Below are 114,461 nucleotides of genomic sequence, written 5' to 3'. Positions count from 1 at the left end.
GACCGCCGAATCGGACCACTCCAGCGACTGGTCGGGCGGCGCCGCGAACATGGTGTAGAGGCGCACGGTGTCGGCGCCGTACTTGTCGATCAGGGCCTGCGGATCGATGCCGTTGTTCTTCGACTTCGACATCTTCTCGACCGCGCCGATGGTGACCGGCAGGCCGTCGGCCTTGGCGCGGGCGCTGATGGCGCGGCCCTTGGCATCGAGCTCGACGTCCACCTGGGCGGGATTGAAGTACTGCTTGCGGCCGTTCTCGCCGTCGCGGAAATAGGTCTCCTTGCACACCATGCCCTGGGTCAGCAGGCGCTTGAAGGGCTCGGCCGATTTCACCAGGCCGGCGTCGCGCATGGCCTTGTGGAAGAAGCGCGCGTACAAGAGGTGCAGCACCGCGTGCTCGATGCCACCGATGTAGATGTCGACCGGCATCCAGTAGTCGGCGCGTGCGTCGACCATGCCGGTGCTGGCATCGGCGCAAGCGAAGCGCGTGAAATACCAGGACGATTCGAAGAAGGTATCGAAGGTGTCGGTCTCGCGGCGCCCCGGCCGGCCGTCGGGCAGGGTCGCCTGGGTGAAGGCCGGCATGCTGCGCAGCGGCGAGTTGACGCCTTCCCAGGCGACGTCTTCCGGCAGCACCACCGGCAGGCGCTCGGGCACCTCGGGCACGACATTGCCGTCGGCGTCGTACAGCACCGGGATCGGACAGCCCCAGTAGCGCTGCCGCGACACCAGCCAGTCGCGCAGGCGGTACTGGGTGCGCCGCTCGGCGCGGCCCTGGCCTTCGAGGCGGGTGGCGATGGCATCGAAGGCCTGGTTGAAATCGAGGCCATCGTATTCGCCGCTGTTCACCAGCACGCCGTGCTCGGTGTAGGCCTCGCGTTCGATGTCGACGGCGGCGCCGTCCAGCGGCCGCACCACCTGGCGGATCGGCAGGGCATTGCGCTGGGCGAATTCGTGGTCGCGATCGTCGTGGGCCGGCACCGACATCACCGCGCCCGTGCCATAACCCATCAGCACGAAATTGGCGACCCACACCGGCAGCGGCGCGCCGGTCAGGGGATGGTCGACCGTGATGCCGAGCGGCAGGCCGCGCTTTTCCATGGTTTCCAGGATCGCTTCCGAGGTCGACTGGCGCTTGCATGCTTCCAGCAGCTCGGCGACCTGGGCGTCGCGCGCCGCGGCGGCCACCGCCAGCGGATGCTCGGGGGCAACCGCCATGTAGGTCGCGCCCATCAGCGTGTCCGGACGGGTGGTGAAGACTTCCAGGTCACCCGTGCCATCGGAGAGGGCGAAGCGGATCAAGAGGCCCTGGGAGCGACCGATCCAGTTGCGCTGCATGGTCTTGACCGCTTCCGGCCACTCGTCCATGCGGTCCAGTTCTTCCAGCAGCTCATCGGCGTAGGCGGTGATGCGCAGGAACCACTGCGGGATCTCGCGCCGCTCGACCGGTGCGCCGGAGCGCCAGCCGCAGCCGTCGATGACCTGTTCGTTGGCGAGCACCGTCTGGTCGACCGGGTCCCAGTTCACCACCGCGGTGGCGCGGTAGATCATCCCTTTCTCGTAAAGCTGGGTGAAGAACCACTGTTCCCAGCGGTAGTAGTCCGGGTCGCAGGTGGCCAGCTCACGGTCCCAATCGTAGGCGAAGCCCAGGCGCTGCAGCTGGCCGCGCATGTAATTGATGTTGTCGCGCGTCCACTTGGCGGGCGGCACGTTGTTCTCGATGGCGGCGTTCTCGGCCGGCATGCCGAAAGCGTCCCAGCCCATGGGCTGCATCACGTTCTTGCCCTGCATGCGCTGATAGCGGGCAATCACATCGCCGATGGTGTAGTTGCGCACATGGCCCATGTGCAAGCGCCCGCTGGGGTAGGGGAACATGCACAGGCAATAGAATTTTTCCTTCGCAAGGTCCTCGACCACCTTGAAGGTCTGCTGGTCGCGCCAATGGTCCTGCACGACCGGCTCGATGCGCGCCGGTTCGTAACGCTCGGTCAGGAGTTCGCGCTTCAATTCTTGGCGCACGCTGCAATGCCCTTCTGCTTGGAAATCGGATGAACCTGCGCCGGTCGTCACCCCGCATTGGGCAGGATGAGGCGGGGATTTGCAGGGCCGGTGAGCATACAGGAGGGCCATTTTCGGCGCAAAAAAGATGCCGGTTCCGCTGCGGAACCGGCCAAGCCCCGGCGTACCGAGGAGGGTTGGGGGATTGCTTTACTTGGCCGAGGCGGCCGTCACGCGCTCGCGGTTCTTGTCCAGCGTCGCGGCGCCGATGCCCTTGATCTGCAGCAGGTCGTCGACGGTCTTGAACGGGCCGTGGGCTTCACGATAGTCGACGATGGCCTGGGCCTTGGCCGGCCCGATGCCGACCATGCCGGCGGCGAGCGCCTCGGCCGAGGCGGAATTGAGATTGACCGGCTCGGCCGCGCTGAGGGCGCAGGACAGGGCCAGCATGAAAATCATGATCAGACTTCTGAGTGTGGACATTCCATGTCTCCTTTAGGATTCCCTTGGGCTGTGCGACTGGCGGGCTTCGTCCTGAAGCCGCCCGGCACGAGGCCAGCATAGGCAGCGCGACCGCGCGTGGCGAGCCGTGACCGGGCGCGGCGACGGGCCTCGCACCGGGATTTTTTCCCGGCGATGCCAGCGCACGACGCAGCGGCGGGTGACGGCGCTGCGCTAGACTCGTGGCAATTTCACGGCATCGTCATAAATTCCACGTACAAATGTCACGCAATCAACGGGAACAGACGCACAGCGAGCCGCCATGAGCGCCAACATACTCATCGTCGAAGACGAACCGGCCATCCGCCAGATGCTGGGCTTCACCTTGGCCGGCGACGGCTACCAGTTCACCGAGGCCGGCGACGTCGAGCAGGCGCAACAGGCGATGGGCACCCTGACCCCCGATCTGATCCTGCTGGACTGGATGCTGCCCGGCATCAGCGGCGTGGATTTCGCGCGGCGCCTGAAGCGCGACCCCAAGACCAGCGCCATCCCCATCATCATGCTGACCGCGCGCGGCAGCGAAAACGACAAGGTCAAAGGCCTCGACACCGGCGCCGACGACTTCATCACCAAGCCGTTCTCGACCCGCGAATTGCTGGCCCGGGTGCGCGCGGTGATGCGCCGCGCCCACACCGGCGGCGAGCAGGACGTCATCGAGATGGGCGCCATCAAGCTCGATTCCCAGACCCACCGGGTGCTGGCCAACAACCGCCCGGTGGAACTGTCACCGACCGAATTCCGCCTGCTGCAGTTCTTCATCACCCACCCGGAGCGGGTCTATTCGCGCAACCAGCTCCTGGACAGCGTGTGGGGCAACCACGCTTATATAGAAGAGCGCACCGTCGACGTGCACATCCGCCGCCTGCGCAAGCTGCTCGAGCCCTACGGCTGCGAGGCCTACATCCAGACCGTGCGCAGCGTCGGCTACCGTTTTTCGGTGCTGACCGAGTAAGGGCCGCAGGCTGACGGCCGGGGGCGCTTCATCCGGACCACCGAAAGGGCGATAATCCACCCACACTTCTCGAAGGTCTCCCCTTATGCAGCAACGCGATGCCTGGCGCCTTGCCGCACTCTTCCTGGCCGCGCTGCTGGTCGGCACGCTGTTGGGGCGCACCAAGTGGTGCCTGCTGCTGGCCGCGGTCGGCTACATCGTGTGGATGCATACCAAGCTCGAACTGCTGCTGTCGTGGATGCGCGATCACAAGACCCACGAGCCGCCCGAGGCGCCCGGCGCCTTTGAAGAGCTGTCGCTGGAAATCGACTACCTGCGCGAGCGCCACAAGAAGCGCAAGAAGAAACTCGCCAGCTACTTGAAGCAATTCCAGCAGGCCACCCGCGCCCTGCCCGATGCCACCGTGGTGCTGGATGCACACAACGAAGTGCGCTGGGCCAACAACGCCGCGCGCCGTGATTTGGGCGTGCGCTGGCCGGAAGACGTCGGCCAACGCGTCACCAACCTCGTGCGCCTGCCGGCGCTGCGCGCCTTCATCGAAAAGGCCGAGGAAGGCGAGGCCATCGAGATCCAGAGCCCGACCGACACCAAGCGTTATCTCTCGGTGCTGCTCGCGCCTTACGGCCGCGACCAGCAGCTGCTGGTGGCGCGCGACGTGACCCAGCTGCATCGCGCCAACGAGATCCGTCGCGATTTCGTCGCCAACGTCTCCCACGAGCTGCGTACGCCGATCACGGTGTTCCGCGGTTACCTCGAAACCCTGGAGGCGCAGGCCGACCAGGCGCCGCCGGCGTGGCGACCGGCGCTCACACAGATGGCCGCCCATTCCGAGCGCATGCGTCAGCTGGTCGAGGAATTGCTGCTCTTGTCCAACCTCGAGCGCGAGGATCGCGTGCCGCAGCCGGAAGTGGTCAACGTTTCGGAGCTGGTGGCCGACGCCCACGCCCGCGCGCGCGAGCTGAGCGAGCAGCGTGAACATCTCTTTTCACTGGAAATCGACCCACACCTGCGCCTGCGCGGCTCACGCAGCGAGCTCTACAGCGCGTTTTCGAATCTCATCTTCAATGCCGTGCACTACACGCCGGAACGCGGCGTCGTCCGCATCCGCTGGTATGGCGACGACAGCGGCGCGCATTTCGAGGTGGAAGACAACGGCATCGGCATCGGCCCCGAGCACATCGAGCGCCTCACCGAGCGCTTCTACCGCGTCGAACAGTCACGCGTGCGCAGCGCCGGCGGCACCGGCCTCGGCCTCGCCATCGTCAAGCACGTGCTGGTGCGCCACAACGCCACACTCCACATTGAAAGCACGCCCGGCAAGGGCAGCCGCTTCCGCTGTGATTTCCCGATGAGTGAAGTGGTGGATGTGCGGGAAGAGCAGGCGCCGCGGGTGCGCGACGCGGGGTAAGCGTCGCTCAAGCCAGTAGGTGCGAATTCATTCGCACATTACAAACCGAAATGTTGCGCATTGCCTGGCCATGAATGTGCGAATGAATTCGCACCTACAGAGGCGGATTCGCGTATTCATTCCGCGTCGCGGCGTAGCTCCTGCTCGACCTGCTCCAGCGCCACGTGCCGCACGTCCTTGCCTTCCACCAGGTAGATGACGTTCTCGCAGATGTTGCGCGCATGATCGCCGATGCGCTCGAAGGCGCGCACCGACAGCACCGCGTCCAGCACGCGCGTGATGGAGCGCGGGTCTTCCATCATGTAGGTGATGAGATAGCGCATGATGGCGTCGGTCTCGGCGTCGATCTCGCGGTCTTCCTGGGCGATCCTGAAGGCCGATTCCGAATCCATGCGCGCGAAGGCGTCGAGCGCGGCGCGCACCATGCGGCGCACGTGATGGCCCATGGACAGCATGCCCATGTAATAGGAGCTGATGCCGCCCGAGCCGCGCAGGTTCAACACCAGGCGCGCGATCTTCTCGGCCTCGTCGCCGATGCGTTCGAGGTCGGTGATGGTCTTGCTGACCGACAGCACCAGGCGCAGGTCGGTGGCGGCGGGCTGGCGGCGCAACAGGATCTCGGTGCAGTCGTCGTCGATTTCGACTTCCAGCGCGTTGACCTTGAAGTCGTTGACCGCCACGTATTCCGCTTCGTCGAAATCGCCCTTGGCGAAACACTCCAGCACCTTGTGGATGTGCTCCTCGACCAAGCCGCCCATCGCCAGCACTTTGGAGCGGATGTCCTCCAGCTCCTTGTCGAACTGGTGGGAGATGTGGTGGGTGAGGCGCGACATGGTCATCGTTGGCTTACTCCGATGGTGGCGGGGCCACCCTGGCGGCTTCGAAAATCGAAAGGCTCACGACCATTGGCGGCCGGGCCCGAACTCAGCCATAGCGGCCGGTAATGTAGTCTTCGGTCTGTTTGCGGCGCGGCGTGGTGAAGACCGTCTTGGTCTTGCCGAATTCAATGAGGTCGCCCATGTACATGAAGGCCGTGAAGTCCGACACGCGGGCCGCCTGTTGCATGTTATGGGTGACGATGACGATGGTGTAATCCTTCTTGAGCTCGTAGATGAGTTCTTCAATCTTGAGCGTCGAGATAGGATCCAGCGCCGAGGCCGGCTCGTCGAGCAACAACACTTCAGGCTCGATGGCGATGGCGCGCGCAATCACCAGGCGCTGCTGCTGACCGCCCGACAGGCCGAGGGCGCTGTCATGCACGCGGTCCTTCACTTCGTCCCACAACGCGGCGCCACGCAGCGCGCCTTCCACCGCCTTGTCCAGCACGCGACGGCTCTTCACGCCCTGGATGCGCAGGCCGTAGGCGACGTTCTCGTAGATCGACTTCGGAAACGGATTCGGCTTCTGGAACACCATGCCGACGCGGCGGCGCAGGGTCGCGACATTGACCTCCGGCGCGAAGATGTTCTGACCGTCGAGCAGCACTTCGCCTTCGACACGCACGCCGTCGATGAGGTCGTTCATGCGGTTGAAGCAGCGCAACAGCGTCGATTTGCCGCAGCCCGAGGGGCCGATGAAGGCGGTGACGAAGCGTTCCGGGATGGTCAGGTTGATGTCGTGCAGCGCGCGCTTCTGGCCGTAATAGAGATTGAGGCCTTTGACCTCCAGGCAATCGCGCGGCTCGGCCGGCCGCTCCTGCACGCCGTCGTCCTTGCGCAACGCGCTCTTGATGTCCACGCCATGGGTGGGAGTGCTGCCTTCTTTGCCCGGCTGTCCCTGCATGGTTTCGATGTCACGATCAGGTTTCGGCGGCATTGTACTTTTCTCGAAGCCGGTTGCGAATGGTGATGGCGGCCAGGTTGAGCGCGACGATGAGCAGCACCAACAGCAGCGAAGTGGCGTAGACCAGCGGGCGCGCCGCCTCGACGTTGGGGCTCTGAAAGCCGACGTCGAAGATATGGAAACCGAGATGCATGAACTTGCGGTCGAGATGCAGGAACGGCAGGTTGCCATCCAGCGGCAGGGCCGGCGCGAGTTTGACCACGCCGACCATCATCAAGGGCGCGACTTCGCCGGCGGCGCGCGCCACGGCCAGGATGAGGCCGGTCATCATGGCCGGTGTCGCCATCGGCATGACGGTGCGCCACAGGGTTTCGGCCTTGGTCGCGCCGAGCGCCAGGGATCCTTCGCGGATGCTGCGCGGAATGCGCGACAAGCCTTCCTCGGTCGACACGATCACGACCGGCACGGTCAGCAGCGCCAGGGTCAGTGACGACCACAGGAGGCCGGGCGTGCCGAAGGTCGGCGCCGGCAGGGCTTCGGGAAAGAACGCCTGGTCGATGGTGCCGCCCACGAAGTAGACGAAAAAACCGAGACCAAATACGCCGTACACCACCGACGGCACGCCGGCGAGGTTGTTGACGGCGATGCGGATGATGCGCGTCAACAGGCCCTGGTGCGCGTATTCGCGCAGGTAGATGGCGGCGATCACGCCGAAGGGCGTGACGAACACCGACATCAGGAGCACCATCATCACGGTGCCGAAGATGGCCGGGAACACGCCGCCCTCGGTATTGGCCTCGCGCGGTTCACTGGCGACGAACTCGTAGAGCTTGGACAGGTAATGTTTGAGCTTGGCGGGCAGCGGCATGGCGTTGGGCCGATAGGCGCGCACGATGTCGTAGAAGCGCACTTCGCTGGCCACGCCGTTGACGGTCTCCAACAGCAACACGTCGCGCCCGGCGTCCTGGTTGAGCTTGGCGAGTTTCTCGGCAAGGGCGGCATAACGGGTGTTGAGCGCGTCACGCTCGGCGGCGATGTCGGCCAGAGGCGCGCCGCTGGTCACGCCGTCCAGTTCCAGCTTGCGGGTCTTGAGACGCAGACGCTCGAGCCCATAGTTGATGGCGCCCATCTGTTCGCGTTCGATGTGGGCGATATCCTTGCGCAGGGCTTCGCCGCGGGCGATGCGCTTGCGCATCTCCGGCCACGGGCTGCCGTCGATGGTGAGCGGCTTGTCGCCCTCGCGTATGCCTTTCACGAAGCCGTAGAAATTGCCCCACTCGCGGCGCTCGATCACCACCGCCTTGCGTGGGTAGGCGATGTTCGTGAATTCGATGTCGTTGAACCACTGGAAGTCGAAACCGTTCAAGTTGCGGTTGCCGACTTTCAGCAACAGGCGTTTCACGGTCTCGCGCCCCTCGGGCACCGCCACGCCGTTGTCCTTGAGACGCGTCGCCGACACCGTCTCCTCGTCGACGATTTCGCCGAGGGCGTACTTGGCTTCGCCGCCCGTGAGTTCGAGGCGCGCCACGTCCGACGGCCAGAAATGGCCCATGCCGCGCACGGTGATGAGGAACAACAGACCGAACACCATCACCAGCGAGAAACTGACGGCGCCGGCTGTCAGCCACACACCGGGCGAGCCGGACAGCCACCACTGGCGCAGCGGCGCGACCTTGTTGGACGAAGAGCTGGCGTTCACAGGCTGGAGTACTTCTTGCGCAGGCGCTGGCGCACCAGCTCGGCCATGGTGTTGACGATGAAAGTCACCAGGAACAGCACCATCGCGGCCAGGAACAGCACGCGGTAGTGGGAACTGCCGACTTCCGATTCCGGCATCTCGACCGCGATATTGGCCGACAGCGCACGCAGGCCCTGGAACAGGCTGATGTCCATGATCGGCGTATTGCCGGTCGCCATCAGCACGATCATGGTTTCGCCGACGGCGCGGCCCATGCCGATCATGATGCCGGAGAAGATGCCGGGGCTGGCGGTCAACAGCACCACCTTGATGGCGGTCTGCCAGGGCGTCGCGCCCAAGGCCAGCGAACCCATGGTGAGGTGACGCGGCACGCTGAACACCGCGTCTTCACTGATCGAGAAGATGGTCGGAATGACGGCGAAGCCGATGGCGATGGCCACCACCAGCGAATTGCGTTGGTCGTAACCGATGCCGTAATTGATGTTCAGCCAGTGCGTCACGCTGCCGTCGAAGAACAACACTTCGAGCGCGCGACCGAGCATGAAGTTGGCCCAGATCGCGAATATCACCACCGGCACCAGCGCCAGCGCTTCCCAGCCATCGGGAATGAGCGCTTTCACGCGTTGCGGCAGGCGGCCGACGAAGTAGGCGAACAACAGCGTGGCGGCCGGCACGATGGGAATGCACAGCAACACGCCGAGCAGCTCGCGTTCCACCAGCGGCGCCAGCCACAGGCCGGCGAGGAAGCCCAGGATCACGGTCGGCAGGGCCGCCATGAGTTCGATCGAAGGCTTGACGATGCGCCGCATGGGCGCGCTCATGAAGTAGGCGGTGTAGATGGCGCCGAGCACCGCCAGCGGCACGGCGAAGATCATCGAGTAGATGGCCGCCTTCAAGGTGCCGAAGGCCAGCGGCGTGAGGCTGAACTTCGGTTCGAAGTCGTTGCTCGCCGACGACGACTGCCAGATGTAATCGGCACGCGCGCGGTTCTCGTACCAGATGGCATTCCACAGCGCCTTGAACGACACCTCGGGGTGCGGATTGTCGATGGCGAACAGCGCGATCTTGCCACCCTTCGAGGCCAGCACCGCGGCGTTGGCGCGCGGCGCCATGCTGCTTGCGGCCACCTCGTCGAGACCGCTGGCGACGGTCACGAGGTGACGCTCCGCGGTGGCGTGATACAAGCCCAGATTGCCCTTGGCGTCGATGGCGAGGAAACCCTTGCGGAAATACTCCGGCGCGATGGCGCTGACGCCGGCCGGCAGGGGCGCGAAACGGCGTACGCGTTTGAGCTGCGAATTGTTGTGCTGGTCGCGCACCGGGAACCACTGCGCGAGATTGCCCAGATCGTCACCGATGACCAGCGAAATACCGCCCGACAGGAAGCTCATGGCGGTGATGTGCTGAGCGGCGCCAATCACGCTGGCGCGGTCCACCAGCTGTGGCTTGTTCTTGTTACGCACGTCGAAGTAGCTCAGCACGCCGTCGCTGCCGGCGAGGTAGAGCTCGCGCTGCTGGGTGTCGAGAGCGATATGCGTGACCTTGCTGCCGTCGACGTCGAGTTCGGTGCGCGTCACCTCGACGCTGGTCGACTCGTCGAGCATGGAGGTCTGCTTGGTGGCATTGACCAGTACCACCTTGCCCTGCGCGCTGACCGCTGCGATGGTCGCTTCCTCGTCGGAGGCCTGGCCGGTGACGAGGCGGATGGCGTCGCCGGCGGCGGTGGCCTGCAGCGCCTCGTCGCCGAAGGGATAGCCGAGCTTGGGCGTGATGACGCGGGTCTGGCCGTCGAAACGCACTTCGAAACTGACCTGCGCGACGCCGACCTTGCCGTCGGCGGTGCCGGCCACGTAGACATGGCTGACCGGGTCGCCGGCCGCCACCGCGCTGACCTTGCCGGCGCCGGCTGCCAACAGTTCGCCGCTGGCGATGGCGCTGCCGTCGGCGGCCTTGAAGAACTGGTAGTGACCGTCGGGCGCGATGGAGAAGCCGGTCTGGGCGTATTCGTCGAGCGCAATCATGGCGGGCGCGCCGGCGCCCTGTTCGAAACTGGTGGTGGGCTTGACCGTGGCATCGCGGAACAGCGGCAGCACCACGTACAGCAGGTAAAAGAAAATCAGCAGGATGGCGACGATCACCGAGATGCCGCCGACGGCCATGACCGCCGCGAACAGGCGGTCTTTCAACAGCCGCCAGCGCTCGCGGGAGGACAGGTCAGCGCGGTTGGCGGGGATCACGGGCGCCTCGTCACGGGCCACGGCGACAGGCACCGGCGGTCACGGCAGGAGGCAGGCGCGGGGCCTGACCGTCGGATCTCGGATGGCTGTGACATACAAAGGCCGCTTGCTTGCGGGGTGGACCGGGCGAGCCCGATTGTTGGCGAGATTTATTACAGTATCGTGACAAACATGACAACGACCGGCGGCGCGGCCGGCCGCGATCATTTCTCCGCCGCGATGTAGCAGATCCAGCCGGCGTCGGCGTCGGCTTCTTCGACGGGCGTGAAGTCGCCGCTGCCGGTCTCCTCCTTTTCGTCCCAACCCTGCCAATAGACGGTGGTGCGGCGGAAGCCGGCCTCGGCCAGCAGTTCGCGGATCTCGGGCAGCGTCCACAGGCGCCATTCGTAGCTGAAGGCCTTTTTGAGCTTGGAGCCGTCCGGAAAGCTGAAATGGATGTGGCACACGAAATGGCCGTTGACCGGGTTGTAGCTGGCGTGCTCCCAGGTGTAGGTGAAGCGCTTGTGCTCGGTGTGCTCCTTCAGCACCCGGAACGACTCGTAGCCGCCGAAGCAGTCGAGGAACATCACGCCGTCGTCGGCGAGGTTGGCCAGTGCACGCTTGAAGTAGGCGCGCAGCTGGGCGCGCTCGCGGAACAGCCAGTAGCTGAAGTTCATGGCCAGCAGGATCTCGACCGGCTCGCCGCCGGTCTTCAGCACGTCGCCCTCGACCAGGGTCAGGCGTCGGCGTTGCGACGGCGTCAGCTTGGCGACGTGGTGGTCGCGGCCCCAGCCCAGCACTTCGGCGTCGAGGTCGACACCGACCGCGCGATTGGACGGCCGGCGCCGCACCCATTCGCAGGAGGTATTGGCGGTACCGCAGAAATCCTCGCGCAGCGTCGTGGCGCGGTGGCCGCGCAGGCGTTTGAACTCCGCGTCGACGAAATCAATCTCATGTTCGACGCATTGCACCGACTCTTCATATAGCGCGTGCCGGTCGGCGCGTTCGGCCATGGTCGGCTTGCGTGCCTTGATGGCGCGGCCAGGAGTTTTTTTAGCAGTGGTTTTGACCATGATCAGATGCCGCCCGCGTGCGCTTGCAGTGCTGTGGAAAGGCGGGCGATGATAATGACTCGACCGTCAAAATGCACCCCGGCCGGCCCTTCCCCACTTTGAAGCGCGCGCGAGCACCAATTTCCATGGACGCGAAAGCGCTGAACATCGGCGACCCTGAGCTATACATCAACCGCGAGCTGTCCTTGCTGGAGTTCAACCGGCGCGTGCTCGAGCAGGCCAAGGACGACGGCAACCCGCTGCTCGAGCGTCTGAAGTTCCTGTGCATCGTCAGCAGCAATCTCGATGAGTTCTTCGAGATCCGCGTGGCGGGGCTGAAGGAGCAGGTGGCCTTCGCGGCCGGCCAGAGCGGGCCGGACCAGATGTCCGCCCAGGAGCAATTGCGCGCCATCAGCGCTGGCGCCCATGCCCTGGTGGCGGAGCAATACCAGGTCTTGAATGAACGGCTGCTGCCGGACCTGGCTGACGAGAACATCCATTTCTTGAAGCGCGGTGAATGGAACGCCCGCCAGGCGGCGTGGGTACGACGCTATTTCAATCGCGAGCTGCTGCCGATGCTGAGCCCCATCGGGCTCGATCCATCGCACCCGTTTCCGCGCATCCTGAACAAGAGTCTCAATTTCCTGGTGTCGCTGGAAGGCACCGATGCATTTGGCCGCAACAGCGTCATCGCCATCGTGCAGGCGCCGCGCTCGCTGCCGCGCGTCATCAACATCCCCGAGGAATATGCCAGCTGCCCGCACGAGTTCGTGTTCCTGTCGTCGATCATCCACGCCCATGTCGACGACATCTTTCCGGGCATGGAGGTCAAGGGCTGCTACCAGTTCCGCGTCACGCGCAACAGCGATCTGTTCGTCGACGATGAGGAAGTGGACGATCTGCTGCAGGCGCTGGAAGGCGAGCTCCATCAGCGTCGCTTCGGCGATGCCGTGCGCCTGGAAGTCGCGGCCGAATGTCCGGCCCAGATGGTGTCCTTGCTGCGCCAGGAATTCGATCTGCAGGACCCGGACATCTTCAATTGCAACGGCCCGGTCAATCTCACGCGCCTGATGGCGGTGTTCGACATGATCGAGCGGCCCGATCTCAAGTTCCCGTCCTTCGTCCCCGGTCGCCCCACGCGCCTGCCCCAGGGCAGCGACATGTTCGATGTGATCCGCCGCGGCGATGTGCTGCTGCACCATCCCTTCCAGTCCTTTGCGCCGATCACCGATTTCCTGTACCAGGCCGCGCGCGACCCGGCGGTGCTGGTCATCCGCCAGACGCTGTACCGCACCGGGCCCGATTCACCGGTGGTGGAAGCGCTGCTGGAGGCGGCGCGCAAGGGTAAGGAAGTGACGGTGGTCATCGAGCTCAAGGCGCGCTTCGACGAAGAGGCCAACATCGAACTCGCGACGCGCCTGCAGGAGGCCGGCGCGCACGTGGTGTACGGCATCGTCGGCCACAAGACCCACGCCAAGATGATCCTGGTGGTGCGCCGCGAGGGCAAACTGTTGCGCCGCTACGTGCATCTCGGCACCGGCAACTACCATCCGCGCACCGCGCGCCTGTACACCGACTACGGCCTGTTCACGTGCGACAACGCCATCGGCGTGGACGTGCAGAAGGTCTTCCACATGCTGACCGCGCCGGGTCGCGCCGGCAAATTGAAGAAGCTGCTGCAATCGCCCTTCACCATGCACAGCACCATCCTCGAGCTCATCGCACGCGAGACGCGCCGCGCGCGCTCGGGCCTGCCGGCGCGCATCATCGCCAAGATGAACGCGCTGTCGGAAGTGCAGACCATCAATGCGCTGTACGAGGCCTCGCAGGCGGGCGTCAAGATAGATCTCATCATCCGCGGCGTGTGCGCGCTGCGCCCGGGCATCGCCGGCATCTCCGAAAACATCCGCGTGCGCTCCATCGTCGGGCGTTTCCTCGAACACGCCCGCGTGTTCTATTTCCACAACGACGGCGACGACGAGATCTACCTGTCCAGCGCCGACTGGATGGGACGTAATTTCTTCAATCGCATCGAGACCTGCTTCCTGGTGGAGGACAAACGCCTGCACCAGCGCATCTTGAAGGAATGCATCAACAACTACCTGGCCGACAACACCCGCGCCTGGTCGCTGCGCAGCGACGGCACCTATGCGCGGGTGAAAACCAATACCGCCCAGGTGCGCGACGCGCAGCAGATCCTGCTCGAGGATCTGTCCGGAGCGTGAGCTTGCTGGTGCGAATGAATTCGCACCTACTCTGAACGCTGAGCGTTGATCTTGGCGTGATGGCGGCCTTGAGGTAGAGCGCTTCCTGCTCGAGGTCCGCGCGCGTCAGGGCGTGGGCGTCGAGCCAGCCATGGGCAAAGCGCAATTTCAGCGTGCCGTTCTCGACGCTGGCCTCGACCTGGCTCAAGGCCTCTTCGCTGCGGCGCCGGTGTACCAGGCAGGCGATGCGCAGCAGCACACCGAGGCGTAGCACGCGCTGCTGCTGCGTCGCCGGCAGCCTCTGCCAGTCCGCCAGCGGTACTTTGCGACGGTGGCCACGCACCAACGCTGCGAGGCGCTGCTGCTCGCCGGTCGCGAAGCCCGGCATGTCGAGGTAGGTCAACAGGTAGGCGCCGTGCTTGTGGTACTGGCTGTGGGTGACCGACAGCCCGATTTCGTGCAGCGCGGAGGCCCAACGCAGCAGGCGTTCGTTGTCTTCGCCCGCCACGCCCCACGGCTGCGCGACCTGGCGCAGCAATTCGATGGCGGTGCTCTCCACGCGCAGGGCCTGCGCGCGGTCGATGTGATAGCGCGACGCGAGTTCGCCCACCGCGCGCTCGCGCACGTCTTCCTGGTGGATGCGGCCGAGCAGGTCATAGAGCAGGCCTTCGCGGATGGCGCTGTCGGACACGCGCATGCGCGAAATGCCGAGCGCGTCGAAAATCGCGCACAGGATGGCGACGCCGCCGGCGAACACCGCGCGCCGCTCGTCGGGCAGGCCCGGCATGCTGAGCTTGTCGACGTGGCCGGCGGCCAGCACCTGCTGCTTCAGGCGCTCGAGTTCGCCACTGGTGATGCCGTCCTGGCCGCCGCCCTGCTGCCGCAACACGTCGCCCACCGACATGATGGTGCCCGAGGCCCCGATCACCGACTGCCAGCCGATGCGCCGGTAGCTGGTCTCGATGGTTTCGAGCTCCTGGCGGGCGGCCAGCTCGGCGGCCTTGAAGCGCGACGCGCTGATGTGGCCGTCGCCGAAATACTGCTGGCTGTGGCTGACGCAGCCCATGTGCAGGCTTTCCATGTACAGGGGGTCGAAACGCCGGCCGAGGATGAATTCCGAGCTGCCGCCGCCGATGTCCACCACCAGGCGCACGTCGGCATCGTCATCGAGGCCATGGGACACGCCGAGATAGATGAGGCGCGCTTCCTCGGTGCCGGTGATGACATCGATGCGATGGCCGAGCAAGGCCTCGGCGCGCGCCAGGAAGCCGGCGGTATTGCGTGCCTTGCGCAAGGTGTTGGTGCCGACCACCCGCACCGCTTCGCTCGGCAGGCCGCGCAGGCGTTCGCCGAACTGCGCGAGGCAGCTCATGGCCCGTTCGACGGCGGCCGGGTCGAGCTGGTTGTCGGCGCCGAGTCCCGCGCCGAGCCGTACCGCGCTGCGGATGCGGTCGACGATGCGGAAATGGTCGCCGACCGTGTGCGCCACGATCATGTGAAAGCTGTTCGAACCGAGATCGATCGCCGCGATGGTCGCTGGACTGGCGTTGCTCATGAATCGATCGTCGACTGTGGGGCGGGGCTGCGGGCGCGATTATACTTGCCAGCCTCGAGCTGTATATGTGGGGCAACGAGCCATGAGTGAAGTGGAGATCAAACGCGCGACGCCGCCGCAGGCGTGGCGCATCCTCGGCGCCGACAGCCATGCGGTGCTGATCGATGTGCGCAGCAAGGTCGAGTTCGACTACGTCGGCCATGCCGCCGGCGCCATCAACGTGATGTGGAAGGATTACCCGGACTGGAAGGAAAATCCGAATTTCGTGGCGGAGGTCAAAGCGGCCTTGAATGCCCACGGCGGCGACCGCGGCGACCGGCCGATACTGGCCATCTGCCGCAGCGGCGTGCGCTCAATGGCGGCGGCCAAGGCGCTGGCGGCGGCGGGCTACACCAATCTCACCAACGTCGAGGAAGGCTTCGAGGGCGACAAGGACGCACACGGCCACCGCTGTTCGGTGGCGGGTTGGCGCTTTCATCAGCTGCCCTGGGAACAGACCTGACGCAGCGCCCCGCACTGCCAGCATTGGCTGAACTGCGGTTCGAGGCGCTCGCCGCAGTCAGGGCACAGCCACGCTTCACCTGACGCCCCATCCTGGGGCAAGGCGTCGGCAATCAGGCGCCGCGCGCGCGGCGCATCGTCCTCGTCCAGCACCCACACCTGCGGCCAGCACTCGTTGACCGGCAGTTCGCCGAGCGCGCCGGTCAGGTACTGGTTACGCAGCAGGCAGGGGATGCCGGCGGCCTCCAGCACGGACAGCACGAGGCCCGCCGAGACCGGATCGCTGCTGGTGTAGACACGTTGCACGGCCGATGCTTTGCCCTGGAAGGGGGATTGATCAGTATAATGCCGCGTTTTTTCCCTGGCGGAACTCCCGACCCGCCACTCCGACCCCCCGCCCAGGAAAGCTGATGTCATCCCAGAATCTTCGCAATATCGCCATCGTCGCGCACGTCGACCACGGCAAGACCACCCTCGTCGACGAGCTCTTGAAGCAGTCCGGCACCCTCGACAGCCGCCGTCCCGACGCCGAGCGCGTGATGGACAGCAACGCCATCGAAAAGGAACGCGGCATCACCATCCTCGCCAAGAACACCTCGCTGGTGTGGGGCGAACATCGCATCAACGTCGTCGACACTCCCGGCCACGCCGATTTCGGCGGCGAGGTCGAGCGCATCCTGTCGATGGTCGATGCGGTGCTGCTCTTGGTCGACGCGGTCGATGGCCCGATGCCGCAGACACGCTTCGTGACCCAGAAAGCTTTCGCCCAGGGCTTGAACGCGATGGTCGCCATCAACAAGTGCGACCGCGAAGGTGCGCGCCCGCACTGGGTACTGGACCAGACCTTCGAATTGTTCGACCGCCTCGGCGCGACCGATGCGCAGCTCGACTTCCCGGTGGTGTATTGCTCGGCGACCCAGGGCTGGGCGCGCCGCGAACCGCACGGCCCCGAGCAGGACATGAAGGTGCTGTACGAAACCATCATCGAGCATGTCTCGCCGCCGCGCACCAGCGGCGCCGATGGTCCCTTGCAGATGCAGATCTCTTCGCTCGATTATTCGAGCTATGTCGGCGCCATCGGCATCGGCCGCATCACGCGCGGCGTGCTGACGCCGTCGCAGAGCGTCACCGTCATCGACCGCGATGGCAAGAGCCGTCGCGGGCGCGTGCTGGAAGTGCTGGGCTTCCAGGGCTTGAAGCGCGAACAGCGCGAGCGCGCTGAAGCCGGTGACATCGTGTGCGTGACCGGCATCGAGGATCTGCGCATTTCGGACACGCTGTGCGATCCGGCGCAGCCCGAGGCCTTGCCGTCGCTGTCGGTCGACGAACCGACCGTCAGCATGACCTTCGAAGTGTCGGATTCGCCGTTCGCCGGCCGCGAAGGCAAGTTCGTCACCAGCCGCCAGATCATCGAGCGCCTGGAACGCGAGCTCATCCACAACGTCGCGCTGCGCGTGGAAGACACCGGCGACCCGAAGTGCATGCTGGTGTCGGGGCGTGGCGAACTGCACCTGTCGATCCTCATCGAGAACATGCGCCGCGAAGGCTTCGCGTTCTGTGTCGGCCGCCCGCAGGTCATCGTCAAGGACATCGATGGCCAGCCCCACGAACCTTTCGAGCAGTTGATCATCGACGTGCCGTCGGAATACCAGGGCACGGTGATGGAACGACTCGGTTCGCGGCGCGGCAATCTACTCAACATGCTGCCCGACTCCAACGGCCGTGTGCGTCTCGATTACGTGATCCCGGCGCGTGGCCTGATTGGTTTCCGCACCGAGTTCCTGACCGCCACCTCCGGCACCGGCATCATGACCCACAGCTTCGAGGAATTCCGGCCGGTGGTCGGCGGCACCATCGCGCCGCGCAAGAATGGCGTCCTGATCTCCAACGGCGACGGCAAGGCGGTGGCGTTCTCGTTGTTCAACCTGCAGGAACGCGGGCGCATGCTGGTCAAGCCCGGCGACGACATCTTCGAGGGCATGATTGTCGGCATCCATTCACGCGACAACGATCTGGTCGTCAACGCCATGAAGGCCAAGCAGCTCACCAACGTGCGCGCCTCCGGCAACGACGAGAACATCCTCCTGACGCCGCCGGTGCGCTTCGATCTCGAGCAGGCGCTGGAATTCATCGAGGACGATGAGCTCGTCGAAGTCACGCCGCTCGCCATCCGGTTGCGCAAGCGTGAACTGAAGGAAGTCGATCGCAAGCGCACCTCGCGCAAGGCCGAGAGCGCCAACCCCGAGAACGCCGCTTGATAGCACTCATTCAGCGCGTCACGCACGCTGAAGTGGTGGTGGCCGGCGAGACCGTCGGCCACATTGAACAGGGCCTGCTGGCGTTCATCGGCGTGCAGCGCGGTGATGGCGACAAGCAGGCCCGGCGCCTGCTCGAGCGCTTGCTCGACTACCGCGTGTTCGCCGATGCCGACGGGCGCATGAATCTCTCGCTGCGCGACGTCAATGGCGGTCTGTTGCTGGTGCCGCAGTTCACGCTCGCCGCCGACACCCACAAGGGCACTCGCCCGAGCTTCACGCCGGCGGCGCCGCCCGATACGGGCCGCGCCCTGTTCCAGCAGCTGCTCGAGCTTGCGCGCGACGCCCATGCACCGGTCGCGAGCGGGCGCTTCGGCGCCGACATGCAGGTCTCGCTGACCAATGACGGGCCGGTGACGTTCTGGCTGGAAGTGCCGCCGACGGCGCCTGCGCCGCGTTAGACCCCGCGCCGCCACGCCCGCTTCGGTAATTGCGCTGCCTGACGGGCGGTGACAGTATCGGGCGCAAACCTCAAGGGGAGATACCATGGCACGCACTCGATTCGGCGCGTTTCTCGCGCCCCACCATCCCATAGGCGAGAACCCGACGCTGCAATTTCAGCGCGACATCGCCCTCGCCCAGCAGCTCGACCGCCTCGGCTACGATGAATTCTGGTGCGGTGAGCACCATTCCACCGGCTGGGAAGTGATTGCCTCGCCGGAGCTGTTCCTGGCCGCCGTCGGCCAGTGCACGCACAACATCAAGCTCGGCACCGGCGTGGTATCGCTGCCCTACCATCATCCTTTCAATGTCGCGCAGCGCATCGTGCAGCTCGATCACCAGACCAATGGCCGCGTGATCCTCGGCACCGGCCCCGGTGCGCTGCCGTCGGATGCCTACATGCTCGGCATCGATCCGCTCACCCAGCGTGATCGCCAGGACGAGGCGATGGGCGTCATCAAGCGCCTGCTGGCGGGCGACGAACGCTTCTCCTACGAGTGCGACTGGTTCACCTTGAAGGACGCGCGCCTGCAGCTGCTGCCGGTGCAGGAAGAAGTGCCGATGGCGACCGCGTCGATGATCAGCCCCTCGGGCATGACGCTCGCCGGCAAGTACGGCTGCGGCGTGCTGTCGCTGGGTTCGATGTCGACCACCGGCCTCGCCGCGTTGCCGACGCAGTGGAGCTTTGCCGAGGAATCGGCGAAGAAGCACGGCAACACCGTCGACCGCCGCAACTGGCGCGTGGTGATGTCCTGGCATATCGCCGAGACCCGCGAACAGGCCCGCGAGGAAGCCAAGCACGGCCTCATGCGCTGGCATAACGAATACATCGTCGACACCCTGATGCGGCCCGGCGAGAAGAAGTACGCGACGCCGGACGAAGCGGTCGATCACGTCGAGTCCATGGGCCTCGCCGGCGCCTCGCTGATCGGCACACCGGACGATCTGGTGGCGTCGATTCGCCACATGCAGAAGATCACTGGCGGCTTCGGCACGGTGCTCGGTTTCGTGCACGACTGGGCCAATCACATCAACACCGCCAAGAGCTGGGATCTCGTGATGCGCTACGTGGTGCCGGAAGTGAACGGCATGCTGGACGCCTATCGCGCCTCGCAGCAGCACGTGATCCAGAACCGCGAGATCTTCGAGCGCGCCGGTGAAGCGGTGATGGCCAAGATCATGCAGAACGAGCGCGCGGCGGCGGCGCTGCACGAACCGCAGGGCACGGCGGCATTGTCGTCGCACAACGCGCCGGATCTGCGCAAGTACCAGGACAAGTCGGCGGGCTGAGGCGCACGCCGTGCGGGCGGCCGCTGTGAACACACGGTCGCCGGCAGTCTTGCCGTGAAGCTCTACATCGACCGCGTCGCGTCGCCGCTAGGCACGGTGCTGGTGGTATCGGACGGCAGCCATCTGCGCGCCCTCGACTTTCACGATTACGAGACACGCATGCAGCGCCTGCTGGCGCGCCATTACGGTGAAGTGACGTTGCAGCCGGCGCGCGATCCGGGCGGCGCCAGTGCCGCGGTGGATGCCTATTTCGCCGGCGATTTCCAAGCCCTCGATGCGTTTCCCGTCGCCACCAACGGCACCGCGTTCCAGCGCATGATCTGGCGCCACCTGCGCGAGATCCGCGCCGGCAGCACTTCGAGCTATGGTGAACTCGCGAAACGCATCGGCAATCCGGCGGCATCGCGCGCCGTCGGTCTCGCCAACGGCGCCAATCCCATCGCCATCGCGGTGCCCTGCCACCGCATGATCGGCGCCAATGGCGCCCTCACCGGCTACGCCGGCGGCCTGGAACGCAAGCGCTGGCTGTTACGGCACGAAGGCGCCTTGCTGGAGTAGCCCGCCGCTAGGCGCGCCTGGCCTCGTACACCTGCTCATCGGGTCGCACCATGCGCGCCGCGAAATCATCGATGGTGTGCGGCCACTGCGTGACGTTGCGACCCGAGTCGGCGTTGTAGTAGTTGCCGCAGTTGGCGGCCCACACGTCGACCGCCTTGATCTCCTGCTGCATGGAGTCGTTGTACTGCCGCTCCGTTTCCGGCTTGAGGTCGATGAAAGCCAGCTGCTCGCGTTCGAGCCGCTTGATCTGGCGCAGGATGTAATCGACCTGGATCTCCAGCATCGAGATGATCGAACCGTTGTTGGTGTTCGGGCCGTAGAGCATGAACAGGTTCGGAAAGCCGCTGGTGGTGATGCCGAGATAAGCTTGCGCGCCGTCGCTCCAGGCATCGTCGAGGCGCACGCCGTTGCGGCCCGTCACGGCGATGGCCGACAGGTACTTGGTGACCTTGAAGCCGGTGGCGAGGATGACGGTATCGACTTCGCGTTCCTTGCCATCGGCGGTCACCACGCCGGTGGCGGTGAGACGCTCTATCTTGTCGGTGACGAGTTCGACCTGCGGCAGGTTGAACACCGGGTAATAGAGATTCGAGAACAAGGGGCGCTTGCAGCCGAAAGGATGGGTCGGCGTCAGCTTGCGGCGCAGCGCTTCGTCCTTCACCACCGCGATGTTGTCGAGTGCTGCTTGCGTGTATTCGGCCTGCTTGGCCGGGTCGCTGAACAGGATGAACTCGTTCAAGTCCTTGTAGATCTGCGCGCGCAGTTCGTGGATGGCGTTGGGATCATGCTTGAGATTGGCCAGCACCTCGGGCGAATAGGGCGCGTCGTCCTTGGGCGCCACCCAGTTGGCGGTGCGCTGGAAGATGTGCAGCTTGCCGGTCTTCTCGGCGATCTCGGGAATGAACTGCACGGCGCTCGCGGCGCTGCCTATCACCGCCACGCGCTTGCCGGAAAGATCGTAGCCGTGGTCCCAGCGCGCCGAATGGAACATCTTGCCGGCGAAGGCGTCGAGCCCGGCGATGTTCGGCATGTCGAGCTCGTTGAACATACCCATGCCCGACACCAGTACCGGCGCGCGGAACACCTGGCCGTCGGCGGTCGCCACTTCCCAACGCGCCTGGCTGTCGGCCCAGCGCGCCGAGCGCACTTCGTGTTCGAAGCGGATGTAGGGCTTGATGCCGTACTTGGTCGCCACGAACTCGAGGTATTCGAGGATCTCGGCCTGGCCGGCATAGGGCCGTGTCCAGTCGCGCTTCAATTCGAAGGAATAGGAATACAGGTGGGATTTGACGTCACACTCGGCGCCCGGGTAGCGGTTGTGCCACCAGGTGCCGCCCACGCCCGCAGCCTTCTCCAGCACCACGAAATCCTTGATGCCGGCTTCCAGGAGCTTGATGGCCGTGCACATGCCGCCGGGGCCGGCGCCGATGATGATGATGCGGGTGTCGTGCTGCTGGTTGCTGGCCATCGTCGAAAGATCTCCTTAAAGGGCGTTGCCGGGAGCCCTCGATGGTAGCAAGCGTGGCGACGAGGCTTTAATTCCCCATTTGGCGTGCGGCGGCGGATACGAAAACGGGGCCCGTGGGCCCCGTCGTGCCGGACGAACGGCGACGCCGCCGCTCAGTCTCGGCCAAGCTCGGCGAGCAGCGCCGCGACATCCTCGCGGCTGCCGAGGATCACCGGCACGCGCGCGTGCAGCGACTCGGGCTCGAGGTCGAGGATGGGCAGCTGGCCGGTGCTGCCGACGCCGCCCGCCTGTTCGAGGATCATCGACATCGGGTTGGCTTCGTACATCAGGCGCAGCTTGCCCTTGGGCGCCTTGGCGGTCGGTGGGTAGAGGAAGATGCCGCCCTGCAACAGCACGCGGTGCACGTCGGCGACCATCGCCCCCGCGTAGCGGCTGCCGTAACCCGATTGGCGGCAGTGGGCGAGGAAGCACTGGTAACCGGCCGGGAAGGAATCGAGATTGGCTTCGTTGACCGAGTAGGTCTTGCCCTTGGCCGGCATCGCGAGGCGCTCGGCCACGCGCAGGAAATTACCGACCGTCGGTTCGAGCACGAACATGTCGACGCCGTTGCCCAAGGTCATGACCAGCACGGTCGAGGGGCCGTACAGCACGTAGCCCGCCGCCACCTGGCGGCGCCCGGCCTGCAGGCGGGTTTCCTCGCCCTGCGCCAGTTCGTAAATCGAGAAGATGGTGCCGACCGCGCCGCCGACGTCGAGATTCGAAGAGCCGTCCAGCGGGTCGAACAGCACCGCGTAGCGGCCGCCGTGGGCGGGCAGGCCATCGATGAGCATCAGTTCGTCGTTCTCTTCCGAGCCCAGCACCATCACGCCTTCGCGCGATTCGAGCTCACGAATCAACAGCTCGTTGGCGATGACGTCCAGCGCCTGCTGCGATTCGCCCTGCACGTTGAGCTGGCCCACCGCGCCCAGCGCACCATCGAGCCCGGCGGTGCGCAGCCTGGCCGCGATGCCCTTGGCCGCGCTCGAGATGGCCGACACGATCCACGACAGCGAGCGCGCGGCATCATCACGCGAGGCGCGTTCGGCGGCGAGCAGGCAACTTTGCAGGGACGGGGGATTGGGCTGGGAACGCAATTGAACGACGGCGGACGCGGGCGAGGCCATGGCGGGATCGTCTCCTTGGGCGGATGGTTGTTGGGTCATGGCTAGCGATTGTCGCGATGCAAAATTAAATCTCCGTGAACCGTACTGCAAAACATGATTCTTTACGATTTCCGCAAGCTACGTTCATGACCTGCCTCAACGCTGGAGGTCGAGCACTGCCTCCGCCATCCAATCCAGGTCGGCGCGCCAGTCGGCCGCGGGATCGAGGGCCGTCGACGGCCGCAGCACGAATTTGCTCAGGCCCGCGTCCAGGTGAGCGGCGACGAGGGCGCGCAACTTGAGGGTGCCGACCGCCACGATGTCGGTCAGGTCCTGGTCCTCGCGCCGCGCGCGCAGCGCACCGATCGCCGCCTCGGGCGGCTCGTGGCGCGCCACCGGGATACTGATGCCGAAATGCTCGGGGTCGATGTGGCGGCCGAGCTCGGCGGCGCGGCGCTCGATGGCCTGGCGCGCAAGTCGCGCTTCCTCGGGCTTGACCACCGAGGTCAGCCAGCCATCGGCGGCACGCGCCACACGCTCCAGCGCCACGGGCCCCTTGCCGCCCAGCCACACTTCGAGCGGCTCTTGCAGCGGCCGCGGTTCGAGAGTGAGCGCTTCGAAACGCGCGCCCTGACACTCCGCGGTAACGGCCTCACCGCCCCACCAGCGGCGCAGCATGGCGAGGATGCGTTCGAGTTCGAGGCCGCGATCGCCACGCTCGTAGCCCAGCGCCAGGCGCTCGGGCGCCGTGCCCAGTCCCGGCACGAACGACAACAGCAGGCGCCCGTTCGACAGCCGGTCGAGCTGCGCGAGCTGCTTGGCCAGCCACAATGGATTGCGACCCAGCGGCACGATATTCGCGCCGAGCTTGAGGCGCCGCGTGCGCGCCGCCGCGTAGGTCAGGTGCAGCAAGGGGTCGCCCTGGGCGCCGAGCGGAATATCCGACAGCCACAGGGTGTCGAAGCCGAGTCCTTCGCAGCGCTCGAGGTAGTCATCGAAGGCGCGCTCGGTGAGGGCCGAGGCGGGCGGGGTGACGGCGAAGCGTATTTTTTGCGCCTGCTTCATGTCGGCCATCCTTCATCCGTCGCAGCCACTTCGACAGGCGGGTCATGACGCGCCATAGTGCCTTTTCCTTGCAGTCCTTTTTGATGGAGCCATCGTACCAGTGACATGACCAGCGCGATGAAACACCTGCTGCTCGTCCATCACTCCCAGACCGGCAGCACCGCCGCGCTGGCGCAGGCGGTGCTGGACGGCGCGCGCGACGACGCCATCAGCGGCGTCGAAATACGGGTGGCCTCGCCGCTGTCGGCGGATGCCGAGGACGTGCGCTGGGCCGATGCGGTGATCCTCGGCACGCCGGAGAACTTCGGCTACATGTCGGGCGCGCTGAAGTACTTCTTCGATCGCATCTATTACCCCTGCCTGGATCACACCCAGGGCCTGCCCTATGCGCTGGTCGTCAAGGCCGGCAACGACGGCGCCGGCGCGCTGGCCAGCGTGCGGCGCATCGTCACCGGCCTGCGCTGGCGCGAGGTGCAGGCGCCGGTGATCGTGAAGGGCGATGTCAATGCCGAGGGCCTGGCCGCGTGTCGCGAGCTCGGCATGGCGCTCGCCGCGGGCCTCGAAGCAGGATTGTTCTGATGGTCCTGACGCGCAGTCGCGCGCCAGGCCGTAGAATGCCCGCAAGACAGGTAGCGAGAACGCGCCCATGACTCTCGAAATTGCGGCACGCGTGCCGACGCCCGCGGCCGACGAGTACAGCGGCGATTTGCGCAAGACCGCCCTCGATCCGAACTTCTGGTACCCGCTGGCGCGCTCGCGCGATCTGAAACCCGGCAAGATGCTGGCGACGCGTTTCGCCGGCGAGCCCATCGTGCTGGCCCGCACCCGCGCCGGCCAACTGCTGGCGCTGGAAGATCGCTGTGCCCATCGCCAGGTGCCGCTGCACGTCGGCGTGGTGGCGGACAACGCCATCCGCTGTGGCTACCACGGTTGGGAATACAACGCCGAGGGTCGCTGCGTGAGCGTGCCCTACCTCGATCGCTGCAGCATGAAGCCCAACAACGTGCGCCACTACCCGGTGCGCGAAGCCTATGGCCTGTTGTTCGTGTTTCCCGGCGATGCGACGCGCGCCGCCGACAGCGCCTTTCCGGCCATTCCCTCGGCCAGCGATCCGGCCTACAAGACCCGTTATCTCGACCGGCAGGTGGGCTGCCATTACTCGTTCATGCATGAAAACCTCATGGACATGAATCACCAGTTCCTGCATCGACGCCTGATGGGCGGCATCAAGACCGTGTTCCTGGGCACGCGCGTGGGGCCGAACTGGGCGGAGACCGATTACACCTTCCACCGCGCCAGCGGCCGTCAGCCGCTCGGTGAGAAGTTCATGCTCGGCAAGCGCCCCGAGAGTCGCCCCGAGGAACGGGACCTCATGACCATCCGCACCGAGTATCCCTACCAGACCCTGAAATTCTGGACCGCCGGCAGCCAGCATCCGGCCCTCGATCTATGGAACGTCTACATTCCTGTCGACAAGGATCAGCGCAGCAACCACACCTTCGGCCTCATGATGATCCGGCGGCCCGGCATGAAAGTGCTGCTCGACATCTTCTGGCCGTTCATCGTGTGGTTCACCAACGGCATCTTCGCCGAGGACCGCTGGATCTGCGAGCTCGAACAGGCCGCTTTCGACGCACAGGGCGAGGACCGCAACCAGGAGATCTTTCCCGCCATCCGCAACCTGCGCAAAGTGCTGGCGGACAACGGCGTGGCCATGGGGTGAGGATTTGATTGGCGCATGATCTCTGTGGGTCAGACTTCAGTCTGACAGGGCACAGCTTCTCGGCTGTCAGACTGAAGTCTGACCCACAAAGGAAAACACCGGTCAGCCCGCCAAGCCCAACCAATCCCTCGGCTTCAAAAAATCCGTATACAGCTTTTCTTCCGCCGAGCCCGCCTCGGGCGTCCATGCGTAACGCCATTTCACCAGCGGCGGCAGCGACATCAGTATCGACTCGGTGCGCCCGCCGGTCTGCAGGCCGAACACCGTGCCGCGGTCATAGACCAGGTTGAATTCGACGTAGCGGCCGCGGCGATAGAGTTGGAAGTCGCGTTCGCGTTCGCCGTAGGCGAGACTGCGGCGACGTTCGACTATCGGGGCATAGGCCTCGAGGTAGTGGTCGCCCACCGACTGCATGAAGGCCAAGCTCCTGGCAAAGCCCCATTCGTTCAGATCGTCGAAGAACAAGCCGCCCACGCCGCGCTGCTCGCCGCGATGCTTGAGCACGAAGTAATCGTCGCACCATTGCTTGTAGCGGTCATACACGTCGGGCCCGAAAGGCGCGCAGGCGTCGCGCGCGCACCGGTGCCAGGCAACCGCGTCTTCCTCGAAGCCGTAATAAGGCGTCAGGTCGAAGCCGCCACCGAACCACCATACCGGCGCCGCGCCGGGCGCCTCGGCAACGAACAGCCGCACGTTGGCGTGGGAAGTCGGCACGTAGGGATTGCGTGGGTGCACCACCAGCGACACGCCCATGGCGCGGAAGCCGCGCCCGACCAGTTCCGGGCGCCGCGCGGTGGCGGCGGGCGGCAAAGTGCTGCCCCGCACGTGCGAAAAATTGACGCCGGCCTGCTCGAACACGGCGCCCTCGGTCAGCACGCGGGTGCGACCGCCGCCGCCCTCGGCGCGCGTCCACAGGTCTTCCTGGAAACGCGCCGCCCCGTCCAGGCCTTCGAGGCCGGCGCAGATGCGGTCCTGCAAACCCCGCAACCACGCCTCGACGCCCTCGATCGCGCCGTCATCAATCGTGTCGGTCATGCTGTCATCCCGCCGCGCCGTAGGCCAAGCGCGGTCGATTCTGTTAAGGTAGCCGGCGCCTACTGAAGCCAATCCACCGAAGTTTTACCGATGACCGCTCGCACCGCCCGCATCTCGCGTGACACCAAGGAAACGCAGGTCACCGTCAGCGTCAATCTCGATGGCACCGGCCACGCGGCGCTGGCGACCGGCATTCCGTTTCTCGATCACATGCTGGACCAGGTCGTGCGCCATGGTCTCATCGACCTCGACATCAAGGCCAATGGCGATCTCGTCATCGACGCCCATCACACCGTCGAGGACATCGGCATCACGCTCGGCATGGCGGTACAGAAGGCGCTGGGCGACAAGCGCGCCATTCGCCGCTATGGCCATGCCTACGTGCCGCTGGACGAAGCGCTGTCGCGCGTCGTGATCGATCTGTCGGGACGGCCGGGCCTCGAATTCCACGTCGAGTTTCCGCGTACGCAGGTCGGCAGCTTCGACGTCGACCTGTTCCATGAATTCTTTCAGGGTTTCGTCAACCACGCCATGTGCACGCTGCATGTCGACTGCCTGCGCGGACGCAATGCGCACCATATCATCGAAACCGTGTTCAAGGCCTTTGGCCGCGCGCTGCGCATGGCGGTGGAAGCCGATGCGCGCATGGGCGACGCGCTGCCGTCGACCAAGGGCGCGCTGTAAGTCACAGGCCGGCGGGCTCATCCATGTCGATTGTTGCCGTCATCGATTACGGGAGTAGCAACCTGCGCTCGGTGGTGAAGGCGCTGGAGACCGTCGCCGGCAGCCGTCACCGGGTGGTGGTGGCGGAAGACGCCGCCACCGTCGCCAATGCCGACCGCGTGGTATTCCCGGGGCAGGGTGCGATCGGCGACTGCATGGCGCGCCTCAACGACCACGGCCTCACCGACGTCATCCGCGAATGCGCGCGCACGCGACCGTTCTTCGGCATCTGCCTGGGCTTGCAGTCGCTGGTCAGCCACAGCGCCGAAGACGGCGGCACCGCCTGCCTCGATATCTTCCCCGGCGAAGTGCGGCGTTTCCCCGACCACCCGCCGCCCGCCGCCGATGGCAGTCCGCGCAAGATCCCGCACATGGGCTGGAACCAGGTGAAGTGGACGCGCGAGCACCCCGTCACCCACGGCATCGCCAGCGATACGCGCTTCTACTTCGTGCACAGTTATTACGTGGTGCCGGAAAACCCGGCGCTGACCTTGGGCTACACCGATTACATTCAGCCCTTCACCGCCGCGCTCGCCAGCGGCTACGTGATCGCCACGCAGTTCCATCCCGAGAAGAGCGCCCATGCGGGGCTCAAGCTGCTCGAGAACTTCCTCGCCTGGGATGCCGTGGGCGGCGAGTAGGCCGTCCGCCGCGCCATTCCCCCTTTGAGTAGGCTTCCCTGCGCCAGCGCCCTGGCGCAGGCTTGGCGCTTTGCAATGCCAAGGGGAGATGGACCATGCGCGTGCCGACGCTCGATGAATATTCGCAGAAGTACGACTACCTCAAGTTCGAACGCGAGGACGGCATCCTGCAGCTGACCATGCATACCGGCGGCAGCGATCTCGAGTGGGGCTTTGCACCGCACCAGGAACTCGGCTATGCCTTCGCCGATATCGCCAGCGACCCCGACAACAAGGTCATCATCTTCACCGGCAGCGGCGACACCTTCATCCACCGCGAAGATCTCGGCGGTGGCGGCGTCACGGCCGAGGTGTGGGCCAGCCACGTGCTGCCCGATGCCAAGCGCCTGTTGATGAACCTGCTCGAGATCCAGGCGCCGATGATCGCGGCCGTCAACGGCCCGGCCACCGTGCATGCCGAACTCGCGCTGCTGTGCGACGTGGTGCTGGCCGCCGACCATGCCATCTTCCAGGACGCACCCCATTATCCCAGCGGCCTCGTGCCGGGCGATGGCGTGCACGTGGTGTGGCCGAAGCTCTTGGGCCTGAACCGCGGGCGCTACTTCCTCATGACCGGCCAGGAACTGTCGGCGCGCGAAGCGCAGGAGCTCGGCGTCGTCAACGAAGTCATGCCGCGCGCCAAGCTGCTGCCACGCGCCTGGGAACTGGCGCGCAAGATCCGGCAACGGCCCGCCGTCACCACGCGCCTGACGCGCGAAGCGATGCTGATGGAGGTCAAGCGCGCCATGCTCGAACAGCTGCCCTACGGACTCGCGCTCGAAGGTCTCGCCGCCTGCGATTACTGGCCGACGGAATTCGCCAAGGAAAAACTGTGAGGCGCGCGCGCATGATGACCACCGAAGTCATTGCCGCTGACGTGATGCGCCAAGCATCATGACGCATCCACCCCAGGGGAGACAGACCATGTTCATGACCACCCGCAGCGCGCCTGAACTGGCGCTCGCGCTCGCATTGCTGAGCTACACCGCGTGGGCCGCGCCGGCCGACGACAAATCGACCATCATCACGCCGCTCATGGAACAGCCGCTGGCATCGCGCGCCGCACCGGTGGCCAGCGTGGTGACCGTCGAGTACGCGCCCGGCGCCAGCACGCCGTCTCATACCCATCCCGCCGACACTTTCGTCTACGTGCTGGAAGGCGCAATCGAAATGCAGGTGGCGGGCGGCGAGCTCAAGACGCTGAAAGCGGGCGACACCTATTACGAGAAGCCCACCGACAGGCACGTGGTGTCACGCAACGCCAGCAAGACCGACAAGGCGCGCTTCCTGGTGATGTTCGTGAAGGACAAGGAAGCGCCGGTGCTGGTGCCGGACGAAACCGCCAAGCATCCCTGAGGGCCGCGCAGTGAAAGAGCCCTGGCAACATCATCAGCGCAACATCCACGGCTTTCGCATGCACTACGTGACGGCGGGCAGCGGCTATCCGCTGGTGCTGCTGCACGGCTGGCCGCAGAGCTGGTACGAATGGCGCAAGGTGATCCCGGCATTGGCCGAACACTACACCGTCATCGCGCCGGACCTGCGCGGCCTCGGCGATTCCGAGAAGCCCATGAGCGGTTACGACAAGCGCACGCTCGCGAGCGATGTGCGGGAACTCGTCACTGAGCTCGGCTACGACAAGGTCGGCGTGGTCGGTCACGACTGGGGCGGTTCGGTGGCGTTCTACTTCGCCTACGACAACCGCACGCTGGTCGAGCGCATGCTGATCCTCGACATGATCCCCGGCCTCATCAAGGCCGGCGATGCGTTTCCGCTCGAACTCGCGCTCAAGATCAACCACGTGTTCTTCCACGGCGGCAATCCGGACTGGGCGGCGATGCTGGTCAGTCAGAATGTCGATGCCTACCTGCGCCGTTTTCTCACCACCCTCGACTTCAACTACAGTCCGGCGGTGTTCAGTGAGGAAGAGATAGCCGAGTACGTGCGCGTCAATTCCATTCCGGGCTCGATACGCGCGGGCTTCCAGTGGTATGCGACGGGATTGCGCGAAGACGCCGTCAATCTCGCCAACGCCACGGAGAAATTGACCATCCCGGTGGCGGCCTATGGCGGCGCGAGTTTTCTCGGCAACGTGGTGCCGTTCTGGACACCGGTGGCGGAACGGGTGGAAGGCCATGCCGTGCCGGAATGCGGGCACTTCATTCCCGAGGAACGGCCGCAGTTCGTGATCGACGCCGCGCTGAAGTTTTTCGCGCCCTTGAACAACGCGCACACGTGATGACGGAAGACTACGCCGAGCCTGAACCGACGCGCGCCGAAGTCGATGCGCTGGCCGGCGCCACGCTGCTGGAATTCGGCAGTCCGTTTTGCGGTCATTGCCTGCGTGCCCAGCCGCTGCTGGCGACGGCGCTGGCGTCGCATCCGCGCCTGCGCCATATCAAGATAGCCGACGCGCGCGGGCGCCGGCTCGGGCGCTCGTTCGCCATCAAGCTATGGCCGACCCTGGTGGCGCTGCGCGATGGCACGGAAGTGGCACGCGTGGTGCGCCCGCAGGACGTCGATGTCATCGCGGCTGCGCTGCTCGCGCTCGACGACGGGCCTCCGCCATCCTGATCGGCGTCGCCTCGCGGCCGATTGCGGAACCGCGCCACGCCTTCACAGTTGTTCACATCGAGGTCTCGAGCCGGCGCTTGAGCGGCGCCGCGCATCGCTTCGATACTGCGGTCGTCACCCGGAATAAAAATCACGGCCGGGAGGGAGAAGAAAAATGATTCGCAAGCAAGCTATCGCCGCGCTCGCCATGCTGGCCGGCGCCCACATCGGCGGCGCCGAAGCCGCGCAGGTGTATTCGCAGAATTTTGAATCGGGCAACGCGGGTGTCGAGTGGTCCGGTGGCGGCTCGGTGCAGACCAGCGCGGGCCTCGGTGCTTTCGGCTTCGGCGAGCTGCACCTGCGTAACGAGGGCAGCAGTGCCTCGGTGCTGACCCTGAGCAATCTTGCCGCGCATACCGAACTCACGTTCACATTTTCGATGGCGATGTGGGACAGCATCGATCTCGGCGACCACTTCGTGATCGCGGTCGATGGCACGCCGGTCTACAGCAGCAGCGACTTCGGCAACTATTTCCCGGTCGACAACATCAGCCATGGCCCCGGCACCCACATCAGCCAGGGTTTCACCGACTTCGTCACGCCCAACTACGGCTACAACGCCGGCTTCCGCGACGCCGCGCGCGAAGCCGCATTCACGCTGGCGCACTCGGCAAGCTCGGTGGTGATCAGCTGGCAGTATCCGAACACCCAGGGCGGCAGCGATGAATCCTTCGGACTCGACAACGTGGTGGTCAGCACCAACGCGTCGCCGGTGCCGCTGCCAGGTTCCGTGACCATGCTGGGCTTGGGTGTGGCAGGCCTGGCGGCGCTGCGCAGACGTCACGCCTGAGATGGATCCCCTGCGGGTGCGATTTCATGCGCACCCACAGGTCGACATGCCAACGCTTAGTTGCGCTCTTCCCTCGCCACGGCGCGATAACCGATGTCACGGCGGCAGAACATGCCGTCCCAATGGATGCGATCGACGCGTCGATAGGCCGCTGCCTGTGCCTCGCTGACACGCGCACCGAGCCCCACCACGCACAACACGCGACCGCCATGGGTCACGCACTCACTGCCCACGCTGCGGGTGCCGGCGTGAAACACCTTGCTGTCGGCATCATCGTCATCCAGGCCGTGGATGACCTGGCCCTTGGCGTAGTCGTTGGGATAGCCGCCGGCCGCCAACACCACGCCGACCGTGGCGCGGTCGTCGAATTCGAGCACCACCTCCGCGCCGCGACCCTCGAGTAGATCCAGGCAAGCGCCGACCATGTCGGTCTTCAAGCGCATCATGATCGGCTGCGTTTCCGGATCGCCCATGCGGCAATTGAATTCCAGCACGCGCGGCTGGCCGGCGCCGTCGATCATGACGCCGGCGTAGAGAAAGCCCTGGTAGGGGCGACCATCGGCGCGCATGCCGGCCAGGGTCGGCGCGATGATGGTTTCCATGATGCAGGTCGTCATCGCTGCGTCGACCACCGGCGCCGGCGAATAGGCGCCCATGCCGCCGGTGTTCGGCCCCTGGTCACCATCGTCGCGCGCCTTGTGGTCCTGCGAAGATGCGAACGGCACGGCGGTCACGCCATCGGTCATGACGATGAAGCTCGCTTCCTCGCCGGCCAGGAACTCCTCGACCACGATGCGCGCACCGGCATCGCCGAAGGCGTTGCCCTCGAGCATGGCGCGCGCGGCGTCACGAGCTTCCTCGTGGCTGCGCGCCACCACCACGCCCTTGCCGGCGGCGAGTCCATCGGCCTTCACCACCACCGGCAGCGCGTGCGCGTCGATGTAGGCCAGCGCCGGTTCGAGCGCGGTGAACACTTCGTAGGCAGCGGTCGGAATGCGGTGGCGTTTGAGGAAATCCTTGGTGTAGGCCTTGGACGCTTCGAGGATGGCGCCCGCTTGACGCGGACCGAAGCATTTCAGACCGGCGTCTTCGAACGCATCGACCACGCCCAGCGCCAGCGGCGCTTCCGGCCCGACGATGGTGAGTCCGACCTGCTCGCGTTTGGCGAGCGCAACGAGGCCGGCGACGTCTTCGGCGCCGACATCGACATTGCGTACGCGCGCTTCACGCGCCGTGCCGGCATTGCCCGGCGCCACCAGCACTTCGCTGACGCGCGGTGATTGGGCGCACTTCCAGGCCAGGGCGTGCTCACGGCCACCGCCACCGATGATCAGGACTTTCATCTGTGTTCCTCGCGCCGCGCGCCGTGGGATGAGCTCAATGGCGGAAATGGCGTTCGCCGGTGAAGACCATGGCCATGCCATGTTCATCGGCGGCGGCGATCACCTCGTTGTCACGCATCGAACCGCCCGGCTGTATCACCGCGCGTATGCCGGCCGCGGCCGCTGCGTCGATGCCGTCACGAAACGGAAAGAACGCGTCGGAGGCCATCACCGAGCCCGTCACTTCCAGACCCTCGTCGGCGGCCTTGATGGCGGCGATGCGTGCGCTGTACACGCGGCTCATCTGGTTGGTGCCGATGCTGATGGTGCGCTTGTCGCGCGCGTAGACGATGGCATTGGATTTCACGCACGCCACCACGCGCCACGCGAACAGCAGATCCTCGAGTTCCTGCGCGGTGGGCGCGCGCTTGCTGACGGTCTTCAGATCACCGAGCGTCAGCAGCTGCGCGGCGACGTCCCTGTCCTGTACCAGCAGGCCACCCATCACGCGCTTGTATTCGAGCTGCCGATGGGGCACGGCCGGAAACGCGCCGACTTCGAGCACGCGGATATTGGTCTTAGGCGCCAGCACCGCGTGGGCATCGGCCTCCACGCTCGGCGCGACGATCACTTCCACGAACTGCCTGTCGACGATGAGCTTGGCGACCGCCGCGCTGAGCGGGCGATTGAAAGCGATGATGCCGCCGAAGGCCGAGGTCGGGTCGGTGGCATAGGCGAGCTCGTAGGCGGTCTCGATATCGGCCGCCTCGGCCACGCCGCAGGGATTGGCGTGCTTGACGATGCAGCATGCCGGTTCGCGGTAGGAACGCACGCAGTCGAGCGCGGCATCGGTGTCGGCGATGTTGTTGTAGGAAAGCTCCTTGCCCTGCAGCTGCTTCATCGCCGCCAGCGTGCCGGGCGGCGTGATGTCATCGACGTAGAAGGCGGCGGCCTGGTGCGGGTTCTCGCCGTAGCGCAGGGTCTGGGACAGACGCCCGTGGATGTGCAGATCGGCCGGAAAGGTCGGCGCTTCGCGCGCGCCGAGATAAGCGGCGATGGCGCTGTCGTAGGACGCGGTGTGGGCAAAGGCCTTGGCGGCGAGACGGTAACGGCTGGCGTCGCCGATGCGGCCATCGCGCTCGAGTTCATCGAGCAGGCCCGCGTAGTCGGCCGGGTCGCATACCACGCACACGCGCACATGGTTCTTGGCCGCCGCGCGCAACAGGCTGGGTCCGCCGATGTCGATGTTCTCGATGGCTTCGGGCAGCGTGCAATCGGGTTTGGCGATGGTCTCGCGAAACGGGTACAGGTTGACGACGACGAAATCGATGTTGTCGATACCGTGCGCGGCGAGCGCCGCGTCATCGACGCCGGGGCGCGCGAGGATGCCGCCATGGATGCGCGGATGCAGGGTCTTCACGCGACCGTCCATCATCTCGACCTGGCCGGTGTGCGCCGACACGTCCACCACCTCGATGCCGGCCTGGCGCAGGCTGGCGGCCGAGCCACCGGTGGACAGGATGCCGAAACCGTGGCGGACGAGGCCACGCGCAAGTTGATCGAGGCCTTGTTTGTCTGAAACGCTGATCAGCGCCCAACGACGTGCAGTCATGATGATTTGTTCAGTCCGTACTTGTGCAGCTTGGTGCGCAGGGTCGCGCGATTGATGCCCAGCACCTGGGCTGCCTTGGTGATGTTGCCGCGCGTTTCGCGCATCACGATCTCGAGCAGGGGCTTTTCGACCTGGGCGATCACGAGTTCGTAGAGTTCAGCCGCGGGCTGGCCGTTCAGATCCGCGAAATACCGTTGCAGGGATAGTCGCACCTGCTGCGCCAGCGGTTGCTCGGCGACCTGGGCGGATGTGCGGGCGACATTCATGCGGCTTGCTCCCATGCCTTGTCCGCGCCGAGCGCGTCCAGCCAGGCGAGTTGTGCTGGGGCGGTCTCGATGCGGTTGAATTCCATTTTGTAGATTGACGCGAGAGCGGCGGCGTCGAGGTACCAGCCAACGTGCTTGCGCGCGATGCGCAGGCCGGCGTGTTCACCGTAATGCGCATGCAGGGCTTCGACGTGTTCGCGCGTCACCGCCAGCCGTTCGCCGATGCCCGGCGCTGCCCACGGTTCGCCGCCGCGTGCCGCCTTGATGGCGGCGAACAGCCACGGGTTGCCGTGCGCCGCGCGTCCGATCATGAGGCCGTCGGCGCCGGTTTCCGCCAGCACGCGCGCGGCGTGCGCGGGACTGGTGATATCGCCGTTGGCGATCACGGGAATGCGCACCGCGCGCTTGATGGCGGCGATGGTCTGGTATTCCGCCGGTGCGCGATAGGCGCAGGCACGCGTGCGGCCATGCACGGTGAGTGCCTGGATGCCGGCCTGCTCGGCCAGCTGCGCAATCACGACGCCATTGCGTTCGGCGGGGCTCCAGCCGGTGCGGATTTTCAAGGTGACCGGAATGCCGACCGCCGCGCACACCGCGGCCAGGATGTTCGCGACCAGCGCTTCATCGCGCAGCAGGGCCGAGCCCGCCGCACGGTTGCACACTTTCTTGGCGGGGCAGCCCATGTTGATGTCGACGATGTCGGCGCCGAGATCGGCGGCGCGGCGCGCGGCGTCGGCCATCATGCGCGGCTCGCTGCCGGCAATCTGGATCACGCGTGGCGAGATTTCGCCATCGAGTGCAAGCCGCGTGCGGGTCTTGTCGGTGTGCCACAGGCGTTCGTCGCTGGTCACCATCTCGGCCACCGCGTAATCGGCGCCGAAGCGACGGCACAGGGCGCGGAACGGTTTGTCGCTGACACCCGCCATGGGCGCCAGGATCACCGGATCAACGAATAGGTGACGACCAATGTTCACTCTGCGTCCAGCGGCTGCGCTCGCATCTGCGGTTGGCGTTCGATGCGAGTGGTAGCGACAGCAAGGCCAGCACGCAGGGTTCTGCATGACGACATGGGCAACCCCCTCGCAATGAGTTTCGCGACGTGGCACGTCTAGGTGCGCGCTCTGCATCGCGAGCGGCGATGATAGCCAGATTGGGGACGGCGAGAAAGGGTTGACGAGCCCGCCATCGGCGCTCGAAAACGGCTCACCGCCAGCGCGCCGCCGTGCAGCATGCGCGCCAGCATTGGCCATGGCCGCCCGGGACACGGATTTTCAATGACCTGCTGTAATGACCTGCTGTGTTGACGCACCAAGGTGGACCGCGACGCGGCGTGGCGTCGCCACTACATGAAGGTGAATTCGAAGCTCACCGCGTTGCTGGCCTTGCCCGCCAGTTCGAGCACGATGTAGACCGGCCGCGCCGACGGCATGCCCTCGGCGATGTCGATGCTCTGGTCGAGATACTCGCTGGGCTGGAAGCGCCGCGCCGACAGCACGTTGCCGGCCGCGTCGCGCAGGCGCAGATCGATGACCGGGTAGGGACTCGGTGACTTGGCGTCGTTGACGATGGTGGCGTTCACCAGCAAGGCATCGCGATAGTTCGGATGCTCGCGCACATCGCGCGCCACGAGGCGCACGCTCGAAGCGCTTTCACGACGTTCCAGGCACGGCAGACGCGCACACAGCGCATCCACCAGCAATGCCGCCTGCGGCACTTCGGCGAGCAATGCCTGGCGTTCGATGAACGCCACCTGCAGGGCGGCGAAGGCCGCGAGCAGCACGCCGAACAAGGTCCACAGCACACCACGCCAGGCCGCCGGCCGTGGCTTGTCCTTCAGCGCCGCGAGATCGTCGAGCAACACCGCGGGAACGTCGTCTTCCGGCGGGCGCGGACCGGTGTGATCTTCATCGTCGGCATCATCGAGATTGATCACGGCATCGTCGTCGCGCGCCACCAGCAGCGGCAGGCCGCTGGTGTCGATGGCCGGCGCGGACGACGGTGCGCGGTGGTGCGGATCGGTGTCGTCGCGCTCGTCATCCTCGTCGTCCGCGAGTTCATCGTCCGCCGCACGCACGACCGCCGGCGACGGCGCGGCGCTTGCGGCACGCGGCGCCGGCGCATCGTCATCCGGCGCGGAGAAATCGAAGTCGGAAATATCCAGCTCGTCGAGCTGCGTGGAGACCGGGCCGATGTCGAGGCTGTCGGCCGGCTGCTCGGGTTCGGGCAATTCGATCTCGGCGGCGCGCGCATCGACCCGCGGCAGTTCGTCGCCAAGGTCGACTTCGGCGGGCGGCGCAGGCAAGTCGTGGTCCGCGGCCGTGGTGAACGCTGCGCCGGACGACGCGGCCGTCGTCACCGCGAGACTCACCGGCACCGCGGCCGCCGTGGTGATGGTCGGCTGGGCGTTGCTGATGCGTGCGGGCGCCAGGCTGGTAGTGGCGACGACGCTGACGAAGCGGAGAGGCGCAGCGCGCGTCTCCGCTTCGGCAGCCGCTTGCGCTTCGGCAGCCGCTTGCGCTTCGGCAGCCGCTTGCGCTTCGGCAGCCGCTTGCGCTTCGGCAGCCGCTTGCGCTTCGGCAGCCGCTTGCGCTTCGGCAGCCGCTTGCGCTTCGGCAGCCGCTTGCGCTTCGCTGATGCGTGGCGGCGCGGGGGCGACCGGCGGCGGCGGCGCGTCTTCTTCGATCAAGGACGACAGCGCATTGAATACATGTTCGCAACGACCGCAGGTGACGAGGCCATTGGCCACCGACAGTTGTTCGGCGCGCACCCGGAACCAGGCGAAACACTGCGGGCAGCGGGTCAGCACGGCACGACGCTCAGCGGCGGGTGCCGCACAACAGGGCCCAGTCGCCGCGCACGCGCGGCGCGTCCATCGCGAAGTTGCCTTCGTAGGCCGCCAGCACGTGGGGCACCTGGGTGGTGAGCAGGCCCGACAGCGCGATGCGCCCGCCATGGGGCACGAGGCGCGCGAAGCGTGGCGACAAGGCCAGCAGCGGCGCTTCGAGGATGTTGGCGATCAGGGCGTCGGCCGCCTGTTCGAGAAGATTTTCCGGGCGCCCGACGCGGATGCGATCGGCATAGCCGTTCAAGGCGATGTTCTCGCGCGCCACCGTCAGTGCATCGTCGTCGATGTCGACGGCGTCGACGTAACTCGCGCCGAAGCACGCGGCGGCGAGCGCGAGGATGCCGGAGCCACAGCCGTAGTCGATGACGCGCGCGCCGCCGATGCCTGCTTCGCCGGCCAGCCAGTCGAGGCACAACGCGGTGGTCTCATGGGTGCCGGTACCAAAGGCACGGCCCGGATCGAGCCGCAACACGTGGCGCGCCTCGGGCGGCGGCTCGCACCAGGTCGGACACACCCACAGGTCGTTGGCGAAGCCTTGCGGCTGCCAATGATCCTTCCAGGAATCGGCCCAGCTTTGTTCGACCAGTTCGGTGAACACCGGGTTGGCGTCGGGCGCGATGAACGGCGCGAGACGCGCGAGCAGGGCATCGCGATCGGCCGTCGCTTCGAACAGGGCGGTGACCGTGAAGGTCTCCCATTCGCGATCGTTCGGTACGCCCGGCTCGCCGAATACTTCCGTGTCACCTTCGCTGGTGGTGATGGCGCTCGCGCCCAGGCCTTCGAGCACGCTTTCCAGTTTCGCGTAATCGCGCGCCGGCGCGCGCAGGCGCAATTCCACCCACTCGCTCATGGCGCCGCGCTGTGCCATCGGGCGATGGTGTTCAGACCAGCCCCAGCTTGCGTTCGAGGTAATGGATGTCGGTGCCGCCGCCGATGAAGGCGGCGTCGGCCACCAGGTCACGGTGCAAGGGCACATTGGTCTCGATGCCTTCGATGACCATTTCCATGAGCGCGTTCTCCATGCGCTTCAAGGCCGCGCCGCGCGTTTCCGCGTGGCAGATCAATTTACCGATCAGCGAATCGTAATAGGGCGGCACGGTGTAGCCGGCATAGATATGCGAGTCGACGCGCACGCCGGGACCGCCGGGCGGATGGTAGACCGAGATGCGGCCCGGCGAGGGCCGGAACGTGTAGGCATCCTCGGCGTTGATGCGGCATTCGATGGCATGGCCGTTGGGCTTGACGTCTTCCTGGCGCACGGTGAGCTTTTCACCCGCCGCCACCATCAGCTGCCATTTGACCAGGTCGATGCCGGTGACCATTTCCGTGACCGGGTGTTCGACCTGGATGCGGGTGTTCATTTCAATGAAATAGAACTCGCCGTTCTCGTACAGGAACTCGAAGGTGCCGGCGCCGCGGTAGCCAATCTTGCGGCAGGCTTCGGCGCACAGACCGCCCATGCGCGCGCGTGTTTCGGCATCGATACCGGGCGCCGGCGCCTCTTCGATGATCTTCTGATGGCGACGCTGCATCGAACAGTCGCGCTCGCCGAGATGAATGACGTTGCCGTGATTGTCGGCCAGCACCTGGAATTCGATGTGGCGTGGATGCTCGAGAAATTTCTCGAGGTAGACGTTGTCGTTCTGGAATGCGTTCAGGGCTTCGCGCTTGGTCAGCGCGATGGCGTTGCGCAAGGACGCTTCGGTATGCACCACGCGCATGCCGCGTCCGCCGCCGCCGCCCGAGGCCTTGATGATGACCGGGTAACCGATGGCGCGCGCCAGCGCGATGTTGTCCTGCACGTCGTCGGTCAATGGCCGACCGGAGCCCGGCACGCAGGGCACGCCCGCCTCCTGCATGGCGCGGATGGCGGACAGCTTGTCGCCCATCAGGCGCATGGTGTCGGCGCGCGGGCCGATGAACACGAAGCCGCTCTTCTCGACGCGCTCGGCGAAGTCGGCGTTCTCCGACAGGAAGCCATAGCCGGGATGGATGGCGACCGCGTCCACCACTTCGGCGGCGGCGATCACGGCCGGGATGTTGAGATAGCTGTCGGCGGCGGCGGCCGGCCCGATGCACACCGATTCATCGGCGAGCCGTACATGTTTCAGGTCGCGGTCGGCGGAGGAATGCACGGCGACGGTCTTGATGCCGAGATCCTTGCAGGCGCGCAGCACGCGCAGCGCGATTTCGCCGCGGTTGGCGATGACGACTTTGTCGAACATGGGCGGCTCAGGAGATGACGAACAGCGGTTGTTCGTATTCGACCGGGTGGCCGTTGTCGGCCAGGATCGCGCTCACCACACCAGACACTTCGGCCTCGATGGGATTCATGATCTTCATCGCTTCGATGATGCACAGGGTATCGCCGACCTTGACCGCCTGGCCGACCTTCACGAACGGCGCACTGTCCGGCGACGGCGCGAGGTAGAAGGTGCCGACCATCGGCGACTTGATGATGTTGCCGGCCGGTTCCGGCGCGACCACGACGGCGGCCGCGGCCGGCGACGCCGTCGGGGCGGCGCTGGTCGCCTGCATGGGCATGGCCATCGGTTGGTAGGCCATCACCGGTCCGCGGCTGATGCGCACCGATTCCTCGCCTTCCTTGATTTCGATTTCGGCGACGCCCGATTCCTCGAGCAGCTCGATGAGTTTCTTGACTTTTCTTATATCCACCATGGGTCCCCTGAGTCGCGTTCAGTGACGCGGCTGCGATGCTTGAATCAACGAGTTGGCGCGCCGCTCACGGGCGCGCCAGGTAGTGGTCGGCGGCGCGCAGGGCGAGCTCGTAGCCCTGGATGCCGAGCCCGGTGATGACGCCGACCGCGATGTCCGACAGGTAGGAATGCTGGCGAAAGGCTTCCCGCGCGTGCACGTTGGAGATGTGCACCTCGATGAACGGGATGGCCACGCCCAGCAGGGCGTCGCGCAACGCGACGCTGGTATGGGTGTAAGCGCCGGGGTTGATGACGATGAACGCGACCCCTTCGCCGCGCGCGGCGTGGATACGGTCGACCAGCGCGCCTTCGTGATTGTGCTGGAAGCTGGCCAGCTCGTGGCCGAGGGCGCGGGCCACCTCGCCGCACTGGCGTTCGAGATCGGGCAAGGTCGTGGCGCCGTACACGCCGGGCTCGCGGGTGCCCAGCAGATTCAGATTCGGGCCGTTGATGACCAGCAGTTTCGACACGCGGTGGCTACCTGACATCCCGCCAATCCGGGAGGCGCGAAGCTACCATACATGGCCGCGAGTTGCGACCGCGTTTGCGGATTTTAGCGGCGAGTTGTGCCGCTACTGCCCATTCTCGGCCGACTGCGCGAGATAGCCTTCGAGGGTCTTGGCGGCCTCCGCGGCCTGCCACTCGCCCTGGTGCAGGGTCAGCACCTTGCCGTCCCGTCCGACCACCACCGTGAACGGCAACGCGCCTATCTGGTTGCCGAGTTGGGTCATGAAACGCGCCACGTCCTGGTCGCCCAACAGCACCGGGTAGTTGATGGCGTGGTCCTTGAGGAAAGGCTGCACGGCGGCGACTTCATCGAGGGCGATGCCGACGAATTGCAGACCTTGGTCACCCAGGCGCTGCTGCAAATCGACGAACGCCGGGATCTCCTTCAGGCACGGCGGGCACCAGGTCGCCCAGAAATTCAGCACCACGAGCTTGCCTTGCCACTGCCTGAGGGGCTGCGACTTGCCGTCGACATCGACGAAGGACCAGTCGAACAGCGCGGTCGGCGCGGCCTGGGTGGCCGGCGCGGGCGCCGCGGTGGCCAGCGCCTGCGCACGTTCGAGTTGCGCACGGGCGCTGTATTGATGCACGGCATAGCCGGCCGTCGCGGCCAGCACTGCGAGGGCCGCGAAGCCAAGGTGGGAAGGTTTCATGGTCGGGTCGCGCCGAGTCGGTCCAGGTGTCCGTTGAATTCCGAGGCTTCGACGAAGCCGGTGACGCGATTGTTGCGCAGTTCCTGGCCATCGGTGAAGAACAACACCGCCGGCGGGCCGAACAGGCCGTAATGCTCGAGCAGGGCCTTGTCGTCGGCCGAACCGGCGGTCACGTCGGCGCGCAGCAATTTCAGGCCCGTCAGGCGCGGCGCGACGTCGGAATGGGCGAAGGTCTGTTTCTCCAGGTGCTTACATTCGATGCACCAGTCGGCATAGAAATCGAGCATCACCGCCTGACCGGCGCTGCGCGCATCGGCCAGCTGCTGCTCGACGGCGGCCAGCGAATCGACCTTGACGAAGGCCGTCTCGGCGGTGGTCGCGGCATTGGCGCGCGCACCGGCGAGCGGCGCCAGCGGCTGCAGCGGATCGTCGCCGCCGGCGGCCGCGCCGATCACGAGCGTCACGCCGTACACCAGGCTGGCCAGGCCCAGCCCTTGATTGAAGCGCTTCCATCCGCTGGCGTGCTCCGCATGGCGGTCCAGGGCGCCGAGAAACACGGCCGAACCGATCAGCAGCAGCGCCCACAGCGCCAGCGTCGCCGGGCCCGGCAGGATGCGCGACAGGAACAGGATGGCGACGCCCAGGAACACCACGCCGAACACGCGCTTGATGTTCTCCATCCACGCGCCGACCCGTGGCAGCAGGCCGCCGGCCGAAGTGCCGAGCGCGATCAAGGGCAGGCCCATGCCGAGGCCGAGCGCGAACAGCGCGCTGCCGCCGACCAGCGCCGAGCCGGTCTGGCTGATGTAGGCCAAGGCGCCAGCCAGAGGCGGCGCCACGCACGGTCCGACGATGAGCGCCGACAAGGCCCCCATCACGCCGACCCCGACATAGCTGCCGCCGCGCTGGGCGCGGCTCATGCGATCGAGACGGGTCTGCAGCGCGGCCGGCAATTGCAGTTCGTAGAAGCCGAACATCGACAGCGCCAGGGCCACGAACAAGAGGCTGAAGGCGACCAGCACGGCCGGCTTCTGAAACGCCGCCTGCAGGTTGTGACCGAGCAGGCCCGCCGCCACGCCGGCCATGGCATAGGTGGCCGCCATCGCCACCACGTAGACCGAGGACAGTGCGAATCCGCGCATGGCGCTGACCGGCTGCTGCTGACCGATGATGATGCCGGACAGGATCGGCACCATCGGCAGCACGCAGGGCGTGAACGCGAGCAGCAGGCCGAGGCCGAGGAAACTCACCAGGGTCAGGGCCAGGGAACGGTGTCCGAGTTCGGCGGTGATGCGATCGGCGGCGCCTTGCTCGCCGCGCGCGGCCGAGGCGTCACCCTGGCTGTTCGCCGCCTGGCCGCCATCGCCACCGGCAACGCTGCCATTGGCGGCGGGCGCGGCGCCCTCGGCCTCGCCGCTGAAGGCGACTTTCTTCTTGATTGGCGGGTAACAGATGCCGTCCTCGGCGCAGCCCTGGTAGCGGACCTCGGCCTCCAGCATCTCGCCGCCGGCCGGGCGCGCGCTGATGGGCACGCTCACCTCTGCCGCATGCTTGAAGATCTTGACCGCGCCGAACTCCGGGTCCTGCTTGGTCTCGCCTTCCGCAAGGCGCGCCTCGCCGAGCACCAGGCCTGGCGTCGCGGCCGTCACCTTGAACTTGTCGCGATACAGGTAATAGCCCGGTTGAATGTCCCAGCGCAGCACCAGGCGGCCGTCGGCGGCGCTGCTCTCGGTCAGGACGAAGGCCTGGTCCGGCGGCAGGAAATCACGCTGACCGGCGAGCTTTTCCGGCTTGGCCAGCGCGTCGAGCTGGTCCAGCACGCCCGCCGGCGCGGCGCCGGCGAACAATGCCAGCAGCAGCATCAACAGGGCGAAACGGCGTGGTTTATCCATTGCAAATAGGCTTCCGACCCGGATGCGATAGGGACTGCTATCACCTCGGGGAGTTCATAGGGGTGCTCGCTCAACCACAGCTGTTCGAGCGCGGCATAGGCGCCGGTGGTGGTCTTGGCCATCAGCACGATTTCGTTGGCGCGCTCCAGCGCACCTTCCCACACGTATACCGATTCCGCGCCGGGCAGCATGGTCACACAGGCCGCGAGACGCTGGCTGACGGCCGCTTCCGCCAGCCGATTGGCGGTCTCGCGGTCCGGGACCGTGCACAGGACGACGATGGCGGTTGCGCTGACGGTCATCGCAGGCGACCTTCGAGGGGCATGCTGCTATTGTAATCCGCCGCCCCGGCCCCAGCTAACCTGTCCATGCCCGTGTTCGTCATTCTGCTGCTGCTCTTCATCGGCCTGCCGACGGTCGAGATATACGTGCTGATCAAGGTCGGCCACGAAATCGGCGCGCTGTGGACCATCGTGCTGTTGTTCGCGATAGCGGCGCTGGGCAGCGCGCTGTTGCGACTCGAGGGCCTGGCTACCTTGCGCAAGGTGCAGGCCGCCATGGCGCGCGGCGAAGTGCCGACCGCCGCCATCCTCGACGGCCTGGTGCTGGTGGTGGCCGGCGTGTTGATGGTGACGCCGGGCTTCGTCACCGACCTGTTCGCCTTCCTGTTGCTGCTGCCGCCGCTACGCCGCGTGGTCGGGAACGTGCTGGCGGGTCGACTCATGATGCGCGTGCAAGGCCACGCCGCTGGTGGTCCCCGGGCATCCGGTCCGCAGGTGCTGGAAGGGGATTACCGGGTGGAGCGGGATCCTTGATGACCGGGCGACGGGTGGCTCCCCCCCCCCCCCCCCACCTGTGGGTCGACTTCCCTGACATCGCTGCCGCTGCATGAATCGGCCCCTGGGGCGCATGTGCGAATGAATTCGCATCTACAGGGCGCTGAGCTTGGCCGCCGCGGCGCGCAAGGTGTCGTCTTCCTTGCAGAAGCAAAAGCGCACGTAGCGCTGCGCCGGCGGTGACTGGTAGAACACCGACATCGGTATGGCGGCCACGCCGATGTCCTTGGTCAGCCACTCGACCATGCGCATGTCGTCGAGGCTCGACACCGCACTGTATTCGGCGAGCTGGAAAAAGGTGCCGGCGCTCGGCGTCAAGCGAAAACGTGATCCGGCCATGGCGGCCAGGAACAGGTCGCGCTTGCGCTGGTAGAAGGCCGGCAACTGGTCGAGGTGTTCGGGATGGTGGGCCATGAAATCCGCCAGCGCATATTGCAGGGGCGTGGCGGTGACGAAGGCCACGAACTGGTGCACGCGTTTGAATTCCACCATCAGGGCCGGCGGCGCCACGCAGTAGCCGGTCTTCCAGCCGGTCACATGAAAGGTTTTGCCAAACGAGAATATCGCGTAGCTGCGCGCGGCGAGGCGCGGCACGCGCAGCACGCTGCAATGGGGCTGGCCGTCGAACACCAGGTGTTCGTAGACCTCGTCGGAAATGACGATGAGGTCGTGCCGTTCGGCGATGTCGAGCAAGGCGCGCAGATCGTCCGCGTCCAGCACGCTGCCCGAGGGATTGTGCGGTGAGTTGACCATGATCATGCGCGTGCGCGGCGTGATCGCGCGCTCGACCGCCTGCCAGTCGATACGATAGGCGGGCGCGGCGAGCACCAGGTGCACCGGCACGCCGCCGGCGAGGCGCACCGCCGGGTCGTAGCTGTCGTAGACCGGGTCGAACATGATGACCTCGTCACCTGGCCGCACCACCGCGTGCACCGCGCAGAAGATGGCCTCGGTCGCACCGGGCGTGACGGTGACCTGGGTGTCGGCGTCGATGCGGTGGTCGTAGAAGCGCTCGACCTTGGCGGCCACCTGCGCGCGCAGCGGGGCGATGCCGGCCAGCGGCGCGTACTGGTTGTGGCCATGCGTGGTGTACCAGGCAAGGCGCTCGGTCAGCGCCGCCGGACCGTCGTAATCGGGATAGCCCTGCGACAGGTTGATGGCGCCATGGTCGGCCGCCATCTGCGACATGATGGTGAAGATGGTGGTGCCGACATCCGGCAATTTGCTGATCAGACGCGGCGTGCTGCTCATGACGGTGTATGAAACTTTGATGGACAATGCCGCGCAGGCGGCGCGCGGCGAATTTCGAGTTTCACCGCCACGGCGCGATAGATCAACCGCGATGGCGAAACGCGACACCTGTGGAATGACGGCATGAACGAACTGGCGGCACTGCCCGCGATACTCGGCGACGACACCGCGCGCCTGCTCGAGCGCTTCGACGACGCGGCCGGCGCGGCGGCGGCCGACGCGCTCGCCGGCGACCTGCGCGCGCGCCTCGGGGCGGCCTTCGCCAAGAGCCTGTTCGTGGCCGAGTACGCCATTCGCCGGCCGGCCGAGATGCTGGCCATGATGGCCGCGCCCGACCTGGGCGTGGCACGCACGCGGGCAGACTACGACGCGCTGCTCGACGCCGCGCTCGCGACTTGCCACGACAGCGCCGCCGCCAAGTCCGCGCTGCGCATTCTGCGGCGCGCCGAAATGGTCCGCATCGCATGGCGCGACCTCGAGCTCGGCGTCGACGTCGATACCATCATGGGCGAACTCAGCGCCTTCGCCGACGCGGTGGTGACGCGCAGCGTGCGCTTTGCACAGGACGCACTCGCACCGCGCTTCGGACGCGCCTGTGACGAGCACGGCCAGCCGCAAAGCCTGCTGGTGCTGGGCATGGGCAAGCTCGGCGGCGGCGAGCTCAACTTCTCGTCGGACATCGATCTGCTGTTCATCTACGAGAACGACGGCGAAACCCGCGGCGGGCGCAAGGACATCGAACACCAGGAATATTTCGACCGCGTCGGGCGCGAGCTCATCGGCCTTTTGAATGACAAGACCGCCGACGGCTACGTGTTCCGCGTCGACATGCGCCTGCGTCCTTTCGGCGACAGCGGGCCCTTGACCAGCAGCCTGGCCGCCATCGAACACTACTACGCGCTGCATGGGCGCGATTGGGAACGCTATGCCTTGATCAAGGCGCGCGCGCTGTGCGGCGACGAACGCTGTCGGCTGGCACTGGAAGCGCTGGTGAGACCGTTCGTGTTCCGACGCTATCTCGATTTCGGCGCGCTCGACGCGCTGCGTGAAATGAAAGCGCTGATCGATCGCGAGACCAGCAGCACCGCGCTCAATGACAACGTCAAGCGCGGACGCGGCGGCATACGCGAAATCGAATTCACCGGCCAGCTGTTCCAGTTGACGCGCGGCGGCCGCGAGGCGCGCCTGCGACAGCGCGCCCTCATGCCGACGCTCAAGGCGTGCGCGGAACTCGGCCTGCTGGAAGCCGACGAGGTGGCGACGCTCAGTGCCAGTTACCGCTTCCTGCGCATGGTCGAACATCGTCTGCAGCAGGTGCGCGACGAACAGACCCACAGCCTGCCGCGCGACGATAAGGAACGCGCGCGCATCGCCTTCGCCGCGGGTTTTGCCGACTGGGATGCGCTGCAGGCCGAATTGAACCGCCATCGCCACGCCACCCGCGCGCTGTTCGCGGCGCTGTTGAAACCGGCCGGCGCGCCCGATGAAGACGCCGCCGCCAGCGTCAGCGTGTGGGAGAGCCTGTGGCAGCAGGCCAGCGAAGACGAGCCGCTCGGCGCGCGGCTGGTGGAACTCGGTCGCGCCGACAGCGCGGTGCTGGCTGAGCTGGTGCTCGCGCTCAAGGCCGAACGCTTCCAGGCGCGCTTGAGCCAGCACAGTCGTGCGCGCCTCGATCGCATCATGCCCACCCTGCTCGAGTGGGCGTGCACGCGCGCGCTCAAGGACGAAACCCTGCAACGCGTGGCCGCGCTGCTGCGCGCGGTGGCGGGCCGCAGCGTGTATCTCGCTTTCCTGGCCGACAACCCCGATGCGCTGGCGCGCCTCATCGAACTGTTCGCGGCCAGCGGCTGGATCGCGCAGCAGATCACCCGTCATCCGCTGCTGCTCGACGAACTGCTGGACGCGCGCACGCTGTACGCGCCACCCGACCAGTCACGACTGCACGCACTGCTGGCCGAACAACTCGGCGAGGCGGTCGATCTGGAAGTGGCGATGGAAACGCTGCGCACGTTCAAGAACAGCCAGGTGCTGCGCGTGGCGGCCAGCGACATCACCGGCCAGTTCCCGATAGCCGAGGTCAGCAACCAGCTCACCTACATCGCCGAGGCCTGCGTCAACGCCGCGCTCGCGCTGGCGTGGCGCGATCTCGTCGCGCGCCACGGCGAGCCCGGCTGCATCGAGGGCGACAGGCGCCGCACGGCGCACATCGCGGTGGTCGCCTACGGCAAGCTCGGCGGCTGGGAGCTCGGCTACGGGTCGGACCTCGATCTGGTCTTCCTGCACGACAGCCACGGCGAGGATCAGCGCACCCAGGGCGAGCGCGCGGTGGAGAACAACGTGTTCTTCAGCCGCCTCGTGCAGCGCCTGATCCACATCCTTGCCACGGTCACGCCGTCCGGCGCGACCTACGAGGTGGACACGCGTCTGCGGCCCAGCGGCGCGGCCGGTCAGCTGGTCACCAACTGCGAAGCTTTTGCCAGCTATCAGCTGCGCGAAGCGTGGGTGTGGGAACACCAGGCGCTGGTGCGTGCGCGAGCGATTGCGGGTGATGACAGGCTCGCCGCGCGCTTCGGCGACATCCGTGCCGAGGTGCTGGCGCGGCCGCGTGATGGCGAGGCGCTCAAGCGCGACATCGTCGAAATGCGCGAGCGCATGTGCAAGGAGCTCGATCGCGGCAATGCCGCGAGCTTCGACTTGAAGCACGGGCCCGGAGGTATTACTGACATTGAATTTATGGTGCAATACGCCGTCCTTCGGTGGGCCGGCGCACATCCGTCGCTGCTCGCCTGGACCGACAACCTGCGACTCCTCGAGACTATCGCTGACCTGGGTTTGCTGCCGGCCACGCTGTGCCGCGGCCTGCACGATGCCTATTTCGCCTATCGTGCCGAGCTGCACCGCTGCGCCTTGCAACAGATAGACGGGCTGGTGGATGCCCACGTGTTTCAAGCGCAGCGCCAGGAAGTCCGCGAGATCTGGAACACCGTCTTAAGTCCGCAAGCACACGCAGGAGAGAGCACATGAGTTACGCCGATCGCGATGGAGTGATCTGGATGGATGGGGCGCTGGTCCCGTGGCGCGACGCCAACGTCCATGTATTGACCCATTCGCTGCATTACGGCGTCGGCGCGTTCGAAGGCATCCGCGCCTACAAGACCGCCAAGGGCACGGCCATATTCCGCCTCGACGATCATGTGAAGCGCTTCTTCGACACCTGCCACATTCTCGAGATGAAGATGCCCTTCACGCACGAACAGGTGGCCGAGGCCTGCATCGCCAGCGTGCGCGAGAACAAGCTCGAAACCGCCTATATCCGCCCGCTGGCTTTCTACGGCTCGGAAGGCATGGGCCTGCATGCGCAGAATCTCTCCACCCACGTGGCGGTTGCCGCGTGGTTCTGGGGCGCCTACCTCGGCGCCGATGCGCTGACCAAGGGCATCCGCATCAAGACCTCGTCCTACACCCGCCACCTCGTCAACAGCGTGATGGCCCACGCCAAGGCCTGCGGCAACTACATCAATTCGATCCTCGCGCTGCAGGAAGCGGCGCGCGACGGCTACGACGAAGCGCTGCTGCTCGATGCCGACGGCATGGTGGCCGAGGGCAGCGGTGAGAACATCTTCATCGTGCGCCGTGGCAAGCTCTACACGCCGTCCCTGACCTCGGTGCTGGAAGGCATCACGCGCGACACCGTCATGCAGATCGCGCGCGAGGAAGGCATCGAGGTGGAAGAGAAGCGCATCACCCGCGACGAGGTCTACATCGCCGACGAATGCTTCTTCACCGGCACCGCCGCCGAGGTCACGCCGATCCGCGAACTCGACAATCGCCAGATCGGCAAGGGCTCCATCGGGCCCATCACGCAGAAGCTGCAGGGTATCTACCTCGACCTCGTCGAAGGCCGGCGCAAGTGCCCGCCGGAGTGGCTCACACTGGTCAAATGAAACGCGGCCGGCGCGCGGTGCTGCCATGAATCGCGCGCTGGTGGTGTGGCAATGGACCGACGGCAAACGCGGTCACGAACGCCAGTGCGAGGGTTTGCTCGAAGCCCTCGCCGCCCGAACTCCCCTCGAACATCATCGCCTGCCGGTACCGGTCTCACCGTTGACGCGGCTCATCGACGTCGCGCGCGGCGTGCTGCCGGCGTGGCGGCATCTGCCCGCGCCGCACCTGGTGCTGGGCGCCGGGCGCGCCTGTGTGCTGCCGATGCTGGCCACGCGCCGGGCACGCGGCGGACGCACGGTCTACCTGATGCGACCGCAGCTGCCGACCGCCTGTTTCGACCTGTGCATCGTGCCGCGCCATGATGGCCTGCGCGCCGGCCCGCATGTCGAAGTCAGCGAGGGCCCGCTCAACCCGATGCGCGCGGGCGCGGAGCGCGATGCGACCCTGGGCGTGGTGCTGTTGGGCGGACCGTCCGGCCATCATGGCTGGCACACGGAGGGACTGCTCGCGCAGCTCGCCGTGTTGCTGCGCCACGCGCCGCGCATGCGCTGGGTGGTGAGCGACTCGCGGCGTTCACCGCCGGAGCTCGGCAACGCGCTGGCCGCATACCCGGGCATCGAGTTCCACAGCCATCGCGATACGCCCGTGGACTGGTTGCCCGGGCTCCTGGCGCGCGCCGCCGAGGTGTGGGTGAGCGCCGACAGCGTGTCGATGATCTACGAAGCCTTGAGCGCCGGCGCGCGCGTCGGGGTACTGGAGGTGCCGGCGCGGCGCGACGATCGCATCACCGCGATTGCGGCGGATCTGCATGCGCGCGGCCTCGTCATGAAGCTGTCCGACCAGGCCTCGTTGCGGAACCACGAGCCGCCGTTGCTGCGCGAAGCAGATCGCTTCGCCGATCTCATCCTCGCGCGCTGGCCGCTGGCGGTCACGCCGTCATGACGCGCCGGCTGACAGTCATGCAGTTGCTGCCGCAGCTCGATGTCGGCGGCGTGGAGCGAGGCACCATCCAGATTGCCGAGGCGCTGGTGGCGGCCGGCCATCGCGCGCTGGTGGTGAGCGCGGGCGGCCGCTTGGTGCCGGAACTCGAGGCCTGCGGCGCCGAGCACCTGACGCTTGCGATCGGCGAGAAGCGCCTGTCGACCCTGCGTTTGATCGGCAAGCTGCGCGGCTTGATATTGGAACATGGCGTCGACGTGGTGCACGCGCGTTCACGCCTGCCGGCGTGGATAGGCTACCTCGCGCTGCGCGCTCTGCCGGCGTCGCATCGTCCGGCGTGGGTGACGACCGTGCACGGGCCCTACAGCGTCAATCGCTATTCACGCATCATGGTCAGCGGCACGCGCGTCATCGCGATTTCGGATTTCATCCGCGACTATGTCACGCGCAACTATGCCGAGGTCGATAAGGCGCGCATCACCGTCATTCCGCGCGGCGTCGATCGCGCGCTCTACAGTTACGATTTCAAACCCGACGCGACGTGGATGGCGGCATGGCGGGCGCAGTACGGCGCGCTCGCGGGCCGCGCGCTGCTGATCCTGCCGGCACGCCTGACGCGCTGGAAAGGCCAGCTCGATTTCATCGAGATGATGGCGCTGCTGCGCCAGCGCGGGCTGGCGGTGCACGGTCTCATTGCCGGCGCCGCCCATCCGCGCAAACGTGCGTTCGAAGACGAATTGCGCGCACGCGTGGCGGCCCTGGGCCTGAACGACGACGTGAGTTTCCTCGGGCAGCGCAGCGATCTGCGCGAATTGCTGGCTGTCTCGACCATCGCCTGTTCGCTCACCACCGAGCCGGAGGCCTTCGGCCGCACCACCATCGAAGCCCTGAGTGTCGGCACGCCGGTGGTGGGTTACGACTATGGCGGCACGGCGGAGATCCTCAGCCACTGTTTCCCGCACGGCCTGGTGCCGAAGGGCGATGTGGGCGCCGCCGCCGATCGCGTTGCCGCGCTGCTCGCCGATCCTAAGCCCGTGCCGCGCGAGCATCCTTACACGGTCGAAGCGCTGCAGCGTGCGACGCTCGCGGTCTACGCCGAGGTCGCGAGCCAGGGACGCGCGTAGTCGTAACCGAAGTGATGGCGCAGGCAGCGGCGCGTGGCGGCCGCGATGAAAGCGTGGTCGTCCATGCTGTAGCCGGGCTGCGCCTGCTCGCCGTCCACGCGCACTGCGCCCGGCGGCCGCCGCGGGTCGTCGCGTGCCGCCATGCTGCGTTTATCCGACTGGGCGACACCATGTCCGATAGCGTCGCTCGACAGCTCGAGCGCGAAGAAGGCGACGACACGTGCGAGTTCATTGGTGGTCGCGGCCTGCAGGTCTTCGTAACGCAGCACCATCACGTTATGCGGCGCGCGGGCAGCGGCATCTCCCCACGCGTTCAGAAAGCGCAGCGTCCACCACAGGTCACTGTTGTAGGCGCGCCCGCGCACGTCGCCGCGCACGTAGGTGGAGAAATCGACGCCGTAACGTTGCCGCCATTTCACGTAGTTCGACGCCAGCGAGGCGCGCAGGTCGCGCACCAGCACCAGGTATTTCGGCAGCCCGAAGCGGCGTTGCATGCAGGCATGGGTCAGCAGCGGATGCGGCATCGAATGGCTGCTGATAAGGCGCGGCAGCTCCGGGTAGACGATCGGGTCCTTGGGGCCGCCGATGATGTCATTGGCGTGGTTGTAGGCCGGGGGCGGCGTACCGTATTGGTAAGATAGGGCATTGGCCAGCATGAACTTCAGCCAGTGGGTACCGGACTGGTGCATGCTCGCGATCTGGCCGACGCAGTGACGCTGGCTCAGGAGCGCGAAGTTGCCGAGACCACGGCGCCAGGCGTGGAAATGAAATCCCAGGATCTGTTGCAAACTTGGCGTCATGAGCAGGACCGTGGAGCGGGTGTCGACATAGTGGGCAAGGTGCTGGTGATCAAACTCGGCGCGCTCGGTGACGTGGTGATGGCCACGCCCTTGCTGGCGGCCATCGCGCGCCACCACCTCGATGACGAACTCACGCTCATGACCACGCCGGCCTTTGCGCCACTGTTTGCCGACTGGCGCCGCTACCGGGTGAAGAGCGTGGCCCGCCGCGGCTGGCGCAATAATCTCGAGGTAGTGACATGGCTGCGCGCAATGCGTTTCGACCGCATTTACGATCTGCAGGCCAACGATCGCACCGGCGTGTGGTGCGCATTGTCCGGCACCCGCGAGCGGGTCGGCAACCACAATCGCTATCCCTACACCCATCATCCGGCGGACGCGTGGCGCGGCCAGAGTCATATCTTCGAGCGCATGCGCGCGGTGCTGGCGAGCGCCGGCATCCATGACATCGACACACGGCCGTGCCTGCCCGCTGACTATGCCACGCGCGCGCGGGTGGCGGCCTGGTGCGCGGCGCATCCGGGCGCCGTTGCGCGGCGCGTATTGCTGCATGCGGGCGCGAGTGCGACACGCCCGGAAAAGATCTGGCCGCATTTTGCCGGCCTTGCCGCGCGGCTGGTCGCGCAGGGCATGCAGGTGGTGTGCTTGGGCGCCGAGCCGGACCGTGAGCGTAATCGCGAGCTTGCGCGCGTCGGCGGCATCGATGCGACGGGCGCCTTCGACATCGCGGCGCTGGCGGAACTCGGGCGCCACGCGCGCTTTGCCGTGACCAACGATTCGGGGCCCATGCATGCGCTGTCGGCGGCCGGCATTCCGGTGTTCGGTCTGTTCGGACCCAGCGACTGGCGGCGCAACCATGCGCTCGGCCAGGCGCAGCATGTGATCGCCTGCGATGCGCATGATTCGAACCTCGCCGCGCTCAGCGTCGACGCGGTGTGGTCACGTCTGGCTGCGGCGGGGGTGCTCGGCGATGAGCGCGGAATATAGGTCGAGATAGCGCGCAAGCACCACCTCGGTGCTGTAGAGATCGCGGAAGATCGCCAGCGCGGTGGCGGCGCGTGCGCAGGCGCGGGCATAGTCGCCGAGCGATTGCGACACGGCGACATGCAGGGCCGCGGCATCGTCACGGGCCGCGAAGCAGGCGCTGTCGTCATCCAGGATCTCGCGCGGTCCCACGGTGGGCGTGGTGACTATCGGAATGCCGCGCGCCATGGCTTCCAGTACCACGATGCCGAAGGGTTCGTCGTGGGACGGCAGCACGAACAGGTGGGCATCGCCGAGAAATCCTGCAACGTCGTCTATCCATCCCGCGAACGTGACGCGCTCGGCGATCCCCAGTCGCGAGGCTTGGGTTTGCAGACGCGAAGCTTCCGGTCCGTCACCGCCGAGTACCAGGCGCGCGTCGACGCCGTCCTTCAGGAGGCGCGCGAATGCATCGAGCAGCGCCGCGTAGCCCTTCTTCGGTACCAGGCGGCCGGCGCTCTTGATGATCCAGGGACGCGACGCGACACGGTCCACCGCGGCGATCGGCGCCATGGCCGAAAAGTTTGGGATCTTGTGGATGCGCGCGGCGCTGATGCCTTGCGCCGCGAGATGCGCTGCTTGCGCGTGGGTGGTCGGCACCAGGGCATCGATGTCGCGGTAGTACTTGGCGTCGACCAGGTTGTGGGTTTTGGCGATGGTGGGCAGACCGTCGGCGTGGGCGGCCTGACCACCGAGCAGCGCGGCGCGCGCGAGATGACACTGCACGATGGCGGGCGCAAACGCCTGGAGATGGCGAGCGATGGCGCGCCGCGCGAAAACGTCCCAATTGCCGTGGCAACGCACCGCCACGCATTCGACATTGGCGTGAGCTTGCAGATGCGACAGCGCGACGCCACGCGCGTCGCCCAGCGCCAGCACCGAGTGGCCACGCTCAGCAAGGGCCCGCGCCATATCGACGAAAAATCGTTCCGCGCCGCCGAAGCCACGCGCCAACATGATGTGGGCTATGCGCATGGAGTGTGGTCCCGCGTTTCTTCAACCAGGTCTTGCAAGGCCCGCCACACCACTTCAGGCGTCAGCGCCTCGAGGTCCTCGTTGGGCGCGAGCACGGTATGCGCGTGCGCACCCCACGGTCGATAGCGTTGTGGTTGGCCGGGGCCAAATACCGTGAGGCTAGGTGTATTCATGGCCGCCGCCATGTGGCCGAGCCCGGAGTCGTTGCCAACGAAGGCGCGCGCGCGCGCCAGCAGCGCGGCGGCGCTGCCGAGACTGGTCTTGCCCACGCAGTTGAGCGTCGGCAGCGACACGCCTTCGAGCGCCAGGACGTCAGCGCAGTCCTGCGCCGAGCCGAGCAGGATAGCGCCATCGAAATGCGTCGCCGCCAACTGCAGCAGGGTACGGTAATGATGACGTGGCCATTTTTTGCCGGGCCAGTTGGCGCCGGGCGCAATGGCCAACCAACTGCGGCCGGGCAGCGTCGCCAGCAGTTGTTCGGCGGCCTCGCGGTGTTCGCGGGCAAGGTACAGACGACAGGGCGGAGGCGCCTCGTCACCCAGCAAGGGTCGCAGGGCGGCGAAGTGTTCTTCCACCGCGTGGCAACCTTCGATGCGTTGATGGGGTTTACGCAAACGCAGATCAGCGCGCAGCAGGTAGGCCAGGATGGGACTGCGCAAATCGACGACCACACGGTAACGACGTCGACGTAACGCGCGCAGCAGTGCGCCGCGCGCGCGCCAGCCGGCGCGCTTGTTGTAGAGAAAGATCTCGCCGACATAGGGCGCCGGCGCGAGCAAGGCGGCAGAGCGGGGATCGGCGAACACGTCGATGAGCGTGCCGGGGTAAGTCGTGGCCAGCGCTTCGAACAGCGGCGTGGTCATGACCACGTCGCCGATATTGCTGAGCGTGACGACCAGCAGGCGCTGGGCTTCGGCGGATGGGTGCGTCATCACTTGCCGATGCAGAAGCGCGAGAAGATCTCTCCCAATAGCGCTTCACTGCCGCCACCGCCAACGATCGAATGCAGCGCGTCGGCGGCGCGGCGCAGTCCTTCGGCCGTCAGCTCCGGGGCGTGGCGTGCAAGATCGAGGTCAAGGGGAAGAAGTTCGCCGCGAGCGAGTTCCAGGGCGGCGACATGGCGGGCGCGGGCCACGAATTCGTTCTCTTCGGTGCTCTCGACATCGAGCAGCTCGGCCAGGGTTTCCAGCAACAGGTCCAGGCCCGTGCCGTCTTTGGCGGAGATAAAGATGTGGTCGCCGCCTTCCGCCTGGCAGCGTGCCGCGGGTGCGCCGCGCGTATCGATTTTGTTGTGCACGACGAGCACGCGGGTATCGGGCGGCGGCGCCTGGCCAAGTTCGATGTACAGCGCATCGATGCTCGCGGGCTCGGGATGATCGGTCATGAGCAACACCAGGTCGGCGCTGCTCATCACCTCGTTGGCGCGGCGTATGCCTTCGCGTTCGATGGGGTCATGAGTCTCGCGCAAGCCGGCGGTGTCGCACAGGCGTACCGGCACGTCGCGAATCAAGGTATCGATTTCAATGATGTCGCGGGTGGTGCCGGGGATGGCACTGACGATGGCCTTGTCCGCGCGCGCCAGGCGATTGAGCAAGGTCGACTTGCCGGTGTTGGGCGCGCCGACGATCGCGACGGTCGCGCCGAGATTGAGCTTCGCGCCTTGCTGCGCGCTCACGAGCAGGGTGCCGATGGCGTTACGCAGCGCATCGATGCGCGGATATTCGGCGGCGGCGAGTATGTCGCCCGGGATGTCGTCGGGGAAATCGATGGCGCCCTCGAAAGCCACACGGCATCGCGTCATTTCATCGACGAGTGCGTGGATGCGGGTTGAAAACTCGCCCTTCAGCGTGCGCAAGGCCGAGCGCGCGGCGCGCAGGGAGCGGCTTTCGATGAGATCGGCGACCGCTTCGGCCTGGGCGAGATCGAGTTTGCCGTTACGGTACGCACGCTCGGAGAATTCGCCCGGGCGCGCCAGGCGGGCGCCGAGACCGCACAAGGCCTGCAGCAGCGCGTGGAGCAGCACGGGGTTGCCGTGGCTGTGCAGTTCGCAGACGTGTTCGCCGGTATAGGACGCTGGCGCGGGGAAGTAGATGACGAGGCCCGCATCGAGCGGCGCGCCGTCCACGCCATTGAAAGCGCGATAACTCGCTTGGCGGGCGGGCGGCAGGGCGCCGACCAGCGCTTGCAGCAGCGCTGGCACGGCGGGCCCCGATGCGCGGATCACACCGAGGGCGCCGCGGCCCGGCGCGGTGGCAATGGCGGCGATGGTATCGGTCGCCGTCATGGGCGGAACGTCAGGCCGCTTTGGCCTCGATGGCGCGGGTGATCTGCCACTGCTGGGCAATGGACAACATGTTGTTCACGAACCAGTAGAGCACGAGCCCCGACGGGAAGAACGCGAAGAACGCGGTAAACATCACCGGCATGACCTGCATGACTTTCGCTTGCATCGGATCGATGGGCGCGGGATTCAGTTTTTGCTGACCCCACATGCTGATACCCATCAACAGTGGCAACACGAAGTACGGATCTTTTTCCGACAGGTCTTGCACCCACAGGATGAACGGCGCCTGCCGCATCTCGACGCTCTCGAGCAGCACCCAGTAAAGCGCGATGAAGACCGGGATCTGGATGAGGATGGGCAGGCAACCACCCAGCGGGTTGATCTTCTCGTCCTTGTACAGCTTCATCATCGCTTGGTTGAGCTGTGCGCGGTCGTCACCGAAGCGTTCTCGCAGCGCAAGCATGCGCGGTTGCACGCGACGCATGTTGGCCATCGAACGGTAGCCGGCGGCGGACAGCGGGAAGAACAACAACTTCAACAGCAAGGTCACGAGGATGATGGCGTAGCCCCAGTTGCCGGTCATGTCATGAATCGCACGCAGGGTCATGAACAGCGGTTTGGCGATGAACCACAGCGAGCCAAAATCGACGCTGAGTTCCAACCCCGGAGCGATGTCGGTGATGATGTCGTGACGCTTCGGGCCGATGTACACGCGGCTGCTCAAGGTTTGTTTCGCGGCGGGCGCGATGGCGACTTCCGGGCCCTGGTAGCCGACCAGGTAATGGCTGTCGTCGAGGATCTTCGAATAGAAACTGTAGGCGGTTTCGGGCGGTGGGATGAGAGCGGTGACAAAGTAGTGCTGGATGATGCCCACCCATGCCCCCGCGGCGGAGACGGCGATGGGCTTGTCCTTGATGTCGTCGAACTTGAACTTGGCGAAGCGCTTATCAGGCGTTGAAAGAGCGGGCCCGGTAAATGTGTAGATCATGCCGCGGCGCGAGGATTCGTCGTTGCGCTTGAGCTGTTCATACAAGTGCGCACGCAGCGGCTCGCTGCCGTTGTTGATCACTTCATGTTCGATAGTAATCGCGTAGCTGCCGCGCTGGATGATGATGCGCTTTTCGACCGTCACACCGGTGGGCGTGGTCCAGCGTAAGGGCACGGTGAGATTCTCGGCGCCATCGGCAAGCTGGTAGGTGCTGGCTTCGGCGGTGTAGACGCTGTGGTGCGTGGGCAAACCATCGGATCCGGTGAGGCCGCTTTCCTGCACGAACACGCGGCTGTCGTCGCTTCCCAGCAGTTCGACAGGCGGTGCACCGGCGGCGCTGCTGACCGGGTAATGCAGCAATTTCACGCTTTGGAGAGTGGCGCCCGCGGTCGAGATCTGGAGTTCGAACAGGTCGCTCGTGGCGGTGATGATGCTCGGTGCCGTGGCAGCCGGCGCGGCCGTGTCGTTGGGGACGGCGGAGGCTTGCGATGCGTTGGTACCGGGCGCCGGTGTCGCGGGCGCGGAGCTGACCGGAGGCGCGGCTGTCGGCGCTGCCGTTGTTGTCGTGGTCGAGGGGGCAGGACCGTAGTCCTTTTGCCACGCCTCCCAGAGCTGGAAACCGGTGAAGGTGAGCGCCACGATCAATATCAGGCGTAGATGTTCCATGGTGTCGAAGGATGCTTCTTTATCGTTTGCGTGTCTTGGAGGGACGCGCCTGGTTGGCATTCAGTCGGCTGAAAGCGCGCGCGACGCTGCCGCGTAGGTCTTCACAGTCGACTGTCGCGGCAAGGGGCTTGAGCAAGACGAAGATGTCCAAGGATGGCAGGCCCCGGCTCACACCGCGAAAGGTTTCGCGGATCAGCCTTTTGAGCTGGTTGCGACGGGTAGCTTTGCGTGCCACCCGTTTGCTGACGGCGAGACCGAGTCGGGCCCCGTCGGCGGCATTGACGCGGTAATAGATGACGAACCACGCGTCGTTGTAACGGTGACCGGCTTCGAGAAGCGCCGTGAAGTCCGCCGAGGCGCGCAGACGCTGCTCGGGTCGAAATCTTCTCGAAGGCGGGTCAGCGTCGGCACCGCCGGGGGCGGATATCAGTTGGGAGTCAATCGCAGCCGACCACGAGCGCGTCGGGCCTTAAGAACGCGCCGGCCGCCCTTGGTTTTCATACGCGCGCGGAAGCCATGGTTGCGGACGCGCTTGAGCCGGCTCGGTTGAAATGTTCTTTTCATCTTGAATCCATCGTTTGATTTGGTTTGCGACCGGCACGAGACGTGGTTCGTGCGCGGACGGGGCGCTCGAAAGGCGCGTGATGGTAGGTAAGTGGCGGAATCATGTCAATGTTTCCGAACTTTACCCGCGCCCCAATCCGGCCTGTGGATAAGGTGGGTCAAGGCGTATAAACTCGCTGAGCCCCGACCGAAATACCCATAAGAAAAGCAATCCGACGTGCAGCAATCGATTTGGCAGCAGTGCCTGGTACAGCTTGAAAGAGAGCTCACCGCCCAGCAGTTCAATACCTGGATCCGACCTTTGCAGGCGGTTGAACTGGACCAAGGGCTGGAGATCCTTGCCCCGAATCGCTTTGTTCTCGATTGGATCCGCGACAAGTACGGCTCCCGCATTCGGGCGATCCTGGACCAGTTGTCCGGGGTAGGCGCGTTCAACGTGTCCATGGGCATAGGCAGTGTCAGCGCCCCCAAGCCTGAGCCCGTGGCGGCAGTCGCGCCGACCGTAGCAAAAGCGCCTATGGATGCGCCGGCCAAGAAGGCGGAACCTGGTGTCAGGCGTGTCAGCGGGCTCAAGCCGGACTTCACCTTCGAGAGTTTCGTGGAAGGCAAATCCAACCAGCTGGCGCGCGCAGCTTCATTGCAAGTTGCGGAAAATCATGGAAAAGCCTACAATCCACTGTTCATTTGCGGCGGTGTCGGCTTGGGCAAGACGCATCTCATGCACGCGGTAGGCAATCTCATCATCGCTCAGAAGCCATCGGCACAGGTGGTGTATCTGCATTCGGAGCGCTTCGTTGCCGACATGGTCAAGGCCTTGCAACACAACGCCATCAACGAGTTCAAACGGTTTTATCGCTCGGTCGATGCCTTGCTTATCGACGACATTCAGTTTTTCGCCGGCAAAGAGCGTTCTCAAGAAGAGTTCTTCCATACTTTCAACGCGTTGCTGGAAGGCCAGCAACAGATAGTCCTGACCTGCGATCGCTACCCGAAAGAAGTCTCCGGGGTCGAGGAGCGATTGAAATCCCGCTTCGGATGGGGTTTGACGGTGGCAATCGAGCCGGCGGAACTGGAAACGCGCGTGGCCATCCTCATGCGCAAAGCCCAGCAAAGCAACGTCGACCTGCCCCATGAGGTGGCGTTCTTCATCGGCAAACGTTTCCGCTCCAATATCCGGGAGCTGGAAGGCGCGCTTCACAGGGTGGTGGCAAACGCCCACTTCACGGGAAACCCCATCACGCTCGAGTTCGCCAAGGAGGCCCTGCGAGACTTGCTCGCCCTGCAGGACCGCCTCATCACCATGGACAACATCCAAAAAACAGTCGCCGAATATTACAAAGTACGGGTAGCCGACCTGCTTTCGAAGCGCCGAACCCGTTCGATTGCGCGGCCGCGACAAGTAGCGATGGCCTTATCCAAGGAATTGACTAACCATAGTCTTCCGGAAATAGGCGATGCCTTCGGCGGCCGAGACCACACGACGGTCATTCACGCGTGTCGCAAAGTCGCCGAACTGAAAGCCAGCGATTCCCGGATCCAGGAAGACTACGCCAATCTCGAAAGGATCCTGACAACTTGAAGGTAAGTGCGAGAGCAAGTTGTGAACAAAATGATCGCTTCGATTCTGGCCGCTTTCGTTCACCGCTTATACACAGGTAACGCCTCTGGCAAGCCGCCTGGAAAATGGATAATTTATCTTTAAATTCAATAAGATAAATATTATCCCCGATATTCGTTGCGCTTAAAACAGAAACAACAATGAAGATCAAAATCACAAGAGAAATATTGTTACCTGTTCTCCAGGCTGCCAATAACGTGGTGGAACGCCGGCAGTCCTTACCGATTTTGAGCAACGTCCTCATTGTTGCCGGGGACGAGGGGATCCAGGTAACCGCGACCGATATGGAAGTCGAGCTCGTGAGCCTCATTAAAAACCCGGTTGCCGAACAAGGCAGCGTCGCTCTGCCAGCCAGGAAGCTTTTCGATATCTGCCGAGCGTTGCCGGCCGAATCGGAGATGACCATCGAGTCTTCCGGAGCCAAGGCAAAAATCGCCTCAGGCAGAAGTCGCTTTTCCCTGGCAACCATGAATGCCGACGAATTCCCGAGCATTGGCGCCTTCGAATCAAGCGTGAACCTCGAATTGCCTACCGAAACGCTCTCGGATCTCCTGGAGAGCACCAGTTTTGCCATGGCTCACCAGGATGTCCGCTACTACCTCAATGGCCTATTACTGGAGATCGACAGTAGCCGTATTCGCGCCGTGGCGACGGATGGTCACCGTTTGGCGATGACCGACAAGGCGGTCGAAATTTCATTGGAGACGCCGAGGCAATGTATCGTGCCGCGCAAAGGCGTCCTCGAGATTGTGCGCCTGCTCAACCCCAACAGCACGTCAGCACAGATAGCTGTCGGTGAAAATCACTTTCGGGTGACCTCGGGAGACCAATCCCTGACCACCAAGCTCGTCGATGGCCGCTTCCCGGATTACGAACGGGTCATACCTCGCGAAACGGACAACCGCGTGGTAGCGAGCCGTGAGTCCCTGCGCGCTGGTTTGAGTCGCGCTTCCATCCTCTCAAACGAGAAATTTCGCGGCATCCGTTTGATTTTAAAGAAAAATCTTCTGACCGCCGTAGCTCATAACCCGGAACAGGAAGAAGCGGAAGAGGAGATCGAAGTCGAATACAGCGGAGCCGCCGTAGAAGTCGGATTCAATGTTTCTTACTTGCTCGATGTCCTCGGTGTAATGCGTTCGGATACGGTAAGGCTCGATTTGATTGATGCACAGAGCAGTTGCTTGATGCAGGCACCGGACGACGCGACTTCCCGTTATGTCGTGATGCCTATGCGTCTCTGAGTGCGCTCCCCATGTATTTCAATTGCATGCTTTCTAGTGGTCCGGCCTTCCAGCGAAGCGACTACGTTTGTCCAGCCTGATGAGGTTTATTTCACTTAAGGCGGTCAATCTTCGCTGTTTCTCTGAAGTCGATTACCGGCCTACCCGCGGTAACAACCTGATCTACGGTGCTAATGGCAGCGGTAAGACATCGCTGCTGGAAGGGTTGTACATCGCAAGCATCGGAAAATCTTTCCTCTCCGGCCGGTCAACCGATTTGGTATTGGCAGGAGCAAAGGGCCTTTCGATTACAGCGGAAGTGGAGGGGAAGGGCGAATTCGGTACTTCGACAATAGTCGTCAAAAAGCAAAAGGCCGAAACGAGCATTACGTTCGATGGCCAGACAGTTAGCGCAGCTTCGGTATTGGCGCGCGACTTCCCAGTGCTGGTTATTAATTCGAGAGCGCCAGACCTTTTAGGTGAGAATCCTAGTAACAGACGGTCGCTACTCGACCGTTCCTTGTTCCACGTGAAACATGATTACGTAGGATTATGGAAGGAATACCGCCACGCGCTGCGACAAAGGAATGAACTATTGCGGCTTCCCCACATGAGATCCCAAGCCGCCTACTGGGAGGAAAAGCTGCAAGACGTGGGTGAAGCTATCAATAACAACCGCATGTCGCTCGTGACCGCTATCAATAACAAGCTGGAGGCCAGCCATATTCCCGGCCTTGCTCAAGGAGACCTGCGATTCGAGTTCTCTCCTGGTTGGGACACTTCCTCAAGCTTGGGCGAACAATTACGAAGTGATTGGGAAAGGGACGTGGACCTCGGTTATACCTTGGCCGGCCCTCATCGGGCGGATCTTTCCCTCTGGAGAGCGGGGCGGGCCGTTTCCAAGAAGCTCTCTCGTGGCCAATCCAAGATGGTGGTCTGCTTGACGATCACAGCCATAGCCCAGTTCATTAAACAAGCGGCGGTGCCACCTGTTTTATTGGTGGACGACCTTGCGGCCGAGCTGGACGACAAGATGTTAAGCTTGGCGCTGGCAGATATTCAGGCAGTCGCCACCCAGTGTTTCTTTACGGCTATCAAGCCGTCGGAAATACAGACGCTTCTTCCCGCTGATACAGGCTTGTTCCACGTGGAACGATCCCATTAAACACTACGCTGCGTGAGCCAAGAGCGATGACCTACGATTCCAAGAACATCAAAGTCCTGAAAGGTCTGGATGCCGTCCGAAAACGACCCGGCATGTACATCGGCGACACCGATGACGGCACGGGCCTCCATCACATGGTTTTCGAGGTGGTGGATAACTGCGTCGACGAAGCTCTGGCGGGATACTGCAAGAACATCGAGGTTCGAATTCATAGCGATGGCGCTGTGACCGTCACCGATGATGGCCGCGGCATTCCCGTGGACATTCACGAGGAAGAGCAACGCTCGGCCGCGGAAGTCATCATGACCACGCTCCATGCCGGCGGTAAGTTCGACGACAACTCGTACAAGGTGTCGGGCGGCCTGCATGGCGTCGGTGTATCCGTGGTCAACGCCCTGTCAGATCGCTTGATTCTGTCCATCCGTCGTGAAGGCAAGCTTTGGCGGCAGGAATACCATGAAGGTGACCCCACGGGCGCGCTTGAAGCTATCGGGGAGGCTGACCGCACCGGTACCGAGGTCCGGTTTTATCCGAGCGCCAAGATATTCACGAACATAGAGTTTCATTACGACATACTCGCGCGTCGCCTGCGCGAATTGTCATTCTTGAACTCCGGCTTGAGTATTTCCCTGTCCGACGAGCGTTCCGACAAGAAGGACCACTTCGAATACCAAGGTGGTATTGCAGCTTTCGTAGAGCATCTCAACAAGACCAAGACGCCGCTGCATCCGGCGGTCATCGAAATCTCGGGCTCGAAGGACAATATCGGCGTCGAGTTGGCCATGCAGTGGAATGACTCCTACCAGGAGAACATTTACTGCTATACCAACAACATTCCGCAGCGTGACGGTGGGACGCATTTGGCGGGGTTCCGAGCCGCGTTGACCCGAACCCTCAACCAATACCTCGAAAAAGAAGGCATTGCCGCCAAGCACAAGGTCGCCATCGCGGGAGAAGACGTCCGGGAAGGCCTGACCACGGTCCTCTCGATCAAGCTGCACGATCCGAAGTTCTCGTCCCAGACCAAAGAAAAGCTCGTTTCAAGTGAAGTCAAAGGTACGGTTGAATCGATCGTTTCTGACAACCTGCATACCTTCCTAATCGAGCATCCCCAGGATGCCAAGGCCATCATGGCCAAAATCATCGATGCCGCTCGGGCGCGGGAAGCAGCCAGGAAGGCGCGAGAATTGACGAGGAGAAAGACGGCACTCGACGTGGCGGGTCTGCCCGGTAAATTGGCCGACTGCCAGGAGCGCGATCCGTCCCGTTCCGAATTGTTCATCGTCGAGGGTGACTCGGCCGGTGGCTCGGCGAAGCAAGGCCGGGATCGAAAGAACCAGGCAATCTTGCCGTTGAAAGGCAAGATCTTGAACGTTGAGAAAGCCCGCTTCGATAAAATGCTGTCATCGAGCGAAGTTGGCGCGCTCATCACGGCGCTCGGCTGCGGCATTGGCACGGAGGAATACGATCCTTCACGCCTGCGCTATCACCGCATCATCATCATGACCGACGCCGACGTCGACGGGTCGCACATCCGCACCTTGCTCCTCACGTTCTTCTATCGCCAGATGCCGGAGCTCGTCGAGCGTGGGCATATCTATATCGCGCAGCCGCCTTTGTATAAGGTCAAGAAGGGCAAGAACGAGCGCTACCTGAAAGACGATCCCGAGCTCGACGCATATTTCATGGAACTCGCCATCAACGACACGGAGATCGGCCTCGGCGACACCCGCTTGTCGGACGAACGGCTTATCGAGGTGGGGCGAGAGTTCCTTTTCCTGCAACAGATCCAGCGGCGGCTCGAAGCGCGTTACGCACCGATCGTCCTCAAAGGGCTACGGCGAGCTCCGGAACTGAAAAATCCGGAACTCGGTACGCGTGAGTCTTTAAATGAGTGGCTGGTCACCTTCCGAGCGGCGCTCGACCACGTCATTGGTGACGACCGGCAATCGCCGACCATTGACCTGGTCTACCAAAGCTCCGATTCCTGGTCATTATTGATTCGTGCCGTCATCAACGGTTCTTTACTCACTTCACGCCTGGAGCGGGAGTTCTTTTCCAGTGGGGAGTACCGCCATCTGAACCGCCTGGGCCAGATGTTCGATGAGGGTGACACGTCGGCAGTGACGGTTCATCGCGGTGAGGACGTGAGCACGGCAGCGTCGCTGGGCGATGCCTTCGGAAGCCTGTTAGACACAACCCGTCGTGGTGTTACGGTTCAAAGGTACAAGGGCTTGGGTGAAATGAACCCCGAGCAGCTGTGGGAAACGACCATGAACCTCGAAACCCGCAATCTCATGCAGGTCAAGATCGAAGACGCGGTTGCTGCGGATGAAATCTTTTCCACGCTGATGGGTGACCAGGTGGAACCGCGTCGAGAGTTCATCGAACGCCATGCCCTCAGCGTGACTAATCTCGACACCTGAAGCGGCCTCAATCGTGGTGACGCGGCGTCGCGGCCGCGGCTACTACGAATACCCGGGCGGCGCCGGCGACACGCAGTGCCGCGGCCAGCGCCGCGCACGTCGCGCCGGTGGTGATGACGTCATCGACGATGACAATTCGCAGGCCGGTCACGTCTCGTTTCACCTTGAACGCCGTTGCCATGTTCGCCCTGCGTGACGCGGCATCGAGGCGGGACTGCGCCCGGCCCCACAAGCGTCGCCTGGTGGCCACATCCTCACGTAGCGGGACCCCCGAGACTTCGCTCAATCGCTCTGCCAGCTCGCGCGCCTGGTTGAAGCCGCGCTGCATGAAACGCCATGGCAGCAGCGGTACCGGCACGAGCATGTCCATCGTTCTCACTGGCGCCACGAATTCCGCGGTAAAACCGCTCGCCAGCACCGCGAGTGCGCTCAAATCCCGCTGAAATTTCGCCGCTCGAATGACTTCCGTCACGGGAAACTCGTAACGGAATGCGACCCATGCGGCGTCAACGCCATCGATGCTGCGCTTTGAGACGGGCTGCGCGTGTCGGCAGATCAGCGTAACAGCCGTAGCACAGGCCGGTGGCAGCGCGTCCCGAGCCGTGACAGACAAAACACTCGGTCGCACCGACCATCCAGTCCTCGGCCGTTTGTTTGTATAGTTTCGCGCGATTCCATAAACTCGACACCTTGCCGTTCCTTGGCATCCCAATCGATCTCCTGAACGCAAACCACAGCTCCGTGCTGGACGAGGATATTGCACCATGACCACCCAAACCGCCCAGCTTCGTCAACCGGTTACCAGCGACGGTGTCCGTCACGATTGGTCGGCCGCGGAGGTGCGGGCGCTGTTTTCGCAGCCTTTCAATGACCTGCTGTTCGAGGCGCACACCGTGCATCGCGCCAACTTCAATCCGAACCAGGTTCAACTGAGTACCTTGCTGAACATCAAGTCCGGCGGTTGCCCCGAGGACTGTGCCTATTGCCCGCAAAGCGTTCGCTTCGATACCAACGTTTCCGCCGACCCGGTCCTGCCGCTGCAGGAGGTATTGCAGGCCGCCGCACGTGCCAAGGCCGCCGGCGCCACGCGCTTCTGCATGGGCGCCGCCTGGCGATCCCCCAAGGATCGCGACCTTGACCAGGTCATCCCGCTGATCGAAGGTGTGCGCGCCCAAGGCCTCGAGACCTGCGTCACGCTGGGCATGTTGAGCGACAGCCAGGTCGCCAAGCTGCGCGATGCCGGTCTCGATTATTACAACCACAACCTCGATACCTCGCCCGAGTTCTACGGCAACATCATTTCCACGCGCACCTACGACGATCGTTTGAATACGCTCGAGCGCGTGCGCGACGCTGGCATCAAGGTCTGCTGCGGCGGTATCGTCGGACTCGGCGAAGGCACCCAGGACCGCGGCGAACTGTTGCGCACGCTCGCCAACCTGCCCAGCCATCCGGAGTCCGTGCCGATCAACCTGCTTGTGCGTGTCGAAGGCACGCCGCTCGCCGACGCCGCGCCGGTGCATCCCATCGACTTCGTGCGCACCGTTGCCGTTGCCCGCATTCTCATGCCGGCATCGCACGTGCGCCTGTCCGCGGGCCGCACCAACATGACCGACGAGTTGCAGGCGCTGTGTTTCTTTGCCGGCGCCAACTCCATTTTCTATGGCGAGCAGTTGCTGACCACCGCGAACCCGGACGTCAGCAATGACCAACAGCTGTTTGCGCGTCTTGGCTTGAGCTCGGACCAACACGTGCACAGTCACGCCTAAGTATTGAATCCGACCAAGGTGTCCGCCGCCCTCGATACACGCGTCACCGACGGCCTGAACGCCGCACGGGCCGCGTACCGGGTGCGCAAGTTGGACGAGCGCGATAACGCGCAGGGTGTCGACGTCGTCATCGATGGGCGGCCGCTCGTCAACTTCACCAGCAACGACTACCTCGGCCTCGCCGCGCACCCGCGCGTGGTCGGCCGCGTCCAGGAAGAATTGCGACAACACGGTTTCGGTAGCGGCAGCGCCGCTTTGCTGTCGGGGCGTTCCAGCCTGCACGCCGAACTCGAACGCGAGCTCGCACGTTTCACCGGCATGCAGTCCGCGTTACTGTTCTCCTCCGGCTACCTGGCCAATCTCGGTGCACTCACCGCACTCACTTCCAACAGTGATCTCATCGTTCACGATCGCCTGAACCATGCCTCGCTGATCGACGGCGTGTTGGCGAGTGGCGCCCAGCATCGTCGCTACTCGCATCTCGATGTCGAACGCGCGGGCGCTTTGTTGCAAGCAAGCGCTCACCAAATGAAATGGCTGGTGAGCGAATCGGTGTTCAGCATGGACGGCGATGTCGCATCCATCGAATCCCTGGACGCTCTGTGCCATGGTCACGGCGCGACGCTTTACGTGGATGATGCCCACGGTTTCGGCGTTTTGAATGACGGTCGAGGTGCGGCCAGCGCACTGCCGCCGCCTCGACGGGATGCCCTGGTGACGATGTTCACCCTGGGCAAGAGCCTCGGCTCGGTGGGCGGCGTGGTGCTCGCCAACGCCTCGGTGTGTGAATACCTGGTGCAACGCGCGCGCACCTACATCTACGACACCGCCTTGCCACCGGTATGCGCCGCCGCGGCATTGGAAGCCTTGGCTATCTTGCGTGAATCGCCCGCCCGGCCGCGTACCCTCGCGGCGCGCGTCGCGAGTTTCCGCCAACGGGCCACGGCGTCGGGAATCGCCTTGACCGCCAGTACGACACCAATTCAGCCGATCATGATTGGTGACGACGCCCGCGCGGTCGCCGTTACGCAGCGCTTGCTGGCGGACGGCCTCTACGTGCGCGCCATCCGGCCGCCGACGGTGCCGGCGGGCACGGCGCGTCTGCGCATCACTCTCACCCACGACCACAGCGACGAACACATCGAGCGCCTCGTCACCGCGCTCGCGCGCGCCCTCGAAGCATGAACTTCGCGCCGCCCCCCGCCCTCGACAAACGCCGCGTCGCGACCAGCTTCGACCGTGCCGCGCGCAGCTACGACCGCCATGATTTCCTGCAACGCGAAGTCGCGGCCCGCGCCATCGAGCGACTCGACTACGTAAACGTGCAACCTGGCCATATCCTCGATTTAGGCTCGGGTACCGGCCGTTGCGCGCGCGCCCTCGCCAGCCGTTACAAGCGTGCCCAGGTCGTACAGTGCGACCTGGCGCTCGGCATGTTGCGCCAGGCGCGCAGCCTCGAACGGCGGTTTTTTTCGCGCCAGCGGTTTGTCGCCGGTGATTTCGAACGACTGCCGTTTCGCGATGGTCAATTTCACATGGCGTTCTCGAGCCTCGCGCTGCAGTGGAGTCAGAATCTCGAAGCCGCGTTCACCGAAGTGCGACGCAGCCTCGCCGTCGGCGGACTGTTCATGTTCACAACGCTCGGCCCGGACACCCTGCGCGAACTGCGTAAGGCGTGGACCAGCGTCTCGAGCGCGCCGAACGTCAACCAGTTCCTCGACATGCACGACATCGGCGATACGCTGCTGCGCGCCGGCTTCGGCGACCCGGTGATGGAAACCGAATACCTGACCGTGCCCTACGACGACCTCATCACGCTCATGCGCGATCTGAAGGGCATAGGCGCGTCGAACAGCCATGCCGATCGCGCGCGCGGCATGTTGGGACGTAAACGCCTGGCCGCCCTCGAGGCGGCCTACGAAGCCGAACGTCGCGACGACGGCAAATTGCCGGCCACCTACGAGGTGGTTTACGGTCACGCCTGGGCGATCGAAGGCCGCCGTCGTCAGCCGCAGGACGTACATACCTTTCCACTGGAAAAGCTACGCCGCCGATGAGCCTGTCATTGTTCGTTACCGGTACCGACACCGGCTGTGGCAAGACCCGTATCAGTTGCGCGCTGCTGGAAGCGTTGTCACGCGCCGGTGTGAGTGCCACCGGCATGAAGCCGGTGGCGACCGGCGCGCTGCGCAGTAACGGCCTGTTGGTCCAGGAGGACGTGAAGGCGCTGGTCGCCGCATCCAACGTCGCCATCCCGCGTCGCTACGTCAATCCCTACCTGTTCGTGCCACCGTGTTCGCCGAACATCGCGGCACAACAGGCCAATACCGCCATCGAACTGGCGGTCATCGAGGAAGCTTTCGATTCCTGCCAGAGCCGCGCCGAGTCGGTGGTCGTGGAAGGCGTTGGCGGCTGGTGCGTGCCGCTCGGCGACAACCTGTGGCTGGAGGATCTTGCGCTGCGTCTCAAGCTGCCGGTGCTGCTGGTGGTGGGCATTCGCCTGGGCTGCATCAACCACGCGGTGCTGAGCGCGCGCGCCATCATCGAATCGGGCTTGCCGCTGCTCGGCTGGATAGCGAATGTGGTCGATCCGCACACGGTCGAAGCGGCTGCCGTCATCAACACCATCACCCGCCACCTCGACGCCCCGCGCCTGGCGGTGCTCGATTACGCGCCGGGCGCCAGCGCCGCGCACATCGCGCCGCAGCTTGGCGGCTGCGTCGATGCCCTGCGTCGCCAGAGTCTGTCCTGAGGTCCCGCGGTCATGGTGACCGAGCTTGAGAGCGGCGCGAACCATGGCAGCGCATGGCTGCTGCGGCCTACGCGCTCCATGACCTGGCCTGAGGCCAAGCGCTTCATCCTGCTTGTGACGCTCATGTGCGCCACCATAGGCGGCAGCTTCGCCTGGTTCGGGCTGTGGATGGTGATGCCGTTCTGTGGCATCGAGGCGCTGGCGGTGGCGCTGGCCTTCTACGTCGTCCTGCGCGACGGCGAACGCCGCGAGCTGGTGCGCATCGAGGGCGAAAAGCTCGTCATCGAGACCGGCAATCGCGAGCTCGAACAGCGCCATGAGTTCAATTCCCTGTGGGTGCGGGTCGACCTCGCCCGCTCGCGCTACCGGCACCACCCCACGCGCCTGTTCGTCGGGACCCACGGTCGTGCCGTGGAACTCGGTCGATTCCTGACCGACGGTGAGCGCGACAGTTTGTCGCGATCCCTGATTAACGCCTTGAAGAAAAACCGGTAGACTACCGCCGCTTCCGCTTTTGGGCGGACAGCACCGGCGCCCGGCAAGGGGAGATTTGGGCCACGCCGGGGGTCGCCTCGGCGACACACTTAAATCACAAAAAATCAGCACCTAACTGGTACGGACCAAACCCGCACGCGCTGTATCGGGAGTTTCAAGCATGACTTTTTCCAAGCATTCGAATCCGTGGCGGAAAATCGCGTTGATGAGCGCGATCCTCGGCCTGCCGGGGGCCGCCATGGCCGACTGGGGACTGAACCTCACCCGAGGCGTCACCCCTTACAGCAACACGATCTACGACCTGCACATGCTCATCCTGGGGGTGTGCGTGGTGGTGGGTGTCGTGGTCTTCGGCCTGATTTTCTACTCGGTCATCGCCTTCCGGAAGTCCGCCGGTGCCAAGGCTGCCCAGTGGCATGAAAGCACCAAGGTCGAAATCCTGTGGACGCTGGTGCCCTTCCTGATCCTGATCGGCATGGCGGTACCCGCCACCCACGCCCTGATCATGATGGAGAACGTTTCCAACGCCGACATGACCATCAAGGTCACCGGCTACCAGTGGAAGTGGCACTACCAGTACCTCGACGACGGCATCAACTTCTTCAGCACCCTCGAAAACGACAGCAACATGGCCCGCCAGCTGAAGTCCGGTGTCGACCCCAAGACCGTGCCGAACTACCTGCTCGAAGTGGACAACCACCTGGTGGTACCGGTGGGCAAGAAGATTCGCTTCCTGACCACCGCCGGTGACGTCATCCATGCCTGGTGGGTCCCCGCCCTCGGCTGGAAGCGCGACGCCATCCCGGGCTACATCAACGAGTCATGGGCCGAAATCCAGACCCCCGGTACCTACCGCGGCCAATGCGCGGAGCTGTGTGGCAAGGATCACGGCTTCATGCCCATCGTCGTCGACGCGCTGTCCGCCGAGGACTACGCCGCCTGGGTAACGAAAATGAAAGCCGCCACTCAGCATGCTGATGCAGGCGCGGCCGTACCGGCCGCCGCCGTGGCTCAGCAGTAAGGCCGGCAGCGCATCGCGCCCGCCCGCCTAATTATTTCGACTTGATTTGCATACGAGGTTAGATCCATGAGTGAGGCCGCCACCCACCACGAGCACGATCACCATGATCATCATCCCAGTGGTATCACGCGCTGGCTGACCACCACCAACCACAAGGACATCGGTTTGATGTACTTGATCTTCTCGCTGATAATGTTCTTTATCGGCGGGTCGATGGCGATGGTGATCCGCGCCGAGCTGTTCCAGCCCGGCCTGCAGTTCGTCGATCCGCAGTTCTTCAACTCGATGACCACCATGCATGCGCTGGTCATGATCTTCGGCGCGGTGATGCCGGCCTGGACGGGTTTTGCGAACTGGATGATCCCGATGATGATCGGCGCGCCCGACATGGCCCTGCCGCGACTCAACAACTGGAGCTTCTGGATCCTGCCCTTTGCCTTCACCTTGCTGCTGTCCACGGTGTTCATGCCGGGCGGTGGCCCCGCCGGTGGCTGGACCATGTATCCGCCGCTGGTGCTGCAAACCGGTCAGGCCTTCCCGTTCCTGATCTTCGCCGTGCATTTCATGGGCGCGTCGTCGATCGCCGGCGCCATCAACATCATCGCCACCGTGTTCAACATGCGTGCACCCGGCATGACGCTGATGAAACTGCCGCTGTTCGTGTGGACCTGGATCATCACGGCTTTCCTGCTGATCGCGTCCATCCCGGTGCTGGCGGGCGCCGTGACCATGCTGCTCACCGACAAATTCTTCGGCACCGCGTTCTTCAGCGCGGCCGGTGGCGGCGACCCGGTGATGTTCCAGCACATCTTCTGGTTCTTCGGCCATCCCGAGGTGTACATCCTGATCCTGCCGGCTTTCGGCATCGTGTCGGCCATCATCCCGACCTTCGCGCGCAAGCCGCTGTTCGGCTACGCCTCGATGGTCTATGCCTCGGCCGCCATCGCCTTCCTGTCGTTCATCGTGTGGGCCCACCACATGTTCACGGTCGGCATGCCGCTCGCGGGTGAACTGTTCTTCATGTACACCACGGTGCTGATCGCGGTGCCGACCGGCGTCAAGGTCTTCAACTGGGTTGCCACCATGTGGCAGAGCTCGATGACCTTCGAAACGCCGATGCTGTTCGCGCTGGCCTTCCTGGTGCTGTTCACCATCGGTGGTTTCTCGGGCCTGATGCTCGGCGTCACCCCGGTCGATTTCCAGTATCACGACACCTATTTCGTGGTCGCCCACTTCCACTACGTGCTCGTCACCGGCGCCGTCTATGCGCTGATGGCCGGCACCTACTTCTGGCTGCCGAAGTGGACCGGCCACATGTACGACGAGGGTCTGGGCAAGCTGCATTTCTGGCTGTCGACCATCTCGGTCAACGTGCTGTTCTTCCCGCAGCACTTCCTGGGTCTGGCCGGCATGCCGCGCCGCATCCCGGACTACTCCGTGCAGTTCGCGGATTTCAACATGGTCTCCAGCATCGGCGGCTTCGTGTTCGGCGTGTCGCAGCTGTTGTTCGTGGTGGTGGTAGTCAAGTGCGTCAAAGGCGGCGCCAAGGCGACCGACCAGGTCTGGGAAGGCGCCCACGGTCTCGAGTGGACGCTGTCCTCGCCGCCGCCCTACCACAGCTTCAATACGCCGCCCGACCCGGCGACCATTGAAGGCGGCATGCGCTGAGCATGACCATGGGCGAACGTCAGGTCGACGACGTCACGCGCGCTGCCCAGCAACGGGCAGCGACGCGCACCGCCATCGCACTTGCCGTGGTGGCGGTGGCCATCTACGCCTGGGTATTCATTTCCAAGATGTAAGCCATGAGCGACGCGCCGCTTAACACCGCCAATCGCCGCACCGTCACCAAGTTGGCCTTGGCGACCTGCGTGATGTTCAGCTTCGGCTACGCGCTGGTGCCGCTCTACAACGTGTTCTGTACGGTGACTGGCCTGAACGGTAAAACCGGCAGGCTGACCGAGGCGCAGGCCGCTGCGCTGCCGGTCGACGAGAGCCGTTCGGTAACGGTCGAGTTCGTCACCAACGTCGATGCGCAGCTGCCGTGGGACTTCAAACCGCTGGTCAACAAGGTGGTGGTGCATCCGGGCGCCGAGACCCAGGTCGAATTCGAAGTACACAACTGGGACAAGGGCGCCGTCGATGGCAATGCCGTGCCGAGCGTTGCGCCCAACACCGTCGCCAAGTACTTCAACAAGACCGAGTGTTTCTGCTTCACCCAGCAGACACTGGCCGCCGGGGAAACGCGCCGCATGCCGGTGCGGTTCATCGTCGATCCGCGTCTGCCGCCCGAGGTCACGACCTTGACCCTGGGCTACACGTTTTTCCAGTCGCTCAAACCGACTGCGACGAACGAACAAGCGGCCACGCCGCGTTCATGAAGCCCGAAAACGGCTTCGGGGAAATTCACTTAAACCGAGAATCAAGTCATGAGTAGTGCAGGACACGCAGACCACGCAGACTATTACGTTCCAGAACCGAGTCGCTGGCCGATCACCGCAACCATCGCGATTTTCACGATGTTTGTCGGCGGCGCGACCGCGCTCAATGGCCATTCGATCGGACCGACCATCCTCGGCGCCGGTTTCCTGATGTTCGTGTACATGCTGTTTGGCTGGTTCGGCGCCGTCATCGGCGAAAGCGAGTCAGGCAAGTACAACGAACAGGTCGATGTCAGCTTCCGCATGGGCATGGGCTGGTTCATCTTCTCCGAGGTGATGTTCTTCGCCGCCTTCTTCGGCGCCCTCTACTACGCGCGCATGTACTCGGTGCCGTGGCTCGGCGGCGAAGGCGCCAAAGCGGCCACCAATCACTTCCTGTGGCCGCAGTTCGCCGCTGCATGGCCCTTGTTCAACCCGCCGTCGAACTATGGTTTCTCGCATTTCAAGGAAACCATCGGCGCCTGGGGCGTGCCGTTCACCAACACCCTCATCCTGCTGTCGTCCGGCGCCACGGTGACCTGGGCGCATTGGGGCCTGCAGAAGGGCAACCGCGGCCAGTTGATCCTGGGCCTCGCCGCGACCGTGGCCTTGGGTGCAATCTTCGTATACCTGCAGACCGAGGAATACGGCCACGCCTACCACGCGCTCGGCCTGACCTTGAACTCCGGCATTTACGGCGCCACGTTCTTCATGCTGACCGGCTTCCATGGTTTCCATGTCACCATGGGTACCATCATGCTGGCGGTGATCCTGGCGCGTTCGATCAAGGGCCACTTCACGCCCAAGCATCACTTCGCGTTCGAAGCGGTGGCCTGGTACTGGCACTTCGTCGACGTGGTGTGGATTGGCCTGTTCATTTTCGTGTACTGGCTGTAAGCCACGCCAATACACCTGGCAGGAAGAGCGCCACCCCTGCGGTGGCGCTTTTTTTTTGCGCCTCAGTTCGGTGAAATGACGCCGAGCGCGTTCAGAATGAGGATGGTGACGACCAATCCGATGGACAAGCCCACGCGCACCGTCAGCGCCTTGACCGTGGCTTTGCCATCATCGCCCTGGCGCCGCCGGAACAGGCTCATGAAAGCGCTGCCCAAGGCCACCAGGATCATGACGAAGATGACGATGATCACGGATTTGACGACGGGCGACGTGGTCATGACAGCCTCGGCAATGAAAATTCAACAAGCCTGATTATCAATTATTTGTGCGCAGCCCCTCAATCAATCCCTGGACCCGTATCGCGCTGACGCTGCTGCTGGGTACGGCTTGCGCAGGCCTCGCCAGTCTAGGCTTCTGGCAGCTGCATCGCGCCCATGAAAAGCAGACGCGTTACCAGGCATTCAATGACCGCCACGCCGCGCCGCCCCTGGCCTTCGATACCATTGCGCCACGCACGCCCCTCGGTGAGACGCTGTGGCGCCGCATCAGCGTGACCGGTCATTACCTCGATCAGCACGTCGTGCTCGACAATCGCACCCGTCAGGGACAGCCCGGTTACGAAGTCCTGACCCCTTTCGTCGCCGACAGTGGCGCGGCCCTGCTGGTCGACCGCGGCTGGATACCCCTGCCCGACAGTCGCGGCACCGTGCCCGATACCCTCGCGCCGGCGGACCCGACCACCATCCACGGCTACGTCGGCCCGGAACCGACCGTCGGCATCGACCTCGACGAGCGTGCCGCGGAGGCGGAAATCATGAGCCCCCAGGTGTTCCGCGTGCAGCGCGTGAAGGTAGCGGGTGTCGAATCGCTGCTCGACCGGCCGCTGTGGCCAGGCATCGTCTATCTCGATGCTGATTCGCTTGGCGCGCTGGCAGTCGACTGGCAACTGCCGGGCGATGGCTCGGCGCGCAATCGTTCCTACGCCGTGCAGTGGTTTGCGATGGCGACGGTATTGGCCGGCATCGGCCTGTGGAATCTTTACGGCAAGAGGCGCCGGCATGACTGAACCCACCCCAAGCTCTCCCGCCCGGCGCAATGCGTGGGTGCCATTCGCCGTGGTCGGCGCCTTCGTCGCGCCTATCCTCGTCGCGTGGTGGTTCGCCATCGCGCATCCCGAGACGGCGCCGAGCAAGCAGCTCAATCACGGTGAACTCATCCATCCCCCCGTGGACTTCGGCGCCGACCCGGCCGGCGCGGCCCTGCAAGCACTGAAGCTGGCGCCCGCCGAATGGGGCCTCATGTATTTCGGCGCCGGACCCTGCGCCGCCGATTGCGAACGATTGGTCTCGCTGCTGACCACCATCCGCGGCCTGGTCGGCGCCCAGGGTGCGCGCGTGCACGTGGCGGCACTGGTTGATGCCGCCCCCGCCCAGCCCATCGCCCAGGCGCTGACCATCGCCTCGCCCGAAGCGCGTGCGCTGCTCGCGCGAGAAGCCGCGGCCCGCACCGGTACCGCGCGCGATCAAGGAATCGTCATTTTGGATTCGCGACGTCTTGCGATGATGATATTTTCAGCCGACGCCGAACCGGCGGGCATCAAAGAAGACCTGAAACGCTTATTGCGCGGCTCCGCCATCAATTGACCATGACACGCACCCTCCGCCTGCTCTCTTATCTCCTGCCCGTTTTGGCCCTGGGCGTGATCGTGCTCGGCGCCTATGTGCGTCTCAGCGACGCCGGCCTCGGCTGCCCGGACTGGCCGGGTTGCTACGGGCACGTCACCGTGCCGAGCGGCGACGCCAATGTTCATCTCAAGGATCCGGATTGGCATGCGCGGCCGCTCGAGGCCGGCAAGGCCTGGCGCGAGATGATTCATCGCTACCTGGCCAGCACGCTGGGTCTCGGCATCGTGGTGCTGGCGTTGGGCTCGCTGTCGGCCGCGCGTCGGCGCGCGACGGGCGTAAGCCCGGTGGTGTTCCTGCTAGTGCCGCTGGTGGTTTTCCAGGGCTTGCTCGGCATGTGGACGGTCACATTGTTGTTGAAACCCTTGGTGGTCAGCGCCCACTTACTGGGAGGCCTCGCCACGCTCGCCCTGCTGTGGTGGAACCTGATGAGCGTGCGCGGTCAGGAAGCTATCGCCGTGCCGCGCGGCGCCCTCTACGGCCTGGCGCGCTTGGCGGTCCTGGTGCTGGTGCTGCAGATCTTCCTCGGCGGCTGGACCAGCGCCAACTACGCCGCACTCGCCTGCACCGATTTTCCGACCTGCCAGGGTCGCTGGTGGCCGCATACCGATTTCCGTGAAGGCTACGTGCTGTGGCGCGGGCTCGGCATCAATTACGAATTCGGCGTGCTCGACACTCCGGCGCGCACCGCCATCCATGTCGGTCACCGTATCGGCGCGCTGGTAGCTTCGCTGGTCATTGCCGCTACCGCCGTGCTGGCCTGGCGTACTCGTCAGCCGCGGCTGCGCAGGGTCGCATCATGTATACTCGCGGCACTCGCGCTGCAGGTCTGCCTCGGCATCACCAATGTGATGGGCGGCCTGCCGCTGCCGGTCGCGGTGGCCCACAACGGCATCGCCGCGGTGCTGCTCATGACCCTGTTAACTCTCGTCCACGTCACGCGTCGTAATTAATCGCTGCCATCATGCTGACCGAAAGTATGGTTCCTTCCGCGCTGGGCCACTGGCGCGACTACGCCGAACTCTGCAAACCGCGAGTCGTCGGCCTGATCGTCTTCACCGCCGTGATCGGCATGTTCCTGGCCACGCCGGGCGCCGTGCCGCTGGCCGTGCTGGTGCCGGCCACCCTGGGTATCGGCCTCGCCGCCGCTTCGGCCGCCGCCATCAACCACGTCGCCGAACACCGCATCGACGCCTTGATGGCGCGCACCAAGAATCGACCCTTGCCGCAGGGCGGCTTGAACCGCGCCCAGGCACTGGTCTTCGCGCTCATCATCGGCGCATTGGCGATGTACCTCCTGGTCGCGTTCGTCAACGTGCTGACCGCGGCCCTGACCTTCGCCTCGCTGATCGGCTACGCGGTCATCTACACCATGTATTTGAAATACGCGACGCCGCAGAACATCGTCATCGGTGGCGCCGCCGGTGCAGCGCCGCCGGTGCTGGGCTGGACCGCGGTCACCGGCCAGGTCGACCCGCATTCGCTGCTCTTGTTCCTGATCATCTTCGCGTGGACGCCGCCGCATTTCTGGGCCCTGGCGATTTTCCGCCGCGAGGAATACGCCAAGGCGCAGATCCCGATGCTGCCCATCACCCACGGCGTCGATTTCACGCGCAAGCAGATCCTGCTCTACACCGTCATTCTCACCATCGCGACCGTGCTGCCCTACGCGACTTACATGAGCGGCGTGGTCTACCTGCTGGGCGCGCTGGCGCTGGACGCCGTGTTCCTTTATTACGCCATCGCGATGATGCGCGACGACGACGACCAGATCGCGTGGGCCGCCTTCAAGTACTCCATCGTGTATCTCACCGGCCTGTTCTTCTTCTTCTTCCTGGACCACTACTGGAACGGCATCCTGAACTTCGTGACCGGCGCGTGAGCATGGACTATCAACGGCCGCAACCGGTGCTGCCCGCCTGGTTGCGTCTGTGGTTCCCGCCGGCGATGGCTGTCATCGTCATCGGCTCGAAAGCCGTGAGCCCCGCGTTCTACAACGACTGGATCATCCACGAGATTGGTCTGGTCGAACTCGCCACGCCGCTTGTCGCCCTGGTCGGCGCGGTGTTCGGGGTCTTGCTGATGCGGCGGCTGCTGGCGAGTCGCGACTGGCTGATCATCGGCTGGGCGCTGGCCGTGACCCTGGCCTGCGTCTATTTCGCGGGTGAGGAATTGTCGTGGGGTCAGCAGCTGTTTCACTGGTCGACGCCGGAGGCCATCGGCAAGCTCAACGATCAGCATGAGACCAACCTGCACAACATGAGCAGCTGGTTCGATCAGAAGCCGCGCGCGCTGCTCGAACTGTGGGTGGTGATCGGCGGCATCCTGGTGCCGGTGCGCGAGTGGAAACGCGGTTCGCCGTTCGTGCGAGGCGGCTTCTTCTTCTGGTTCTGGCCGACCATGGACGTGCTGCCGACGGCCGTGATGGCGGAATTGATCCGCTTGCCGCAGCGCTTGAAGCCCGTCATCGGCGTCAAGCAGCTGCCGCTGGAGATCCGCTGGAGCGAGCCCCAGGAATATTACTTCGCGCTGTTCATGGCCTTTTTCCTGGCCTCGCTGTACATCCGCTCCAAGGGGCGCGCCCCGGTATCGCGCACCCCCTGAGTTCGAGGCTCAGGCCGGCTCGGCTTCCGGTTCGAAATCCGGCAAGGCCTTTTTCAGCGTGTTGAACGCGTTCTTCTCCAGCTGGCGGATGCGCTCGGCCGACACGCCATAGCGATCGGCCAGGTCGTGCAGGGTCAGCTTGGGCTCGGTCAGCCAGCGGCTGGTGACGATGTCGCGGCTGCGCTCGTCGAGCTTGGCCAGGGCGCCGCGCAGGCTGTCGGTGCGATTGTCGTCGCCCTCTTCCTGTTCCAGCAGCACGGTGGGCTCGAAGCGGCGGTCGACCAGGTAGGCGGCCGGCACGAACTCTCTTCCTCACCGTCGGGGCTGACGTCGAAGGACACGTCGTGGGCGTTCAGGCGCTGCTCCATGGTCAACACGTCACGGCTGTCGACGTCGAATTCCTTGGCCAGCGCGTCCACTTCGCCGGCGCCCATCCAGCCCAGCGCCTTGCGCGCGCTGCGCAGGTTGAAGAACAGCTTGCGCTGGGCCTTGGTGGTCGCCACTTTCACGATGCGCCAGTTGCGCAGGATGAACTCGTGCATTTCGGCCTTGATCCAGTGCACGGCGAACGACACCAGGCGCACGCCGACACTCGGGTCGAAGCGCTTGACCGCCTTCATGAGGCCGATATTGCCCTCCTGGATGAGGTCGCTCTGGGCCAGGCCGTAGCCGCTGTAGCCGCGCGCCACTTTCACCACGAAACGCAGGTGGGCAAGTACTAACTGTCGGGCAGCGTCCAAATCGTCGTCCTCGCGATAACGCCGCGCCAGCTCCTGTTCCTGTTCGACCGGCAGCAGCGGGATGCGGTTGACCGCATCGATATAGGTCTCGAGCGAACCGGCGGTCGACGGTAGGGTGAGGTTCAAAGCATGGGCCATGGTGAAGACACCTCGCTAGGTTCTATTGGAAACAGTTTAGCACTCCCCAACTACGAGTGCTAAATTCGGCAAAGGTTCGCTTTGACTTTAATCAGGGCGGGGCTCGCCCGCCTGGCGCGGAGATCGGCAGGGACGGCGCGCGCGCGCGCTCAGCTTTCGTCGTCGTCGACCTTGGAGCCGGCGAAGTCGCCGAGCAGGGCGCGGGTGAACTCGCGGGCATTGAAGACCTGCAGGTCATCGGCCTTCTCGCCGATGCCGACGTAACGGATCGGCAGCCGCAGGCGCTCGGCCAGCGCGAAGATCACGCCGCCCTTGGCGGTGCCGTCGAGCTTGGTCAGGCACAGGGCGGTGACCGCAACCTGGCTCATGAACTCCTGGGCCTGGTTGAGGGCGTTCTGGCCCATGGTCGCGTCCAGCACCAGCAGCGTCTCGTGGGGCGCATCGGCCTGGTGCTTGCCGACCACCCGCCGCACCTTGGCGAGCTCGGCCATGAGGTTGTCCTGGGTATGCAGGCGCCCGGCGGTGTCGGCAATCAGTACGTCGACCTTGCGCGCCTTGGCCGCCGCGCAGGCGTCGAAGATCACCGACGCGGTATCGGCGCCCGTGCCCTGCGCGATGACCGGAATATCGAGACGCTCGCCCCAGCGCTTCAACTGATCGACGGCCGCCGCGCGGAAGGTGTCACCGGCCGCCAGCATCACCGAGCGGCCTTCGCCCTTGAGGCGCCGCGCAATCTTGGCGATGGTGGTGGTCTTGCCGGCGCCGTTGACGCCCACCACCAGGATGATGAACGGCCCGTCGTCGCGTGCCTTGTATTCGAACGGCTGCTCGCAGGGCGCGAGGATCGCCGTCATCTCTTCCTGCACCGCTTCGGCCGGCGGCTGGTTGGCGGGAATGCGCCTGACCTTCTCGACGATGCGCGCCGTGGCGTTGACGCCGACATCGGCCGACAGCAGCAAGGTTTCCAGTGTCTCCAGCGCCGCCGCGTCGAGACGCGTGCGACCGGTGAACAGGCGCTGCACGCCATTGACGAGACTGTCGCGCGTGCGCGCGATACCGGCTTTGAGTCGACTGAACATGTAGGACTAAAACGAGCGAGATCGAAAAAAAGGAACGGCAATCCGCCACGGCGGAATGCGCTATCCTAACATCCGCCGCTGCCGTCGTCCCGACGCGCCGCGGCCGTTTCATCGTCACGCCTTCGGAGCATCCCGCATGCGATTGATCACCTGGGGCGCAGTGCTGTCCTGCGCGCTTGCCTGTGTCTCGGCCCCGGCCGCCACCCGCACCCACGAATACATGCTAGACAACGGTCTGAAACTGCTGGTGCAGGAAGACCACCGCGCCCACGTGGCGGTGGTGCAAGTGTGGTACCGGGTCGGATCCTCCTATGAACATGACGGCATCACCGGGGTGTCCCACGCGCTCGAACACCTGATGTTCAAGGGCACGCCACGCTACGCCGCCGGCAAGTTCGCCACCACCGTGGCCGCCCATGGCGGTCGTCAGAATGCTTTCACCAGCAGCGATTACACCGCCTATTACGAGGAATGGTCCGCCGACAACGTCGAGCTCTCCTTTGACCTCGAAGCCGACCGCATGCGCAATCTCGTCATCGACGAGGAAACGTTCAAGAAAGAGATCAATGTCGTGCTCGAGGAGCGGCGCCTGCGCACCGACGACTCGCCGCAATCTCTCGCCGTCGAGGCCACCCAGGCGGTCGCCTACCTGACCAGCCCCTATCGCTATCCCGTGATCGGTTGGGAGGCAGACATCAAGCAGATGAGCGCCGCCGACCTGCGCGCCTGGTACCAGCGCTGGTACGGGCCGAACAATGCCATCGTGGTGGTGGTCGGCGACGTCGACCCGGACGCCGTGCACGCGCTGGCCAAGAAATATTTCGGTCCGCTGGCCAAGAGCGACATCGCGCCGCCCAAGGCGCGCCCCGAGATCGCGCAAAACGGCACCAAGCGCGTCACGCTCAACAGCAGCAAGGCACGTGTGCCCTACCTGGTGATGGGCTACAAGGCGCCGGTGCTGGCGCAGGCCATGCGCGGTGAAGGCGTGGAAGAATCGGAAGCCTACGCGCTCGACGTGCTGGCGGCGATGCTGACCGGCGACAACAGCGCGCGCCTGAAACGCGAGTTGGTGCGCGGTCGCGAAATCGCCGCCGAGGTGAGCGCCGGCGTGGAAACCGCCGCGCGCCTGCCGACCTTGTTCACCTTCAACGCGGTGCCGGCCCAGGGCGTCTCGCTGGAGAAGCTCGAACAGGCCATCGTCGAACAAATCGACCAGCTGGCCAGTCATCCGCCCACGGCCGCCGAACTCGAGCGCATCAAGACCCAGGTGGTGGCCGACACCGTGTTCGAGCGCGACTCCATGATGCACGAGGCCATGACCCTCGGCGCCTTGGAAGCGGTCGGCCTCGGCTGGAAGGTGCGCGACACCTACGTCGACAAGATTGAAGCCGTGACCGCTGAGCAGGTGCTGGCGGTGGCGAAAAAATACCTGGTGCCCGCGGGTCTCACGGTCGCCTACCTCAAGCCGGAGCAAGCACGATGAAATCCCGCCGCGCGCTGGCCGCGCTCGTCACTCTTTGTCTGTTGCCGTGCGCGGCCGCCCTTGCCGGGCCGCGTATCGAACACTGGCAGACCAGCAACGGCGCGCGCGTGTATTTCGTCGCGGCGCCGGAGATCCCGATGCTCGACGTGCGCGTGGTGTTCGCCGCCGGCAGTGCGCGCGATGACGGTCGCGCGGGCGTCGCCAATCTCACCAACGGTCTGTTGAATGAAGGCGCCGGCGAGCTCGATGCCGACGCGTTCAACAACGAGATCAGCGCGACCGGCGCCATCATGGGCCACGGCGCCGAGCGTGACATGGCCTTCGCCAGCCTGCGCAGCCTCGCCGAGGGCGAGCATGCCAGCCGCGCGTTGGAGCTGTTCGTGCTGGCGCTGGCCAAGCCGCGCTTCGACTCGAGCGCCCTCGAACGCGACAAGGCGCGCACGCTCGTCGCCCTCCAGCACCGCGAACAGTCGCCGGACGCCGTGGCCGATGATGTCTTCTACGCGAGCCTCTACCCCAAGCATCCCTATGGCTCGTCGCCGGACGGCACGCCCGCCAGCGTCAGCGCGATCACCCGCGACGACGTGCGCGCCTTTCACGGCAAGTACTACGTGGCGCGCAATGCCGTCATCGCCATCGTCGGCGCCGTCGACCAGGCGCGCGCGGCCGCCATCGCCGAGCAGTTGAGCCAGGCCTTGCCGGCCGGCGAGCGAGCGCCGGCCTTGCCGGTGGTGGCGCCACCCGCGGCCGCGCTAAAGCATGTCGAGTTCCCGTCCATCCAAAGCCACGTGATGGTGGGCCTGCCGGGCGTGAGCCGCGGCGATCCGGACTATTTCCCCTTGCTGGTCGGTAACCATGCGCTGGGTGGCAACAGCCTGGTCTCGATCCTGTTCGACGAAGTGCGCGACAAGCGTGGCCTGTCCTACAGCGTGTCCAGCTATTTCGTCGCCATGGCCCAGGCCGGTCCCTTCGTTGCCGAACTGCAGACCGACAGGAAACAACAGGACGAAGCGCTGAAGGTGCTCACCGACACCATCGCGCGCTTCGTCGAGCAGGGTCCGCCGGCCGGCAGCATCGAGGCCGCGCGACGCAATCTCATCGACGGCTTTCCGCTGCGCATCGCCAGCAATCGCCAAACCGTCGAATACATCGCCATGATCGGTTTCTACGATTTGCCGCTCGATTATCTCGATACCTTCGCGAGCAAGGTCGCGGCCGTCACGCCCGAGGCGGTCAAGGACGCCTTCAGCCGTCGCGTGTCGCCGGATCGCCTGACCACCGTCGTGGTCGGCCGCGGCGCCGACAAGGACCAGGGTTCCTGAGTGGCGATGGCGCGCGCCGCCGAACACAGTATTCGCATCATCGGTGGCCAGTGGCGCGGCACGCGCATCCCGGTCGCCGATCGCGAGCAGCTGCGGCCGAGCGCCGATCGTGTGCGCGAAACACTCTTCAACTGGCTGGCGCCGGAGCTGCCGGGGGCACGATGCCTCGATCTCTTCGCCGGCACCGGCGTGCTCGGCTTCGAAGCCCTGTCGCGTGGCGCGGCCTCGTGCATGCTGGTCGAAAAAGACCCGGTGCTGGTGGCGCGCATGGCCAGCCTTAAGGCGCGCCTCGCCGCCGCGCACGCCGAGGTGCACGCGGCCGACGTCTTGTCCTGGTTGAACGGTCCCGCCACTGCCTCGGACGTCGTATTCCTCGACCCGCCGTTCCATCGCGACCTCGTGCCCGCCGTGCTGGCGCGCCTGGCACGCGGCTGGCTCGCGCCGCGCGCGCTGGTGTACGTCGAAAGCGAACGCGACGCGAGTTACGCGCACGCGGGCTATGCCTTGCACCGCGAAGGGCATACGCGCGAGGTGCGCTATTGCCTGCTGCGCGTCGAGTCCTGATCACGCGCGGGCTGGACACTCCGCGCCGGAATCGTGATCATGCGCCGAACTTGCAGACCTTCGGGGAACCGCTTTGGGCATCACCGTCATTTATCCCGGCACTTTCGATCCGATCACGCACGGGCATACCGATATCGTCGGCCGCGCCGCGCCGCTGTTCGACAAGCTGATCGTGGCCGTCGCCGGCAGCACCGCCAAGAACACCGTGTTCTCGGTGGACGAGCGGGTCGCCCTGGCCGCCGAGATCCTCGCCCATTTCAAGAATGTCGAGGTCAAGCGCTTCGACGGTCTCATGGTCGATTTCGCGCGCGCCAACCAGGCGTCGCTGATCCTGCGTGGGCTGCGCGCGGTGACCGATTTCGAATACGAATTCCAGCTTGCCGGCATGAATCGCAAGCTCATGCCCGAAGCCGATACGGTGTTCCTGCCGACCTCGGAAAAATTCACCTATATCTCTTCGTCGCTGGTGCGTGAGATCGCGGCGCTGGGCGGCGACATCAGCGACTTCGTGCATCCCCACATCAAGCAGGTGCTGCTCGAACGCGTCAGCAGCCGACGCAACGCCGCGCCGCCGCGTTAGTCCCGCGCAGGCCCGGCCGTGGCCCTCCGGATCACCGAGCAATGCATCAACTGCGATGTGTGCGAGCCCGAGTGTCCCAACCACGCCATCTACGACGGTGGCGTGCATTACGAGATCGATCCCGCCCGCTGCACCGAGTGCGTGGGTCATTTTGATACACCGCAATGCGTCGCGGTGTGCCCGGTCGATTGCATACCCAAGGACCCAGAGCACGTGGAAGACCCTGCCACCTTGCTCGCCAAGTTCCACGCCCTGACCGCGAGCGACGAGGAGAATCCGCCGTGAAGCACCTGTGCCGAGTCCTGTCGCTGTGTTTTGTCATCCACGCGCCGCTGGCCGTCGATGCGCGCGAGGTCAAGCCCGCGCAGCACGCGGTGGCCAGCGCCCACGCACTCGCCACCGCGGCCGGCCGCAGCGTGATCGACGCCGGTGGCAACGCCTTCGACGCCGCCATCGCCGTGGCCGCGGCGCTGGCCGTGGTCGAACCCTACAGCTCCGGCATCGGTGGCGGCGGTTTCTTCCTCGTGCACGATGCACGCACCCAGCACGACGGCATGGTCGACGCGCGCGAGACCGCGCCGGCCGCCGCCACCGCCACCATGTTTCTCGATGCCGACGGCAAGGTCGCGCCGCAGCGTTCCTTGAACGGTGCGCTTGCAGCCGGCATACCCGGGCTGCCGGCCGGGCTCGTGTACATGTCGCGCCATTACGCGCGTTTATCGCTTGCCGAGGATCTCGCGCCGGCCATCGCGCTCGCCAACGAGGGCTTCGCCGTCAGTGAGCACTACGCCGTCATGGCCGGTTTCCGCGCGCCGGCGTTCAAACCGGGTTCCGATGCGGCACGCATCTTCCTGCGCGACGGCAAGGTGCCGCCGCTAGGCACGGTGCTCACGCAGCCGGATCTCGCGCGTACGCTGCGCGCCATTGCCGAGCGTGGCAACCAGGGTTTCTATGGCGGTGACATCGCGCGGCGCCTAGTGGCCGGAGCGCGCGCCGATGGCGGCATCTGGAGTGCGCGCGATCTGGCCGACTATCGCGTCAAGGAACGTATCCCGCTGGTCGGGCACTACAACGGCATACGCATCGTGTCGGCGGCGCCGCCCTCGTCCGGCGGTACGGTGCTGCTCGAAGCGCTCAACATCCTCGAGAACTTCAATCTCGGCGCCTTGAATAAAGTCGACCGCATGCATGTCGTGATCGAAGCCATGCGCTTCGCCTACCGCGATCGCGCCGATTATCTCGGCGACCCGGATTATGTCGAGATGCCCATCAACCATCTCATCGACAAGACCTACGCGCGCGAACTGTCGGCCAAGATCGACATCAACAAGGCCACGCCCAGCGCCAGCCTGCCGCCGGTCACCACCGATCCCAATCACCACACCACGCACCTGTCGGTAAGCGACAGCGAAGGCAACCGCGTCGCCGCGACCTTGAGCGTCAACTACCCGTTCGGCGCGGCCAGCGTGCCGGCCGGCACCGGCGTGCTGCTCAACAATGAAATGGATGATTTCGCGACCAGCCCGCTGACGCCCAATGCCTACGGCCTGGTGGGCGGCTCGGCCAACGCGGTGGCGGCCGGTCGTCGTCCGTTGTCCTCCATGACGCCGACCTTTCTCGAAGGCGCCGAGCGCATCGGCGTGCTCGGCACGCCGGGCGGCAGCCGTATCATCTCCATGGTGTTGTTGGGCGTGCTGGAATTCGCCGACGGCGGCGATCCCGAGAAGATGGTCAGCGCGCCGCGCTATCACCATCAGTACCTGCCCGACCAGGTGGAATTCGAAGCCGGCGGCCTGGATGCCGCGACCCAGGCCGCACTGAGGGCGAAAGGCCACAAGCTCAACGAATCCAAGCGCCGCTACGGCAACATGCACGCCATCACCTGGGACCGCGCCAGCGGCGAAGTCAAAGCCGCCAGCGATCCGCGTGGCGAAGGCAAGGCCGAGGTGTGGGCACCGGCGGCTAAATGAGCGCGAGTGGTTGCTTGTTCTGTGGGTCAGACTTCAGTCTGACATTCAAAAGTGAGCCGGCTTAGAGGAAGTCAGACTGAAGTCTGACCCACAATTAAATAGCGAACAGCCGGCGCTCAGCGCTGGCACTTCCCGCAATAGAAACTCGAACGCTGTCCGATCACCTGCATGGTGATCGCACCACCACAGATTTCGCAGGCTTCGCCCGCGCGCCCGTACACTTTCAGCTTCTGACTGAAATAGCCCGGCTCGCCGTCGTTGCGCATGAAGTCGCGCAAGGTCGTACCGCCGGCCTCGATGGCCGCGGCCAATACGGTGCGTGCCTCGCCGGCGAGGGCTTCGTAACGCGCGCGGCTGACGCGTCCCGCCGCGCGCGCCGGATGGATGCCGGCGCGAAACAAGGCTTCGCTCGCGTAGATGTTGCCGACGCCGACCACCACGTGGCCGTCCATGATGAAGTTCTTGACGGCAAGGCTGCGGCCGCGTGATTTCTCGAACAGGTACTCGCCGCAGAAGCCAGCGTCGAAGGGCTCCGGGCCAAGCTTGCTGAGCAGCGCGTGCGCGGCCGGATCATCCGCCGTCCACAGCACCAGGCCGAAGCGTCGCGGGTCGCGCAGGCGCAGCACGCGCTCGGGCCCGAATTCGATTTCGACATGATCGTGCGCGAGCCTGGCGGCGCTGCGCGGCACCACCCGCAGGCTGCCCGACATGCCGAGGTGCACCAGCAGCGTGCCGCTGTCGAACTTGAACAGGAGGTACTTGGCGCGCCGCTCGACGTCGTGCAGGCGCTGCCCGGTCAGTATGGATTCCAGGCCGCGCGTCACGGGTTGTCGCAGCCGGCGATCATTGACCGTCACCGCGCTCACGCGCCGCCCGCCGAGCAAGGGCAATACGCCGCGGCGCGTGGTTTCGACTTCGGGTAACTCAGGCATGACGACGTCGCCACCATAGCAATAGGCCGTTGCCGCCGAGTGCCAGCGGCAGGCCGACGCCAAAGAACAGGAAGATGGTCACGCGCTGCCACAGCGCGAGATCCAGCGTCGCATCAGGCACCGCCGGCACGGCGATATCCAGCAACGCGTCGCCGCTTGCCAGCCACTCCACCACGCGCCGCCCGAATTCCAGGTTGCCGAGATTGCCGACGAAGCTGTTGGCCAGGAAGTCGCCGTCACCCACCACCACCACGCGCTGTTCACCGCCGTCGCCGCGCGCCTTGGTCAAGGCCAGTGCGAGTTTCATCTCGCCCTGCACTTCATCGGCGCCGTCGAAGCCGACGTTGCCGGCGAAGGTGCCGGTCTCGTTCCAGGCTTCGCCGCCGCTGTGGGCGAGAGTCACGGCCCGCCAGTCGATATTGGGCTTGGGCAAGAGCGCCGTCGCGTAGGGAAACACCACCGTCTGGCTGAAGTCGGCGAGCAGCGGATGCTTGACCTGTTCCAGGGCCACCGCGTAGGCCGGGTTCTTGAACTTGGTCAGGCCGACCGGATCGACCACCGTGCCGGGCAGACGCTCGAAGCCGAGCGCGCGTTCGAGCGGCGCGAGTTCGGGCTTGGCATCGGGCTCGGTCAGCCACAACAGGTTGCCGCCACGCGCCACGTAGCGCTCGATTTCCTCCACTTCGCCCGCCGCGTAGGCGACCGCCGGCGACGCCAGCACCAGCACCGCGGTGTTGTCGGGGATCTCCCTGGCCTTGCCGAGCACGTATTCGCGTGACGGAAGACCGCGCTGTTCGAGTTCGGCGGCGAACAGCGACAGGTCATGATTGGCCTGCCGCGCAATGCGCCGCTCACCGTTGTTGGCGAGAAACACCACGTAGCGCGCGCCGCTGCGCGCGAGCCGCGCCATGCCGTTGGTGACCGCGCTTTCGTTGAGTTCGGTGACGCGCTCGAAACGCTCGCCGTACTGAAACAGCACTTCACCGAGGCGCGCGCGCCGGACCTCGGGCGCCTTGTCGTCCTGGCGGGGATCGAGAAAGCGCAAGCTGAGATTCGGCTTCTCGCGCTGGTAGCGCGTGAAGAAATCCCGCACCGCCGCGCGTACTGGCCCCTCGTCGGGCACCAGCGCGACCACCTCCAGCGGCGCCGGCAGCATGGCCAGCACCTTGACGGTTTTCTGGTCCAGGGAATTGCGCGCATCGCGCGACACGTCCCATACCTGGTTGTGCCGGTCGAGCGTGCGTACGCCGACCACGACCGCCGCCAGCATCAGCAGCGGCACGAGTGCATAGGCGAAACGCGCGCCGCGCTTCATGCGTAGCGCCGCGTGCCTTCCACCGCCCACACCGCGATGGTCGCGCAACACAAGGCGAGCGCGCTGAAGTAGACGATGTCGGCGAGATTCAACACGCCGAGTGCAAAACCGCGCATGCGCGTCAGCGTCGAAATGCCGCCCAACAGGTTCGATTCACGATCGAGACGCTGCGCGTATTCCGCCAGCCACAGGCTCAAGGACACCACCAGCGCCAGTACCGCCGCCGCCACTGGCTGGCGCGTCAGTGACGAACACATCACGCCGAGACAGGCGTGCATCAGCATGAACAGCGCGAGCCCGAGCAGGTTGGTGGCATACACGCCGACATCGATGGCCGCGCCCCACAGCAGCGTCAAGGGCATGAGCGCGATGACGGCCCACCACAAACCGACCAGGCACAACACCGCCGCGAGCTTGGCCAGCACGATGTGCGCCGACGAGGCCGGCGTCGAAAACAGGAAGCGCAGCATGCCGTCGCGCTTGTCGTCGGCGACGGCCTGCATGGTGATGAGCGGCGTCAGCAGCAGGGCGATGAGGGCGGCGCTGCCGAAATAGCGCACCATGAGTTCGGCCGTCACGCCGGCCGCGCGCAGTTCCGACTCGTGGTCGAGGTAGCGCACCATCAACAGCATGTAGAACAGCGCCATCAGCGCCGAGCCGAGGCACAGCACCAGCCACGCCAGCGGGCGCCGGAACAGGCGTTGCGTTTCGAGCGTGAAGAGCGTCGCGAAGGACGTCATGCGGCGACACTCGCGGCGGCGCCGCTCGTCAGTTCCATGAACAGGTGTTCGAGGTCGTCGAAGTCGGGGTCGATTTCGAGCACGCCCCAATCGGCCGCCACCGCCGCCTTGGCAAAGGCTTCCGCGGCAGCCTCCGCATCGCCCGTCACCGTCAACAGCCAGCCGCGTGCGCTCGCCGTCACGTGCTCGACGCTGCTCAGCGCGGCAAGGGCGGCGGCGCCCGGGTCACGCCTGAGCCGCACGCGCAGGCGCCGCGTGTCCGACGCCGGCGCATCGTGCACCACGCGGCCGTGGTGCAGGATCATGAAACGCGAGGCCAGCGCGCGCACTTCCGGCAGGATGTGGGTGGAGACGATGATGGCGCGCTCGCTGCCGAGTTCGCGGATGAGTTCGCGCACGTCGCGGATCTGGCCGGGGTCGAGGCCGGCGGTCGGTTCATCGAAGACCAGCACCTGCGGTTCATGCACGATGGCCTGCGCGATCCCGACCCGCTGCTGGTAACCCTTGGACAAGTGGCTGACCAGGCGTGCACCGACATCGTTGAGACCGCAGCGCTGGCGCGCGCGCGCCACGGCCTCGGCCACCGCGGATATCGCCACGCCGTGCAGACGTGCGCAGGCGCCGAGGTAATCGTCGACCCGCATGTCGCGATACAAGGGCGGGATCTCGGGCAGGTAACCAAGCAGGCTCTTGGCCGCGGTCGGCGCGCTCGCCAGCGAGTGGCCGCCTATCTCGACGCTGCCGCCATGGGGCGCGAGCGCGCCACACAGGCATTGCATGGTGGTGGATTTGCCGGCGCCGTTCTGGCCGAGGAAGCCCAGGATCTCGCCGCGCGCGAGCACGATGTCGACATCGAACAAGGCCTGGCGCGCGCCGTAATACCGAGTCAGGCCATGCGCCGCCAGAAGAGCCGTGTCATTCATGGGCGGCTATTATTGGTGAGCGCGCCAGGCATGGAAAGGCGCGTGACCCGCGCGGCGCGCAACGCCGGCCCTCTATACTGCGCGTTCGTTCCCTGCGCCCGTGACGCCGCTCCATGTCCGCCCCAACCCTTCCCATCATCGGTATCGATACCGGCGGCACCTTCACCGATTTCGTGCTGCATGACGGCGTGCGCGTGCGCACCCACAAGGAATTGTCGACGCCCGACGCGCCGGAGCGCGCCATCCTCGCCGGGCTGCGCGCGCTCGGCGTGCTGGCCGAGGAGGCGCGCATCGTGCACGGCTCCACCGTCGCCACCAACGCGGTCCTCGAAGGCAAGGGCGCGCGCACCGTGTTCGTCACCAACCACGGCTTCGGCGACCTGCTCTCCATCGGCCGCCAGGCGCGCGCGGGACTCTATGACCTGACCCCCGCGCCGCCGCCGGTGCCGGTGCCGGCGGAGCTGTGCCTCGAAACCGGCGGCCGCTTCGGCGCCGATGGCGAGGTGGTCGAAGACCTCGACGTCGGCGAACTGGTGGCGCTGCGCCGCGCGGTGGAGGCCCTCGCGCCGGACGCGGTCGCGGTGTGCCTGCTGTTCGCCTTCCAGGATGATCGTTTCGAGCGCCGCATCGGCGAGGTGCTGGCCTCGCTGCCCTGTTTCGTGTGCCTGTCCAGCGAGGTATTGCCCGAGGTGCGCGAATACGAGCGCGGCATGGCGACCTGGTTGAACGCCTACGTCGGCCCGCTCATGCACCGCTACCTCAAGGCGCTGGCGAGCCAGGTCGCGCCGGCGCGCCTCGCCATCATGCAGAGCTCGGGCCTGAGCGCCGCACCGGACTTCGCCGCCCGTCACGGCGTGCGCCTGTTGCTGTCCGGCCCGGCCGGCGGCCTGCTGGGCGCGCGGCACGTCGCGAACCTGGCGGGATGTGAGCGCCTCCTTACTTTCGACATGGGCGGCACCTCGACCGATGTCGCGCTGATCGACGGCGAGCTCGGCTTGAGCGCCGAAGGCCGGGTCGGGCCGTTCCCGGTGGCGGTGCCGATGGTCGACATGCACACCATCGGCGCGGGCGGCGGCTCGCTGGCGCGGGTCGATGCCGCCGGGCTGTTGCACGTCGGGCCGCAATCGGCCGGCGCGATGCCGGGGCCGGCCTGTTACGGTCTCGGCGGCCAGGCCGCCACCGTCACCGACGCCAACGTGGTGCTGGGTCGCCTGCCCGCCGGCCTCGAACTCGGCGGCCGCCTGCGCATCGACGCCGAGGCCGCGCACGAGGCGGTGGCGCACGTCGCCGCGGCGCTGGGCGGCATGAGCGTGCACGATGCCGCCGCCGGCATCATCGCCATCGCCAATGATCACATGCAGCAGGCGCTGCGCGTGATGTCGGTCGAACGCGGCGTCGATCCCCGCGACTACACCCTGGTCTCGTTCGGCGGCGCCGGCGGCCTGCACGTGTGCGCGCTGGCCGACGCGCTAGGCATGACGCGTGCGCTGGTGCCGGCGCAGGCCGGCGTGCTGTCGGCGCTCGGCATGACGGTCGCGCGCGCCGGGCGGCATCTCGCCCATACCCTGCGGCGGCCGCTGGCAGCGCTCAGCGTCGAGGACCTCGAGCGCGGCCTCGAGCAGCTGGCCGCCGCTGGCATCGCCGATCTGCTGGCCGAGGGCCACGCACGCGACAGCCTGCGCGTGCGTCATGCCGTGGATGTCTGCTACCGCGGCCAGTCCCATGCCCTGACCCTGCCCTGGACCGACAAACCCGGCGTGGCCGCCGCGTTTCGCGCCGAGCACCAGCGTCGCTACGGCCATGCCCTCGAACGCGAGCTCGAGCTCGTCAACCTGCGCGTGGCGGTCGATGTCGAGGGCGCCGCGCCGGACTTTTCCGTGGCCGCCGAACCGGCCTTGAGCCTGCCGTCGACGCCCGACTCCGGCATGCCCCTCCACGACCAGGGGCAACTCGCGCCTGGCGAAATGCTGGCGGGGCCGGCCATTGTATTGAGCGCGGTCGGCACCACGTTCATCGAGACCGGCTGGCAGGGCCGGCGCGACGCGCTGGGCAATCTGCACCTCGCGCGCCCCATCCCCGCCTCCTGAATAAACTTCCGCGCGCCGCGGGCGCTAAGGACGGGAGCCCCGGCTGACATCCGGCCCGGTAAACAAATGCCAGATTCACCCTTGGCTTGCGTGCGATTGACGCAAAGCAACTGGAACATCTGGTCAAACGTGTGAAGATCGCGTTAACGTGCGACGCGCCCGGCCGACGAGACGCCACGCCGCTGTCGTCGCGCCGGACTTCGCTTTCAAGTTAAAGACCCAATTGGGGAGCATCATGTTGCAAGGACTCGTGGTTATGCCGTGGTGGGGCTATGTCCTCGTCGCGCTCGTATTCACCCAGATCACCATCGCCAGCATCACCATCTACCTGCATCGTCACCAGGCGCATCGCGCCGTCGACCTGCATCCGGTGGTGTCGCATTTCTTCCGCCTGTGGCTGTGGCTGACCACCGGCATGAACACCCGCGAATGGACCGCCGTCCATCGCAAGCACCACGCCGCGGTGGAAACCATGGAAGACCCCCACAGCCCGGTCGCCCACGGCATCAAGAAGGTGCTCTTGGAAGGCGCCGAGCTCTACCGCATCAACGCCAAGCGCCAGGATGTGCTGGACCAGTACGGCTACGGCACACCCGACGACTGGGTCGAGCGCCATTTCTACACCGGCCATGACAGCCTCGGCATCGGCATCATGCTGGTGGTGAACGTGCTCCTGTTCGGGCCGCTCGGGCTCACCATCTGGGCGGTGCAGATGGCATGGTCGCCGATCTTCGCGGCCGGCATCATCAACGGCATCGGCCATTACTGGGGCTATCGCAACTTCGAAACCGCCGACGCCTCCACCAACATCGTGCCGTGGGGCCTCATCATCGGCGGCGAGGAATTGCACAACAATCACCACGCCTTCGGCAGCTCGGCGAAGTTCTCGGTGCAGCCCTGGGAGTTCGATATCGGCTGGATGTACATCCGCATCCTCGAAACCTTCGGCCTCGCCAAGGTGCGCAAGCTGGCGCCGGCCAAGCCGGCGATCGACAAGGCCAAGTCCGCCATCGACTTCGAGACCCTGAAAGCGGTGGCCGGCAATCGCCTGCACGTGATGGCCGACTACGGCCGCATGGTGGTCAAGCGTGTGCACCGCGAGGAGTTGCGCAACGCGCCGGCGGCGGTGCGCCCGCAGTTGAAGCCGCTGCGCCGCCTGCTGCTGCGCGCCGACGAGCGTTTGAACGATTCGGAACGCGGCACCTTGCAGGACGCACTGCGCCACAGCCAGGCGCTGGAAGTGGTATACGGCTTCCGCCAGCGCCTGCAGGAAATCTACGAGCAACGCGCGGCGAGCCGCGAAAACCTCTTGAAGCTCCTGCAGGAATGGTGTCAGCAGGCCGAGACCACCGGCATCCAGGCCCTGCAGGACTTCGCCCACACGCTGCGCGGGTATACGCCGCAGGGCGCGGCGGCCGCCTGATCGCGGGCCTGTAGGTGCGAATTCATTCGCCTCTCGAACGCACCGCCAGCGCCCGGACTGCAAATGTCCGAATGAATTCGCACCCACACGAGAACAAGACCAAAAAAACCCGCCTTCGAGGCGGGTTCTTTTTTTGGGTCTCTCGACCCCGGCAAGCGATTACTTGATCTTCGCTTCCTTGTACATCACGTGCTGGCGGATGACCGGGTCGAACTTCTTGCGCTCCATCTTATCGGGATGGGTGCGCTTGTTCTTGGTGGTGGTGTAGTAGTGGCCGGTACCGGCGCTCGAGACCATCTTGATTTTGTCTTGCATGGTGGGGCTCCTTAGACTTTCTCACCGCGCGAGCGGATTTCCGCCAGCACCGTGTCGATACCCTGCTTGTCGATAATGCGCAGGCCCTTGGTGCTCACGCGCAGGCGCACGAAACGCTTCTCCGCTTCCACCCAGAACCGATGGTGCTGCAGGTTGGGCAGAAAACGCCGGCGCGTCTTATTGTTGGCGTGCGACACATTATTGCCGCTGACCGGCCGTTTCCCCGTGACTTGGCATACCCGCGACATGATGGCTTCCTGATAAAGGCCCGAAAAAGGGGAGCGATTCTATCCACAAAGCGGCGCCGATCCAAGCCCCGCGTACCGCCGCCCGCTCATGCCTCACAGCATGCCGAGCGCCGCCATCGACACCGCTTCGCGCTCGCCCACCACCAGGTGGTCGAGCACCCGGACGTCGATCAGCGCCGCCGCGTCGACGATGCGGCGCGTGATGGCGGCGTCGGCGGCGCTCGGCTCGGCCACCCCCGAGGGGTGGTTGTGGGCCAGGATCAGCGCCGCGCAATTGGTCTCGAGGCAGGATTTGACGATTTCGCGGGGGTGCACCGTGGCGCTGTCTATCGAACCGAAGAACAGCTCGCGCAGGCCGATCACGCGATGGCGGGTGTCGAGATACAGGCAGGCGAACACCTCGCGCTGGTAGGCCTTCATGCGTGACACGAGGTACTGGCTGGCGGCGCCGGGGTTTTCCAGCGGCCCGTCGCGTTCGAGGGTGCTGTAGACATAGCGTCGCCCGAGTTCCAGCGCGGCGCTGAAGGTCGCATAGGCCGCCGGTCCGCAGCCGGCCAGCGCGGTCAAGCGCTCGCGCCGCGCCTCCAGCAGCGCGCGCAGGCCGCCGCACTCGGCGAGCAGGCGGCGCGCCAGCGTCACCGCGTCGGCGCCCGCCACGCCGTTACGCAGCAGCACCGCCAGCAGTTCGGCGTCGCTCAACACCGTGCTGCCTTCGCGCAGCAGTTTTTCACGCGGCCGCTCGTCGGCCGGCCAATCCTTGATGGTCATCGTTCACCCCTCCCTGGGCGGTCTTCATCCGGTCGTTCCACGACCCGCCGCAAGTATATGGAAGCTCGACGCTTCCGGGTAATATCGCGCGTGATGGATGCCGCCACGCCGCCGAATGCCCTTGCCGCTCGCCGCATACTGCTGATCGTGAGCGGCGGCATCGCGGCCTACAAAGCGCCCGACGTGGTGCGGCGTCTGCGCGACGCCGGTGCCGAGGTGCAGGTGGTGATGACGCCGGCGGCCGGCGCCTTCATCACGCCCTTGACCCTGCAGGCGGTGTCCGGGCGCGAAGTCCGCGCCGAGCTGTTCGACCCGGCCGCCGAAGCGGCCATGGGCCATATCGAGCTCGCGCGTTGGGCCGACGCCATCGTCGTCGCACCGGCCACCGCCGATTTCCTCGCGCGCCTCAGGCTCGGCATGGCCAACGACCTCGCCACCGCCGTGTGCCTCGCCAGCGAAGCGCCGATCCTCGCCGCGCCGGCCATGAACCAGCAGATGTGGAAGCACCCCGCCACCCAGGACAACCTCGCCGCGCTCACCGCCCGCGGCGTGCGCTTGGCCGGCCCGGGCGCCGGCAGCCAGGCCTGCGGCGAAGTCGGGCCGGGGCGCATGCAGGAAGCGCATGAGATCTGCGCCGCCACCGCCGCCTTGTTCGAACGCGATCTGTTGACCGGGGTGCGCGTGCTGTTGACCGCCGGTCCGACCCGCGAGCCCATCGACCCGGTGCGCTACATCAGCAATCACAGCTCGGGCAAGATGGGCTATGCCATCGCCACGGCCCTGCGCGACGCGGGTGCGCGGGTCACGCTGGTCAGCGGCCCGACCATCCTGCCGCCACCGGCCGGCGTCACGCTGCTGCGGGTCGAAACCGCCAACGAAATGCACGACGCGGTGATGGCGCGCCTGCCCACCGACATCTTCGTCGCCACCGCGGCGGTCGCCGATTACCGCATCGACAATGCCGCCGCCAATAAGATCAAACGCAGCGACAGCGCCCTCGAGCTCAAGCTGGTGCCCAACCCCGACATATTGAAATGCGTGGCCGCCACCCGCCCGCCGCCGTTCACGGTCGGCTTCGCCGCCGAAACCAACGACGTCGAACGCCACGCGCGCGACAAGCTCGAGCGCAAGGCCATCGACATGGTGGCCGCCAACCTCGTCGGCGGCGCCGGCCTCGGCTTCAATGCCGACGACAACGAACTGTTGGTGATCTGGCGCGAGGGCTCGAAGCTGCTGCCGCGCGCCGCCAAGACCCGCCTGGCGCGCGCCCTGGTCGATGTCATCGCTGAGCGCTACGCCGCGCGCGCATCAGCCTAAGGGCCTGCGTGTAATTCAAGGAGTCGAACTTGTACACTTCCGACATCGACCAAGGGGCGGTCCGTGCGCGGCACGAGCTGGGCGTGTAAAGAATGAAGTTTCCCATCAACGCGGGCGCTGCCGCGGGGCTGCTGACGCGCATTCCTCGCGCCGCCATCGTCGCCATTGTGCTGGTGGCGGTGCTGGCGCTCGGCGGCCGGGTGCTGCTTCCCCTGCTCGGCGACGACACCAACGGCGGTACCACCGTCAGCCCGGCGTTCCAGAAATTCTCCGACGAACTGGCCGACAAGATAGGCCAGGCGTTCGCGCCCTACCACGCGGCGCTGAAGGATCTTGCCGGCCAGCCGGCCGTCATCGACGCCCTGCGTAACGGCAGCGACGACAGCCGCGCGGCGCTCGCCGCCGAGCTCGCGCCACGGCTCGACGGCGTGCTGGCGCTGCGCCTGCTGCCGGCCGATTACCGCGACCCGCAGCCGTCCGCCAAGCCGCCCATCACCTATGCCTCGGTGTCGATGCTCAATCGCGCCCGCGAAGAAGCCAAGGACGTGCCGATGGAGGCACATCTCGGCGGCACGCCCGACGCGCATCTCGTCATCATCAAGCGCGTCGAAGCGCCGGACGCCGACGGCCAGCAGGCCCTGGCCGGCTTCCTGCACCTGTCGCTCGATATCAATCTCCTGCGCAAGTCCCTCGACGCCGGCGCGCCCAAGCAAGCCTTCGTCGACATTCGCCAGGTCCCGGGCAACAGCGTCGCCGCCACCGGCGTCAAGCCCACCGGCGATGTGCCGACCACCAATTCCCACGTACCGAACTCGCGCTTCGTGGTGACGGTGGCGACCGCCGGCGCCGAAGCCCAGGCGCCGGAGAGCGAGGGCGGGCACGGCATGCTGCTGCCAGTGTTGGCGCTGGCCCTGGCCTGTGGCGGCGCGCTCGCGCTCATGCTGATGCGGCGCCGTGGCGGCACCGCGGCGGTCGTCAGCAACGACGACAGCGTGATCTTCAGCGGCGCCATCAAGGCCATACTCGACGGCAAGCATCCGGGGCTCGAGCAACTGCTGCCGGGCGCCGAGCGCGGCGGCGCCGGCGCGTCGATGTCGGCATTCGACCAGGCCATGGCGGCGCGCGCCGACGCCGACGACGTCACCCAGATCAAGAGCGCGCCGCCGGCCAGCGACGATCCGACCGTGCCGTCGGGCAGCTCCTCGGTGCTCGACATCGACCTCGATTTCAATCTTGACGTCGCGCTCGACGACACTCAACCCGGCCAGGGCAAAGTCGACCGTTCGGTGTTCCGTGCCTACGATATCCGCGGCGTGGTCGGCGAGACCCTGACCGAGGAAAGCGTCTACGAGATCGGCCGTGCGCTCGGCGCCGAGGCCGAAGCGCGCGGCCAGAAGACCGTGGTGGTGGCGCGCGACGGGCGTCATTCCAGCGAGCCGTTCATGCAGGCGCTGGCCAAGGGCCTGCTCGAATCGGGCCGCGATGTGCTCGACATCGGTCTCGCGCCGACGCCGGTGCTGTATTTCGCCACCCACTATCTCGACGCCCACAGCGGCGTGATGATCACCGGCAGCCACAATCCCGCCGAGTACAACGGACTTAAGATAGTGCTCGACGGCCAGACCCTGTCGGGCGAGGCCATCCAGGCCATACGCCGTCGCGTCGACAGCCGCGACTATGTCGAAGGCACCGGCTCGATGCAGTCGACCGACATCGTCGCCGAGTACATCCGTCGCATCAGCGAAGAGATCCCGGTGTCGCTCGGCGACGCGCTGAAGGTGGTGGTCGACTGCGGCAACGGCGTACCGGGCATGGTGGCGCCGGCCATCCTGCGCGCCATCGGCCACGACGTCGTCGAACTGTACTGCGATGTCGACGGCGACTTCCCCAATCACCATCCCGATCCTTCACTGCCGGAGAACCTCCAGCAGCTGATCAACGCGGTACAGGAAGAAGGCGCCGATCTCGGCCTTGCCTTCGACGGCGACGGCGACCGTCTCGGCGTGGTCGATGCCGAGGGCAACATCATCTGGCCCGACCGCCAGATGATCCTGTTCGCGCGCGACGTCCTGGCGCGCAACCCCGGCGCCAAGGTCATCTACGACGTCAAATGCTCGCGCCACCTGCCGCTCGAAATCGAAGCCGCCGGCGGCGAACCGGTGTTGTCCAAGACCGGCCATTCGATCATCAAGAACCTCATGCAGGACACCGGCGCGCTGTTGGCCGGCGAATTGTCCGGACACATCTTCTTCCGCGATCGCTGGTACGGCTTCGACGACGCCCTCTATGCCGCCGCGCGCCTGCTCGAGATCCTGGTCAACAGTGGCCACACGCCGTCCGAAGTGTTTGCCGCGCTGCCGGGTGGCCATGCCACGCCGGAACTGCGCCTGGACATGCCCGAATCCCGCCACGCGGAATTCATGGACCAGGTCATGAGCGCCACCGAGGAATTCGAGTACGCCGAAATCAACACGCTGGACGGCATGCGCGCCGATTTCGTCGATTCGTGGGGCCTCATCCGGCCGTCCAACACCACGCCCTGTCTGACCCTGCGTTTCGAAGGCGATGATGCCGAATCGCTGGAAGACGTGAAGAACCGCTTCCGCAAGATGATCAAGAGTATCGACGCCTCGCTCAAGCTGCCGTTCTGACGCCAACCGAAGTAGCCAACTCGTGACCGCCGGGCCTTCGAACCCGGCACTGGAAATACCGATGACGATCAATCTCAATGATGCGCCCAACGTGGCGCACGTGCTGACTTCGGCGCTGCCCTATATCCAGCGCTACCAGGGCAAGACCATCGTGGTGAAATACGGTGGCAATGCCATGACCGAGCAGCGCCTGAAAGCGAGCTTCGCGCGCGACGTCGTGCTCATGAAGCTGGTCGGCATCCATCCCATCATCGTGCACGGCGGCGGTCCGCAGATCGGCGACATGCTGAAGCGCATCGGCAAGGAATCGAAATTCGTCGACGGCATGCGCGTCACCGACGCCGAGACCATGGACGTGGTCGAGATGATCCTCGGCGGCCTGGTCAACAAGGAAATCGTCAACCTCATCAACCACAGCGGCGGCCGCGCGGTCGGCCTGACCGGCAAGGACGGCCCCTTGATCATCGCCCGTCAGCTCGGCACCGGCGCCGGCGCGCCCAAGCACGAGCTCGGCTTCGTCGGCGAAGTGTCCGGCATCAATCGCAGCGTGCTGGATTTCTTCGCCAGCGGCGCCTTCATTCCGGTCATCGCGCCGATAGGCGTCGGCCAGGACGGCGCGTCGTTCAACATCAATGCCGACCTGGTGGCCGGCAAGATTGCCTCGGTCATGCAGGCCGAGAAACTCATGCTCTTGACCAACACCGCCGGCGTGCTCGGTGAAGACGGACAATTGCTCAACAGCATCGATGCCGCCACCACGCGCCGGCTCATCGACAACGGCACCATCTCCGGCGGCATGCTGCCCAAGGTGCAGACCGCGCTCGACGCGGTCGATGCCGGCGTGCGCCGCGCGCATATCGTCGATGGCCGCGTCGATCACGCGGTGTTGCTCGAACTGTTTACCGACGAAGGCGTCGGCACGCTGATCGAATAGGCGTGAAGGGTTCCCGCAAGCAACAGATCCTCGAGGTGCTCGCCAGCGAACTCGAGACCAAGCCGGGTTCGCGCATCACCACCGCCGCGCTGGCGGCGGCGGTCGGCGTGTCGGAGGCGGCGCTCTATCGTCACTTCCCGAGCAAGGCGCGCATGTTCGAGGGGCTGATTGAATTCGCCGAAGACGTGATCTTCAGCCTCTTCAATCAGATCATGAGCGAGCAGCGCGAGGCGCGCACCCGCTGTTTTCACCTCACGGTGACGATGCTGCGTTTCGCCGAACGCAATCCCGGCATCTCGCGCATCCTGATGGGCGACATCCTGGTGGGAGAGCACGAACGCCTGCGCGCGCGGGTGATGAAGTTCTACGCGCGGGTCGAAACGCAGTTCAAGCAGGCATTGCGCGAAACGGCGCTGACCGATGACGCGGCGCTGGACAGCGCCACCGTCGTCGCCACCGCCAACCTGTTGGTGGCGGTGGTGGCCGGGCGGCTCGATCAGTTCGTGCGCAGTGATTTCAAGGCCAGCCCGACGGCCGACTGGGACAGCCAGTGGCGTCTGCTGTGCGCCGGCCTGTTCCCCGGCGCCTGAGGCTGGGAGCGAGCGAGCCGACTACTTGGCGGCGGGGGCGCCGCTGGCCGTCGCGGCGGGCGCGGGCGTTGCCGGCGTCGTCGCGGCGCTCTCGACCGGCGGCGTCTTGATGCCCTTCAGCTCGCGAAAGCGCGCGATGTCGACCGCGAAGCGCTCGCGGATCAGCTCCTGGTCGCGATGCTTGGTGTCGATGAACCTGCGGTTCTCGGCAATCTGCTCGCGCACGCTGTCGATGTTCTTGACCACGTCCGCCGTCGGCTTTTCACCGCGCCGCTCGACCTCCGCGGCGCGCTCGATCATCTGGTCGAGATTCTTCTGCAGCTTGTCGATGTGGCTTTCCACCAGGTGGATCTGCGATTCGAGATGCGCCACCTGGCCATCGCGGGTCAGCACCATGTCGTCTTCGGTGGCGAAGGTGTCCAGCAGTACGCGGTCCTGGGCGGCACGCCGCTTGGTGCTCTCGGCTTCCTGTTCCTTGGCCTTGCCGGCGGCGCGCTCGGCTTCGAGTTCCTCGAGGGTCTTGGCGCGGCCGGTCTCGCCGACGGTCACGCCGAACTTGTCCTTGGTCTCGCTGCCCTGTTGGGCGTATTCGGGCGGCACGGTATTGCCGCATTCACGCACGCCATCCTTGTTGTGCCAGCACTTGATGTGGCCGGGGGCGCTGCCAGTCTTCGCCGCGTGACTGGGCATGGCCAGCACCGACCCCAATACCGCGGCCAATACCAGCCGCATTCCCTGCTTCACGTCCTGCGTCATACCTTTGCGCCACCCTCGTGCCATGTAGCCAGACTCCGGCCAGTGTATCGGACGATCCGCCCTGCGACTGAATCGCGGCGTCGGCCGCCCTCAAACGCCGTATTCGGCGCGGTAGGCGGCAATCGCCGCCATCTGCCCTTCGTGCCCGCCCAAATCCTCGAGATATTCGAGAATGTCGGCGAGGCCGACGATGCGACCGACCGGGATGCCGTGGTCGCGCTGCACTTCCTGCGCGGCCGACAGCGTGCCCTTGCCGCGCTCCTGGCGATCGAGCGAGATCATGACCCCCACCGCTTCGGCGCCCGCCGCCTTGATCATCTGCATCGATTCGCCGACCGAGGTGCCGGCCGAGATCACGTCGTCGACAATCAGCACGCGGCCCTTGAGCGGGCTGCCGAGGATGTTGCCGCCCTCGCCGTGATCCTTGGCTTCCTTGCGGTTGAAGGCGAACGGCAGGTCGCGGCCGTGGTCGCGATAGAGCGCGATGGCGATCGCGGCGCCGAGCGGAATGCCCTTGTAGGCCGGCCCGAACAGGAGGTCGAAGCCGATGCCGGAGGCGACGATGGCGTCGGCGTAATAGCGGCCCAGATCCGACAGCGCCGCGCCGCTGTCGAAGGTGCCGGTATTGAAAAAGTACGGGCTCAATCGCCCGGATTTCAGCGTGAACTCGCCGAAGCGCAGCGCACCGCGCTGGAGCGCAAATTCAATGAAGTCGCGTTGATAGGCTTGCATGGTCGTCCGTCGGATGTGCGCCGTGGGTGGCTGCCGCTATGATACGCGCGCGTCGCGCGACTGACAGCCGCGACGCGTTCCACACCTATCAAAGCGAGGGCGCCATGCGCATCGTCAGTGCCAATCTCAACGGGATCCGTTCCGCCCACAGCAAGGGCTTCCACGACTGGCTGGCCAAACAGCGCGCCGACGTGGTGTGCATGCAGGAAACCAAGGCGCAGCTCGCCGACCTGTCCGATGCCATCCGCGCGCCGGCCAAGTGGCACACCTATTTCTGCGACGCCGAGAAGAAAGGCTACAGCGGCGTGGCGCTGTTCTCCCGTCACCAGCCCGACCGCGTCGTGACCGGCTTCGGCTGGGACGAGTTCGACAACGAAGGCCGGTACGTGCAGGCCGACTTCGGGCGCCTGTCGGTGGCCTCCATCTACCTGCCCTCGGGTTCATCGAGCGAGGAGCGGCAACAGGCCAAGTTCCGTTTCATGGCGCGCTTCATGCCGTGGCTGAAGGCACGCCTGGCCGAGGGCCGTGAATTCATCCTGTGCGGCGACTGGAACATCGCGCACAAGAATATCGATCTCAAGAACTGGCGTTCGAACCAGAAGAATTCCGGTTTCCTGCCCGAAGAGCGTGCGTGGTTGGATGAATTGTTCGACACGGTCGGTTTCGTCGACGCCTTTCGCGTCGTCAACCAGGAGGCCGACCAATACACCTGGTGGTCGAATCGCGGTGCGGCCTGGGACAAGAACGTAGGATGGCGCATCGACTACCACATCGTCACGCCGGGTCTGAAGCCCTTCATCAAGCAGGCCGCCATCTACAAGGACGAGCGCTTCTCCGACCACGCGCCGCTGACCATCGACTACGACATGAAGCTGGAGGATTTTGCGCTGTAGGTGCTTACGCTGTGGGTCAGACTTCAGTCTGACATTCGTACTCCGCGTTCGCCGGGAGTCGTGCGGCGGTGTCAGACTGAAGTTTGACCCACATGACAGTGTCTTAAGGTCAGCGCCGCCGAATGCGGTAAACCGCGATCTCCGCCAACAGGTTCGGCCACAGGCCCATGCCCGGCACCGCGCGGTGCTGGGAATCGACGGCCGCGCGCTCCAGCACTTCCAGGTGCTTGGCCGCGCACAGGTCCTCGAAGTCGCTCAAGGTGCACATGTGGATGTTGGGGGTGTCGTACCAGGTGTTCGGCAGGTGGCGCGTGACGGGCATGCGCCCGAGCAGGAACTGCGCGCGGCACTTCCAGTGGCCCATGTTGGGGAACGTGACGATGCTCTGGCGGCCGATGCGCAGCATTTCGTCGATGAGTTCGTGGGGGAAGCGCGTGGCCTGCAGGGTCTGGGTCATGATCACGAAATCGAAGGATTCCGCATCGAACTCCGAGAGGCCTGCATCGAGATCCGAATGGATGACATTCACGCCGCGCTTGATGCAGGACACGATGTTGTCCGGATCGATCTCGATGCCGTAACCGGTCACGCCCTTGTGCTCGGCCAGCGCCGCCAGCAATTGGCCATCACCGCAGCCGAGATCGAGCACGCGACTGCCCTCGGTGATCCAGTCGGCAATCAAGGCCTGTTCGGCGCGCAGCCCCAGCATGTTCATGGCGTGGTCTTGATGCGATCGAAGTACGCCCGCAGCACCTGGTGGTATTGCGGGATGGGCAGCAGGAAGGAGTCGTGGCCGAGCTCCGATTCGATGTCGACGTAAGACACGTCGAGATCGTTGTCGAGCAGCGCGCGCACGATTTCGCGCGAACGCTTGGGCGAAAAGCGCCAGTCGCTGGAAAACGAGATCACGAGGTAACTCGCCTGGCAGGCCGACAGCGCGCGGGTCAGGTCGTCGCCATACTCCGCCGCCGGGTCGAAATAATCGAGCGACTTGGTCATCAGGAGATAGGTATTCGCGTCGAAGCGGTTGACGAAGGATTCACCCTGGTAGCGCAGGTAGGACTCGATTTGGAACTCGACGCCGAAATTGAAATTGATCTTGCCGTCGCGCAGCTCCCGGCCGAACTTGGCATGCAGCACGTCATCGGAAAGATAGGTGATGTGGCCGACCATGCGCGCGAGGCGCAGGCCGCGCTCCGGCACCACGCCGAGCTCGACGTAGTGGCCGTCGTGGAATTCGGGATCGGAGCGGATGGCCTGGCGCGCGACTTCGTTGAAGGCGATGTTCTGGGTCGACAGGCGCGGCGCGGCGGCGATCACCACTGCGTGGCGCACGCGCTCCGGGAAATCCATGGTCCACTGCAGCACCTGCATGCCGCCCAGGCTGCCGCCCATCACCGCCGCCCATTGCGTGATGCCGAGCACATCGGCAAGGCGCGCCTGGCTGCGCACCCAGTCGCGCACCGTGACGATGGGGAAGTCCGGCCCGTAACGCTTCTCGGAATGGGGCTTGACCGCCAAGGGACCGGTCGAGCCGTTGCAGCCGCCGAGGTTGTTCGAGCACACCACGAAGAAGCGCTCGGTATCGAGCGGCTTGCCGGGGCCGATGCAGTTGTCCCACCAGCCCGGTTTGCGGCTGTCTTCCTCGTGATAGCCGGCGGCATGGGCGTCGCCCGACAGCGCATGACAGACCAGCACCGCGTTGTCGCGGGCCGCGTTCAGCGTGCCATAGGTTTCGTAACAAAGATCGTAGGACGGCAGCGTGACGCCGCAATCGAGCGCCAGCGCCTCGTCGAAATGCCGGAACTGCGGAACAACCAGGCCGACACTGTCGGCGGGCTTGGGTTCGGGCATGGAGGAATGTCGCAGGCTGGAGGGTGAATGACTGGGGGCGGAGTCTAAATACTGTGGGGCGGTGCCGCAATGGTGGGCCGTTGGCCGGACAGGCCACGGTCCATTGTGGGTCAGGCTTCAGCCTGGCAGCTTGGTCGAGGCGATGAATGCGGTGTCAGGCTGAAGCCTGACCCACAAAGAGAACCCAAATTACGAAACACTGTCGACCCACACCCCGCCCAGCTCCCCGAACCATGGCGGCGCGACGGTCGGCCTGGCTATCTGCACCACCTTGTTGCGCGAGGTGGCGCCGCGCAGCACCGTGACGGCCGCGCGCGCTGCGCCGAAGTCGTCAGCCAGCCAGCGGCACAAGGCTTCGTTGGCCTTGTCATCGACCGGCGGGGCGGTGATACGGACCTTGAGCGCGTCGTCGTGCAAGCCCTCGACGCCGTTGTGCCGCGCGCGTGGCTGGACCTTGAGTTCGAGGATCAAGGCGCCGGCCTGCCAGCGATACCAGGCCACGCGCGGCGCCGCGCTCAGAGCAGGGAATAGCCCGCGTCGCGCAGTGGCGCGACCGCCAGCAACAGCAAGAGCTGCAGCACGATCATGACCACCATCGGCGACAGGTCGAGACGTCCGCCGAGCGGCGGCAACACGCGTCGTGCCGGCCCGAGCAAGGGCTCGCTCAGCGCGTTGATGACGCCGATCACCGGGTTGTAGCCGCCCGGCGCCACCCAGCTCAACACGAACTGCGCGATGACCGCGCCCATGAAGATCCAGATGGTCTTGTTGACGATCTCGGCGACCGCCACCACCAGCAAGCCGCCGAACTTGGGCGACACGCCCACCACCAGCGCCACCAGCCAGGTATTGACCAACTGCAGGACCACGATCAGCAGCACCGAAGCGGTGTCGATGCCGGCCAGCGCCGGAATGTAGCGGCGCAGCGGCCGCAGCACCGGGTTGGTGACGGTGACGATGGCCTGGCACAGCGGGTTGTAGAAGTCGGCGCGCACTATCTGGAACAGCAGGCGCAACAGCACCGCGCTGATATACAGCCCGAACAGGGAGTCGATGAGGAACACCCCGGCATTGGAGAAATACCCGCTGCCCATCAGTAAGGGACCTCTCCGGCGAGTTCGCGGCCGCGATCGCGGGCGGCGCCCAAGGCGCGACGCACGATGCCGGCGAGATCCGCCTCGTTGAAACTCATGAGCGCCCGCTCGGTGGTGCCGCCGGGCGAAGTCACCTGGCGGCGCAGGGTGGCGGGCTCCTCGCCGGACGCCCGCGCCAGGCGCGCCGCGCCCTCGACGGTGGCCAGCGCCAGGTTGCGCGACAGCGCGGCCGGCAGCCCGAGATCGCTGCCGGCCTGTTCGAGCAGTTCCAGCAGCAGGAAGACATAGGCCGGCCCACTGCCGGACAAGGCCGTGACGGCGTCCATCAGGCTTTCATCGGCCAGCCATTCGGCCACGCCCACCGCCGTGAGCAGGCGATCGGCGAGCGCATGCTGCGCTTCGGACACCGCGGCGTTGGCATACAACCCGGCCGCGCCGCACCCGATCTGCGCCGGCGTGTTGGGCATGGCGCGCACGATCGCGCGGCCTTGTCCCAGCCAGGTTTCAAGATGACCCAAGGTGATACCGGCGGCTATCGACAGCACCAGGCTGGTGGGCGCGATGGCTGGCGCCAGCGCCAGGCACACATCGCGCAGCTGCTGGGGCTTGACCGCCAGCACCACCACGTCGGCGTCGGCGCAGGCGGCGCGGTTGTCGTCCGTCACCACCACGCCATAGCGCTCGGCGCACATCGCGCGACAGCTTTCCGCCGCATCGGCCACGCGAATACGCGACGGCGCGTGGCCACCGGCGATGAGGCCGCCGACCAGGGCGCGGCCCATGTTGCCGCCGCCGATGAAGGCAAACAAAGGTTCCATCAGTGTTGTCTTTGGCTGGGAGTTTCGAGTTTATCACGCACGTCGGTGTTAACCGCGCGGCCCGAAGATCACCGTACCCAGGCGCACCATGGTCGAACCCTCGGCAATCGCCGCTTCGAAATCATCGCTGGTGCCCATCGACAGCGTGTCCATGGCCAGCGGGCTGGCGGCCGCCAGCTCGCGCAATACCGCGAACGCGGCGCGCTGCGCACCGAAATCCGGATTCGGCGCCGGCAGCGTCATGAGACCGCGCAGCTTGAGGCGCGGCAGGCTCGCCACTTCCGCCGCCAGCGCCGGCAGGGCGTCGGCATTGATACCGTGCTTGCTGTCCTCACCACTGACATTGACCTGGATGAGGACATTCAGTGGCGGCAGGTGCTGCGGACGCTGGTTGTTGAGGCGCTCGGCGATGCGGATGCGGTCGATGGTATGCACCCAGCTAAAGTTGGCGGCGACATCGGCCGTTTTATTGCCCTGCACGGGACCGATGAAGTGCCACTCGATGGGGAGCGTGGCCAGCGCCTCGATCTTCGTCAGTGCCTCCTGAAGGTAATTTTCGCCAAAGGCCCGTTGGCCCGCGGCGTGGGCGCCCTCGATGGCACTGAGTGGTTGGCGCTTGCTGACGGCGAGCAAGGCGACGCTGCCGGGCACGCGATGATGTCGCGCTTCGTAGTCACGAATCGTTGCCTGTACCTTGGCGAGACGTTGTGCCAGTTCATGCATGTCCATCATGTATCGGCCACGCGCGGCCGTCCTCGTTGGTATGTATAGAGAGATCTTGGTAGAGTTTGGCCGCGCAGTGAAGGCTTTACCATCGCCCCGCGGCGCCGCACCGAAGAGGTCCGCGACGCACGCCACGCCCGCCCGCTCATTCGGACGGGAAAGTCACTGTCGATGAACAGCGCCATGAGGATTGCTTAATGGATATCGGTGAGCTGCTAGCTTTCGGCGTCAAGAACCGCGCTTCGGACCTGCACCTGTCGGCCGGACTGCCGCCCATGATTCGCGTCGACGGCGACGTCCGCCGCATCAACGTGCCCGCCCTCGATCACACCACCGTTCATGATCTCGTCTACGACATCATGAACGACAAGCAGCGCAAGGACTACGAAGAATTCCTGGAGTGCGATTTCTCCTTCGAGATCCCGGGGCTCGCGCGCTTTCGCGTCAACGCCTTCAACCAGAACCGCGGCGCCGGCGCGGTGTTCCGTACCATCCCCTCGGAGATCCTCTCGCTGGAGGATCTGAAGGCGCCCGAGATCTTCAAGAGCATCTCCGACTATCCGCGCGGCGTGGTGCTGGTGACCGGCCCGACCGGCTCCGGTAAGTCCACCACCCTTGCCGCGATGGTCAATCACAAGAACGAAACCGAGTACGGACACATCCTCACCATCGAGGACCCCATCGAATTCGTGCACCAGTCGAAGAAGTGCCTCATCAACCAGCGCGAAGTGCACCGCGACACCCACGGCTTCAACGAAGCGCTGCGCTCCGCCCTGCGGGAAGACCCGGACGTCATCCTGGTCGGCGAAATGCGCGACCTGGAAACCATCCGCCTGGCGCTGACCGCCGCCGAAACCGGCCACCTGGTGTTCGGCACCCTGCACACCAGCTCCGCCGCCAAGACCATCGACCGCATCGTCGACGTGTTCCCGGCGGAAGAAAAGGACATGGTGCGCGCCATGCTCTCCGAATCCCTGCGCGCGGTGATCTCGCAATCCTTGTTGAAGAAGGTCGGCGGCGGCCGCGTGGCGGCGCACGAGATCATGATCGGCACGCCCGCCATCCGTAATCTCATCCGCGAAAACAAGATCGCGCAGATGTATTCCGCCATCCAGACCGGCCAGCAATACGGCATGCAGACCCTGGACCAGTGCCTGCAGGGCATGGTGCAGAAGAATCTCGTGACCCGCCAGGAAGCGCGCCTGAAGGCGATGAACAAAGACAACTTCTAGCCGCGGCCCGCGACAGCAAGAGCCCGAAGTTTATGGGGTCGGCCTGACCCCGGGAGAGCGAGATGGAACGCGAACAAGCTATCAAGTACATGCGCGACCTTCTGACCCTGATGGTCGAGAAGAAAGGGTCGGATCTTTTCATCACCCGCGACTTCCCGCCCGCCATCAAGATTGACGGCAAGGTGACGCCGGTTTCCAAGACCAAGCTCACCCAGGACAACACCAAGGCGCTGGCCTACGCGGTCATGAATGACCGCCAGATCAAGGAATACGAAGCGACCAAGGAGTGCAATTTCGCGATCGCGCCGACCGGCATCGGCCGCTTCCGCTGCAATGCCTTCATCCAGCAAGGCGCCTGCGGCCTCGTGCTGCGTACCATCGAAACCGATGTGCCGACCATCGAAAAGCTCGGCCTGCCGCCGGTATTGAAAGAAATCGTGATGACCAAGCGCGGCCTGGTGATCATGGTCGGCGGCACCGGCTCCGGCAAATCGACGTCCCTCGCGGCCATGATCGATCACCGCAACGCCAACTCCTACGGCCACATCATCACCATCGAAGACCCGATCGAATACGTACACCCGCACAAGAACTGCATCATCATGCAGCGCGAAGTGGGCGTCGACACCGACGATTGGGACATCGCCTTGAAGAACACCCTGCGCCAGGCGCCGGATGTCATCCTGCTCGGCGAAATCCGCGATCGCGAAACCATGGAATTCGGCATCGCCTTCGCCGAAACCGGCCATCTCGCCATGGCCACCCTGCACGCCAACAGTTCCAACCAGGCGCTGGACCGCATCATCAACTTCTTCCCGGAAGAGCGCCGCTCGCAGCTGTTGATGGACTTGTCCTTGAACCTGAAAGCGGTGGTCTCGCAGCGCCTGATGAAAAAAGTCGACGGCAAGGGCCGCGTCGCCGCCATCGAGATCCTCATGAACTCGCCCTTGATCTCCGACCTCATCCTCAAGGGCGAGGTGCATGGCATCAAGGAAATCATGGCCAAGTCCAACGAGCTCGGCATGAAGACCTTCGACCAGGCGCTGTTCGACCTCTACGAAGCCGATCTCATCTCCTTCGATGACGCCCTGCGCAACGCCGATTCGCAGAACGAACTGCGCCTGCGCATCAAGCTCGAAGGCAAGGCGGCGCGCGGCCGCAACCCGCTCGAGGATGCCGGTGGCCTGCGTCTCGAAGAGACCGAGCAGGAAACGGGATTCGGATTCCTGCGCTAACCGACAGCCGTACCGCCTGGAGCATTCATGGACATCACCCCTTATCTGCACCTGCTGCGCGACAAGAACGGCTCGGACCTGTTCTTCACCGTCGGCGCGCCGGTCAAGATCAAGATTGAAGGCAGCATCAACTCGGTCGGCAAAACCCAGTTGACCGGCGAACTGACCAAGGCCGCCGCCTACGGGGTGATGAACAACCGACAGATCCAGACCTTCGAAGACACCATGGAGTGCGACTTCGCCATCGCCCTGCCGGACAAGTCGGCGCGCTTTCGCGTGAACGTGTTTCGACAGCGCGGCGAAGTCAGCATGGTGCTCCGGCGCATCCCCGCCGAGATCCCCGACATCGCCTCGCTGGGCCTGCCGGAGATCCTCTCCGAGCTCGTGATGGCCAAGCGCGGCCTGGTACTGGTGGTCGGCGCCACCGGTTCCGGCAAGTCCACCACGCTCGCGGCCATGATCAACGAGCGCAACCGCGCCATGAGCGGCCACATTCTCACCATCGAAGACCCGGTGGAGTTCTCGCACCCGAACCTGAAATCGATCATCAACCAGCGTGAAGTCGGCGTGGACACCCTGAGCTACCGCAACGCGCTCAAGGCCTCGTTGCGCGAGGCGCCCGACGTCATCCTGATCGGCGAAATCCGCGATCGTGAGACCATGGAGGCAGCGCTGGAACTGTGCAACACCGGCCACCTCGCGATCTCGACCATGCACGCCAACAACGCCAACCAGGCGATGGAGCGCGTGATCAATCTGTTCCCGCAGGACATGCACAAGCAGCTGTTCATGGATTTATCAATGAACCTGCGCGCCGTGATCTCGCAACGCCTGGTCAAGGCCGCTGACGGCAAACGCTGCGCCGCCATCGAGATCCTGGTCAACACCCCCCATATCGCCGACCTCATCCTCAAAGGCGAAGTGCACTCCATCAAGGAAGCCATGGAAGGCAGCGGCCAGCGCGGCATGCAGACCTTCGACATGGCGCTGCATAATCTTTTCAAGGAAGAGCGCATCAGCCTCGAAGAAGCACTGAGCAACGCCGATTCGCGGACCAATCTCGAGGCGAAGATTAATTTTGGGTGAGGTGCGCCAATCGTCGACGCCGCTTGTAAGCGGACGAGGCGCATGAACGCGACGCGAAGGCCACGCGTCTCATCGACGCACTTCTCCGCGTCAGCTCAATTGAAAAGCCGAGAGAGGGTGAGGCTGTGGAAAAGGACGAAGGGAAAACAGGCAGTTGCGCTAAATCTCCTGCGACCTTGCTAAGTTCTTATCATCGTAACGCGATAAAGCATCTTACATTGACGTCTGTCCCGCGCCGGGGTTTGACGTCGCGGTCTGCCAAACTAAGTGCAACACCTCTATCGCGCAAAGAGGGAGAGCCGGTGATACTGCCGGCATCCTCTTCCGCCAAGATCGGGGTGACAACATGAGATACCACCAGCTCTCCGAGCATGAACGATACGCTATCGCTCGCTTTCTTCGCCAGGGTTATTCCAAGCGCGCCATCGCCAGGCTTCTGGACAGACACCCATCCACCATTATTCGAGAACTCGAGCGTAACGCCACCCGCCACGATGGCGCCTATCGACCCGAGAAAGCCCAGCAGTACGCCGTGGCCAGGCGCCGGCGTTCCCGGCGCAACCTCCACTATGGCGCGCGCGACTGGGCGCCCATCGCCAACGCCATCCGGCGAAAATGGAGCCCCGCCCAGATTGTCGGACACGCCCGCCGACGCCAGAAACCCATCATGAGCGCCGAGACCATCTACCGCTATCTGCGGCGCGACCGACGTCAGGGCGGCGACCTCTGGCGAGACCTGCGCATCGTCTCCAAGTTTGGACGTAAGCGCCGCGGAAGCCCACAAACACGCGGAAGAATGGTCGGAAAGCGTCATATCGGTGAACGGCCTGCCGCCGTCGAGCGACGCCGGCAACGCGGGCATTGGGAAGGTGACACCGTCATCGGTGCCGACCAGCGCCACTGTATCCTGACACTGGTCGAGCGAGTCTCAGGCTTCACGGTTATCAAGAAGATGCTCGCCCGAAACATCGAGCAGGCCAACCAGGCCTTGCTACAGGCCATCAAGCGCCTCAATGCACACTTTCGCACCATCACACTCGATAACGGCACCGAGTTCCATGGTTATGAAGATATTGAGGATAAGACCGGCGTGCCCTTCTACTTCGCCACGCCTTATCACTCTTGGGAACGAGGCACCAATGAAAACACCAACGGACTCATCCGTCAGTACCTTCCCAAAGGTTCGTGCTTCAGGAAGCTAAACCAAGCGGACTGCGACAAGATTGCTAAAGAACTCAATAGCCGACCGCGCCAGCGGCTCGGATTCAAAACGCCGACCGAAGTATTCTTCGGTCGGTCCTAACGGTGTTGCACTTCAAAGTGGAATTCAAGCGTCCAGTTGATGTTAGGCGGCAGACAAGAGTGGCGGAGTACACGTGTCTATTACGCAGAACTAATCGCCTGTCCAGCCTGTTGACCAAGACACGATTTTTCACAAAGCACAAAACGCCTCTCGAAATCCGCCCCTCCACTGTGTGACTAGGCAACCTATTCCGTCCTTGCGAGAATCAACAGCCCGGACACAGCATTCCGGAGTCGCGCCGTCTAGGACAAGGACAGAGGAGTCACAACAAATGGACAACCGCACCCTAGCGCTCATTGGCGGGCTATGCCTCGCCATGAACGCCCAATCAAGCGTGCTGTATACCTATGAAGGCCCGAACTACGTCGAGATTAACGACGGCGCGACACTGGGTGCCTACACGACCAGTATGCATCTCGAAATCAAACTACAGTTCAGTGAAGCGCTAGAGCCAAACAGCGTAAGAGATTTCGGTGTCGAGCATCTCTTCACCCCTGGACTACCTCCCGAATTTTGGTCCGTCTACGACGGCCGTCATTACTGGGACTCAAATATTAGCGGGCCATTCGAAGACAATCCGCCCTGGGTGCCCCGGTTTGACGTCGCCCGGCTGCATACAGACGAACACGGCGCAATCAGTGCCTGGGATATCTTATTCGCTATCCACAACTACTATCCCATCGAGCACCCAGTATCGACGGTGCATCTTGTGTATTCCACATTCCCGCCATCCCAGCCGGAAACGCCCGCAACGCTGCACGACGTAGCAAAGGTATCTAACGCGGATCCGATTAAATTCGAGTTTGATGACGAAGCCTATACCAACCAGAGCGGAGCGTGGCGAGCCGTCCAAGTAGTCCCCCTTCCTGGCGGGGCATGGTTCGTAATGAGTGCCTTGCCAGTATGCCTTGCCATGGGTAGGCGCCGACTCGCGACCAAATTGGCGTCCTAGGCAAACGCAAAAAAGTGCGTCCGCCGCCTAACCAGCCGTTGGAGCGGACTGCTCCGCGCTGCGCGCTCCGCAGCCGCTCAACGGCGCGTTGGGCAGACACGAGAAAGCAAGTTCAAGTCTGAAACGCAGAAAAAGACCGAGCCAAGCGACCGGCCTTAGAGACCCAAACGAGACCTGCTCCGACGACCCCATCAAACATCGGGCGCCATGGCTTCCGACGAATTAGGACCAGGGCGTGCTCAATGGACTAGCCCGGCGCGAACCTAAGAACAGGGCGTGTTCGATGACTCAAGGACGACAACATCCAAACGCCAAGAGGATAATGCCCACAGGCCCCGAGGCGTCTCGCACAACGAGTCCGTTCGGCCTGGACAGGAATCATGAAGAGAACACACGTGTTCCAGACCTGATTGTCGCCCGGGTTCGAAGCTTGTCGACGCCGTCCAGCTAGCGTAACAATGACACGTCGGGTTGAAGAGGGCGTCCGCTTGAGGCCTTGGGCTCCGGAAACGCAAAGAAAGAATCAAGTGGCGCGCTGCCCAACAAAGCCGTTCGAGCGACGCCCCTTGCGCTGCGCGCGGTTGCGCCGCTCAACGGAACGTTAGGCAGCATCGCCTACCCCTCTTTCGGGGTGCAACTCATCGGAGGAACGAGTGACGACAGTACCAGAGG

The 114,461-nt window shown here is 65.0% G+C and carries 109 protein-coding genes and 2 pseudogenes (1 of these 111 running past the window's edge); 59 read left to right on the top strand and 52 right to left on the bottom strand.

Annotated features, from left to right (window positions below):
• Positions 1-2,130 carry the 5' portion of a leucine--tRNA ligase gene (locus tag IPM80_06175; GenBank protein ID MBK8958012.1) on the bottom strand. 591 nt of this gene lie to the left of the window's left edge, so 2,130 of the gene's 2,721 nt are visible here — the first part of the coding sequence; it begins with the start codon at positions 2,128-2,130; the stop codon falls past the left edge of the window.
• Between the two features lie 78 nt (positions 2,131-2,208).
• Positions 2,209-2,481 (bottom strand): helix-hairpin-helix domain-containing protein, encoded by a 273-nt coding sequence (locus IPM80_06170; GenBank protein ID MBK8958011.1) that lies wholly within the window; start codon positions 2,479-2,481, stop codon positions 2,209-2,211.
• Positions 2,482-2,761: 280 nt separating this feature from the next.
• Here IPM80_06170 and phoB point away from each other — a divergent pair, with 280 nt between their 5' ends.
• Both phoB and phoR read left to right on the top strand, forming a co-directional pair.
• On the top strand, positions 2,762-3,454 hold the full coding sequence (phoB, locus tag IPM80_06165; protein ID MBK8958010.1) for a phosphate regulon transcriptional regulator PhoB: 693 nt from the start codon (positions 2,762-2,764) through the stop codon (positions 3,452-3,454).
• An 85-nt stretch (positions 3,455-3,539) separates the two neighbouring features.
• Positions 3,540-4,862 (top strand): phosphate regulon sensor histidine kinase PhoR, encoded by a 1,323-nt coding sequence (phoR, locus tag IPM80_06160; GenBank protein ID MBK8958009.1) that lies wholly within the window; start codon positions 3,540-3,542, stop codon positions 4,860-4,862.
• A gap of 116 nt (positions 4,863-4,978) precedes the next feature.
• On the opposite strand, the gene phoU is transcribed toward phoR, so the two are convergent.
• From phoU to IPM80_06135, 5 genes are all read right to left on the bottom strand, one after another.
• A complete protein-coding gene (phoU, locus tag IPM80_06155) occupies positions 4,979-5,701 on the bottom strand; it encodes a phosphate signaling complex protein PhoU (GenBank protein ID MBK8958008.1) in 723 nt (240 codons plus the stop codon).
• A gap of 85 nt (positions 5,702-5,786) precedes the next feature.
• The gene (locus IPM80_06150) at positions 5,787-6,644 is read right to left on the bottom strand and encodes a phosphate ABC transporter ATP-binding protein (protein MBK8958007.1); all 858 of its coding nucleotides are present in this window, start codon (positions 6,642-6,644) and stop codon (positions 5,787-5,789) included.
• A 16-nt stretch (positions 6,645-6,660) separates the two neighbouring features.
• Positions 6,661-8,235: a phosphate ABC transporter permease PstA gene (pstA, locus tag IPM80_06145; protein ID MBK8958006.1), complete on the bottom strand. Its 1,575-nt coding sequence runs from the start codon at positions 8,233-8,235 to the stop codon at positions 6,661-6,663.
• Between the two features lie 104 nt (positions 8,236-8,339).
• Positions 8,340-10,502, bottom strand: a complete 2,163-nt coding sequence (locus tag IPM80_06140) for an ABC transporter permease subunit (GenBank protein MBK8958005.1) — start codon at positions 10,500-10,502, stop codon at positions 8,340-8,342.
• 281 nt (positions 10,503-10,783) lie between these two features.
• Entirely contained in the window at positions 10,784-11,572 is a 789-nt protein-coding gene (locus IPM80_06135) for a class I SAM-dependent methyltransferase (GenBank protein ID MBK8958004.1), read from the bottom strand.
• Between the two features lie 185 nt (positions 11,573-11,757).
• Between IPM80_06135 and ppk1 the strand changes: the two genes are divergently transcribed.
• Complete coding sequence (ppk1, locus tag IPM80_06130; GenBank protein MBK8958003.1) at positions 11,758-13,836, top strand: polyphosphate kinase 1; 2,079 nt, start codon at positions 11,758-11,760, stop codon at positions 13,834-13,836.
• A gap of 61 nt (positions 13,837-13,897) precedes the next feature.
• On the opposite strand, the pseudogene ppx reads toward ppk1, so the two are convergent.
• Positions 13,898-15,370: pseudogene (gene ppx / locus IPM80_06125) on the bottom strand (exopolyphosphatase).
• An 82-nt stretch (positions 15,371-15,452) separates the two neighbouring features.
• Between ppx and IPM80_06120 the strand changes: the two are divergent.
• Positions 15,453-15,872 (top strand): rhodanese-like domain-containing protein, encoded by a 420-nt coding sequence (locus IPM80_06120; protein ID MBK8958002.1) that lies wholly within the window; start codon positions 15,453-15,455, stop codon positions 15,870-15,872.
• Here the strand turns inward: IPM80_06120 and IPM80_06115 are convergent.
• Entirely contained in the window at positions 15,848-16,288 is a 441-nt protein-coding gene (locus IPM80_06115; protein ID MBK8958001.1) for a DUF2007 domain-containing protein, read from the bottom strand. The two genes, IPM80_06120 and IPM80_06115, sit on opposite strands and share 25 nt — an antisense overlap.
• Between IPM80_06115 and typA the strand changes: the two genes are divergently transcribed.
• From typA to IPM80_06095, 4 genes are all read left to right on the top strand, one after another.
• Positions 16,282-18,129 (top strand): translational GTPase TypA, encoded by a 1,848-nt coding sequence (gene typA, locus IPM80_06110; GenBank protein ID MBK8958000.1) that lies wholly within the window; start codon positions 16,282-16,284, stop codon positions 18,127-18,129. The two genes, IPM80_06115 and typA, sit on opposite strands and share 7 nt — an antisense overlap.
• Positions 18,126-18,587, top strand: coding sequence for a D-tyrosyl-tRNA(Tyr) deacylase (locus tag IPM80_06105; GenBank protein MBK8957999.1), 462 nt, complete (start codon positions 18,126-18,128; stop codon positions 18,585-18,587). Before typA ends, IPM80_06105 begins: the two co-directional genes overlap by 4 nt.
• A gap of 85 nt (positions 18,588-18,672) precedes the next feature.
• Positions 18,673-19,917: an LLM class flavin-dependent oxidoreductase gene (locus IPM80_06100; protein MBK8957998.1), complete on the top strand. Its 1,245-nt coding sequence runs from the start codon at positions 18,673-18,675 to the stop codon at positions 19,915-19,917.
• A 54-nt stretch (positions 19,918-19,971) separates the two neighbouring features.
• The gene (locus IPM80_06095) at positions 19,972-20,475 is read left to right on the top strand and encodes a methylated-DNA--[protein]-cysteine S-methyltransferase (protein ID MBK8957997.1); all 504 of its coding nucleotides are present in this window, start codon (positions 19,972-19,974) and stop codon (positions 20,473-20,475) included.
• Positions 20,476-20,482: 7 nt separating this feature from the next.
• Here IPM80_06095 and IPM80_06090 read toward each other — a convergent pair whose 3' ends face one another.
• The 3 genes from IPM80_06090 to IPM80_06080 form a co-directional block, all read right to left on the bottom strand.
• A complete protein-coding gene (locus IPM80_06090) occupies positions 20,483-21,943 on the bottom strand; it encodes an NAD(P)/FAD-dependent oxidoreductase (GenBank protein ID MBK8957996.1) in 1,461 nt (486 codons plus the stop codon).
• A gap of 152 nt (positions 21,944-22,095) precedes the next feature.
• Entirely contained in the window at positions 22,096-23,106 is a 1,011-nt protein-coding gene (locus IPM80_06085) for a fructose-1,6-bisphosphatase (protein ID MBK8957995.1), read from the bottom strand.
• Positions 23,107-23,241: 135 nt separating this feature from the next.
• Entirely contained in the window at positions 23,242-24,150 is a 909-nt protein-coding gene (locus tag IPM80_06080; GenBank protein MBK8957994.1) for an LLM class flavin-dependent oxidoreductase, read from the bottom strand.
• A 105-nt stretch (positions 24,151-24,255) separates the two neighbouring features.
• Here IPM80_06080 and IPM80_06075 point away from each other — a divergent pair, with 105 nt between their 5' ends.
• Positions 24,256-24,729, top strand: coding sequence for a flavodoxin family protein (locus tag IPM80_06075; protein ID MBK8957993.1), 474 nt, complete (start codon positions 24,256-24,258; stop codon positions 24,727-24,729).
• 67 nt (positions 24,730-24,796) lie between these two features.
• Positions 24,797-25,873: an aromatic ring-hydroxylating dioxygenase subunit alpha gene (locus IPM80_06070; GenBank protein ID MBK8957992.1), complete on the top strand. Its 1,077-nt coding sequence runs from the start codon at positions 24,797-24,799 to the stop codon at positions 25,871-25,873.
• A 102-nt stretch (positions 25,874-25,975) separates the two neighbouring features.
• On the opposite strand, the gene hemF is transcribed toward IPM80_06070, so the two are convergent.
• Positions 25,976-26,908: an oxygen-dependent coproporphyrinogen oxidase gene (gene hemF, locus IPM80_06065; protein ID MBK8957991.1), complete on the bottom strand. Its 933-nt coding sequence runs from the start codon at positions 26,906-26,908 to the stop codon at positions 25,976-25,978.
• Positions 26,909-26,998: 90 nt separating this feature from the next.
• On the opposite strand from hemF, the gene hisB reads away from it, so the two are divergent.
• The 7 genes from hisB to IPM80_06030 all read left to right on the top strand — a co-directional run bounded on the left by hisB (position 26,999) and on the right by IPM80_06030 (position 31,714).
• On the top strand, positions 26,999-27,592 hold the full coding sequence (hisB, locus tag IPM80_06060) for an imidazoleglycerol-phosphate dehydratase HisB (GenBank protein ID MBK8957990.1): 594 nt from the start codon (positions 26,999-27,001) through the stop codon (positions 27,590-27,592).
• Between the two features lie 23 nt (positions 27,593-27,615).
• Positions 27,616-28,272, top strand: coding sequence for an imidazole glycerol phosphate synthase subunit HisH (gene hisH / locus IPM80_06055; GenBank protein MBK8957989.1), 657 nt, complete (start codon positions 27,616-27,618; stop codon positions 28,270-28,272).
• 95 nt (positions 28,273-28,367) lie between these two features.
• Positions 28,368-29,147, top strand: coding sequence for an enoyl-CoA hydratase/isomerase family protein (locus IPM80_06050; GenBank protein MBK8957988.1), 780 nt, complete (start codon positions 28,368-28,370; stop codon positions 29,145-29,147).
• A 94-nt stretch (positions 29,148-29,241) separates the two neighbouring features.
• Positions 29,242-29,667, top strand: a complete 426-nt coding sequence (locus IPM80_06045) for a cupin domain-containing protein (protein MBK8957987.1) — start codon at positions 29,242-29,244, stop codon at positions 29,665-29,667.
• Positions 29,668-29,677: 10 nt separating this feature from the next.
• Positions 29,678-30,550 carry an alpha/beta hydrolase gene (locus IPM80_06040; GenBank protein ID MBK8957986.1) on the top strand — a complete coding sequence of 291 codons (873 nt, stop codon included), beginning with the start codon at positions 29,678-29,680 and terminating at the stop codon, positions 30,548-30,550.
• Positions 30,550-30,885: a thioredoxin family protein gene (locus tag IPM80_06035; GenBank protein MBK8957985.1), complete on the top strand. Its 336-nt coding sequence runs from the start codon at positions 30,550-30,552 to the stop codon at positions 30,883-30,885. The genes IPM80_06040 and IPM80_06035 overlap by 1 nt, the downstream gene beginning before the upstream one ends.
• A gap of 187 nt (positions 30,886-31,072) precedes the next feature.
• A complete protein-coding gene (locus IPM80_06030) occupies positions 31,073-31,714 on the top strand; it encodes a VPLPA-CTERM sorting domain-containing protein (GenBank protein ID MBK8957984.1) in 642 nt (213 codons plus the stop codon).
• Positions 31,715-31,770: 56 nt separating this feature from the next.
• Here the strand turns inward: IPM80_06030 and purD are convergent, their stop codons facing one another.
• From purD to IPM80_05970, 12 genes are all read right to left on the bottom strand, one after another.
• Entirely contained in the window at positions 31,771-33,057 is a 1,287-nt protein-coding gene (purD, locus tag IPM80_06025) for a phosphoribosylamine--glycine ligase (protein MBK8957983.1), read from the bottom strand.
• 34 nt (positions 33,058-33,091) lie between these two features.
• Positions 33,092-34,648, bottom strand: a complete 1,557-nt coding sequence (purH, locus tag IPM80_06020) for a bifunctional phosphoribosylaminoimidazolecarboxamide formyltransferase/IMP cyclohydrolase (GenBank protein MBK8957982.1) — start codon at positions 34,646-34,648, stop codon at positions 33,092-33,094.
• On the bottom strand, positions 34,645-34,929 hold the full coding sequence (fis, locus tag IPM80_06015) for a DNA-binding transcriptional regulator Fis (protein ID MBK8957981.1): 285 nt from the start codon (positions 34,927-34,929) through the stop codon (positions 34,645-34,647). Before fis ends, purH begins: the two co-directional genes overlap by 4 nt.
• A complete protein-coding gene (gene dusB, locus IPM80_06010) occupies positions 34,911-35,975 on the bottom strand; it encodes a tRNA dihydrouridine synthase DusB (GenBank protein ID MBK8957980.1) in 1,065 nt (354 codons plus the stop codon). Before dusB ends, fis begins: the two co-directional genes overlap by 19 nt.
• A gap of 281 nt (positions 35,976-36,256) precedes the next feature.
• Entirely contained in the window at positions 36,257-37,720 is a 1,464-nt protein-coding gene (locus tag IPM80_06005; protein MBK8957979.1) for a DUF3426 domain-containing protein, read from the bottom strand.
• Positions 37,721-37,730: 10 nt separating this feature from the next.
• Positions 37,731-38,609, bottom strand: a complete 879-nt coding sequence (prmA, locus tag IPM80_06000; GenBank protein MBK8957978.1) for a 50S ribosomal protein L11 methyltransferase — start codon at positions 38,607-38,609, stop codon at positions 37,731-37,733.
• A 31-nt stretch (positions 38,610-38,640) separates the two neighbouring features.
• Positions 38,641-39,984 carry an acetyl-CoA carboxylase biotin carboxylase subunit gene (accC, locus tag IPM80_05995; protein ID MBK8957977.1) on the bottom strand — a complete coding sequence of 448 codons (1,344 nt, stop codon included), beginning with the start codon at positions 39,982-39,984 and terminating at the stop codon, positions 38,641-38,643.
• A gap of 7 nt (positions 39,985-39,991) precedes the next feature.
• Complete coding sequence (locus tag IPM80_05990; GenBank protein MBK8957976.1) at positions 39,992-40,435, bottom strand: acetyl-CoA carboxylase biotin carboxyl carrier protein; 444 nt, start codon at positions 40,433-40,435, stop codon at positions 39,992-39,994.
• A 67-nt stretch (positions 40,436-40,502) separates the two neighbouring features.
• Positions 40,503-40,946: a type II 3-dehydroquinate dehydratase gene (gene aroQ, locus IPM80_05985; protein ID MBK8957975.1), complete on the bottom strand. Its 444-nt coding sequence runs from the start codon at positions 40,944-40,946 to the stop codon at positions 40,503-40,505.
• Between the two features lie 102 nt (positions 40,947-41,048).
• Positions 41,049-41,636 (bottom strand): TlpA family protein disulfide reductase, encoded by a 588-nt coding sequence (locus tag IPM80_05980; GenBank protein MBK8957974.1) that lies wholly within the window; start codon positions 41,634-41,636, stop codon positions 41,049-41,051.
• Positions 41,633-43,528 carry a protein-disulfide reductase DsbD gene (gene dsbD / locus IPM80_05975; protein ID MBK8957973.1) on the bottom strand — a complete coding sequence of 632 codons (1,896 nt, stop codon included), beginning with the start codon at positions 43,526-43,528 and terminating at the stop codon, positions 41,633-41,635. The genes IPM80_05980 and dsbD overlap by 4 nt, the downstream gene beginning before the upstream one ends.
• Positions 43,498-43,830, bottom strand: coding sequence for a divalent-cation tolerance protein CutA (locus IPM80_05970; GenBank protein ID MBK8957972.1), 333 nt, complete (start codon positions 43,828-43,830; stop codon positions 43,498-43,500). The genes dsbD and IPM80_05970 overlap by 31 nt, the downstream gene beginning before the upstream one ends.
• Before the next feature lie 72 nt (positions 43,831-43,902).
• Between IPM80_05970 and IPM80_05965 the strand changes: the two genes are divergently transcribed.
• Positions 43,903-44,343 (top strand): FxsA family protein, encoded by a 441-nt coding sequence (locus tag IPM80_05965; protein MBK8957971.1) that lies wholly within the window; start codon positions 43,903-43,905, stop codon positions 44,341-44,343.
• Between the two features lie 114 nt (positions 44,344-44,457).
• Here the strand turns inward: IPM80_05965 and IPM80_05960 are convergent, their stop codons facing one another.
• Complete coding sequence (locus IPM80_05960) at positions 44,458-45,615, bottom strand: aminotransferase class I/II-fold pyridoxal phosphate-dependent enzyme (protein ID MBK8957970.1); 1,158 nt, start codon at positions 45,613-45,615, stop codon at positions 44,458-44,460.
• 123 nt (positions 45,616-45,738) lie between these two features.
• Here IPM80_05960 and glnE point away from each other — a divergent pair, with 123 nt between their 5' ends.
• From glnE to IPM80_05940, 4 genes are read left to right on the top strand one after another with little or no spacing between them, the layout of a single operon-like run.
• Complete coding sequence (gene glnE / locus IPM80_05955; GenBank protein MBK8957969.1) at positions 45,739-48,639, top strand: bifunctional [glutamate--ammonia ligase]-adenylyl-L-tyrosine phosphorylase/[glutamate--ammonia-ligase] adenylyltransferase; 2,901 nt, start codon at positions 45,739-45,741, stop codon at positions 48,637-48,639.
• Positions 48,636-49,559: a branched-chain amino acid transaminase gene (locus tag IPM80_05950; GenBank protein ID MBK8957968.1), complete on the top strand. Its 924-nt coding sequence runs from the start codon at positions 48,636-48,638 to the stop codon at positions 49,557-49,559. Before glnE ends, IPM80_05950 begins: the two co-directional genes overlap by 4 nt.
• 25 nt (positions 49,560-49,584) lie before the next feature.
• Complete coding sequence (locus tag IPM80_05945; GenBank protein MBK8957967.1) at positions 49,585-50,502, top strand: mitochondrial fission ELM1 family protein; 918 nt, start codon at positions 49,585-49,587, stop codon at positions 50,500-50,502.
• Positions 50,499-51,623, top strand: coding sequence for a glycosyltransferase family 4 protein (locus IPM80_05940; protein ID MBK8957966.1), 1,125 nt, complete (start codon positions 50,499-50,501; stop codon positions 51,621-51,623). Before IPM80_05945 ends, IPM80_05940 begins: the two co-directional genes overlap by 4 nt.
• Here IPM80_05940 and IPM80_05935 read toward each other — a convergent pair.
• Positions 51,590-52,537 carry a sulfotransferase domain-containing protein gene (locus IPM80_05935; protein MBK8957965.1) on the bottom strand — a complete coding sequence of 316 codons (948 nt, stop codon included), beginning with the start codon at positions 52,535-52,537 and terminating at the stop codon, positions 51,590-51,592. The genes IPM80_05940 and IPM80_05935 overlap by 34 nt on opposite strands.
• Between IPM80_05935 and IPM80_05930 the strand changes: the two genes are divergently transcribed.
• On the top strand, positions 52,469-53,410 hold the full coding sequence (locus tag IPM80_05930) for a glycosyltransferase family 9 protein (GenBank protein MBK8957964.1): 942 nt from the start codon (positions 52,469-52,471) through the stop codon (positions 53,408-53,410). The genes IPM80_05935 and IPM80_05930 overlap by 69 nt on opposite strands.
• Here the strand turns inward: IPM80_05930 and IPM80_05925 are convergent.
• The 6 genes from IPM80_05925 to rpmH are packed head-to-tail and all read right to left on the bottom strand — an operon-like array spanning position 53,363 to position 58,923.
• Positions 53,363-54,403, bottom strand: a complete 1,041-nt coding sequence (locus IPM80_05925; GenBank protein MBK8957963.1) for a glycosyltransferase — start codon at positions 54,401-54,403, stop codon at positions 53,363-53,365. The genes IPM80_05930 and IPM80_05925 overlap by 48 nt on opposite strands.
• A gap of 8 nt (positions 54,404-54,411) precedes the next feature.
• Positions 54,412-55,353, bottom strand: a complete 942-nt coding sequence (locus IPM80_05920; protein ID MBK8957962.1) for a glycosyltransferase family 9 protein — start codon at positions 55,351-55,353, stop codon at positions 54,412-54,414.
• Positions 55,353-56,705: a tRNA uridine-5-carboxymethylaminomethyl(34) synthesis GTPase MnmE gene (mnmE, locus tag IPM80_05915; GenBank protein MBK8957961.1), complete on the bottom strand. Its 1,353-nt coding sequence runs from the start codon at positions 56,703-56,705 to the stop codon at positions 55,353-55,355. The genes IPM80_05920 and mnmE overlap by 1 nt, the downstream gene beginning before the upstream one ends.
• A gap of 10 nt (positions 56,706-56,715) precedes the next feature.
• On the bottom strand, positions 56,716-58,359 hold the full coding sequence (yidC, locus tag IPM80_05910; GenBank protein ID MBK8957960.1) for a membrane protein insertase YidC: 1,644 nt from the start codon (positions 58,357-58,359) through the stop codon (positions 56,716-56,718).
• A gap of 19 nt (positions 58,360-58,378) precedes the next feature.
• Positions 58,379-58,801 carry a ribonuclease P protein component gene (gene rnpA / locus IPM80_05905; protein MBK8957959.1) on the bottom strand — a complete coding sequence of 141 codons (423 nt, stop codon included), beginning with the start codon at positions 58,799-58,801 and terminating at the stop codon, positions 58,379-58,381.
• On the bottom strand, positions 58,786-58,923 hold the full coding sequence (gene rpmH, locus IPM80_05900; GenBank protein MBK8957958.1) for a 50S ribosomal protein L34: 138 nt from the start codon (positions 58,921-58,923) through the stop codon (positions 58,786-58,788). Before rpmH ends, rnpA begins: the two co-directional genes overlap by 16 nt.
• 217 nt (positions 58,924-59,140) lie before the next feature.
• Here rpmH and dnaA point away from each other — a divergent pair, with 217 nt between their 5' ends.
• From dnaA to gyrB, 4 genes are all read left to right on the top strand, one after another.
• Positions 59,141-60,502 (top strand): chromosomal replication initiator protein DnaA, encoded by a 1,362-nt coding sequence (gene dnaA / locus IPM80_05895; GenBank protein MBK8957957.1) that lies wholly within the window; start codon positions 59,141-59,143, stop codon positions 60,500-60,502.
• A 179-nt stretch (positions 60,503-60,681) separates the two neighbouring features.
• The gene (gene dnaN, locus IPM80_05890; GenBank protein MBK8957956.1) at positions 60,682-61,782 is read left to right on the top strand and encodes a DNA polymerase III subunit beta; all 1,101 of its coding nucleotides are present in this window, start codon (positions 60,682-60,684) and stop codon (positions 61,780-61,782) included.
• Positions 61,783-61,849: 67 nt separating this feature from the next.
• On the top strand, positions 61,850-62,926 hold the full coding sequence (locus IPM80_05885; protein ID MBK8957955.1) for a DNA replication/repair protein RecF: 1,077 nt from the start codon (positions 61,850-61,852) through the stop codon (positions 62,924-62,926).
• 26 nt (positions 62,927-62,952) lie between these two features.
• Positions 62,953-65,352, top strand: coding sequence for a DNA topoisomerase (ATP-hydrolyzing) subunit B (gene gyrB, locus IPM80_05880; protein ID MBK8957954.1), 2,400 nt, complete (start codon positions 62,953-62,955; stop codon positions 65,350-65,352).
• A gap of 7 nt (positions 65,353-65,359) precedes the next feature.
• Here gyrB and IPM80_05875 read toward each other — a convergent pair whose 3' ends face one another.
• Positions 65,360-65,824 carry a ComF family protein gene (locus tag IPM80_05875; protein ID MBK8957953.1) on the bottom strand — a complete coding sequence of 155 codons (465 nt, stop codon included), beginning with the start codon at positions 65,822-65,824 and terminating at the stop codon, positions 65,360-65,362.
• Positions 65,825-66,116: 292 nt separating this feature from the next.
• Between IPM80_05875 and bioB the strand changes: the two genes are divergently transcribed.
• The 9 genes from bioB to IPM80_05830 all read left to right on the top strand — a co-directional run bounded on the left by bioB (position 66,117) and on the right by IPM80_05830 (position 74,706).
• Complete coding sequence (bioB, locus tag IPM80_05870) at positions 66,117-67,121, top strand: biotin synthase BioB (GenBank protein MBK8957952.1); 1,005 nt, start codon at positions 66,117-66,119, stop codon at positions 67,119-67,121.
• An 18-nt stretch (positions 67,122-67,139) separates the two neighbouring features.
• Complete coding sequence (bioF, locus tag IPM80_05865; protein MBK8957951.1) at positions 67,140-68,306, top strand: 8-amino-7-oxononanoate synthase; 1,167 nt, start codon at positions 67,140-67,142, stop codon at positions 68,304-68,306.
• Positions 68,303-69,178 carry a malonyl-ACP O-methyltransferase BioC gene (gene bioC, locus IPM80_05860; protein MBK8957950.1) on the top strand — a complete coding sequence of 292 codons (876 nt, stop codon included), beginning with the start codon at positions 68,303-68,305 and terminating at the stop codon, positions 69,176-69,178. The genes bioF and bioC overlap by 4 nt, the downstream gene beginning before the upstream one ends.
• Complete coding sequence (gene bioD, locus IPM80_05855) at positions 69,175-69,873, top strand: dethiobiotin synthase (GenBank protein MBK8957949.1); 699 nt, start codon at positions 69,175-69,177, stop codon at positions 69,871-69,873. Before bioC ends, bioD begins: the two co-directional genes overlap by 4 nt.
• Before the next feature lie 12 nt (positions 69,874-69,885).
• Positions 69,886-70,368 carry a DUF2244 domain-containing protein gene (locus tag IPM80_05850; GenBank protein MBK8957948.1) on the top strand — a complete coding sequence of 161 codons (483 nt, stop codon included), beginning with the start codon at positions 69,886-69,888 and terminating at the stop codon, positions 70,366-70,368.
• 160 nt (positions 70,369-70,528) lie between these two features.
• Positions 70,529-71,389: a cytochrome c oxidase subunit II gene (gene coxB, locus IPM80_05845; GenBank protein MBK8957947.1), complete on the top strand. Its 861-nt coding sequence runs from the start codon at positions 70,529-70,531 to the stop codon at positions 71,387-71,389.
• A 66-nt stretch (positions 71,390-71,455) separates the two neighbouring features.
• Positions 71,456-73,057, top strand: a complete 1,602-nt coding sequence (gene ctaD, locus IPM80_05840; GenBank protein MBK8957946.1) for a cytochrome c oxidase subunit I — start codon at positions 71,456-71,458, stop codon at positions 73,055-73,057.
• Positions 73,058-73,194: 137 nt separating this feature from the next.
• Complete coding sequence (locus tag IPM80_05835; protein MBK8957945.1) at positions 73,195-73,770, top strand: cytochrome c oxidase assembly protein; 576 nt, start codon at positions 73,195-73,197, stop codon at positions 73,768-73,770.
• 48 nt (positions 73,771-73,818) lie between these two features.
• Complete coding sequence (locus tag IPM80_05830) at positions 73,819-74,706, top strand: cytochrome c oxidase subunit 3 (GenBank protein MBK8957944.1); 888 nt, start codon at positions 73,819-73,821, stop codon at positions 74,704-74,706.
• A gap of 62 nt (positions 74,707-74,768) precedes the next feature.
• On the opposite strand, the gene IPM80_05825 is transcribed toward IPM80_05830, so the two are convergent.
• Positions 74,769-74,984, bottom strand: a complete 216-nt coding sequence (locus IPM80_05825) for a DUF2909 domain-containing protein (protein ID MBK8957943.1) — start codon at positions 74,982-74,984, stop codon at positions 74,769-74,771.
• Between the two features lie 47 nt (positions 74,985-75,031).
• Here IPM80_05825 and IPM80_05820 point away from each other — a divergent pair, with 47 nt between their 5' ends.
• The 5 genes from IPM80_05820 to IPM80_05800 are packed head-to-tail and all read left to right on the top strand — an operon-like array spanning position 75,032 to position 78,992.
• Positions 75,032-75,772 (top strand): SURF1 family protein, encoded by a 741-nt coding sequence (locus IPM80_05820; protein MBK8957942.1) that lies wholly within the window; start codon positions 75,032-75,034, stop codon positions 75,770-75,772.
• Complete coding sequence (locus IPM80_05815; protein ID MBK8957941.1) at positions 75,765-76,349, top strand: hypothetical protein; 585 nt, start codon at positions 75,765-75,767, stop codon at positions 76,347-76,349. Before IPM80_05820 ends, IPM80_05815 begins: the two co-directional genes overlap by 8 nt.
• A gap of 2 nt (positions 76,350-76,351) precedes the next feature.
• A complete protein-coding gene (locus IPM80_05810) occupies positions 76,352-77,341 on the top strand; it encodes a COX15/CtaA family protein (protein ID MBK8957940.1) in 990 nt (329 codons plus the stop codon).
• Between the two features lie 11 nt (positions 77,342-77,352).
• Positions 77,353-78,270, top strand: a complete 918-nt coding sequence (locus IPM80_05805) for a protoheme IX farnesyltransferase (protein MBK8957939.1) — start codon at positions 77,353-77,355, stop codon at positions 78,268-78,270.
• Between the two features lie 2 nt (positions 78,271-78,272).
• Complete coding sequence (locus tag IPM80_05800) at positions 78,273-78,992, top strand: hypothetical protein (GenBank protein MBK8957938.1); 720 nt, start codon at positions 78,273-78,275, stop codon at positions 78,990-78,992.
• Between the two features lie 9 nt (positions 78,993-79,001).
• Here IPM80_05800 and rpoH read toward each other — a convergent pair.
• Both rpoH and ftsY read right to left on the bottom strand, forming a co-directional pair.
• Positions 79,002-79,870 (bottom strand): annotated as a pseudogene (gene rpoH / locus IPM80_05795) (RNA polymerase sigma factor RpoH).
• 149 nt (positions 79,871-80,019) lie between these two features.
• Positions 80,020-80,949: a signal recognition particle-docking protein FtsY gene (gene ftsY, locus IPM80_05790; GenBank protein MBK8957937.1), complete on the bottom strand. Its 930-nt coding sequence runs from the start codon at positions 80,947-80,949 to the stop codon at positions 80,020-80,022.
• A 136-nt stretch (positions 80,950-81,085) separates the two neighbouring features.
• On the opposite strand from ftsY, the gene IPM80_05785 reads away from it, so the two are divergent.
• The 6 genes from IPM80_05785 to ggt all read left to right on the top strand — a co-directional run bounded on the left by IPM80_05785 (position 81,086) and on the right by ggt (position 86,868).
• Positions 81,086-82,432, top strand: coding sequence for an insulinase family protein (locus IPM80_05785; GenBank protein ID MBK8957936.1), 1,347 nt, complete (start codon positions 81,086-81,088; stop codon positions 82,430-82,432).
• A complete protein-coding gene (locus IPM80_05780; GenBank protein MBK8957935.1) occupies positions 82,429-83,754 on the top strand; it encodes an insulinase family protein in 1,326 nt (441 codons plus the stop codon). The genes IPM80_05785 and IPM80_05780 overlap by 4 nt, the downstream gene beginning before the upstream one ends.
• Before the next feature lie 6 nt (positions 83,755-83,760).
• Entirely contained in the window at positions 83,761-84,318 is a 558-nt protein-coding gene (gene rsmD, locus IPM80_05775; protein MBK8957934.1) for a 16S rRNA (guanine(966)-N(2))-methyltransferase RsmD, read from the top strand.
• A 73-nt stretch (positions 84,319-84,391) separates the two neighbouring features.
• Positions 84,392-84,898, top strand: a complete 507-nt coding sequence (gene coaD / locus IPM80_05770; GenBank protein ID MBK8957933.1) for a pantetheine-phosphate adenylyltransferase — start codon at positions 84,392-84,394, stop codon at positions 84,896-84,898.
• Between the two features lie 18 nt (positions 84,899-84,916).
• Positions 84,917-85,183, top strand: a complete 267-nt coding sequence (locus IPM80_05765) for a YfhL family 4Fe-4S dicluster ferredoxin (protein ID MBK8957932.1) — start codon at positions 84,917-84,919, stop codon at positions 85,181-85,183.
• On the top strand, positions 85,180-86,868 hold the full coding sequence (gene ggt, locus IPM80_05760) for a gamma-glutamyltransferase (protein ID MBK8957931.1): 1,689 nt from the start codon (positions 85,180-85,182) through the stop codon (positions 86,866-86,868). The genes IPM80_05765 and ggt overlap by 4 nt, the downstream gene beginning before the upstream one ends.
• Positions 86,869-86,984: 116 nt before the next feature.
• On the opposite strand, the gene mutM is transcribed toward ggt, so the two are convergent.
• From mutM to IPM80_05740, 4 genes are read right to left on the bottom strand one after another with little or no spacing between them, the layout of a single operon-like run.
• On the bottom strand, positions 86,985-87,800 hold the full coding sequence (mutM, locus tag IPM80_05755) for a bifunctional DNA-formamidopyrimidine glycosylase/DNA-(apurinic or apyrimidinic site) lyase (protein MBK8957930.1): 816 nt from the start codon (positions 87,798-87,800) through the stop codon (positions 86,985-86,987).
• Positions 87,793-89,115 carry a Gldg family protein gene (locus IPM80_05750; GenBank protein MBK8957929.1) on the bottom strand — a complete coding sequence of 441 codons (1,323 nt, stop codon included), beginning with the start codon at positions 89,113-89,115 and terminating at the stop codon, positions 87,793-87,795. The genes mutM and IPM80_05750 overlap by 8 nt, the downstream gene beginning before the upstream one ends.
• The gene (locus tag IPM80_05745) at positions 89,112-89,855 is read right to left on the bottom strand and encodes an ABC transporter permease (protein MBK8957928.1); all 744 of its coding nucleotides are present in this window, start codon (positions 89,853-89,855) and stop codon (positions 89,112-89,114) included. The genes IPM80_05750 and IPM80_05745 overlap by 4 nt, the downstream gene beginning before the upstream one ends.
• Positions 89,852-90,778, bottom strand: a complete 927-nt coding sequence (locus IPM80_05740; protein ID MBK8957927.1) for an ABC transporter ATP-binding protein — start codon at positions 90,776-90,778, stop codon at positions 89,852-89,854. Before IPM80_05740 ends, IPM80_05745 begins: the two co-directional genes overlap by 4 nt.
• Before the next feature lie 113 nt (positions 90,779-90,891).
• Between IPM80_05740 and IPM80_05735 the strand changes: the two genes are divergently transcribed.
• Positions 90,892-92,865: a hydantoinase/oxoprolinase family protein gene (locus tag IPM80_05735; protein ID MBK8957926.1), complete on the top strand. Its 1,974-nt coding sequence runs from the start codon at positions 90,892-90,894 to the stop codon at positions 92,863-92,865.
• A gap of 235 nt (positions 92,866-93,100) precedes the next feature.
• Positions 93,101-94,288: a transposase gene (locus tag IPM80_05730; protein MBK8957925.1), complete on the top strand. Its 1,188-nt coding sequence runs from the start codon at positions 93,101-93,103 to the stop codon at positions 94,286-94,288.
• A gap of 159 nt (positions 94,289-94,447) precedes the next feature.
• Here IPM80_05730 and rpmG read toward each other — a convergent pair whose 3' ends face one another.
• The 3 genes from rpmG to radC all read right to left on the bottom strand — a co-directional run bounded on the left by rpmG (position 94,448) and on the right by radC (position 95,619).
• Positions 94,448-94,603 carry a 50S ribosomal protein L33 gene (rpmG, locus tag IPM80_05725; GenBank protein MBK8957924.1) on the bottom strand — a complete coding sequence of 52 codons (156 nt, stop codon included), beginning with the start codon at positions 94,601-94,603 and terminating at the stop codon, positions 94,448-94,450.
• 11 nt (positions 94,604-94,614) lie between these two features.
• Positions 94,615-94,851 (bottom strand): 50S ribosomal protein L28, encoded by a 237-nt coding sequence (gene rpmB, locus IPM80_05720; GenBank protein ID MBK8957923.1) that lies wholly within the window; start codon positions 94,849-94,851, stop codon positions 94,615-94,617.
• Positions 94,852-94,944: 93 nt separating this feature from the next.
• A complete protein-coding gene (gene radC, locus IPM80_05715; GenBank protein MBK8957922.1) occupies positions 94,945-95,619 on the bottom strand; it encodes a DNA repair protein RadC in 675 nt (224 codons plus the stop codon).
• Between the two features lie 93 nt (positions 95,620-95,712).
• Here radC and coaBC point away from each other — a divergent pair, with 93 nt between their 5' ends.
• The 4 genes from coaBC to slmA all read left to right on the top strand — a co-directional run bounded on the left by coaBC (position 95,713) and on the right by slmA (position 101,111).
• The gene (coaBC, locus tag IPM80_05710) at positions 95,713-96,936 is read left to right on the top strand and encodes a bifunctional phosphopantothenoylcysteine decarboxylase/phosphopantothenate--cysteine ligase CoaBC (protein MBK8957921.1); all 1,224 of its coding nucleotides are present in this window, start codon (positions 95,713-95,715) and stop codon (positions 96,934-96,936) included.
• 1,112 nt (positions 96,937-98,048) lie between these two features.
• Entirely contained in the window at positions 98,049-99,587 is a 1,539-nt protein-coding gene (locus tag IPM80_05705; GenBank protein MBK8957920.1) for a phosphomannomutase/phosphoglucomutase, read from the top strand.
• A gap of 61 nt (positions 99,588-99,648) precedes the next feature.
• Positions 99,649-100,521 carry an acetylglutamate kinase gene (argB, locus tag IPM80_05700; protein MBK8957919.1) on the top strand — a complete coding sequence of 291 codons (873 nt, stop codon included), beginning with the start codon at positions 99,649-99,651 and terminating at the stop codon, positions 100,519-100,521.
• Entirely contained in the window at positions 100,518-101,111 is a 594-nt protein-coding gene (gene slmA, locus IPM80_05695) for a nucleoid occlusion factor SlmA (GenBank protein ID MBK8957918.1), read from the top strand. The genes argB and slmA overlap by 4 nt, the downstream gene beginning before the upstream one ends.
• 21 nt (positions 101,112-101,132) lie before the next feature.
• Here the strand turns inward: slmA and IPM80_05690 are convergent, their stop codons facing one another.
• Complete coding sequence (locus tag IPM80_05690) at positions 101,133-101,867, bottom strand: hypothetical protein (protein ID MBK8957917.1); 735 nt, start codon at positions 101,865-101,867, stop codon at positions 101,133-101,135.
• A gap of 90 nt (positions 101,868-101,957) precedes the next feature.
• A complete protein-coding gene (gene pyrE, locus IPM80_05685; GenBank protein MBK8957916.1) occupies positions 101,958-102,599 on the bottom strand; it encodes an orotate phosphoribosyltransferase in 642 nt (213 codons plus the stop codon).
• A 104-nt stretch (positions 102,600-102,703) separates the two neighbouring features.
• Here pyrE and xth point away from each other — a divergent pair, with 104 nt between their 5' ends.
• Positions 102,704-103,492, top strand: coding sequence for an exodeoxyribonuclease III (gene xth, locus IPM80_05680; protein MBK8957915.1), 789 nt, complete (start codon positions 102,704-102,706; stop codon positions 103,490-103,492).
• 109 nt (positions 103,493-103,601) lie between these two features.
• Here the strand turns inward: xth and metW are convergent, their stop codons facing one another.
• The 6 genes from metW to IPM80_05650 all read right to left on the bottom strand — a co-directional run bounded on the left by metW (position 103,602) and on the right by IPM80_05650 (position 107,981).
• Positions 103,602-104,192: a methionine biosynthesis protein MetW gene (gene metW, locus IPM80_05675; protein ID MBK8957914.1), complete on the bottom strand. Its 591-nt coding sequence runs from the start codon at positions 104,190-104,192 to the stop codon at positions 103,602-103,604.
• Positions 104,193-104,203: 11 nt separating this feature from the next.
• Positions 104,204-105,346 (bottom strand): homoserine O-acetyltransferase, encoded by a 1,143-nt coding sequence (locus IPM80_05670; protein ID MBK8957913.1) that lies wholly within the window; start codon positions 105,344-105,346, stop codon positions 104,204-104,206.
• A 189-nt stretch (positions 105,347-105,535) separates the two neighbouring features.
• Positions 105,536-105,847 carry a DUF167 domain-containing protein gene (locus IPM80_05665; GenBank protein MBK8957912.1) on the bottom strand — a complete coding sequence of 104 codons (312 nt, stop codon included), beginning with the start codon at positions 105,845-105,847 and terminating at the stop codon, positions 105,536-105,538.
• A gap of 14 nt (positions 105,848-105,861) precedes the next feature.
• Positions 105,862-106,440, bottom strand: coding sequence for a YggT family protein (locus tag IPM80_05660; protein ID MBK8957911.1), 579 nt, complete (start codon positions 106,438-106,440; stop codon positions 105,862-105,864).
• Positions 106,440-107,258: a pyrroline-5-carboxylate reductase gene (locus IPM80_05655; GenBank protein ID MBK8957910.1), complete on the bottom strand. Its 819-nt coding sequence runs from the start codon at positions 107,256-107,258 to the stop codon at positions 106,440-106,442. Before IPM80_05655 ends, IPM80_05660 begins: the two co-directional genes overlap by 1 nt.
• A 48-nt stretch (positions 107,259-107,306) precedes the next feature.
• Positions 107,307-107,981 carry a YggS family pyridoxal phosphate-dependent enzyme gene (locus IPM80_05650; GenBank protein MBK8957909.1) on the bottom strand — a complete coding sequence of 225 codons (675 nt, stop codon included), beginning with the start codon at positions 107,979-107,981 and terminating at the stop codon, positions 107,307-107,309.
• Positions 107,982-108,178: 197 nt separating this feature from the next.
• Between IPM80_05650 and IPM80_05645 the strand changes: the two genes are divergently transcribed.
• From IPM80_05645 to IPM80_05625, 5 genes are all read left to right on the top strand, one after another.
• Positions 108,179-109,213 carry a type IV pilus twitching motility protein PilT gene (locus tag IPM80_05645; GenBank protein ID MBK8957908.1) on the top strand — a complete coding sequence of 345 codons (1,035 nt, stop codon included), beginning with the start codon at positions 108,179-108,181 and terminating at the stop codon, positions 109,211-109,213.
• A gap of 62 nt (positions 109,214-109,275) precedes the next feature.
• Entirely contained in the window at positions 109,276-110,448 is a 1,173-nt protein-coding gene (locus IPM80_05640; protein MBK8957907.1) for a PilT/PilU family type 4a pilus ATPase, read from the top strand.
• Between the two features lie 27 nt (positions 110,449-110,475).
• Positions 110,476-111,534: a PilT/PilU family type 4a pilus ATPase gene (locus tag IPM80_05635; protein MBK8957906.1), complete on the top strand. Its 1,059-nt coding sequence runs from the start codon at positions 110,476-110,478 to the stop codon at positions 111,532-111,534.
• Between the two features lie 346 nt (positions 111,535-111,880).
• The gene (locus IPM80_05630) at positions 111,881-112,837 is read left to right on the top strand and encodes an IS30 family transposase (GenBank protein MBK8957905.1); all 957 of its coding nucleotides are present in this window, start codon (positions 111,881-111,883) and stop codon (positions 112,835-112,837) included.
• A 271-nt stretch (positions 112,838-113,108) separates the two neighbouring features.
• Entirely contained in the window at positions 113,109-113,789 is a 681-nt protein-coding gene (locus tag IPM80_05625) for a hypothetical protein (protein ID MBK8957904.1), read from the top strand.
• Positions 113,790-114,461 lie beyond the last annotated feature (672 nt).

This window comes from Pseudomonadota bacterium (genome assembly GCA_016719885.1).
Taxonomy (GTDB): domain Bacteria; phylum Pseudomonadota; class Gammaproteobacteria.
This window is presented reverse-complemented; position numbering and strand designations above follow the sequence as displayed.

Excerpts from the sequence above, each read along its gene's own strand:
- IPM80_06170 (MBK8958011.1), bottom strand. The coding sequence starts at position 2,481 with ATGTCCACACTCAGAAGTCTGATCATGATTTTCATGCTGGCCCTGTCC.
- phoB (MBK8958010.1), top strand. The coding sequence starts at position 2,762 with ATGAGCGCCAACATACTCATCGTCGAAGACGAACCGGCCATCCGCCAG.
- phoR (MBK8958009.1), top strand. The coding sequence starts at position 3,540 with ATGCAGCAACGCGATGCCTGGCGCCTTGCCGCACTCTTCCTGGCCGCG.
- phoU (MBK8958008.1), bottom strand. The coding sequence starts at position 5,701 with ATGACCATGTCGCGCCTCACCCACCACATCTCCCACCAGTTCGACAAG.
- IPM80_06150 (MBK8958007.1), bottom strand. The coding sequence starts at position 6,644 with ATGCAGGGACAGCCGGGCAAAGAAGGCAGCACTCCCACCCATGGCGTG.
- pstA (MBK8958006.1), bottom strand. The coding sequence starts at position 8,235 with ATGGTGTTCGGTCTGTTGTTCCTCATCACCGTGCGCGGCATGGGCCAT.
- IPM80_06140 (MBK8958005.1), bottom strand. The coding sequence starts at position 10,502 with ATGGCCGTCGGCGGCATCTCGGTGATCGTCGCCATCCTGCTGATTTTC.
- IPM80_06135 (MBK8958004.1), bottom strand. The coding sequence starts at position 11,572 with ATGGCCGAACGCGCCGACCGGCACGCGCTATATGAAGAGTCGGTGCAA.
- ppk1 (MBK8958003.1), top strand. The coding sequence starts at position 11,758 with ATGGACGCGAAAGCGCTGAACATCGGCGACCCTGAGCTATACATCAAC.
- IPM80_06120 (MBK8958002.1), top strand. The coding sequence starts at position 15,453 with ATGAGTGAAGTGGAGATCAAACGCGCGACGCCGCCGCAGGCGTGGCGC.
- typA (MBK8958000.1), top strand. The coding sequence starts at position 16,282 with ATGTCATCCCAGAATCTTCGCAATATCGCCATCGTCGCGCACGTCGAC.
- IPM80_06115 (MBK8958001.1), bottom strand. The coding sequence starts at position 16,288 with ATGACATCAGCTTTCCTGGGCGGGGGGTCGGAGTGGCGGGTCGGGAGT.
- IPM80_06100 (MBK8957998.1), top strand. The coding sequence starts at position 18,673 with ATGGCACGCACTCGATTCGGCGCGTTTCTCGCGCCCCACCATCCCATA.
- IPM80_06090 (MBK8957996.1), bottom strand. The coding sequence starts at position 21,943 with ATGGCCAGCAACCAGCAGCACGACACCCGCATCATCATCATCGGCGCC.
- IPM80_06085 (MBK8957995.1), bottom strand. The coding sequence starts at position 23,106 with ATGGCCTCGCCCGCGTCCGCCGTCGTTCAATTGCGTTCCCAGCCCAAT.
- IPM80_06080 (MBK8957994.1), bottom strand. The coding sequence starts at position 24,150 with ATGAAGCAGGCGCAAAAAATACGCTTCGCCGTCACCCCGCCCGCCTCG.
- IPM80_06075 (MBK8957993.1), top strand. The coding sequence starts at position 24,256 with ATGACCAGCGCGATGAAACACCTGCTGCTCGTCCATCACTCCCAGACC.
- IPM80_06070 (MBK8957992.1), top strand. The coding sequence starts at position 24,797 with ATGACTCTCGAAATTGCGGCACGCGTGCCGACGCCCGCGGCCGACGAG.
- hemF (MBK8957991.1), bottom strand. The coding sequence starts at position 26,908 with ATGACCGACACGATTGATGACGGCGCGATCGAGGGCGTCGAGGCGTGG.
- hisB (MBK8957990.1), top strand. The coding sequence starts at position 26,999 with ATGACCGCTCGCACCGCCCGCATCTCGCGTGACACCAAGGAAACGCAG.
- hisH (MBK8957989.1), top strand. The coding sequence starts at position 27,616 with ATGTCGATTGTTGCCGTCATCGATTACGGGAGTAGCAACCTGCGCTCG.
- IPM80_06050 (MBK8957988.1), top strand. The coding sequence starts at position 28,368 with ATGCGCGTGCCGACGCTCGATGAATATTCGCAGAAGTACGACTACCTC.
- IPM80_06045 (MBK8957987.1), top strand. The coding sequence starts at position 29,242 with ATGACCACCCGCAGCGCGCCTGAACTGGCGCTCGCGCTCGCATTGCTG.
- IPM80_06035 (MBK8957985.1), top strand. The coding sequence starts at position 30,550 with ATGACGGAAGACTACGCCGAGCCTGAACCGACGCGCGCCGAAGTCGAT.
- IPM80_06030 (MBK8957984.1), top strand. The coding sequence starts at position 31,073 with ATGCTGGCCGGCGCCCACATCGGCGGCGCCGAAGCCGCGCAGGTGTAT.
- purD (MBK8957983.1), bottom strand. The coding sequence starts at position 33,057 with ATGAAAGTCCTGATCATCGGTGGCGGTGGCCGTGAGCACGCCCTGGCC.
- purH (MBK8957982.1), bottom strand. The coding sequence starts at position 34,648 with ATGACTGCACGTCGTTGGGCGCTGATCAGCGTTTCAGACAAACAAGGC.
- fis (MBK8957981.1), bottom strand. The coding sequence starts at position 34,929 with ATGGGAGCAAGCCGCATGAATGTCGCCCGCACATCCGCCCAGGTCGCC.
- dusB (MBK8957980.1), bottom strand. The coding sequence starts at position 35,975 with ATGCAGAACCCTGCGTGCTGGCCTTGCTGTCGCTACCACTCGCATCGA.
- prmA (MBK8957978.1), bottom strand. The coding sequence starts at position 38,609 with ATGAGCGAGTGGGTGGAATTGCGCCTGCGCGCGCCGGCGCGCGATTAC.
- accC (MBK8957977.1), bottom strand. The coding sequence starts at position 39,984 with ATGTTCGACAAAGTCGTCATCGCCAACCGCGGCGAAATCGCGCTGCGC.
- IPM80_05980 (MBK8957974.1), bottom strand. The coding sequence starts at position 41,636 with ATGAAACCTTCCCACCTTGGCTTCGCGGCCCTCGCAGTGCTGGCCGCG.
- dsbD (MBK8957973.1), bottom strand. The coding sequence starts at position 43,528 with ATGGATAAACCACGCCGTTTCGCCCTGTTGATGCTGCTGCTGGCATTG.
- IPM80_05970 (MBK8957972.1), bottom strand. The coding sequence starts at position 43,830 with ATGACCGTCAGCGCAACCGCCATCGTCGTCCTGTGCACGGTCCCGGAC.
- IPM80_05960 (MBK8957970.1), bottom strand. The coding sequence starts at position 45,615 with ATGAGCAGCACGCCGCGTCTGATCAGCAAATTGCCGGATGTCGGCACC.
- glnE (MBK8957969.1), top strand. The coding sequence starts at position 45,739 with ATGAACGAACTGGCGGCACTGCCCGCGATACTCGGCGACGACACCGCG.
- IPM80_05950 (MBK8957968.1), top strand. The coding sequence starts at position 48,636 with ATGAGTTACGCCGATCGCGATGGAGTGATCTGGATGGATGGGGCGCTG.
- IPM80_05945 (MBK8957967.1), top strand. The coding sequence starts at position 49,585 with ATGAATCGCGCGCTGGTGGTGTGGCAATGGACCGACGGCAAACGCGGT.
- IPM80_05940 (MBK8957966.1), top strand. The coding sequence starts at position 50,499 with ATGACGCGCCGGCTGACAGTCATGCAGTTGCTGCCGCAGCTCGATGTC.
- IPM80_05925 (MBK8957963.1), bottom strand. The coding sequence starts at position 54,403 with ATGTTGGCGCGTGGCTTCGGCGGCGCGGAACGATTTTTCGTCGATATG.
- IPM80_05920 (MBK8957962.1), bottom strand. The coding sequence starts at position 55,353 with ATGACGCACCCATCCGCCGAAGCCCAGCGCCTGCTGGTCGTCACGCTC.
- mnmE (MBK8957961.1), bottom strand. The coding sequence starts at position 56,705 with ATGACGGCGACCGATACCATCGCCGCCATTGCCACCGCGCCGGGCCGC.
- yidC (MBK8957960.1), bottom strand. The coding sequence starts at position 58,359 with ATGGAACATCTACGCCTGATATTGATCGTGGCGCTCACCTTCACCGGT.
- rpmH (MBK8957958.1), bottom strand. The coding sequence starts at position 58,923 with ATGAAAAGAACATTTCAACCGAGCCGGCTCAAGCGCGTCCGCAACCAT.
- dnaN (MBK8957956.1), top strand. The coding sequence starts at position 60,682 with ATGAAGATCAAAATCACAAGAGAAATATTGTTACCTGTTCTCCAGGCT.
- gyrB (MBK8957954.1), top strand. The coding sequence starts at position 62,953 with ATGACCTACGATTCCAAGAACATCAAAGTCCTGAAAGGTCTGGATGCC.
- bioB (MBK8957952.1), top strand. The coding sequence starts at position 66,117 with ATGACCACCCAAACCGCCCAGCTTCGTCAACCGGTTACCAGCGACGGT.
- bioC (MBK8957950.1), top strand. The coding sequence starts at position 68,303 with ATGAACTTCGCGCCGCCCCCCGCCCTCGACAAACGCCGCGTCGCGACC.
- bioD (MBK8957949.1), top strand. The coding sequence starts at position 69,175 with ATGAGCCTGTCATTGTTCGTTACCGGTACCGACACCGGCTGTGGCAAG.
- IPM80_05850 (MBK8957948.1), top strand. The coding sequence starts at position 69,886 with ATGGTGACCGAGCTTGAGAGCGGCGCGAACCATGGCAGCGCATGGCTG.
- coxB (MBK8957947.1), top strand. The coding sequence starts at position 70,529 with ATGACTTTTTCCAAGCATTCGAATCCGTGGCGGAAAATCGCGTTGATG.
- ctaD (MBK8957946.1), top strand. The coding sequence starts at position 71,456 with ATGAGTGAGGCCGCCACCCACCACGAGCACGATCACCATGATCATCAT.
- IPM80_05835 (MBK8957945.1), top strand. The coding sequence starts at position 73,195 with ATGAGCGACGCGCCGCTTAACACCGCCAATCGCCGCACCGTCACCAAG.
- IPM80_05830 (MBK8957944.1), top strand. The coding sequence starts at position 73,819 with ATGAGTAGTGCAGGACACGCAGACCACGCAGACTATTACGTTCCAGAA.
- IPM80_05825 (MBK8957943.1), bottom strand. The coding sequence starts at position 74,984 with ATGACCACGTCGCCCGTCGTCAAATCCGTGATCATCGTCATCTTCGTC.
- IPM80_05815 (MBK8957941.1), top strand. The coding sequence starts at position 75,765 with ATGACTGAACCCACCCCAAGCTCTCCCGCCCGGCGCAATGCGTGGGTG.
- IPM80_05810 (MBK8957940.1), top strand. The coding sequence starts at position 76,352 with ATGACACGCACCCTCCGCCTGCTCTCTTATCTCCTGCCCGTTTTGGCC.
- IPM80_05805 (MBK8957939.1), top strand. The coding sequence starts at position 77,353 with ATGCTGACCGAAAGTATGGTTCCTTCCGCGCTGGGCCACTGGCGCGAC.
- IPM80_05800 (MBK8957938.1), top strand. The coding sequence starts at position 78,273 with ATGGACTATCAACGGCCGCAACCGGTGCTGCCCGCCTGGTTGCGTCTG.
- ftsY (MBK8957937.1), bottom strand. The coding sequence starts at position 80,949 with ATGTTCAGTCGACTCAAAGCCGGTATCGCGCGCACGCGCGACAGTCTC.
- IPM80_05785 (MBK8957936.1), top strand. The coding sequence starts at position 81,086 with ATGCGATTGATCACCTGGGGCGCAGTGCTGTCCTGCGCGCTTGCCTGT.
- IPM80_05780 (MBK8957935.1), top strand. The coding sequence starts at position 82,429 with ATGAAATCCCGCCGCGCGCTGGCCGCGCTCGTCACTCTTTGTCTGTTG.
- rsmD (MBK8957934.1), top strand. The coding sequence starts at position 83,761 with ATGGCGCGCGCCGCCGAACACAGTATTCGCATCATCGGTGGCCAGTGG.
- mutM (MBK8957930.1), bottom strand. The coding sequence starts at position 87,800 with ATGCCTGAGTTACCCGAAGTCGAAACCACGCGCCGCGGCGTATTGCCC.
- IPM80_05750 (MBK8957929.1), bottom strand. The coding sequence starts at position 89,115 with ATGAAGCGCGGCGCGCGTTTCGCCTATGCACTCGTGCCGCTGCTGATG.
- IPM80_05745 (MBK8957928.1), bottom strand. The coding sequence starts at position 89,855 with ATGACGTCCTTCGCGACGCTCTTCACGCTCGAAACGCAACGCCTGTTC.
- IPM80_05740 (MBK8957927.1), bottom strand. The coding sequence starts at position 90,778 with ATGAATGACACGGCTCTTCTGGCGGCGCATGGCCTGACTCGGTATTAC.
- IPM80_05735 (MBK8957926.1), top strand. The coding sequence starts at position 90,892 with ATGTCCGCCCCAACCCTTCCCATCATCGGTATCGATACCGGCGGCACC.
- IPM80_05730 (MBK8957925.1), top strand. The coding sequence starts at position 93,101 with ATGTTGCAAGGACTCGTGGTTATGCCGTGGTGGGGCTATGTCCTCGTC.
- rpmG (MBK8957924.1), bottom strand. The coding sequence starts at position 94,603 with ATGCAAGACAAAATCAAGATGGTCTCGAGCGCCGGTACCGGCCACTAC.
- rpmB (MBK8957923.1), bottom strand. The coding sequence starts at position 94,851 with ATGTCGCGGGTATGCCAAGTCACGGGGAAACGGCCGGTCAGCGGCAAT.
- radC (MBK8957922.1), bottom strand. The coding sequence starts at position 95,619 with ATGACCATCAAGGATTGGCCGGCCGACGAGCGGCCGCGTGAAAAACTG.
- coaBC (MBK8957921.1), top strand. The coding sequence starts at position 95,713 with ATGGATGCCGCCACGCCGCCGAATGCCCTTGCCGCTCGCCGCATACTG.
- IPM80_05705 (MBK8957920.1), top strand. The coding sequence starts at position 98,049 with ATGGCGGCGCGCGCCGACGCCGACGACGTCACCCAGATCAAGAGCGCG.
- argB (MBK8957919.1), top strand. The coding sequence starts at position 99,649 with ATGACGATCAATCTCAATGATGCGCCCAACGTGGCGCACGTGCTGACT.
- IPM80_05690 (MBK8957917.1), bottom strand. The coding sequence starts at position 101,867 with ATGACGCAGGACGTGAAGCAGGGAATGCGGCTGGTATTGGCCGCGGTA.
- pyrE (MBK8957916.1), bottom strand. The coding sequence starts at position 102,599 with ATGCAAGCCTATCAACGCGACTTCATTGAATTTGCGCTCCAGCGCGGT.
- xth (MBK8957915.1), top strand. The coding sequence starts at position 102,704 with ATGCGCATCGTCAGTGCCAATCTCAACGGGATCCGTTCCGCCCACAGC.
- IPM80_05670 (MBK8957913.1), bottom strand. The coding sequence starts at position 105,346 with ATGCCCGAACCCAAGCCCGCCGACAGTGTCGGCCTGGTTGTTCCGCAG.
- IPM80_05660 (MBK8957911.1), bottom strand. The coding sequence starts at position 106,440 with ATGGGCAGCGGGTATTTCTCCAATGCCGGGGTGTTCCTCATCGACTCC.
- IPM80_05655 (MBK8957910.1), bottom strand. The coding sequence starts at position 107,258 with ATGGAACCTTTGTTTGCCTTCATCGGCGGCGGCAACATGGGCCGCGCC.
- IPM80_05650 (MBK8957909.1), bottom strand. The coding sequence starts at position 107,981 with ATGCATGAACTGGCACAACGTCTCGCCAAGGTACAGGCAACGATTCGT.
- IPM80_05645 (MBK8957908.1), top strand. The coding sequence starts at position 108,179 with ATGGATATCGGTGAGCTGCTAGCTTTCGGCGTCAAGAACCGCGCTTCG.
- IPM80_05640 (MBK8957907.1), top strand. The coding sequence starts at position 109,276 with ATGGAACGCGAACAAGCTATCAAGTACATGCGCGACCTTCTGACCCTG.
- IPM80_05635 (MBK8957906.1), top strand. The coding sequence starts at position 110,476 with ATGGACATCACCCCTTATCTGCACCTGCTGCGCGACAAGAACGGCTCG.
- IPM80_05630 (MBK8957905.1), top strand. The coding sequence starts at position 111,881 with ATGAGATACCACCAGCTCTCCGAGCATGAACGATACGCTATCGCTCGC.
- IPM80_05625 (MBK8957904.1), top strand. The coding sequence starts at position 113,109 with ATGGACAACCGCACCCTAGCGCTCATTGGCGGGCTATGCCTCGCCATG.